Consider the following 115,343-nt stretch of genomic DNA (forward strand, 5'->3'; position numbering starts at 1 on the left):
CCACTGCCGCAAGGAGAAGTCAAGCACTTTTTACAAATAATTACATATTTTTTGTGCAAGTCTTTTGTGTAGACGCTCATCCCTTCATAATATACCGAATCGCATCCTGAATCTGTCTTACATATACCAGCTGGATTCCCCGGGACTTCTCTTTTTCTACGGAGCCGCGGCACACTTCCGGCAGGATTACGGTTTCGAAGCCCAGCTTCTTTGCTTCCTGGACTCTCTGGCCGGCCATGCTTACGGCGCGGACTTCGCCGCTGAGGCCGATTTCCCCGAAGGCCATCAGCTTATCAGGAATCACAATGTCTTTGGTGCTGGATGCGATTGCAAGGCAGATTCCAAGGTCAATCGCCGGCTCTGTCATCTTCATGCCGCCGGCAATGTTTACATAGGCATCGGAAGATGCCAGATGAAGGCCCACCTTTTTCTCCAGAACAGCCATCAGAAGGTTCACGCGGTTAAAATCTGTGCCCACTGCAGTCCGCCTTGGAATGCCAAAATTGCTCTCACATACCAGCGCCTGGATTTCCACAAGGATTGGACGGGTTCCCTCCATAGAACACGCCACAACACACCCGGAAGCATTCTCCGGGCGTCCCTCCAGAAGGTACTCGGAAGGATTGGATACTTCCTCAAGGCCGGACTCCCGCATTTCAAAAACACCAATCTCATTGGTGGAGCCAAATCGGTTCTTGACGGCACGCAGGATCCGGTAGGAAGCATGCCTGTCTCCCTCAAAATAAAGCACGGTGTCCACCATATGCTCCAGCACCCTTGGTCCGGCTACATTTCCCTCTTTGGTCACATGGCCCACTATAAAAATAGTAATTCCAAGTCCCTTGGCAATCTGCATCAGCACGTTCGTAGACTCTCTTACCTGGGACACACTTCCAGGTGCTGAACCGATTTCTTCATCAAACATAGTCTGAATAGAGTCTATGATCGCCACATCCGGCTTCTTGCGCTCCATGACTTCCCGTACCTTATCCAGGTTGGTCTCACACAAAAGCTGTAGATTCTCATTGAAAGTTCCAATACGGTTTGCCCGCAGCTTGATCTGCCGCAGGGATTCCTCGCCGGATATATAAAGCACAGAGCTTCCGTTCTCTGTCAGGTTCCGGCACACCTGCAAAAGAAGGGTGGACTTTCCAATACCCGGATCTCCACCCACAAGAACCAAAGACCCGGGGACGATGCCGCCCCCGAGTACTCTGTCAAGTTCACCTATTTTCGTTGTCTGACGCTCGTCTTCCTTCAGGCTGATATCCTTCAGAATCACCGGTTCAGACTGCTGTCGTATGGACGCTTTGCCCCCTGCGGCAGATTTTTTCACTGTGGAAACTGGTTCCTCCACAAACGAATTCCATGCCTTGCATCCAGGACACTGGCCCATCCACTTGGCGGATTCATAGCCGCACTCCTGACAAAAATAGACTATTTTTTTATTTTTCAGCATTTTACAATTTTTACTTCAACAGCTGAGCCATTTCCAAGCTCTACGCTGAAAGAAAGCTTACCGCCCAGATTGGTTTCCATTTTGCCTGTGCTTGCGCCGTCAAGATATACCTCGTAAACAGCCTCAGCCTCAAGCTCTACTGTAATCTGCGCATCCTCCGGTCCTTCTACGCGAAAGCTCATCTGGCTTCCGTCCTGTGCAAGACCAAATACAGCGGTGCCCGGTACAGACTCATATACGAACATGCCGTTGCGCTCCAGCTTGGTGATCTCCTTGAATGTTTTTACTTTATACATATCTCCCTGATGCGGATAATCAGAGACCTTTGACTTCTGATTCTTCTCATAATCTCCAAAGCTGATAGTACCATTTTCCTCTGTACGGATCAGTTCCTTTACTACTGCCATGATGCTTGTCCTCCCTAAGACTCTTTCGTTATGTTCTCCGGCAAAAATACAGCTGCCGGATCTTCTTCATCAGGTTTCCCTGACGTTGTACATATTATATAATAAAACCTTTTTCTTTGCCAGTACCTTACATGAATTTATAAGTTTTTTAGAATTAACCTGACAAATTTTACGAAATCTTTAATCTTCCTTTTTATCTTTTACAATAAACCGGATTTCTTTATTGCGGTACTGAACCTGTACCTGATCTCCCCTTTTGATCTTGCCCTCCAGAAGCTCATTGGCCAGACGGTCCTCGATCTTGGACTGGATGGCGCGGCGAAGCGGTCTTGCCCCGTATTTGGCGTCAAATCCGGCTTCAGCCAGATAATCCACAGCAGAATTCGTCACATTCAAACGGATGTCCATCTGTTCCATGCAGCGCTCCTCTAAGGATTTCAAAAGCAGGGTGACGATCTTGCGGATTTCCTCTTTGTTCAAAGTATGGAATACCATGATCTCATCGATTCGGTTCAGGAATTCCGGCTTGAAAAGCCTGCGGACTTCTTCCATAACGCCGGATTTCATTTTTTCGTAATCTTTCTTCTCATCCTTTGTGGAAATAAAGCCAAGCTGTTTGGGTTCCACAATGGCCTGCGCCCCTGCATTGGAGGTCATAATGATAATGGTCTGCTTGAAGTCCACCTTTCTTCCGTGGGCATCTGTAATATGGCCGTCGTCCAGCACCTGCAGCAAAATATTGAACACATCCGTGTGAGCCTTCTCAATCTCATCAAAAAGGATCACGCTGTACGGGTTCCTGCGCACCTTCTCACTGAGCTGTCCGCCCTCATCATAGCCAACATACCCTGGCGGGGAACCGATCAGCTTGGAGACGCTGTGCTTCTCCATATATTCAGACATGTCCACACGGATCATTGCCTGCTCGCTTCCAAACACAGCCTGGGCAAGCGCCTTGGAAAGCTCGGTTTTACCAACGCCGGTGGGGCCAAGGAATAAGAAGGAGCCAATAGGGCGATTGGGATCCTTAAGGCCTACACGTCCGCGCTTTACAGCCTGGGAAACTGCATGTACCGCTTCCTCCTGGCCAATTACACGCTTGTGAAGCTCTTTCTCCAGCTGGGCAAGACGTCTGGTCTCCCCTTCGGTCAGCCTCTGTACCGGAATCTTGGTCCAGTCAGATACAATGGATGCCACTGCTTTCTCATCTACTTTTCCGGATCTTCTGCGGCTCTTCTTTTCTTCCTTTGCATGAAGCTGCTCAAGCTTTGCTTCTGCTTCTTTCTGCTTCTGCTGGTATTCTTTTGCAAGAGTCAGATTGCCGCTCTTGATCGCGCCCTCTTTCTCCTGAAGGATCTCCTGGATTTCCCTGCTCAGTTCTTCTGAATCTGTGGATGCCTGATAACCAGACAGCTGTACCTTGGAAGCTGCCTCATCGATCAGGTCGATGGCCTTGTCCGGAAGAAAACGGTCGTTAATGTAGCGCACAGACATTTTCACTGCGGCTTCCAGTGCCTCATCCAGAATCTCCACCTTATGATGGCGCTCGTAATAAGGACGAAGCCCTTTCAAAATCTCATAAGTCTCTTCCTCAGAAGGCTCTTCCACCGTAATCGGCTGGAAACGGCGCTCAAGTGCTGCATCCTTCTCAATATATTTGCGGTATTCCTCCAGGGTGGTAGCTCCAATGATCTGCAGCTCCCCTCTGGAAAGAGATGGCTTCAGAATGTTGGAAGCATCCAGTGCTCCCTCTGCCCCTCCTGCTCCGATAATGGTATGAAGCTCGTCAATAAACAGAAGGATTCCCTGATTCTCCCTTACTTCATCTACCACCTTGCGGATTCGCTCCTCGAACTCGCCTCTGTATTTGCTTCCAGCCACCATTCCGGAAAGATCCAGCACAACCAGTCTTTTGTCCCGGATGGTATCCGGCACGGTGCCTGCGATAATCCTCTGTGCCAGTCCCTCAGCAATGGCTGTTTTGCCCACGCCTGGCTCTCCCACCAGACAGGGATTGTTCTTGGTTCTGCGGCTTAAGATCTGGATCAGCCTGGTGATTTCCCGGTCTCTTCCCACTACAGGATCCAGTCTGCCCTCTGCCGCCATCTGGGTAAGGTCGCGGCTGTACTGGTCAAGTGCCGGGGTAACGCTGCCTTTTTGGCCCTGCTGCATTGCCCGGGCTGCCTGAAATTCTTCCTGGATGGACTCATTGTCATAGCCCATAGCACCAAGAACAGAGGCATAAAGCTTCTGGATGTTCACACCCATAGTGTACAAAAGCCTGGTTCCTACACAGTCCGTCTCTCTTAGCATAGCAAGAAGCAGATGCTCTGTTCCTGCCTTCTCGCAGCCTGTACTCTGTGCCTCTGCTTCTGCACTGTCCAGAACCTTCTGGGTCCTTGGGCTGTAGACCGGCTGCGTGTCTATCACTTCCACATTCCCGGCATCAACAGGGGTAACCAGCTTGTCGATCAGCTCCACAAGCTTCTTGCCATCCACCTGAAATTCCTCCAGCACTCTTCCTGCTGTACCTTCTGTCTCACTTAAAAGCCCCAGGAGAAGATGCTCTGTGCCGATATAGCCAAGCTCAAAGTCAACAGCTGCGGCTTTCGCCAGGGCCAGTGCATTCTGAGCCTGCTTCGTGAATTTATTGCGCATAAATCAGTTGTTCCTCCTTACTGCCCGTACTCATCCAGAATCTCATCGATCAGGCTGTGAACTTCCTCTCTTGTCACATTGTTGCAGCAGCCCCTTGCAAGGGCAATCTTAAGATTCTGCTTCAGTTCTTCCGTGGCTCTTATTTTGTCCACATCTAGGCATATCACTGCGCCTTTTCTTCTGTCAATGGATACAAAGCCCTCCTGGCGCAGCAATGAGTAGGCCTTGTTTACGGTATGCATATTGATTCCGATGGTATCTGCAAGCTGCCTGACAGATGGAAGAGGATCTCCTTCCTGCAGCCGTGATGTGGCAATTCCCAGGATGATCTGATTCATCAGCTGAGTGTACAGTGCCTCACCGCTCTGGAAATCTATTTCGATTACCATATTTCCCTCCCTGTGGCATCTGCCACTGTAAAAACAAAGGGACCGGAGTCTTGGGCCCCGGCCTCTTTGCATCTTTTGTTATCATAAAATTCTTGCTTATTCTTCGCTCTTAGCAGCATCCTCAGCTGGCTGTGCTGCTTCTTCAGCTGCCGGAGCGTTCTGTGTCTCTTCTGCCTTAGCTTCCTCAGGCTTCTCTGGCTGTGCTGCCGGCATCGGAACGGCTGCCGGAATCTTCACTCCAAGGATTCTTCCAAGCTGCTCTCTGTCAAGGATCAGGTTAAATCCCATAGGGTTGATCACAAATGCTTTCGCCTGGCTGATGATCAGTCCCGGCAGCTTCGCAAATGGAACCTTGGCTGCACGAAGCTTCTTGCCTCTTGCAAACTTGTCAAATTCCATAACATCGGTGAAAGCCGGCTGAAGAATATCGCCTTGCTTGTTCTTCAGGTATGGAATGTTCACCTTCTTCGGGTCTTCCGGATCAGTAGCCATTGCTACTAAGAATTCGGATTTCTTAAGGTTTACGATCAGTTCCTCTTCCATCTCACGCATGTTGACTGTGCGCTCTTCTTTCTTAAGCGGACGGCGCAGCTCCTGCATGAAATAAATACCGGAAAGCTGAAGTGTGGAGTTGAAAAGAGGCTGCTTCTTCGGCTCTAACTGGCTGAAGTCTGCCTGTCTGGCGATCTTGGTCAGTTCCACCTCGATCTGGTTCTCTCCATCTACCCATACTACACTGTTTACGCCGATCGCATACAGAGTTCCGTAGAATCTTGGGTAGTCCTTCTTCTCATATTTCATTCCCATGAGAAGAACCTTCTCCTCCAGCTTCTTCTTGCCGAATGCCTTGATTTCTTCTTCTGTGGCAAATACCCACACCTGGTCATTAAAGCTTTCTTCGTCACAAATTACATATGGAAGCTTCGTAGCCTGTGAATACGCTACAAAGACTGCGTCTCTTGTCTGTAATTCCTTAATTGCGTCCTGTTCGCTGATTCCCATGTCTTTATCCTCTCAGTCCTGGTTTTCTTAATGGATGAAAGCTGGCTGCTGTGTGCCTGCGGCTGCAGTCCGTTATTTTCATCGTGAAAACCTGATATGTAAACTATTTTATAACAAAATCATAAAAAAGTAAAGCATAAGACTTGGTATTTTTATGCAATTTACTATGAAAATCCCGGACTTTCACAGGGCATCACTCTCAGGCGATTGTTTCTTTTGTCATAAAGTCTACGATCTGGTCAAGCTGCTCCAGCTGGTTTTCCTTCAGGGCAGACTTCACAGTTACCGTATTCTCACAGATCTCCATATTCTTCATAGAGGACAGGATTTCCTTCATCTGCTTGCCTGCTGTAGACGCCCAGGTACCGTTTTCCAGGACTGCCACCTTACGTTTCTGAAGGTTGTGTGCAGCCAGCTCATGAAGCAGTGTCTCCATTTTCGGGAAAAGGCCTGCATTGTAGGTGGGGCATGCAAATACGATTCTGTCGCAGCGGAATGCCTCAGCCACCAGATAGGAAGGATCTGTTACAGATACATCATAAACGGCAATATTTTTCTCTCCTGCATCTGCAAGCTTGCCTGCCAGAACGTCTGCTGCGTTCTCTGTATTTCCGTAAATGGAAGCGTAAAGGATCAGCACATTATGGTCTTCCGGTGTATAGGTGCTCCATTTCTGGTATTTCTCAATAAACCATCCAAGGTCCTCTCTCCAGATTGGTCCGTGAAGAGGGCAGATCATGGCAATGTCAAGAGTCAGGGCTTTCTTTAAGGCAGCCTGAACCTGTACGCCGTATTTGCCTACAATATTTACCAGATATCTTCTTGCGTCATCCAGCCACTCTTCCTTGAAATTTACCTCATCCGCAAACACATTTCCGTTTAATGCGCCAAAGGTTCCAAAAGCGTCTGCGCTGAACAGCACCTTGTCATATGCATCGTAGGTTACCATTGCCTCCGGCCAGTGAACCATAGGAATCATGGCAAATGCAAGGGTATGTTTTCCCGTGCTGATGGTGTCTCCCTCTTTAATTACAACTGCGTGTGCATCCACATCAAAGGTAAAGAACTGCTTCATCATAGTGAAGGTTTTGGCATTTCCCACAACCTTTACTTCCGGATATCTTCTTACCACTTCTTCTACGATGGCGCAGTGGTCCGGCTCCATGTGGTTCACGATGATGTAGTCCAGTTTCCTTTCCCCAAGGACATGCTCCAGATTCTCAAAAAACTGTCCGCTTACAGCCTTGTCAACGGTGTCCAGAAGCACGGTCTGCTCGTCCAGGATCACATAGGAGTTGTAGGATACCCCTCTTGGAATGGGGTAAATATTTTCAAACAGGGCAAGTCTTCTGTCACTTGCGCCGATCCAGTATAAATCTTCGTTTACTTTCTTTACATTGTACATAGCAAGCTCTCCTTTTTCTATGAACTTATTTCACTGCACTTTTGCGGTTGAGCCATGATCTTTTGAAAATGGCCTTTGCTTTTTCTGGATGAAAAAGGCAGAAAACCAGATCTATAGTCTCCTGCCTATTTTATACCACTTATTTATGCTTCGTCAATCGCTTTTCCAATATCGTGGCGCATATATTTATTTGCAAAAGTAATCCACTCAGTTGCCGCATAAGCATTCTTTCTGGCTTCCTTCAGGTTGCTTCCGGTTGCAGTGATTCCCACTACGCGGCCGCCGTTTGTGACGATCTGTCCGTCTTTAAATTTAGTTCCGGCGTGGAAGCAGTAGTATCCCTCTTTGTCCTTGAAATTCTCAAAGCCGTACATAGGGATCTCCTTCTCATATTTCACCGGATAGCCCTCGCTTGCAAGAACTACGCAGACAGCTGCATTATCCTCAAACTGCAGGTCGATCTGGTCAAGTGTGCCGTCGATGCAGGCTTCCATCACTTCCACAATGTCATTTTTCATACGCGGAAGAACTACCTGTGCTTCCGGATCTCCGAAGCGGGCATTGTATTCCAGAACCTTGGGGCCGTCCTTGGTCAGCATAAGGCCAAAGAAAATAATTCCCTTAAATTCTCTTCCCTCTGCTGCCATAGCATCCACGGTTGGCTGATACACATACTTCTGGCAGAATTCGTCCACTTCCTTAGTGTAGAAGGGGCTTGGGGAAAAGGTTCCCATACCGCCTGTATTCAGACCCTGGTCTCCGTCCATGGCACGCTTGTGATCCTGTGCGGAGGTCATGGTCTTGATGGTCTTGCCATCTACAAAGGACAAAACAGAAACCTCGCGTCCGGTCATAAACTCCTCAATGACCATCGTGTTTCCTGCATTTCCAAACTTCTTATCCTCCATGATCTCCTTGACGCCGTCCTCAGCTTCCTGAAGATCCTTGCAGATCAGAACGCCTTTTCCAAGTGCAAGTCCGTCTGCTTTGAGAACGATCGGGAATTTGGCTTCTGTGCGAAGATATGCAAGCGCTTTTTCGGGATCGTCAAAGTTCTCATATGCAGCAGTAGGAATGTTGTATTTCTTCATCAGATCCTTGGAAAAAGCCTTGGAGCCTTCCAGGATGGCTGCATTTTTGCGGGGTCCGAATACGCGCAGTCCCCGTGACTCAAATACATCTACAACGCCGCCAACCAGAGGATCATCCATACCGATAATGGTAAGATCTACCTGATTCTCCCGTGCAAAATCAGCCAGCTTCTCAAATTCCATGGCACCGATGTTCACGCACTGGGCATATTCTGCAATTCCTGCATTGCCTGGTGCACAGTAAATTTTATCTACCTTAGGGCTTCTTGAAACGCTCCATGCAATGGCATGCTCTCTTCCGCCGCTTCCTACGATCAGTACTTTCATAATATCCTCCTTAGTCGCTGATGGTCACAATGTGATCATCCACAGAAACCTTTCCATTGGCAATCAGATTGATGGCCTTTGGCAAAATTTTCCATTCAGCCTTTTCCATTACGCTTCTCTGAAGAGACTCCGGTGTATCATCCGGCTCAATCTTCACTGCTTTTTGCAGAATGATCGGACCTGTATCTGTGCCGGTATCCACAAAATGGACAGTGGCGCCGGTTACCTTCACGCCCCGCTTTAAGGCTGCCTCATGCACATGAAGTCCATAATATCCAACTCCGCAAAAAGACGGAATCAAAGACGGATGGATGTTAATGATCTTATTTGGAAATGCCTCCACGATCATCGGAGGAATTGCCACAAGATATCCGGCGAGAACGATCAGCTCTGCGCCGCTTTCCTGTAATTTTTTCAGAAGTGCCTCATGGAATTTCTCACGGCTCTCAAATTCCTTAGGGGAAATACAGACCGCCTCGATTCCATGATTCTTCGCTCTTGTAAGGGCATAGGCATTGGGATTGTTGCTGACTACCAGGGATACCTGGGCATTGGTGATCTTACCGGAGTCAACTGCATCCAGAATTGCCTGGAGGTTGGTACCGCCTCCTGATACCAGGACAGCAACCTTTAGCATAATGTCACTCCCTTTTCCCCTGCTTCAATGTGTCCTACCACATATGGAGTCTCGCCAGCTGCCTTGATTGCTTCCATAGTCTTATCCACATCCGCAGGATCAACAGCCAGAACCATTCCAAGCCCCATATTGTAAGTGTTGTACATCATCTTCTCTTCAATGTCTCCTGTTTTTGCAAGAAGCTTGAAGATTGGAAGTACCGGATAGCTGTCTTTCTCGATCACAGCTCTTGTGCCCTCTTTGAGCATACGGGGTACGTTCTCATAGAAGCCGCCGCCTGTAATATGGCTGCATGCATGGATCTTCACCCCTGCATCCTTAATGCTCTTAAGAGCCTTCACGTAAATCTTGGTAGGTGCGATCAGCGCCTCGCCAAGGGTCGTTCCAAGTTCATCATAATAAGTGTCAAGAGATTCCTTTGTCATCTCAAAAACCTTGCGGACAAGGGAGAAACCGTTGCTGTGTACGCCGGAGGATGCCATTCCAATGAGAACATCTCCTGCATTCAGGTTCTCTCCTGTGATCAGGTCCTTCTTATCCACTACGCCAACTGCGAAGCCAGCCAAGTCATACTCGTCTACCGGATAAAATCCAGGCATTTCTGCTGTCTCGCCGCCGATCAGTGCTGCGCTGGACTGGCTGCAGCCTTCTGCAACGCCTTTTACGATCTCAGCGATCTTCTCCGGATAGTTCTTTCCACAGGCAATATAGTCAAGGAAGAAAAGAGGCTCTCCGCCTGCACATGCAATATCATTTACACACATTGCAACACAGTCGATTCCCACAGTGTCATGCTTGTCCATAATAAATGCCAGCTTCAGCTTGGTTCCTACACCGTCTGTACCGGAAACCAGTGTTGGCTCCTCCATGTCCTTAAAGCTGTTCATGGAAAAAGCACCTGAGAATCCGCCGATTCCTCCAAGTACTTCCGGTCTCATTGTCTTTGCAATGTGCTGTTTCATTAACTCTACTGATTTGTATCCTGCCTCAATATCAACGCCCGCGTTCTTGTAATCCATGCCTTTATCCTCCCAGAATTTTTCTGTTTTTCACAGCTGCCTCTTATTTTGCAGCTGCCTCATTTCGGTAAAATCATCGGACAATCCCTATCCGTTTAAACCAGATTACTTATAATTTTTGTGTCCAACTTCCTGCAGTCTTGCATCCTTGGCTTCTACCTGTTCCTTTAACTCCTGGCTGTACGCCTTCAGACGTGCAAGAAGCTCCGGATCGGATGTTGCAAGGATCTTAGCTGCAAGAAGGCCTGCATTTGCACCGCCATTGATGGCAACCGTTGCTACCGGAATACCGGACGGCATCTGTACAATGGAGTACAGGGAATCTCTTCCTCCTAAGGAAGTGGTGTGCATCGGAATTCCGATCACAGGCATCGGGAAAATCGCTGCGCACATTCCCGGCAGATGTGCTGCCATTCCTGCACCTGCAATGATCACCTTAAAGCCTTTTTCCTCAGCTGTCTTCGCATACTCAAAGAACACATCCGGCTCTCTGTGTGCGGAGATAATACGCATTTCGTAATCAATTCCAAGCTTCTCCAGAATGTCTGCCGCCTTGCTCATAACCGGCATATCTGAATCGCTTCCCATTACAATTCCTACTTTTGGCATAATATTCTCCTCTTTTATAAAATGATGTAAGGGGGTAAAAATCCCCTTATATGGAACGACCATTCGGGTAAATTCTACTAAGAATCCTATTTTCTGTCAATACGAATGGCGCAAAGAAAAATTTTTGATGTGCTAATTATTTTTGTTTCCGAAAGGCTTATTCAGTTCCTCTGTTCCTGGAAGGACGAATCTTCCATCTTCAATAATAGAAGTCTCCTCCCCGTTCTTTCCAAGAACACGGATGCTTCCCAGCTCATCATAAGGAATGGTGATATCTGTATGGCAGCCAAAATATGCCTTGCTCATATCTTCCTTACGCAAAATGGAAACCTCGTTGTCCCTTGCGATGATCTCTTTTCCATCCGGGTTAAACACAAGGGTATCCTCGGACCAGCTGTAGCAGGTGTCACCTACTGCAAAATGGGGGCCCATTTTCTCTGCGATCAGAATCGGCAGCTTGTCTGCAATGCCGTATTTCTCCGCAGCCACATAAGCTGTGGTGTTGGTTCCAATGGCAAATTCACCCATAGGAAGAGTTGGATGGTGGAACAGAATGTTATCCTCAATGTATTTCTTATTTTCTTCCTCTGTCTCAAAGTTTCCGCAGGAGTAGGACGCAATCTTGCCGTCCTTAAATTCCAGCTTCAGGTCAACAAACTGCAGTCCCTCCAGATATACCTTGGATACATGAAGCAGTCCGTTTGTGCCAGCAAGAACCGGAGAGGTGAACACTTCTCCTACCGGAATGTTTACATCTGCCACGCAGTTTTCGAAATTGCTTTCCTTTTTCGGGTCACTTAACATATGAAGATGAATCTTCAGATTGGTCTCATTGTTTCCTTTTCCCTTTACCGCTACCCACTCACAGGTATCCAGGGTATCAATGATGGTCTGCTGGATCTTCTGGTACAGCTGGTAATCCAGAGTGTTGATCTTCACGATCTCGCGGAAAATCTCCTCATAATTGCCGCCAATCTCCGGTACCGGGTACGCGATAATGGTAAAGCTTCTCTCGTCGCCTCTGATGTAGCGGTTGGTGATCTGCCCCGCTTCATTTGACATCTCAATCTCCAGCTTCTGCTGTGCCTCAGAATATTCCCAGGCTTCCTTCACGCTCACCGGACTAAACGGCGCTTCTCCAAATACATCAATGCATGCAGGTCCGGCATGAACGGCTGCCAGCTCCTTATATTTCTCATAAGAGGTCTGAAGCGCACGAAGACGTCTCTGCACAAAATCTGCGTCCATGTAAAGGGCGCTGTCCTGGCGGTGGTCATAGTCAAACTGAGGATTGGCCACAGCTCCTGTGTAGCCGATTCTCAGCATTCCACGTCTGTTCACCGCATGAACTCCATAGCGGAAAATCACAGGCTTTAATCCCATTTCCTCAAACTGGAGAATGGCAGCCTTTACCATGCGCTCAAAGCCAAGGTTGTAGCGGATGTTCACCGTTTTCTTCTTGCTAAGATCCTTGCGTCCGTTGACAAATCCCATGCGGTAGCCCTCTGTGTAGGTTCTTGCGCAGGCATCAATCTCTTCCTGGGAAAGTCCGTTCAGGAAACGGGCTGCTCCAAGCTCATTTTCCGTGATATACTCTCCGAACTGATACAGGTATCGAAGATCCGTAAGGTCAGAATCCATAATAATCCTTGCGGCAAAATCCACCTGTGGATCCACGCTTGCCCGGGTGCGCTCCTCGATCATATCCTGGCAGTAGTCATTGATATAGGAGCAGAGAATTCCCTTAAGCTCTGCTTCTGTTGGAAGCTCTTCCTGGGAAAACGCCCCGTATACTTCCAGAAACAGTTCCAGAAGCACGGTCATATCCCACATTCTTTTTTCATGGGCAAAAACAACTGCACCTCTTAACTCTGCATAGAGGAAGGTAAGATCCTTTCCATATTCCCCAAGCTTCTCGCAGGCGTAAACCGGATTTCCGTAGCTGGTTTTGTAATTTTCCGGAAGAATGTCCTCATACAGCTGGTGATTCAGGTTTTTCCATTCCTCCATGGATAAATCTTTCCCGCTTCCGTTCATCACCTGTACGGTTTGGGAAAGAAAGGCTGCGGTTTTCCGGAAGAAATCCTGGTACGGCTCCGGCACCAGCTTCTCGTCCATCACTTCACGAACCCGCTCGCTGGCAAGGGTGTATCGCTCCACTAATAATTCGTCCAAATTTTCCCCTCACTTTCTCTTTATATATCTCCGATCACATGTCCTTTTTCCACATGCTTGTCGATTAGTTCCTGCATATATTCCCAGATCTTCGGTGCACCCTCCCCTGTGCGGCTGTTGCGCTTGTAGATCTGGCTTTTCTTTACCCCATGCTCTACCCAGCTGATTCCGTCTGTAGCATCATTGAGGAAAAGCGGCTGGCTGTTGTCCAGCATGTGAGCATACTTAGCCTCCGGTGTCTCGTAGGCCTCGAATTCCTCCCAGAGATCATAGAGCCATTTGCCCTGATCCTCAGGAAGCAGTCCAAAAATACGGTCTGCCCCTTTTTTCTCACGGGCACGCTTTGTCTTTGCACCGTCATCATCATAGGCATAGGTATCCCCGGCATCAATTTCCACAAGGTCGTGGATCAGAACCATGGGAATTACCTTGGACAGATCCACTTCTTTCGGCGCATACTCCTTCAGAAGCACTGCCATCAGCGCCAGATGCCAGGAATGCTCCGCATCGTTCTCCTTGCGTTTCCCGTCTGCCAGATAGGTCTGCCGCATAATATTTTTCACCTTATCCACTTCCAAAATAAAGTCCATCTGTTTTTTCAAACGTTCGTCCATAGTACTCCTTTCAAACGCGCTCTCAGTCAAAGCCCTGTCAGGTAAATACCAAGCCATACCACCATGATCAGGCCGTTTGCGATGGAGCCGATCATACTGGTTTTGTGGCTTTTGCCCTCTTCTGAAAAGCTGAGAAGGCCCATAATAAATCCGTACACAGAAAGAAGAGTGGCAAAAAGGCCCACTCCTCCTACTAAAAAGCCCAGGCTGGTGTCCAGAAAATAGGCCAGTGCCACTGCCGTTATAAACAGCAAAAAGGACGCCGCTGCCAGGCCGGCAGACAGCTTCCCTTTTTTGGCTTCTTTTTTCTTTGTAAATGAATATCTATATCTTCTTGCCATAATGGAATTTTCTCCTAATATGATTGCAGATGAGAAACAGAACATATCCAAGGGCTGCCCCAAGGGTGTTCAGAATCATATCATCTACATCAAAACATCCGACCTTCGTGACAAGCTGGATCACTTCTACTGTCAGACTTAATATAAATCCTGATATGCAGATAAGAAAACCACTGTTCATTCTTCTGAAAATAACCGGAAGGATAAACCCGAAAGGTAGGAAGCCGATCACATTTCCGAAAATATTGGTAAATACCGCAAATGCGCCCAGCTGTTCCCGATATACCCAGAACCTTCTGATTTCCACAAAAGGCACCAGATTATACCGATACACCCGTTCCGCCTGTGCAACCCTGCCGTACTCCTCTGAAAAGAAGAGAAAGTAGATCAGCAGGATCACATAGACTGCAAACAACACGATTCCCATACGGCGAATCATCGTTTTCGTTTCCTTTTTCAAAACAATCCCCTTAAATCATCATATCGGATTTGCCCTTCAGAAGTCTGGCACCGTTCACGATCATGAGAACTCCGGTTGTGACGCCGGTTACCAGGGTAATGATTCCAAGGGCAATGCTTCCGGCTCCCACGCCTGATACGATCTTATAAAGCTTCTCGCTCATCAGCAATTTCCTCCTTTTACCATTATTCTGCGCCGTACTGGCTGTAATATGCATCAATGGCAGCTTTCAAAGTGTCGTCGATGATGACCTTTCCTTTATATTCTTTGTTATAAAGATGCTCTACCACCTCTGCCATGGTAACGATGGCTGTTGTCTTCAGACCATATTTCTCCTCGATTTCCTTAAGGGCACTCTTGGTTCCCTGGCCGCGCTCCATACGGTCTACAGATACTACAAGACCGATAGGGGAAACGTCTCCCTGTGCCTTGATGATAGGCAGAGTCTCCTGAATGGAGGTTCCAGCGGTGGTAACATCCTCAATGATCACTACCTTGTCGCCATCCTCGATCGGGCTTCCAAGAAGGATTCCCTTATCGCCATGGTCCTTTACCTCTTTACGGTTGGAGCAGTAGCGGATGTCCTTGCCATACTCTTCGCTGATTGCTATAGTTGCAGCAACCGTCAGCGGGATTCCCTTGTATGCAGGTCCGAAAAGCACATCAAAATCCAGTCCGAATTTACTCTCGATTGCTTTTGCATAATACTGGCCCAGTCTGCGAAGCTGTGCTCCTGTGCGATAGAATCCTGTATTTACGAAAAACGGGGTCTTTCTTCCTGATTTTGTAACGAAATCTCCGAATTTCAGCACATTGCAGTCGATCATAAACTCAATAAATTCCTGTTTATACTGTTCCATTTTTATGTCCTCCTTAGGTCTTATCCTGTTTTATCTGAATTATTTCACACAGCCGATGAGCTGGTTAATGTCTTCTACTTTCTGTTTCTCAAGGAATGCCTCCATGCCGTCCACAACCTCCTGGGTAGTGTATGGATTGATGAAGTTGGCAGTTCCCACAGAGACTGCGGTGGCACCTGCCATAATAAACTCCAGGGCATCCTCTGCGCTTGCGATTCCGCCCATTCCAATGATCGGGATCTTCACCGCATTTGCAACCTGGTATACCATGCGCACTGCAACAGGCTTCACAGCCGGACCGGACATTCCTCCGGTTTTGTTGGCAAGGGCAAAGGTTCTGCGGTTAATATCAATCTTCATTCCTGTGATGGTATTGATCAGGGAAACCACATCTGCTCCGCCGCTCTCTGCAGCACGGGCCATCTCTGTGATGTCGGTTACATTAGGGCTCAGCTTCATGATCACGGGCTGCTTGGCATATTTTTTCACTTCTTTTGTGATTGCCTCAAGTGCCTTTGGATTCTGGCCAAAAGCAATTCCTCCCTCTTTTACATTGGGGCAGGATACATTGATCTCCAGCATATCCACAGGCTCATTAGCCAGACGTTCTACTACCTCACAGTAATCCTCTGTGGTCTTTCCGCACACATTTACGATAATCTTTGTGTCGTATTTCAGAAGGAATGGGATGTCTCTTTCACAGAAAACATCGATTCCCGGATTCTGAAGTCCGATGGCATTGAGCATGCCTCCTGTGGTCTCGGCAACGCGAGGGGTAGGATTGCCCGGCCACGGCACATTTGCCACGCCCTTTGTCACTACTGCGCCAAGATGGTTCAGATCTACAAACTCACTGTATTCCGCACCGGAGCCAAAGGTTCCGGAAGCTGTCATTACCGGGTTCTTCAGGGTAACTCCGGCAAGATTTACGCTCATTTTACTCATAACTCCACCTCCGTACTAAGGAATACCGGACCATCCTTACATACTCGCTTATTGTGTACATGGGAGTGGGAATCCACCTCTGTGGACTGGCATACGCAGCCTAAACATGCACCGATTCCGCATGCCATGCGCTCTTCCATGGAGATCCAGCAGGGAATGCCTTTTTCAAGGGCATACGCCTTGATTGCACGAAGCATAGGCTTTGGTCCGCAGGCAAAGATCACGTCTGCTTCCAGAGCATTCTCACGGATGGCATCCATTACATTTCCCTTTGTTCCGGCAGAGCCGTCCTCTGTGGCAATGTATACGTCACCGTTTTTGGCAAATTCCTTATCAAGAAACAGCTCGTCGCGGTAGCCAAGAACTGCCATTTTCTGTGCATGCAGCTGCTTCATGGTCTCAAGCATAGGCGGTACACCGATGCCGCCGCCCATAAGGAATACTTTTTTGCCTTCTGCTTCCTCTAACGGAAAGCCGTTTCCAAGAGGTCCGAGAAGATCCAGCTGTGCGCCTGCGCCAAGTCTGGAAAATCCTTCTGTACCTGTATGTTTGCCTGTAACGCGGTAAACAAGACGCAGTGCGCCCTTCTCCTTATCGATTTCACACAGGCTGATAGGACGGGGAAGCAGCTTGCCCCCATCCTGTGTATATACGGAGACAAACTGTCCCGGTTTTGCGTTTCCTGCTATGGTCTTCGTCTGCAGCCACATGCTGTAGATATCTTTGCCAATGCATTCCTGGCTGATCACAGTGCAGGTTTCTTTTACCTTTGTGCCCATTTTCTTCCTCCTAGCGGTTTTCCAGTGCTTCGCTGATATCCTGTACCATGTCTTTTACAGCCCGGCGGGAAGCATCCGCATAGTTTGCCTCACCAAATTCCGCATATTTCTCCTGTTTGTAGGCTGCAATAATTCCTCTGGAAGAGTTTACAATCGCGCCAAGTCCGTCCTTGTTGAAGAAATGTACAAGGTCAGCGCCCTTACCGCCCTGTGCACCGTATCCAGGTACCAGGATGAAGGTTTTCGGCATCAGTTCTCTTAATACCTTGCCCATTTCCGGATAGGTTGCGCCTACTACCGCACCTACATAGCTGTAGCCGTCTCCCATAAAGTCAGCGCCCCACTCTGCTACCTTCTCACCAACCCACTCATAAACCGGGCGGCCTTCTGCGATTCTGTCTTGGAACTCGCCGCTGGACGGATTGGAAGTCTTAACCAGCACGAAAATTCCCTTTTTCTCTTCTTTGCACACATCTACGAAAGGTTTCACGCCGTCAGTTCCAAGGTATGGGTTTACAGTCGCAAAATCCTCATCAAAGGGTGCGTAGGTCTTGCTTCCGATCTGAATCTTTCCAAGATGTGCAGTTGCATAGGCAGCGGATGTGGATCCGATGTCGCCTCGCTTAATATCTCCGATCACCACCAGGTTCTTCTCCTTGCAGTAGTCAATGGTACGCTTGTAAGCTGCAAGTCCCGGAAGTCCGAACTGCTCGTACATAGCAATCTGGGGCTTCACTGCCGGGATCAGATCGTATGTAGCATCTACGATTCCTTTGTTAAACTGCCAGATTGCCTCTGCAGCGCCCTCTAAAGTCTCGCCGAATTCCTTGTATGCATTCTCCTGGATCTGCTTTGGAATGTAGTTCAGCATTGGGTCTAAGCCTACTACAATAGGCGCACCTGTTTTCTTGATATTTGCAATAAGTTTGTTGATCATGGATGTTGTCCTCCTGGATATATTTTATAGGAAGCCAGGCACCACAGGGCATGGTCTGCCAGGATGCCGGTCCTGTTGTTCACTTAAAATAGGATTATTTCACTGCGGATGGATCTGTGTAGACCACTTTGCCGTCGCAGATGGTGTACAGGATCTTTCCTTTTACTTCTTTCCCCTCAAACGGGGTATTCTTTCCTTTGGAAACAAAGTCTGCTTTATGGATGGTGTATGGATGCTTGATATCTGCGATCACTACATCTGCCGGATGACCCTCCTGCAGGGTTCCGCAGGGCAGATTCAGAATCTTGGCCGGATTGTAGCTCATCTTCTCCACCAGCTGGGAAAGAGTCAGGACTCCTGTCTCAACCAGTGCGGTGTAGCTAAGGGCAAAGCTGGTCTCAATTCCTACAATTCCAAATGCTGCGGTGCGCATGGAACCGGTCTTGTCCTTCTGGGTATGAGGAGCATGGTCTGTGCTGATAACCTGAATATAGCCTTCCTTCAGGCCTTCGATCAGGGCATCCACATCCTTTCTGGTACGAAGAGGCGGATTCATCTTGTAGTTAGGATCGTCTCTCTCAATATCATCGGATGTAAGAATGAAGTGATGGGGGCAAACCTCTGCGGTTACATTCTGAATGCCCTCTTCCTTCAGCATTTTCATCATAATTGCCACGCCTCTTGTGGAGCAGTGGCACAGATGCAGCTTCGCCCCTGTCTCAATGGCAAGAAGAGAATCTCTTGCTGCAATGGTATCCTCTGTGGAATTGCAGATTCCCGGAAGCCCCAGACGCTTTGCATTCTCGTCATCGTTCATGCAGCCGTCCCCGCGAAGAGTCATATCCTCACAGTGGTCAAAAATAGGAAGTCCAGCTTTTACTGCTTCTTCCATGGCCTGCTTGCAAAGGCTTGCTTTCATAACGGACTTGCCGTCTTCTGAAAGAACAGGCACGCCTGCAGCTGCCATTCCTGCAATGTCAGAAAGCTCGCATCCAAGTTCCCCCTTGGTCATGGCTCCTGCCTGAAGCACATGGATGGGGGAAACCTGAGCCGCTTTGTTTTTCACATAGTTGGCACGGTCCGGACAGTCAATCACCGGAGTGGTATTCGGCATTGCCACAACTGTAGTCACACCGCCTCTTGCCGCTGCCTTCGAGCCGCTTTCAATGTCTTCCTTCTCAGTCTGTCCCGGATCACGGAAATGCACATGCAGATCCACCAGTCCTGGCATTACCACCATTCCTCTGGCATCTATGATCCTGTCATCCTTATCCTTTACCTTCAGCTTCTCTCCGATTTCCTGGATCACGCAGCCGTCCAGGTAAACATCTGCAATCTTGTCCATCTGGGACGCCGCATCCACAACACGACCGCCCTGAATCAGAATACCCATTTGATTCTCTCCCTTCTGGTATCTATCAAAAAATACACTTGGCATATGTTAGATTATATCACAACTATCATACACGAAAACGTTCATTTAATAAAGACTTTTTTTCCACAAGTATCTGTTTGGCCGCCAGAATTGTTTTTTTTTCACACAAATTTAATTCTCCTTGACTTTTTCTGGTGCAGGTTATATAATCAATCCATGTCGAAGATTATTTAATGTAAAATCACTAGTTTTTAGAGATTATATATTTACATGATATAGTCTGTAAAATCTGGTGATTTTTTTTCGCCAGAACAGTATTATAATTTTTTTATTTTTTATGGAGGTAACTCAAATGAACAAGGGCACTGTAAAATGGTTCAACGCTGAAAAAGGTTATGGTTTCATCACAGGAGAAGACGGAGCTGATGTATTCGTACACTTTTCTGCAATCAATGGTGAAGGCTTCAAATCTCTTGAAGAAGGCCAGGCTGTAACATATGACTTAACAGAGGGCGCTCGCGGAATGCAGGCAGCTAACGTTACTAAGTTATAATTGAGGCAAAAAATTCCCCTCGGATGATTCCGGGGGGATTTTTTTAACCTTTTATTGAAATTTATGAAAAATGAATGCCTGACAGATTCGGTCTGGCGGCAGGCTGCCGAATTATTTTATTCGGCGTCTCCGCTCAGTCCGTTCAGATAGGAATCCAGTGCGGAGGTATCCATAACAGTCTCTGTCTGTACGGTCTCCTGTCCCTCTGTTACCTTGCCATAGACAGAGTAGCCAATCCAGCATACAGCAACAATACATACAACAAGTGCTGCAAGCTTCTCAAGATTCAGGATCAGTTTCTCTCTTTTCATGATTTTCTCACGGTTTGCTTTCTCTGCTTTGTAAGCATCTACTTTCTTCTGACTCATAGTAGCACGTCTCCTTTGCGATGAAATATCGTCTTAAGTGAGTATAGCACACTTTTTTCAAAAAAGGAAGCGTATTCATTATACCGCTACAATAATTCCACCGTCATTTGCATACATGCTGCTGACTCCGGCCGTGTTAAGTACCACGATGTCGGTCAGCTTCATCTTCTCCTGGATGGCTTCCTTGAGCATCTGAGCCTTCTTGGGGCTGTTGCAGTGTGAAATGGCAAGCACCTTACTCTCACTGTTCTCCGTAGCTTCCATAATCTTCTCCACCATCTTTACAAGAGCCTTGTTCATGCCTCTGGCCTGGTCTAACTGGCAGATGCTGCCTTCCGGTGTGGAGCCCATGATCGGCTTGATCTTAAGTGCAGTTGCCACAAGTGCCTTCACACGGCTGAGACGGCCATTCTTGCGAAGGGTCTCCAGATTCTCCAGAACGAAAAATGTATGCTGCTCTTCAATATATTTATTCACCACGCTGATGACATCCTCAAAAGGAAGTCCAGCGTCCTCGCACTGTGCGATCTTCATGGCGATCAGGGTCTGTCCTACGGAAGCAGAGCGGGAATTAAACACGTGAACCTGCTTATCCTTCCTCTCCTCATGAAGAAGGCTTGCTCCAAGAACAGCGCTGTTGTAGGAACCGCTTAATTCAGAGGAAAGAGTCACGCAGTACACATGATCTGCCTCGCAGTCAAATGCCTTTCTGTAGCTCTCTGGAGACGGGCACGCTGACTTGGGGCATTCCGGGCAGGCTGCAACCTTCTGAAGGAAATCTGCCTGGTCAAAGGTCTCGTCATCAATTATATTCTCACTTCCCACAGTAAGCGTCAGCGGTACAGATTCAAATCTCTCATCCTGCTTCCACTGCTCCAGAAGTTCTCCGCAACTATCTATAACAATTTTATAGCTCAATTATATCGTCCTCTTTTCCATGCTATGTAGTTTTAAATACCACATCTATATTAACACATTACTACATGTTTGAAAAGAGTTTTTTCTTTCCTTTTTTGGCAATTTGCTTTATAATGGTAAATACTTATGAATTTGTTTTTCCCGTGAAAGGAGGCACCTATGCTTGCCCTGAAAATCACTGATCAGAAAGATTTCACAAACAAACTTTTTCTCGGCGACACCTTCGACCTTTTTTGGCTGAACCAGGCCGAGATCACCACAAGCAATCTCTTTACCATTGACGGCAGACTGCAGACTGAATTTTTCGACAATGACCAGCAGGAATTTTTAAGTTCCAGCCATCGCACCTACTCACTGTGGAAAGAGGTGAAGCCCATCTGCTATTCCATCATCCGCGGGAAGCGTTCGCCGCTTTCCTTTAAGATCGTGCTTCAGTTTTCTCCCAATAAAGCTGCTGCCCTGCTTCAGAACTCGTCCCTTCCTTTTCCCCCGGAACAGGTGGCGGGACTATATCTGAACCTTCAGTACAAAAACAAAACCCTTCTTTGCACTACCGGCACTTCCCTGAAGACCTTTTTCCCGGGCAAAGAACTGGACCATCTCTGGGAGCAGTATGTAACGGAGTTTTTCAGTCATAATGAGATTTCCGCTGAGAGCTTATAGTCTCAGCTCTCCTCATCCGTTCCCAGATAAAATGCGATCATGTCTACGAATTCACTGTTCGTTGGTCTGTATTCCAGAGGATATCCGGCGATCTGTTCCAGCCTTTCCCGATGATTTTCCCAACATACATTTACAATAGTACGGATATCATGCTCTATATTGGATGGTTTGGATTTAAATTTCTTTGCCAGCCTTGGATAAATGTCCTTTGTGATCTTCATCGGTCTTTCCTGAAATTCCATAGTCATCCGTATAGCTTCTGCCACAAAATAATATCCTTTGTATTTTGATGTTGCACCTAGTTTACGTATCGTTCCGTATACCTCTTTCATGTTAAGTCCCTCCCACAATTAGTTACTCCTGCATCTGCAGTTAGCGAATTTTTGCCTCTATATATAATACGAATTAATTTCCAGTTTTTTAGCTTTTTGAGATAATTTTTTTATAAAAATGTAAAAAATTTTAGGATTTTCGTCCTGGCGGTTTTTACGCATGCAAAAAACAGTCCCGCCAGGAGGGATTTCCCCTGTCCTGGCGGGACTGTCTTTTATTTAGAATCCTGACATCTTAATTTATTTGGTAAGCATAAGCAGGATCTCGTTGCTTCTCTGTACAAATTTGGTCATCTCTTCCGGAGAGAGCTGCTTGTGGCTTAACATTGCAAGATCGTAGAGTTCCTCACAGATTACCGGAGTCTTCTCAGAATCCTTGTTGCCAGCAACAAACTGAACCAACGGATGCTTGGCATTGAGCACCAGAGTCTCCTGGCCGCCAAACATAGACGGATCCATGCCGTACATATTGTACATCTTCATCATATCCTGCATACGGCGGCTTTCCTCGGAAAGTGTCATCATAGCAGCAACCTTCTCATTCTTCAGGTTCTCCACCTTCACTTCCAGCTTGTCGTTTTTCAGGGCGCTGCGGAATACTTCTGTAAGTGTCTTGGATGTCTCTTCATCAGCAGCACCGTCCTCGCGAAGTTCCTCGGAAAGGTCTGCATCAATTCTCTTGAACTGGATGGTCTGATCTTTCTGCTCTAAGTGGGAAATAAATGCGCTGTCAATGTTGTGCTTCAGAACAACCGCATCCTTGCCTGCCTCACGGAACATATTGATGTACTGGCTCTGCTGAACCTCATCTGTTACATAGAAGATGGTAGTCTTCTCAGGCTCTTTCTCCTTGGAGTCTTCTTTGTTCTCTTCTTTGGCTTCTGTGGTTTCCTCAGCCTTTGTCTCGGTATTCTCTTCCGGCTTCTTGTTCTCCTCGATGCAGTCTTTCAGAGTGAGATATTTGCCGTCAATGTTCTTGAAAAGAATATAGTCATTCATCTTGTCTGCAAACTTGCTGTCCTTGATGCAGCCATATTTGATAAATGGGCTGATGTCATCCCAGTATTTCTCATAGGACTCACGGTCTGTCTTGCACATTCCGGTAAGCTTGTCTGCAACCTTCTTGGTGATGTACTCGGAAATCTTCTTTACAAATCCATCATTCTGCAGGGCAGATCTGGATACGTTCAGCGGCAGATCCGGGCAGTCGATCACACCTTTGAGAAGAAGCAGGAACTCCGGAATAACCTCTTTAATATTATCTGCAATAAATACCTGGTTGTTGTACAGCTTAATGGTTCCCTCAATGGAATCGTACTCTGTATTGATCTTCGGGAAATACAGGATACCTTTCAGGTTGAACGGGTAATCCATGTTCAGATGGATCCAGAACAGAGGCTCCTTGTAGTCCATGAATACCTTGCGGTAGAATTCCTTGTATTCCTCATCTGTGCAGCTGTTCGGATGCTTCATCCACAGCGGCTGCGGGTCACTTAAGGATACCGGACGCTTGTTGATCTTTACTTTATCCTTGGCAGGAGAAACTTCTACTACTTCTTTCTCCCCTTTGTCGTTCTCTTTCTCCTCAGTCTTGGCATCCTCGTGGATATGTTCTACAACCACATCATCCTCGCGAAGCTCGGACTCATCGATGGTCTCATATTCCTGAGGAGCATTCTCCTTGGAAAGATAAATATTCACAGGCATGAAAGAACAGTATTTCTCAATCACTTCTCTCATACGATACTCATTGGAGAACTCTGTGCTCTCATCATTAAGGAACAGGGTGATTTCAGTACCAACTGTGGTCTTATTGCCATCCTGCATATCATACTCTGTACCGCCGTCGCAGGTCCAGTGTACCGGAGTTGCTCCCTCTTTATAGGAAAGAGTATCGATCTGAACCTCATCGGCTACCATAAATGCGGAATAGAATCCAAGTCCGAAGTGTCCGATGATCTGGTCATCTGTTGTCTTGTCTTTATATTTGGAAAGGAACTCAGTTGCGCCGGAAAAAGCGATCTGAGTAATGTACTCCTCTACTTCGTCTGCTGTCATACCAAGACCTGTATCGATAAATTTCAGGGTCTTCTCTTCCGGATTAACGATTACATGAACCTCTGCCTTGTAATCATCTGGAAGTGTATACTCTCCCATAACATCCAGCTTCTTCAGCTTGGTGATGGCGTCACAGCCATTGGAAATCAGCTCTCTTGCAAAAATGTCGTGATCAGAATATAACCATTTCTTTATAATTGGAAAAATATTTTCACTGTTAATTGATAAACTACCATGCTTTTCAGCCATGCAGCTCACTCTCCTTTGTCTTCTAAATTATACAAACTATAGTAATACCAAATTTCCCAAAAGTCAAGAAAAATTTAGCACTCATTCAAAATGAGTGCTAGTAATATTTGTTAATGGATGGAATGATCTATAAAAAAGGTCTGATGTACACGGACATTCCTGCGGTTTCTGCCGCCAAAAAGGGGAAGCTGTTATCAGCCTCCCCTTTCATCATTCATGCTTTTTTATTTTTGAAAAAGCTGAATGCTTATTATTTCTTCTTATTGCGGTAAACAAGAATTCCTGCAATCAGTACCACTGCAATTACCAGAATGATTACGAATGGAAGGATTGGTGTGTTATCACCAGTCTTTACTGCGTTCTTCTGGTTTGCATCGGACTTGTCAGCAGCAGGTGTCAGTGTCTGATTCGGTGCTGCTGCAACGGTGAAGTTCACCTGTTTGGTATCCTGTGTGCCTGTGTTTACCCAGTTGCTTCCATCGAATTTCTGCTGGTTGTAGGTTACCGTTAAGGTGTAGTTACCACTCTTGCCCATACGGAAGGTTGCGGAATATGGAGCTTTGTCCCAGCTTCTTGATTCCAGAACTTCCCAGTTCAGAGGCAGATATCTTACATCACCCTTAATCGGGTTCTCAATGTCGGTTCCTGCTCCAACTGCTGTGAAGGTGATCTTGGTCTCTGTGGTGTAAGAACCATCAGAGCTGATTCCTGTAATTGTGTTCTTGGAAGCATCGGAAACGATCGGTCCGCGGCTTACAGAAACATTTACAGATACGATCAGGTTCAGGTTATCCGGATTGGTCACGCCATCTGGAAGGGTAACGGTACCATTTACAGAGAACTTCTGTGCTTCTGCACTGTTCTGGTTGTAAGCACATCCATTTACATCCCATGCTACGGAAGCGTTCATGTCGCCTGCTGTAGTGGTAATCTTAACTGTGGATGGGAGCTGTAATCCCTCTGCGGATTTCTCCACGCCGTTTGCCAGAGTGATGTCTGCTGGCTTGCTGACTGCGGTAAGCTTAACAGCTGCTTCAGTTACAGTGAAGCTTACAGGGATTACGATTTCTGTGATCTGGTCTGCTTTGATGGAGATGTTCTGGCTGTAAGAACCAGCTGCTAATCCAACTGCAGGTGCTACGGTAAAGGATGCCGTCTGACTGGAATCCAGTTCTGCTACCGGCAGATTGCCTAAAGTGAACTCACTTCCGCTGATGCTTACAGTAAGGTTTGTCAGTTTCACATTGCCTGTGTTCTCAAGAGTTACAGTTGCTGCTACAGGTGCTTCTGTGTAGCCAACCTCTTTGCTGTCAAATTCTACCTTTGAAGGATCTGCAGTCAGCTCCGGAGCTGGTGTCTCCTTAACAGAGTAGGAAACTTTAAGAGCAAGCAGGGTATCTCCAGTCTCTGCATTGACAACTGTTACGGTATCCTCAAAGTCACCAGTCTCGCTGGTATCATTTGGTGTAATGCTTAATGCTGCTGTAGTACTTCCATCTGCTGGAAGCTCAATTTCTTCAGAAGCAAAGGCTGCTGTTACAAAATCTTTATCAGTCTGTACTGCAAGCTTCACAGTTCCGGTACCGGAATTCTTCAGTTTTACAGGTGTAGGTGCAGTATCCGCATCTACGGTAAACTCGCCAAGGTTTACAGTGTTGTCCGTGATTGTTTCATCTGCTGCTTCAATCTTCGGATCATTCTGAACCTCTGGTTCTGATGGAACTTCCGGAGTAGGCTCTGCCGGTTCCTCAGTTGGTATCTGATTGTCGGCGGATGGTTCCTCGGTTGGAGTTGGGTCAGTTGTCGGCTCCTCAGCTGGTGTCTGATCATCTGCTGCCGCTACTACCATATCCGCATTGAAGGAAACCTCTGTACCCTCTTCTGTGGTATAGGTAATGGTATCCTTGTATTCTCCGGCCTCAACGCCTGCTCTTGGCATGATCCATACAGATGTCTGCTCTCCAGCTGCGAGAGGCTCATTGATATCCTGTACCATAAAGTGTTCCGGGCTGATCTCGTTAAAATTCAGAGTACCTGTACCGGTGTTCTTAATGGTGACGGTCTTTGCTATGGAATTAGATTCCTCCTGTGTGAATCCGGCATCTACAGTTCCGAAATCTACAACTGCAGTTCCGTCCTCTGATGCAGTATCCGCTGCTGCCTCAGCTGCATAAGAAACTTCCTCCGGTGCCTGTGCATCCTGCGCATTGTCTGCCTCAGATGCATCGTTGCTCTGACCTTCTTCTGGAATTTCCAGATAGTCTTCTGTTCCAATATCGATTACGCTGTCATCTGTTGCGGTATCAGCCGGCTGTGCAGCATCTGCAGAATCAGCTGCTGAATCAGATGTATCTGTGGTATCTGCTGCTGTCTGGTTCTCTGCCGGCTGCATTTCATCAGCAGAAGCTTCCGGTTCCCCGCCAATATCAATTACTTCGTCCTGAGTATCCTCTGCTGGCTGAGCATCTTCTGCCTGCTGGATATCCTCTGCGGCAGAATCCTCAGCTGCTGTATCCTGTGCAGCTGCAGCATCCGGATCCTCTGTAGTCTCCTGCGGAGCTTCCTCCGGTGTTGCCACGATTTCAACTGTGTTTGCTTTCAGCTCACCAGTTACTCCAAGCTCGGACTTTCCGGTGATCTTCAGCTGGATCTTATTTCCAAGATCATCAGCTGTAAGCTTATAAGTTTTCTCCGTACCAACCTCTGTAAGCTGGTCTCCTGTTTTCCTTGACCAGCTGAAGCTTACGTAGTCATCACTAAGCCCCTCTGGTGTAACTTTGGTATAATCTGCGCTGAGTTCAGATCCTACAGCTGCAGTTCCTTTGATTTTCAGCTTGCCTCCTAATTCTCCGGACGGTACCGCAGAAGCGAATACCAGTGACGGAAGCAAGGAAAGCATCATAAGAAAAGTCATAACCATTGCTATAATTTTCCTAGATCTCATATGCCATCCTCCTTTACATTCCCCTTTTGGCTGAGTCTTAACATTATCGTAACATATTTTAAACATTTCTACAAGTGCTTTTTACAATGCTGTAAACTATGGGTCGCTTTGTAAAATGCTGCACCTGTATCTTTGTTTATGGTTATTATAGCAACCTGATTTTACGTCTATGTAATATGAATTTATCCAACAGGATTACTGGCAGTCCTTATCCCTCTACGATCAGATATTTTCCATCTGGCAGGACAAATACCTCGCTGGCTTCCTCCAGTTCGTCATCGCTCATACCATCCACATCCGCGCCCATACCGGACAGGTATTTACGCACCTCGCTGATGGAATCTGCCACCACTGCCATGCAGTCCTCAAGAAAAGCCTCTGCCTCCTCATAATTCTCTGCTACAGGCTCATCAAAAAGCTGCTCCTGATTTTCCAAAAATGTCTGGATGCACTCTTCTGTATACATCTTATATACCTCCTTTTTTATTTGCTGCATTTTTCCTCATAAAGATCCAGGATGTCTTCCGGAGATTCCACCAGGGCATCTGCGCCGTTCTTTAAAAGCTCTTCTTTTTCCCGGTAGCCCCACAGAACACCTACAGTATACATGCCTGCTGCCTTGCCTGTCTGCATATCCGTTCCGGAATCTCCCAGATACATGCACTCCTCTGGCAGCACGCCAAATGCCTCGGCAATCTTCAGAGGACCATCCGGTGCCGGTTTCTTTCGAATGGAATCGCTCTGGCCCATCACCATGTCAAAGACCTGATCTCCAAACATTCTTTTTACTACCTTCACAGCTGCCTCATGGGGCTTGTTGGAGCATACGCCAAGCTTTACCCCGTTTTGCTTCAAAGTTTTCAAAGTCTCCGGCATTCCCGGGTAATGCTGTATTTTATAGAAAGGATCCTTATCAAATTCCGTTCTGTAAAGCTTACGTGCTTCTTCATAATGTACAAGCTCTTTGTCTCCTGCATCGATCAGAAGTCTTTTTACCAGCATATCTGCACCGTTTCCACAGTAATACCGGTAATTCTCCACTGGCATTGGGTTCAGTCCAAACTTCCGCACTACCTGATTTCCTACAGCTGCCATGGAATCCAGAGTGTAAGCCAGTGTTCCGTCCAAATCAAAAATACATGCTTTTATCATTTTTTTATACCTCTTATGTCTATTCCAAGTTTCTTAAGTTCATATACCAGTCTGCCAACAGGAAGACCTACTACATTATTATAATCCCCGCAAATTCCCTTCACATAGATTCCAAATCCGCCCTGGATCCCATAGCTGCCAGCTTTATCCATAGGCTCTCCCGTTTCAATATAGGCGAGCAGTTCTTCCCTGGAAACAGGATAAAACTGTACATCTGTCTTCTCGCTGAAGGTATGAGCCTGCCAGGTATGTTTTTTCTTAAGCAGGAGCGTCACTCCTGTATAAACCTGATGTGTCTGTCCCTGCAGCTTCCACAGCATACGAAAAGCATCTTCCCTATCCGAAGGCTTTCCAAGAATTTCACCGTCACAGGCAACCACTGTATCCGCGCCGATGATCAGCTGCGGCTCCTTTTCGGCCTGAAGCAGGTCTGCAACTGCAGATGCCTTATCCAAAGACAACTTTTCTACTGTTTCGGCAGGATCTGATGTCTCTGCCTTTTCTTCCCCGCCGCTTACAACCACGGAAAATTTCAGTCCGGTTTTTGCAAGCAATTCCTTTCTTCGAGGGGATCCCGAAGCTAAAACAATTATTTCCATAATCTCTCCTTTTCTGTGTTATCAGTATAACCCTGTGCGTATATCGACGCAATGATTTTTTTCTTTTCTTTTTGTCCCAAAAGTATTACAATAAGGTCAGCCCCATCTGTTTGTTTCCAGGACAGGTGGAGAACCGCGAAAGGAGTATACAATATGGCAAAAATTAACAAATATTGGGGTATGGTTGCCCTTGGTGCAGTGACTGCCGCAGCAGCAGGTGCTGTAGCCGCCGCTTTTGCAAAGCGCAGAGCTTTGGAGCAGGCAGCTGATGCTGAGGATGATTTTGAGGACGAGCAGGAGACTTCCAGCCAGCCGGAAAAAAAGGAAGTTCATGAGGATTTCATTTCCTGGGAAGCAACTTCCGAGGAAGAGACCGCCGAAGTACCGGAAGATGAGGATTCAGCTGAAAATCCTGCCGAAAAGGATTCAGACGAAGATTCAGCGGACGCTGAGGAAACAGATGAGGAAGCCGTAGACAATGCTCTTGAAGAAGCAGAAAAAATTGCGAATGAATTCGAGGAAGATCTTGCAGAAGCAAAAGAAGAGCAGGACAAGGAAGAAGCTTCCATTCATATCGACTGATTTTTAGTCACTGATTTTGACAGATAAAAAATTGAAAGGCCGCTGCCCGGTAATTTCTCCGGACAATGGCCTTTTTAATTTTACAAATACTTATGTGAGGATGCTGGGTAAAGCGCCCTCTCTCATTATGCCTCTTTAATCTCGAGAACATCCATCGGACATGCTTTTACGCAGATGCCGCAGGCGATACATTTGCTTACTGTCTCTGCTTCTTCTGCTTTTACCATTACGCCGAATGGACAGACTTCTTTACATTTTCCGCAGCCTACACATTTCTTCTTGTTGATCATGTATACGCCCTTTGGATTCTGAGTGATGGCACCCTCCGGACAGACTTTTGCGCATTTTCCGCACTGTACGCATACAACTGGTTTCGGGCTTACGCCGTCTTTCTGTACAGAAATTTTGATGCAGGAAAGATCCTCGTCAAATTTCTTGTAAAATGCCTCTGAACAGGCAATTTCACATGCCTTGCATGCCATACATGCATCTTTTTTTGCTACGTTAAGCTTTTTCATTTTGATTTCCTCCGCTTTTGTAATATTTATGATAGTTGTTTTATCCTGCCGAATAGATGAAACTAACTAAAAAACTTCTGCGCAGAACTGCCGGCAATTCCCATAGGAATACCGGCAGTTCACACTGTTATAATAATTATTTAGTTTCACGATTCAGCAGTTAAATACCGCTTTTCAAAAGGCATTCTGCAAAGTAAAGCATGCAGACTGCAAACTTTTTAATCTTCTCCGGCAATTAAGCCTTCGGTAATTTGAAGGAACTCTTAAGGGATACAATACGGTTAAATACCGGTGCTCCCTCCTTGGAGTCGTGGATATCGGCACAGTAGAATCCGTTTCTTACGAACTGATAGCTGTCATAGCCTTTTGCCTTAAGAAGCTCTGGCTCTACATAAGCAGAAACCTCAACAAGGGAATTGGGGTTCAGGTTCAGCTCGCCAGTTTCCTTATCGTATACACCCTTCTCCTCGTCAACAATGTTCTCATAAAGGCGTACCGGAACCTTGCCGGCATTTGTTGCCTCTACCCAGTGGATGGTTCCCTTTACCTTACGTCCGTCAGGTGCGTTGCCGCCTTTTGTCTCCGGGTCATAAGTACAGTGTACCACATGAACGGTTCCGTCATCGTCTGCCTCAAAACCTGTACAGGTTACAAAATATGCGTTCATCAGACGCACTTCTGTTCCCAGGAAGAGACGTTTGTATTTCTTCGGTGGGTCGATCATGAAGTCTTCTCTTTCAATATAAAGCTCTCCGCTAAACGGAACCTTTCTGGTTCCAAGTGCCTCATTCTCCATATTGTTCGGAGCATCCAGGTACTCTACCTGTCCTTCCGGATAATTATCGATCACCAGTTTGATCGGATCAAGAACTGCCATGTAGCGCGGAGCCTTTAATTTCAGATCCTCACGGATGCAGTACTCAAGCATTGCATAATCCACAGAACTGTCAGCCTTGGAAACACCGCAAAGCTCTACAAACTTCTGAATGGATTCCGGAGTATATCCGCGGCGGCGCAGACCGGAAATGGATACCAGTCTCGGGTCATCCCAGCCATCTACGATTCCGGTCTCAACAAGCTTCTTAATATAACGCTTACCGGTTACTACGTTGGTCAGATACAGCTTTGCAAACTCGATCTGCTTCGGCGGATGCGGATACTCAAGCTCTCTTACTACCCAGTCATATAGCGGTCTGTGGTCCTCAAATTCCAAAGTACAGATGGAATGGGTAATTCCCTCGATTGCATCCTCAATTGGATGTGCAAAGTCATACATCGGATAAATACACCAGGTATCACCGGTTCTGTGGTGGCTTACATGTGCCACACGGTAGATAACCGGATCACGCATGTTCATGTTCGGAGAAGCCATATCGATTTTGGCACGGAGAACCTTCTCTCCATCTGCGTACTTGCCGTCCTTCATCTCCTCAAACAGCTGAAGGTTCTCTTCTACGCTTCTATTGCGGTATGGGCTCTCTTTCCCTGGCTCCTTTAAGGTTCCGCGGTATTCCCTGATCTGGTCAGCACTTAAATCGCAGACATAGGCTTTGCCTTTCTTGATCAGCTTTACAGCAGCCTCGTACATCTGTCCGAAATAATCGGAAGCAAAAAACAGTCTGTCCTCCCAGTCTGCTCCCAGCCATTTGATATCTTCCTTGATGGATTCTACAAACTCAGATTTCTCTTTGGTCGGGTTTGTATCATCAAAACGCATGTTGAATTTACCGTTATATTCTTTTGCCAGTCCTGCATTTAAAAGAATGGATTTGGCATGTCCTATATGAAGATAGCCGTTTGGCTCTGGCGGGAAACGGGTATGAACGGTATCATAAACTCCTTCTGCCAGGTCTTTATCAATGATATTTTCAATAAAATTTTTGGAAACCGTTTCGTTCTCCATGTTTCTCCCTCCTGAAATCCTCTGTTATTTATAGCATATGAATACTATCAGTTAGTCTTAAAGCCTTCTTTTACAGGCTCCAGTTGATTTATCTTATCATAATCCCTCTCATTTTAAAAGTTTTTCTTAATAAAAAGTGGATTTTTTTATATCGTATAAACAAAAAAGTCCTTGAAATAGAATCAAGGACTTTAAGCTGATGACGGGAATCGAACCCGTGACCTCCGCCTTACCAAGGCGACGCTCTACCGACTGAGCCACATCAGCACTCTTGTGCTTCAGCATTTCTGCCGCTCACAGTTGATTATATTACCAGAAGGTTATGCGATTGTCAACAGTTATTTTCAAATTTTTTCAAAAAATATAAAATAATTAAAATTCTTCCCCCAAGCCCAGCCTGTGCCAGGCTGGGCTTTATGATATGGAATCTTTCTTTATGGGAATTTTTTATGAAAAGTTGTTTCTACGGTATGATCACATTTCTCACAAATCCGGTGTCCGTCAGTTCCCGGTCCGTTGTTTTTTTGTTGGTAAATACGGCGGTTCCATTTTGATTCATAGACAGGTCAAACTGCACTTCTTTTCCATTTATCTTTCCGCCGGATACGCCGTCAATCTTTTCCAGTTCATACCGCATGATCCTGCATTCGGAAACGGTATATACTCCTGCAGGAACTTCAAAAGATAGGCTTAGTCTTGCGTCTTTGGAGGTATCTGTATTTTCCCTGGTGAATTCTACTGTATCATAATAAGTGTACTTTTCTCCGTCCAGATCCGTTCCCTGCAAGCGAAATGTAAAAACAGGATTTCCATGGGCCCATACAATTTCCTTTCCATGGATTACTTTGTCCACCTGGATGGTCACCAGCTTCACATCTGTCATCTCAAAGGATTGGACGGCTTCCTCATTTTGGATCACGCATTTTACAGGCGCACCCTTTTTATAGCCTTTTGGAGCTTCCAATTCTGTCAGAAGGTACTCTCCTGCTGCCAGCCGGTTGATTCTGTGGGGTGTTGTCCCAGATATCCAGGTGTCCACGATTTTTCCCTTTGCGTCTGTAAGCCGCAGGGTGGCACCAGCTACCGTTTTTTGGGTGGCCTTGTCTGTTTTTCGAAATTCTGCTTTGGTGTATCCGTTCTCTACTGTAATGGTATGTCCCTGTTCCTGTTCCACAAGACCGTTTTCGTCTACTGTGAATTCATAGGAGCGTCCGTCCGGTACATAGCCATCCGGCGCTGTTTTTTCCTGAAATACGTAGGTTCCAGGGACAAGCCCCTTGATCTGGATCATGCCGTTTGCGTCTGTTGTATAAAGCTTCCCTTTGTCTGCTCCTTGTGTTTTCTCCCACAGAAGAAAGCTTACGCCAGCAAGACACCGATCCGGATCGCTGACATTTTCCTTTTTGGATACCTTTTTAATGCAGACCAGAGTTTCCTCATTTTGGAAGACGGCTGTTTTTTGTGCATCTCCTTCTTTTAATTCCACATCACAGACTTTTGACGTAACCACGTAACCTTTGGGAGGAGTCCGTTCCTCTACTGTATATTTTCCCATATAAAGAGGCTTCGAAATGGCTGTTCCGCTTTCATCCGTAGTAACTTTGTCCACTGTTTCTCCTGAAGAAAGCAGAAGCGTTCCCACAACAGAATAGATATCTGCCGCAGCTTTCACTTCAAATACAGCTCCCTGCAGGTTTCTGCCGGAAGGATCTTTCTTTCGAACAGTTATCGTTCCCTTTGGAGTGTCTTCTTTTATGATCACTTCTGTTTTATCTGTATTTCCGAAAACAGAGGCTGGGGTTCCCTGATGCCATTCAAAAATAACCGAAGCCATATTATACACATGTGCCTCCAGAATGTCCGGATTCTGGTTCACTGCGTAATAAAGCTGCAGACTGCAGCCTTTTTTTAATCTTACCGACAGCTGCAGTCTGAGGATTTTCCCGTAGCTGCTTTCTGGCAGGGAACCAATAGATGACAGCTTAAGCAGCTGATTTTTCACACTTAATTTCCAGTTTCCATCTGTTCCTCCAGAAGTTCCAAATGAAGCCAGCACATTCTGCTCAACCAGAAGCTTTGCGGATTTTAACTCAAAACAGTCTGCAAGCTCATCCTGGATATGAAGACCTGCGATTTTCCACTGTTCTGTGTTTTGGGGAATCTGCTGGGAAATCTCATATACCGTTTCAAAATCTCTGCCCTTATATTCTTTTGCTTTTACCTTTGCTGTTCCGTCTATGATCCATTTCTGCGGTTTTTCCGGTTCCGGCCGCTGAACCTTTGCCCGGGAAACAACCTCATTGGACCAGTTTGTCCCCTCCTGCCCGTTTTTGTGTCTGCAGGTAATGGAACCTTTGTTTTTTACCGCATAGCTGCACACATTCCCACTGTAGGAGGGCGTCATTTCTGATGCGTCCATCCTTGCCTTTATCTGGAATTCATATGTTTTTCCATAGAATGCCGAGGAAGCCAGTGCTGCCTGGGTTGCCTGAAAACTTACCACATCATCCTTCGCTGTGAGCTGAAACCAGGAAGTCACATTTTCCCCGGATGGAAGCATCTTGACAGCCGCATCCTCTGCGAAATCCACTCCTGCAGGGAGTGCATCTGTGATGGTACAGGATCCATAGTAATATGCCGGATGCTCCTCCGGGATTTCGGTCTGAAGGGTATAATAAAACTCATCCGAAATATTCACCAGATCGTTAAAAGCTCCCTGTTCTGCCAGTGTGTTTCCTGTCTTTTTGGTCAGCTTGGGATATTCCACAGGACCGTATCCTTTTGCATCCCACTGAAGCCCTGCCACACTTACACATGTTCCAGTCAACGCCTCTTCATACTGGTTTTGGATTGCTTTCGCCGGGTTCTTTGATACATTCCCGTAACCAGGGCTGAGAATTGCAAGATAAAAGCCAGCGGATTGATCCACTTCATAGACAACGGTATGCTCTGGAACTTCTCCTTCTACCTTGGCGGCAGGAGCTGTCAGCACCTCATAGTTTTTGGAAAAAAGCTCCGTCTGGAACACATTGACTACAGAATCCTTTGTGGCATATCTGTGCCCAATGGAACCATTCTGCAGCCGGATTCCAAAACGCTGGTACAGATCAATATCCAGCCATCTGAAGCGGTAATTTCCCGGTACAGGCGTACTTGTTCCGCTTTTTACAATATCTATTTTGATTTCCTGGGCTGGAAGACCATCTGCAAACAGAAGCCACAGGTCATCCGTATCGCTGATCCCAAAAATAGGCATCAGATCCGTCATTTTTGCACCTTTGTTGTCGTAGGTATAATCCAGATAATCCGTGCAGGTCATCAAAAGGTCCAGACTGGTATTTGCTTCTTTGTTAAAGCCTACGTTTGTAACCCGAAACCCGTATTTTCCTTTTGCACGGTTATCAAGGGGCAGATAATACGGACCCTGTACCGCTCCCTGTATCTTTTGCCCGGCAAGCACACTGCTTCCAGCCTGACTCCAGGGATACACTGCGGAATTGGAATTCCAGCCAAGCCTTGTATATTTGCTGCTGAAAACCGCCTCCCCATTGGTAACCGGAACAAAGCCGCCGTTTCCATTTCGTACAGGCAAACCCTCCTGCACAAAACCAGCATGTGCCGCATACAGGTCGATCAGATTCTCCATATTTTCTTCTGGAACAGCCTCTTCTCCTTCTGAAAAAAGCAGGTCATCCTCTTCCATCTCAGAAAATAGATCATTTTCTGTAAAAAATCCTTCGTCCCCTTCTGCATCCATCTGGTTTTCCAAATCTGTGGCATCCTCTGAACCAGTATCCTCTTCCTCACCGGTATCTTCCGAAATATTTTCCATTTCCTCTTCAGAGTTCCACGCTTCCTGCTCCTCTGCTCCTGCGGCTTCTTTCTCCCTTTCTATGGCTTTGCCCTCTTCCTGGGCCAATGCCCTGCTATCCGGATGGGAAAATACCGCAGGCACAGCGATCACAGCTGCCAGTACAGCCTTTCTAAAAAATCTTTTCCTCATCCTGCGTCCTCCTGGCGGTCTGCCTCATACTGTTTTAAATAATTCTCATACTTTTTCTCCATGGTCATTCCTTCATCCTGCATCTGGATCACCTTTGCAGTTACAGGCACATCATAGCTTCTTTTCACATCAAGCTCCCCTTCCAGATAGAGAACCGTCACAATCTCGGAAAACAGAGGCGCAGTGCTTTCTCCTGGCATTAGTACCTTTTTATAGCCGTAAACATATTTCTGGCCATTCCGGTCCTGTTCCTTAGAAAGCAGCGTCCATTTCCCTGTGTCTGCCTCAAACTGAAACAGTTCTCTTCTTTCCTTTTCTGTTTTTTTCCCGGTTTTTTCATCCACCACGAAAATGTTTTCCACCGGGATCCTGACTTCCAGAAAAACATTTGCCTCATTCTTTCCTGTATTCTGCACAACAGGATCCTTCTCCAGGGTCTGACCGGGATACACCTTCAACGCCTTCTCTGCATCCCAATGTGCCTCTGTCAGCCTGGCTTTTACAGAGCCTGCTGTGATCACATTTCTCACCTCGCCCACTGATCTGGTGAGATATGCAATTGTAACAGCCCCGGAAAATGCAATTCCCAGCAGCAGGCCTGCGCCTCCCAGTATGTACCGTTTTTTCCTCATTTTATTTCACGCTCCTTTTTGCTTTCACGCCTTCCCAGATATTCATGCACAGAGAAAACGCCAGGAAACAGGACAAAACCGCCGCTTTTCCATTCCAAGTGCCAAGAAACAGCCGTACATACCCCACATAGGGAACTGTAAAAACAACAGTTCCATATACATTCTCCCACTTCACAGGTTGGGTATCCTGCTTCTCGTTTGCATCTCCTTTTGTCATAAACAGCTGGGCGTTTTCATCTATTTCCATCACCCGGTGAGTGATAACCGTTTCCCCTTCAAAAAAAGTGATGATCTCCCCTTTTTTTATTTCCCGGGGCTGCTTCTCTTTCACATAAACGGCAGCCCCCACCGGAAGTGCCGGTGACATGCTCCCTGATACTACGGTATAACATCTCATTTTCAGAATCTGCGGATAGCAAAAACAGATCAGCATACCAGAAAGAATAATCAAGCACATAGCTTTTGGATATCTTTTATTCATCCTGGCTTTCCTTTCTGTACAGCCGCCAGCTGCTGACCGCCATTGCTGCCAGGGCACCAAACAATGCCAGCCATTTCACCGCAGCTTTTGTCTCATCCCCTGTTTTCGGGCTTGCTGCCACAGATGAAAAAACTTTTTCCCTTTCATTCTGGCTGTTCCCTTCTCTGGAATTCTGCTGACCGTATTCTTTTTCGGAACCATCCGGATCTTCTTCTCTTTTACCTGCTCCCTGCGCCGAAAATACCCAGTTTACTCTGCCAAGAAGGCTCTGATACTGGTTGTCCATCTCTTCGCTTAAGGACAGCTTCACCACCAGGCTTTTCCCTTCGCCTGCTGCAAAATCTCCAAGAGAAATATTCTCCTTCATGCTCCAGCCTGCCCCGGTCACGTTTCCGTCCACAGCACCCTGATAAAGAACTTTGCTGTCCTGCCGAATCTCCACCACAGCATATCTGGACAGAAGCTTTTCCACCAGTTCCAGATTTTCCTGACTCATTTTTTCCTGCTCTGCAAGCTCTGCACGCAGATACATCTGAACCGGAATCTGAGAGGAATTGGTGATGCGGATGGTCTGGCTTCTTGTGCATCCCGGCGTCAGGTTTTTGAAATTGGCAAACAGATCTGTGGTCTCCCCGCCGATTTTCAGCTTCTGGTTTTCCCCGAAGATTACACTTGTTACAGTCTCACAGGTACAGGGCTGATAGAAAATCCCCAGATCCCGCTCCATTTTTCCCCAGATGGTCTCCATCTCACCGCCTTCAGCCTGAATGCTCTCCATATTGATGAGGATCCTGGCCTCTTTGTTTTTGTAGCGGTTGTCCGCTTTTTCGGACAGATAATATCGGTCCATCAGAGGCTTTCTGGTACTTTCTCCTGCCAGCAGAACATCCTTGTAGTACCAGTACCCATCATCCTCCAACGTCCAGAGATCCGTATTGTAGTGAATTTCGATCAGCCCTGGATCCAGATCCTTCTCTTCCTGAAAGCTCCCCTCTTCATCCACGCTCCCGAACATGCTGGTAACCTTCACCCGCACAAAAGAGTCCGTATTTCCCTCATTTTTAATAAATACTTCCTTCACGACTTTCTGTCCGGGATCTACATGATCCGGTCTTATATAATTCTCCTGTATGGAATTTTTGTAGGAGGACATAGACAGCAGGTTTTCGGCATATTCTGATACATTCCACGCAGCCAGCACAGCACCGCATACAAACAGCATTCCTGCAAACACAAGAAGGGCCATACATGTAAACGTATGCTTTTTCATAGCATCTCTTCCTTTCTGATCAGTTCACGCCAGCGCTCCTGATCTCCTGCAGAGTGCCTCCTTTGATCTCCTCATCCAGCATGCGGTACGCCTCTGCCTGTGTGGCAAAGCCCTTGCTCTGAATTGCCTGCGCAGTTACCTTCAGCTGATAGTTGCCCACCTTTTTCATTTCCGTCTGGTTCCAGTCGATGGGAATCACCACATTGGTGAACAGAGTGGATTCCTCCTGGATATTCAGAATCCCATCTCCGTTTTTGCCCATATAGTTGTATACCAGCTTAGACGCCGTAGATCTTGCCGTATCCTTTTCCCAAAGAGGATTCACCATCGGGTATGCCGCCAGCTCTGAAAGGCTGTAGCCTGGAATCCGGTCCTGGATCAACCCGGTTGAGGTTCCTTCCTTTTTGTCGTATCCGCCATCAAAGCTTTCATCATAATAGATGGTTTTGTAGATCAGATTCAGCGCCTGGCTGTCTGTCACATCTGCGCCGTCTCCATCCAGAATGTCCACGATCATCCGCACATAGCAGGGTTCTTCCCCATTTTTGTCTGAGGTAATATTTTTCACAGTAGGATTTTTGTATACGGTATAACCGGGATACATGTTTTTTCCATCGTTGTCTTTTGGATCCCATTCCGGTTCCTTCAGACCAATATCCAGATCACCGGTTGTAAAAACATTTGTTTCCTGGGCACTCTCGGTAAAATAAGCCATGGTAGTGCCGATTCCGGAAAGCAGTGCGCACAAGATCACGCCTGCTGCCAGTAAGTTTCTTTTCTTTGTATTCGTCATTTTTTCTCTTCCTTTCTTGCTGATTTTTACTGAAACTGGAACAAACCGGCTTCATAAGCTGCCTTCGGGTTGTCCAGTCCATAGCTTGCTTCTCCAGGCATCTGCTGCAGGACGTGCCCGGAAATCCGGATTTCGACACCGCCCATTTCCAGCACTTTGTTCTGCCTTGCATAATTGACGCTTTTATCGACAGATACCTGGGTAAATAAGGGAACGGTTGTCTCCCCTTCTCCTGGAAAATTCCGTTTCAGGACTCTGGAATAGTAAAAGCACTGGACCGGATCCGTGTCTTTCTGGTTCTGAAAGCGAATCCAGTCACTCTTCTTTGGATCATCGCTGTTGTAATCGATCTGGTATACATCCACTGCTTTTTTCATATCTGCAGCGCTCAAAAGCTTTCCTTTTTTCGAAGGATCCGGGCAGCTGTCTGTGTAGACAAACTCACATTTCAGCGCCACCAGCTCATTCATATCCAGTTCTGAGGTATTGGTCACCTGAGGATCCTTGGGGATCACCGCTCCCGGCACTGTAAGAAGTCCCTTCCGCGGATTCCAGGATGGCTCTGTCAGCCTGGCATTCAGCCCGTTTTCCCCGGCAAACGCCAGCTGATTTGACACATATGCACTGTCACTGATATAAGCCAGGGCCGTTCCCCCGCCTGCTGCCAGACAGGTCAGTGCAGCTAAACATACTATGATTTTTTTCTTCATCTGTCCCTCCTTACAGTCTGGCAAAGGCTTCTTCCGGGGAAGAAAATCCCTCTGCCTGGACGGATTCTTCGTAAACCAGAATATCAAAACTTACCAACTCATCTTTTTTCACTGTATTTTTTATAACAATCTTATCAAAAATTACATCTGTACGCTGTCCAGACAACACTTTTTTCTGATAATAATAGTATCCGTCTTCTCCTTTTTTCCAGCTGTCTGCAATCTCTAGCGGCTGGCACTGTGCTTCTCCCCTGTCATTGCTGAAAATCACCCTGGCCCGGATAAATACCGGGAAGCCAGAATCATTTGCAATACAGGGCTTTTTCTTAATCACCTGCCCGGGCTTTACCTCATCCGGCGGTTCAAATTCTTCCTCAATATGAGTGGTATTCTCCAAAATCCGAATCTGATTGACCGTTTCTTTTTGGTCGATCAGATAGGCATATACCACAGAACCTGTAATTCCCGCAGTCAGACAGCACGCAAGTACAAAAATCATCCATCTTTTCTTCATGGATCCGCTTTGGCAGAAAAAATTTCTGCCAACTCCTTTCTTTGGGGATTTTCTGTTGTCACATCAAATATCCGGGACAAATTTTTGCCCCAAAGCTGCTTGGCACAATGGAATCACCTCCAGACTTCGAATGATAAATTAGAGAATAAAATCATGTGAATAAAAATAGAAAAGCTGACATGATAGAATATAAAAAATAGATAAATTGATTTCTTCTGGATTTAAATAAAAAAGCAAATTGGATTTTATAACAAAATTGATAAATTAGAATTTTAGATATTACTGACGCGTCCTTCCCGGACGCATTGATTACTTGATATGATAACAGATTTTTTTCAAAAGTCAAGACAGGAAATCTAAAAGAAAAATAAACTCTTTTTCATTTCTCTTTTTTATTTCCTGTTCTGACTTATCACTTCACGGATTTTCGCCCGTATTCTCTGCAGGGCATTGTCAATGGATTTCGGGGATTTTCCCAGGATTCTGCCGATCTCCACATAGCCTTCCCCCTTCAGGTACAGATCCAGCACCTTATTCTCCATGGGGCTTAAATAGTCAGAAATTTTCTGCTGAAGATCCCGGGTGGTTTCCTGGTCAATGATGATCTCCTCCGGATTTTCCACGCTAAGCTCCCAGATGGGACTGCTCTCGTCCTCCTGGTTCAACGAAACATAGGAATTCAAAGGCAGATGCTTCTGGCGGTTGGAATTCTGGATGGCGCTGTAGATCTGGCGGTCAATGCACATTCTTGCGAAGGTGGCAAAGGTGGCCTCCCTGCCTGGCTGAAAGTCACGGACTGCCTTAAACAGCCCGATCATTCCCTCCTGAATCAGGTCATCGGTATCTCCGCCTATGAGAAACATGGCCCTGGCTTTCTGACGCACAAGGCCTTTATATTTCTCCATGAGATAATCCTCAATAATGGTTTCTCCATCCCGCAGACGGGCGATCAGTTCTTCATCACTTATATTATCGAACTTTCCCATAGTTCCTCCGGATTTTATTTCATTCTCTGGCGGACTACCTCATAGGCAAGGATTCCTGCTGCCACAGACGCATTCAGGGAGTCGATATCTCCCTTCATGGGAATGGCTGCCGCAAAGTCACATTTTTCTTTTACAAGACGGCTGACGCCCTCTCCTTCATTGCCAATCACGACGCCCATAGGACCTGTGAGATTCAGGTTGTACATCAGTTCTCCGCCCATATCTGCGCATACGAACCACATGCCCTCTTTTTTCAGCTCCTCAATGGTCTGTCCAAGGTTGGAAACCTTGGCAACCGGAGTGTAGTTCAGGGCACCTGCAGATGTCTTGGCAACCGTGGATGTCAGTCCTACTGCGTGTCTTTTGGGGATGATCACCCCGTGAGCTCCTGCAAGGTTGGCTGTACGGATGATGGCGCCCAGGTTGTGGGGATCCTCAATGTCATCCAGCAGGAAAACAAAAGGAGCCTCCCCCTTTTCCCTTGCTTTTTCCAGAATGTCCTCCACTGTGGAATATTCGTAGGCTGCCACCTGTGCGATCACGCCCTGATGAGCACCGGTCTCGCTTAACTGGTCCAGCCGCTCCTTCTGTACAAAATTTATAATCGTATCTTTTTTTCTTGCTTCTCTTATAATGGTGCGCACCGGTCCGTCCTGGCATCTGTCCAGCACGAAAAGCTTGTCCACGCATTTGCCTGAACGGAATGCTTCCAGTACCGCATTTCTTCCTTCAATCTGCTCGCTCATTTGCAGCCTCCTGTTTTTCCTATAAACTCTCTTCCGGGATTCCCTTTCTTACCAGCTCCACAATTCTGGAATAATCCTCCTTCAGGTACAGATAGCCCATCAGCGCTTCAAAGCCTGTGGCTCTTCTGTAGTCTGCCATTGTGGCGTGCTTCGCCATTGTGGGGGAATGTGCATTTCTTCCCCTTTTGTAGACGGCCAGCTCTTCTTCTGTAAGAATGGGCTCCAGAGTCTCCATCATTTTGGACTGTGCCCCTGCCTTCACCAGGCTGCTTGCATGCTTATGAAGCTGATTGACCGGACAGTTGCCTTTTTTTACAAGGATGGTCCGGATCACCAGCTCATAGACGCCGTCACCGATATAGGCCAGTGTCAGCGGGGAGTAAGTCCGCAGATCCCGGTCTTTTAAGCCAAACAGCTCTTTTAATTCATTTAAGCCCGTTTCCATTTTACTCCTTCGCGTGTATCCTTCAGAATAATTCCTTTTGCCAGAAGCTCATCGCGGATCTCGTCTGCTCTTGCAAAATTCTTTGCCTTTCTTGCTTCCTGGCGCTCCTGGATCAGATCTTCGATCTCTTTGTCCAGAATCTCTTCTTTCTTCACTGCAATAATACCAAGCACATCGCAAAGCTTTACAAGGAGTTCAAGAAGTCCTGCTGCAAATGCTTTGCTGCTCTCTTCTGTTACATTGGTATTGGCAAATTTCACCAGCTCAAATACAGCTGCAAGTGCATCGGCAGTATTGAAATCGTCATCCATTGCCTCTTCAAATTTCTTCACAAAGCCGGATGCCTCTGCAAGAAGTGCCTGTTCCTGCTCTGTCAGGTCTGCTGCCTGTGCATTGTCCTTGTGGTCCTTCAGGCTTGCTGCTGCATCTGTGATTCTCTCCAGTGCGTTCTTGGAGGATTCCATAAGGTCAGCGCTGAAGTTCAGCGGGCTTCTGTAATGTGCATTAAGCATGAAGAAGCGGAGTACCTGAAGATCGTACTGCTCGCTGATCTCACGGACAGTGCGGAAGTTTCCAAGGGACTTGGACATCTTGCGGTTGTCAATGTTCAGGAATGCGTTGTGCATCCAGTATCTTGCAAAAATCTTATCGTTGCAGCACTCGCTCTGTGCGATCTCATTCTCATGGTGCGGGAAGATCAGGTCCTCTCCGCCAGCGTGAATATCGATCTCCTCTCCAAGATATTTCTTAGACATTACAGAGCACTCAATGTGCCAGCCCGGACGGCCGTCACACCATGGAGAAGTCCAGTATGGCTCGCCTTCCTTCTTCGGCTTCCAGAGAACGAAATCAAGGGGATCTTCCTTCTGGTCCTCGCCGGACACCTGAAGTGCACGGAATCCGGACTGAAGATCGTCCAGGTTCTTATGGGAAAGCTTGCCGTATTCTTTAAATTTCTTCACACGGAAATACACGGTTCCGTCAGATGCCGCATAAGCGTAGCCCTTGTCCATAAGGGTCTGGATCATGCTGATCATGCCGTCGATTTCCTGGGTTGCCTGAGGATGTGTGGTAGCCGGCTTTACATTCATGCCAGCCATATCCTTCTTGCACTCTGCAATGTATCTGGTGGAAACCTCCTCTGCGGAAACGCCCTCCTCGATTGCTTTCTTGATGATCTTGTCATCTACGTCTGTAAAGTTGGATACGTAGTTTACTTCATATCCCTTATATTCCAGATAACGGCGAACAGTATCAAAAATGATCATCGGACGTGCATTTCCGATGTGGATCAGATTGTATACAGTCGGTCCGCAAACATACATTTTTACCTTTCCCTCTTCAAGGGGTACGAATTCCTCTTTCTGACGGGTCAGTGTGTTAAAAATCTTCATTGTAGTTCTCCCTCCGGTCCTTTATTTCTTCTTGTACAAAAGGCAGACAGCCTGGGATGCAATTCCCTCTTCTCTTCCGGTAAAGCCAAGCTTCTCCTCTGTGGTTGCCTTAATGTTCAGACATTCCTCATCCATGTGAAGAGCTCTGGCAATGTTTGCTCTCATCTGCGGAATATGAGGTGCCATCTTAGGCTTCTGGGCGATGATCACTGCATCAATATTGCCCACACCGTATCCCTTCTCATCAAGAAGAGCTGCCACATGCTCCAGAAGCTTCACACTGGAAATTCCCTCGTATGCCGGGTCTGTATCTGGAAAATGCTGTCCGATATCTCCAAGAGCTGCTGCGCCAAGAAGCGCATCCATAATGGCGTGGATCAGAACATCGGCATCCGAATGTCCAAGAAGGCCTTTTTCCCAGGGAATCTTCACGCCTCCAAGAATCAGGTCCCGGTCCTCTGTCAGTCTGTGTACATCATATCCCATTCCAACTCTCATAAGATTTTCCACTATTTTGCCCTGCCTTTCTTTTATAAAAAAGGATTCTTCTCATTGGTGATCCAGGCTGCTGCCTGAACCGTTCAAAAAATCCCCATGCTATCGTTGGCTATTATACATGATTTTCGTTTAAAAAGCAACGGAAAAAGACCTCCCGGTGAATCCGGAAGGTCTCGTTCTAAACCGTACAGTGAAAACCAAGTTCCATCATACGGCATGGTTCTGACAAACGTCATATGTAATCATCAGTCAACGGCTGCGATTACCTCTACCTCGCAGAGTACGTTCTTCGGAAGTGTCTTCACTGCTACGCAGGAACGTGCCGGCTTGTTTACAAAGTATTTCGCATATACTTCGTTAAACTTGGCAAAATCTCCCATGTCAGCAAGGAAACAGGTAGTCTTGACAGCGTTCTCAAAGCTGCTTCCAGCTTCTTTCAGAACTTCGCCCAGGTTCTTCATAACCTGCTCAGCCTGAACCTCGATGGTGTCTCCGCTGATCTCGCCTGTTGCAGGATCAACCGGGATCTGTCCGGATGTAAATAATACTCCGTTTAAAATCATAGCCTGTGAATATGGTCCGATTGCTGCTGGTGCCTTATCTGTGTAAACTACTTTCATGATAAAAATCTCCTTTCTAAATCGCCTCTTGTTATGTTCATGCTATCGCAAAATTTTGTTAGTGTCAAGCAATTTTTTTGGATAGCAGCTGTCATTTCTTTCACTACCAGTTCAGTGCATAGTACGTCAGCGCCGAGATCATCCGGATATTGGAAACAGCGGTCTCTTCCGTGCCTCCGTTCTCCGACATCACGCACAGAACATAGTCCGTCCGGTCTCCGTATACAATGGCAATGTCATGCTGATTGCTGTCGTTTTCCCCGGTTTTGTTGGCTATGGTGATGGAATCCGTAAGACCGCCTGGGATCTTGGTTCTTGTGTCCTGCATAAGAAGGAAGGACAGCATCTGGCTGGAGGCTTCCTCACTGACGCACTCGCCCCGGTAAATGCTCTCCAGCAGTTTTCCGCAGTCCTCCACAGATGTGGTGTTGCTGCCGCCCAGTCCCACCGGCTCTGTACTGGAAGGCGCAAGAGTGTGCAGCACAGCGGTTTCCTGATAGCCCTGGCCCCGAAGGAAACGGTTGATCACCCTTGCCCCTGCATTAAACTGCATGGACGGAGTCTGAAGCCTTACCATCTCATTGAAGGATTCATTGTCGCTGAAGGTTACCATGTTCTCTGTCAGTGCATACAGCTTGTTCAGAACGGTATCGCTGAGGGGTTCTGCTTTCAGGATTGTTCCCTCCTGCACACGGAGACGATCCATATTTTCATAGCTGGCTGCCATGACAAATGCCTTGATCACGCTCGCTGAGGTCATAGACTGATTGTTGATGGAAAACTGTTCGCCGCTGCCTAAATCCTTCACATAAACGCTCCACTGCCCTTCAAAACCGTTTAGCAGCTCTTCCAGCTTTTTTTCCAGACTGTCTGTGCCTGGCTTTACCAGCTCTTTTATTTTTCCATCTGTCTCCACGGTCAGTCCCTGAACCGTCACGCCGCCAGAAGATAAGCTTCCGGTCTGCTCATCAAAATAATAATAGCCGTCAAACAGCTGCCCCTGGCACCGCATTCTGGAAACATAGTGAATGCCGCCTTCCAGCGCCAGCCGTCCACTCTCATCGTGATAGTAATAGCCGTCCAAAACCTTTCCGTCTACTGCAAAATGATCAAAATAATGAACTGCGCATCGGACATCCGGGGAACCATCCTGGTCCACACAGTAAAGCCCGTCGTCCTCTTTTTTTATATATTTGCCGCTATTCTCAAAAACAGACAGATCCTCGCCGTTCGCATAGACCGTGGCTGTCAGCTTTTCCCCAGTCAGAGTTCCCGGCTGCGGCGCGAACATTCCGGATATTCCCAGAATCGCCGCAGCCATAATTTTCAAATACTGCACTTTTTTCATTCTGTTCTCCTTTTTGGTTAAGGGCAGTATAACTGTTTTTCCACCACAGTGCAACTGTTTCTTTATTTTGCCATTTCCCAGAACCGTTTCAGCTGCTCCTCCACATTGGACAATGTGCAGGTTTTCCGGTCATTCCACTCTACGGGGAAAAGGCTGCTGTACTCTCTTTGCCGGAAACGCTCGTCCAGAAGCAGGATCACGCCCTTATCCTCTCTTGTGCGGATCACCCGGCCGGCTGCCTGCAGTACCTTGTTCATCCCCGGATAGCGATACGCATAATCGAATCCGTTCTCTCCCTTTTCGCTGTAAAAAGAACGCAGGATTTCCCTTTCATTTCCCAGCTGGGGCAGCCCGGTTCCCACCATAATGGCTCCGATCAGCTTCTCTCCCATCAGGTCGATCCCCTCTGAAAAAATCCCTCCCATAATGCAAAAGGCCACAAGGGAATCCTGATTGTGCTCGAACTCTTCCAGAAATTCTTCCCTTTCGCTTTCCTTCATGGAGCTGTTCTGGCAGATGCAGCGCACCCAGTTTACTGAAAATTCTTCGTCAAAAATCCGGTAAACCTCTTCCAGCATCTTGTAGGATGGGAAAAATACCATATAGTTTCCCTTTTTCTGCCACACTGTTTTTGCAATATATTCCGCGATTCTGCGGTATTCCTCGTAGCTGCGGCGGGTGTATAAGGTGCTCACATCACAGGCATTCAGGATACAGCGTTTTTCCTGGGAAAAAGGAGATTCCACGTAAATCCCGTAGTCATCCGCCCTGCAGCTTAAAAGCTTCCGATAATAGCTCATCGGCAGAAGAGTTGCGGAAAAGAACACAGCGCTGCGGCCTTTTTTCAGGTACTCTCCCAGATTGGCTGCCGGATTCACACAGAACAGCTTCAGCCGGAAACGCCCGTCCGCTCCATTTTCCGCATAAACCACGTAGTTCTCATCCACCAGCTCTGCAATGTTCAGAAAATTCCGCACATCAAAATAAAACTGCCGTACCTCGTCTTCCAGTTCTGCATCTTTATGTTCTTCCAGAAACATATCGAATTCTCCCTGGATTTTCAAAGCCATCATAGTAATGGTGCCTGTTCCCGGAAGGATTCTGTAAGTTTCGCATTCTTCCTGCAGTTCCTTCAGCTGATGGTTCAGCTTTCCAAGAAACCGATACAGCTTCGGTGCCTTGTCCTTCATTTTTTGGCGAGCCAGCACTGCATCCTCCTTGCAGATGGCAGCGCTGTACATTTCACGGCCGCGCTCTACCAGATTGTGGGCCTCATCAATGAGAAAAATATAGTCTCCGCCCACGCCTTCCCCGAAAAACCGTTTCAGATGCACCGTAGGATCAAACACATAATTATAGTCGCAGATCACTGCATCCACCCACAGCGCAAGATCCAGACACATCTCAAAGGGACACACCTGCCGCTTCTCGGCCTGGCCAAGGATGGTCTGCCTGTCATAGACATGAGAGGAGGTCCACAGCTCATAAACCGCATCATTGACCCGGTCGAAATGGCCTTTGGCATAGGGACAATGGGCAGGATTACATTTCGTCTCCTCCATAAAGCAGAGCTTATCCTTGGCCGTGATGGTCACCACCTTGTATTTCATGCCTTTTTCCTGAAGAACCGCAAAAGCCTCCTCCGCCACAGTTCTGGTAATGGTCTTGGCAGTAAGGTAAAAAATGGTCTCCCCTTTTCCCTCGCCCACAGCGCGGACAGCCGGGAAAATAGTGGACATAGTTTTTCCAACGCCTGTAGGAGCCTGGATGAAGATCTGCCTGCCAGCGCTGATGGAATGGTAGACGCTTCCCACCATTTTCCGCTGGCCTTCCCTGTACGGGAACGGAAATTCCAGATTCTGCAGGGATTCGTTTCGTTCCTTCTTCCATTTCAGGCTGTAGCTCAGCCACTTGTGATATTCATCCAGAAGTTTTTGGTACCAGTCACTCAAATCTTCTATGGAAAAAACCTCGCGGAACCGTTTTATCTCTTCGGTGTCCAGATTGGCGTAGGTCATCTGAATTCCAATGGAAGACAGATTCTCCTCCATGGCCACAATATAACCGTAACACATGGCCTGTGCCTTGTGAACAGCGACTGGCTGCTCCAGCTTTTCCACATTTCCGTAGATTCCCTTGATCTCATCGATCCAGGTGGTTTCCTCCTCTGTGAAAATGCCATCGGCCCGGCCTTCCACCTGGATGGAAAGGTCCTCATAGCTGCTCTCGCGTTTCAGTGCCACCTCAGCCCGGTAATCCCCGTCCATCTGCTTCTGAAGCTTGCGGTGGAGTCTGCTGCCTTTTAGCATGGCCTCTTTGTCCATGGTTCCCCTGCGGCTGTCAAGATCCCCGCTTCGCAATATAAATTCCACAAGATTTCTCACTGATATTCGTGTTACTGGTTTCTCCATCCCATGCTCCTGTCTTTGATCCCGGCGCCTGTTGCTGCCGAAAAAAGGAGCCATAAGCCAATATTTCCACACATCTGATGGGAAAGGAGGCTTACAACTCCTGTTTTATTTTCTTAAACTTTGTACCTGCCTTACATCTGTGTCAGCACAAAAATATCATAAATTGCCTTCACTGCATTCTCAAAATCACGGTTCTCCACACCGATGATAATGTTCAGCTCACTGGATCCCTGGTCGATCATCTTCACGTTTACATTGGCATGTGCCAGTGCAGAGAAGATTCTTCCTGCAGTACCTCTTGTGGATTTCATTCCACGGCCAACCACTGCAATCAGTGCCAGGTCAGATTCCATCTCCACGAAATCCGGCTGAACCAGACGATGGATTCCTGCGATTACCTGCTGCTCTTTTTCCTCGAATTCATCCTGGTGAACGTATACTGTCATAGTATCAATTCCGGATGGAACGTGCTCGAAGCTGATTCCCTGATCTTCGAATACCTGAAGTACCTTTCTGCCAAAACCGATTTCGCTGTTCATCATGGATTTCTCAATGTTGATGGAGCAGAAGCCCTTCTTGCCTGCAATACCGGTAATGGTGTATTTCGGCTTACGGCAGGTGCTCTCTACAATGAAGGTACCTTTGTCGTCCGGACGGTTGGTATTGCGGATGTTGATCGGGATTCCCTCTTTTCTTACCGGGAAAATTGCATCCTCGTGAAGGACAGTGGCTCCCATGTAGGAAAGCTCACGAAGCTCACGGTAGGTGATGGTCTCGATCACTGCAGGATCCTTCACGATTCTTGGGTCTGTTACAAGGAAACCGGATACATCTGTCCAGTTCTCATACATATCAGCTTTTATTGCCTTGGCAACCAAGGAACCAGTTACGTCAGAACCGCCTCTTGAGAAGGTAGTAACAGTTCCGTCTTCTTTCGCACCATAAAAGCCAGGTACTACTGCATTCTCACATTTGGAAAGTCTCTTGCCCAAAAGCTTGTCTGTTTTCTCGGAATCCAGATTGCCATTTTTGTCAAAGCGGATCACATCTGCTGCATCTACAAATTCATAGCCAAGATATGCTGCCATTACTTTACCATTCAGATATTCTCCTCTGGATGCTGCATAATCTCTGCCGATCTGTGCCTTGAAGTTCTCTTTGATCACCTGGAAATCCTCATCCAGGGAAAAGGTAAGGGAAAGACCTTTAATAATCTCATTGTAACGGGATTTGATCTCCTCTAAAATTTTCTCGAAATCCCCATCCTTTGCAGCTGCATCATAACAGCTGTACAGAAGGTCTGTTACCTTGGTATCACCGTCGAATCTCTTGCCAGGTGCGGATGGAACAACGAAACGTCTGCTCTCCTCACTTCTGATAATGTCTCCCACTTTCTCAAACTGCTCCGCATTAGCAAGGGAGCTTCCGCCAAACTTTACTACTTTTTTCATAATCCTTGTGCTCCTCGAAAAACTTTTTCTCCATTTTATGAGAAAATCCGACTTTTTGCAAGTTTTTTTTCATTATCAATACGAATTACCCGCAAAAGCTCTCCATCCACCTTAAAATGAATGTCCTGATTTCCAAAGGACATTCCGTACTCCCGGTCAGGATCCTTCTGATAGCCTGGTCTTGGATCATTTGCAAGAACGGCCAGAAGTGCCGCCCTTTTCTCTTTTGGAACCTGCTCCAGAAGCCCCGCAGGAAAATCCACCTTCAGCTTATGATCCTGTATCTGGTCTGTAAAGCCCCCGGAAGCCTCCGGGTGGCTGTCCACATAGGCAAGATAAGGCTTAATGTCATAAATCGGCGTCCCATCCATCAGATCCGCACCGGACACATGAAGGACTGGCCCCTGGCTGGTGAATTCCACGCCTTCCAGCTTCACACTGGAAAGGCCGATGGGATTGGGCCGAAAAGGGGATCTTGTGGCAAAAACGCCTTTTCGGGTATTTCCCCCAAGTCTTGGCGGCCTCACGGTAGGCGACCAGTCCTTTCGCACTGCCTGGGAAAATTCCCAGATCAGCCACAGGTGGGTGTACTCCTCAATTCCCCGGAAGGCCTCCGCCACCTGATATTCCGGCTCGAATACAATCTCCGCCTTCAGTTCCTTTATCCTGCCGCTCTGGTGAGGAATCCCAAACTTGGTGGGAAAGTCACTTTTTATGTGGGCGATTACTTTCATTTCCATAATTCTCTGGTTCCTGTTCTTTTTAACGCTCGAATCAAGTATCTGCTATATGGACTTTATAGCAGTGCCTTTTCATCCGTTAATTTTCCTTTTATAAAATCACAGATATCTTCTGCTGCCATTTTGTTGATATTTTTCTGCTGCCTTCGAATCATTTCATCCGCTGCTTCTTTGTCAGAAAGCAATTTCAGGCCAGCCTGCACCTGTCCTTTTATCGTTTTCGCAGAAACGCTCATTCCAAGCCTTCCGAAAAATTTGCGGTTGGCAGTCTCACATCCCGGAATGGGTTCTGTGTGAACCATGGGGATCCCCGCAACTGCCCCTTCTGTGGAAGTCAGCCCTCCCGGCTTGGTAAAAAGGACATCACAGGCTTTCATATACAGATTCATCTGTGTGGTATAGCCAAGTATTTTTGCCCTGTCACAGGAGGAAAAGGCTTTTTTCAACTGAGATTCTACTTTGGCGTTGTTTCCGCAGACAATGATCAGCTTTTCCTCCTTCGTTGATTTCAGAATGCACGCCACCAGCTTCTTCAAATCTCCGGCGCCCATGCTGCCTCCGGCTGCCAGAATGTATTTCTCATCTTTTTTAAGACCCAGCATCTCTCTTGCTGCTTCCTTGGAAATTTCACGCCTGCAGATTCTGGACACAGGGATTCCAAGAGGGATCAGCTTTTCTTCTTTCAGCCCTCTTTTCACACAGGGCTTTATCAGGTTTTCGTGAGGAGTGATATAGTAATCCGCATCTGTCTCTTCCCAGAAGGGAATGCAGGTATAATCGGTCATCACTACCACAGTGAGAGGAAGCTTCATGCCTTTTCGCTTCATATACGTAATGGTTTCCGCAGGGTAAAGATGGGGCATTACAATCACATCCACTGGATTTTCCTGGATGTACTGGTTCAGATATTTGGCCATGCGGCCGTTCATATAATAAACTGGGGATTTCCGGGTAATGCGGCTTACGCCCATTCCAAGCTTATATGCAATTCCAAAAAGTCTGGGCGTTTTCTTGACGATCTGGACGTATCCGTCCCCTACAATTCTGGATACACCCTCTCCTGCAAGAGTAAGATAATCCAGCACATAGGCTTCATCTCCCCGCCAGGTCATAGCCTCTGCAATAGCACGGCCTGCCGAGTTGTGTCCGCCTCCGGTGTTGCAGGATAAAATCAACGCTTTCATTGGATTCTCCATTTCTTTTTGTCTGCAAACTCTAATTCTCTGGCAGCCTCCACATGCTTATACACCACCACCATACACAAAAGCAGAATTCCCATTCTTACAGAAAATTCCCACTGTGGAAACAGGGAAGCCACGCCGAAACAGCCAAAGGTAATAATGCTTCTTTTCAGATGGGATTTCACCGGAACTGCAAGGGAAAAGAAAATATAAAAGCCAGCCAGGGTCAGCACAGGCGTCCACCATGGAAGAAGTCCAAGCAGCACGCCGAAGCTGACTGCAATTCCCTTACCGCCTTTTCCCTTATGGAAAATGGAAAAGGCATGGCCAAACACAGGCGCAGCCAGCACTCCCGCAAATAGCAGGGAATCCTGCCCCGCTCTTTTGCTGCACAAATATACGGGAAAAAAACCTTTCAGCAGTTCTGCAAGAAGCACCAGGATTCCCCATCCCACTCCCGCTGCCGCAAACGCATTGAAGGTTCCAGGGTTTCCGTCCTCAGAAATCTGGCGGATATCAACATGCTTTACCATTCTGGGAATCTCGTAGGCAAACAAAATACTGCCCAGACAAAATCCCATGACCATGTAGAACAAATAAATTTTTTCCATTGTTTTTCACCTGATTAGAATCACTTGTGTCCGCTGCTTTTTTCCTCTTCCTTGATTTCCCAGTGAAGAAGGAAGGTCAGCGCCGCACGCAGGGCTATGATTCCCGCCACAATGCCGATTTCCTTCCATTCCCGTACCACAACCGTACGCAGGATCTCGCTTCCCATCTTAAATTCCAATCCCATGGCAAGCCCTCTTGCAAGGTACACGCCGGTATTGCTGTCGTGCTTCAGCCACTTGAGAAATCCGGTAATACCGCTCCAGATAATAATTGCCACGCCGATAAATTCAAAGATCACAATGGCAAGGCCTGCAATATTCTCCAGGATCCATTCCATTGTTCCAGTTATCTCTGCCATCTTAAAGTACCTCTTTTCTGCAAACTATGCCGAACATCCTGTCCTGCAAAAAGCCTTTTTCCCGCTCTAACGGGCAGCTTTCTCAAGCCAGGTCACCACTTCTGTATGGTCTGTAAAACAGAACATTTCCACAGGCTGGATCTCTTTTACTACGTAATTTTTCTTTGTAAGGAAAAGAAGATCTCTTGCCAGTGTTTCCGGATTGCAGGAAATATAGACGATTTTTTTGGGTGCCAGGCGGGTTACGGAATTCAGGAATTTTTCACTGCTTCCCGAACGGGGCGGATCCATAAATACCACATCCGCCTTCTCATCTGCCGCTGCCATCGCTTCCATAAATTCTCCGGCATCCCCCTGGCGGAAGGAAATATTTACTACCTTATTCTCTCTGGCATTAATTCTTGCATCCCGTACAGCGTCCTTATTCAGCTCTACCCCGATCACCTCTTTGGCTTTATCTGATGCGATCATACCGATGGTTCCGATTCCGCAATAAGCATCGATCACCTTCTCTTTCCCTGTAAGTCCTGCAAACTCTACCGCCTTTTTGTAAAGGATCTCTGTCTGCACCGGATTCACCTGGTAAAAGGATTTGGCAGAAATACGGAAGGATTTGCCGCAGATGGTATCCCGTATAAAGCCTTTTCCATAGAGAATGATCTCTCGTTCTCCGAGAACCATGCTTGTGTTCTTGTCATTGATGTTCAGCACAACTGTACTGATTTCCGGGTGTACCTTGCGAAGCGCTTTCACAAAGTTGTTCTTAGAAGGAAAGATCGGGGACGCCACAACCAGCACTACCATCACTTCATTGCTGGTAAAGCCTCTTCGAACCAGCACATGACGCAGCAGTCCGTATCCGGTATCCTCATCATAGGTCTTAATCTTGAAAGACTTCAGCATTCCACGGATGGTGCGGATAATCTCCTGGCTTTTTTCATCCTCGATCAGACACTGGTCAATGGGAACCACTCTATGTGAATTCTGCTCATAAATTCCGGAAATAATATTTCCCTTCCTGTCCCGGTCAAATACAGCATGAACCTTATTCCGGTAAAAATAGGGATCCTTCATCCCAATTACCGGTTTCACAGTTCCAAACCTTTTCAGAAGGCTCTGCACCTGGTTGTGTTTTTTCTTCAGCTGTGCGGGGTAAGGAATTCCCTGATACTGGCATCCGCCGCACTTTTTGGCATACGGACAGACTTTCTGTGCGTTTTTCTTTTCCTCCATACATGCTCCTTATATTTTATCTATTTTGTTTCTCAGTTTCATCATTTTCTGATCCAGATTCGCAACCTCTTCAGAATAATTCTTCAGTTCTTTTCCGATTTTCTCCGCCCCGGACAGATTCTTCTTGTACATCAGCTGGTATTCCAGCACAGACCAAAAGTCCATGGCAAGAGTACGGATCTGGATTTCCACTCGTTTACTCTGAAAATTATCCCCGAAATAGATGGGAATGTCAACAATAAGATGCAGACTCATATAGCCATTTTTCTTCGGCTTCGCAATATAGTCTTTCTCTTTTACCAGGGTTACATCCCTTTGTTTCTTCAGAATCTCCGCAATCTCGTACACATCATCCAGAAACAGACAGACAATCCTCACGCCTACAAGATCATTCAGCTTCTTCCCTGCAGTTTCCAGATCTGCAGGCAGTTCTTTCCGCATGAGCTTGGCATAAATGCTCTCCGGAGATTTTACCCGGCCGCTTACGTTTCTCATAATTTCTCTGCCATATTTCATGGAAAGCTGCTCATCTATGATCTTCGCCTTCGCCTCCACAATGCTGATAGCATACTGGCAAAGAAGATAATACTGGTCCTTTTCCATGGATTTTCTAATATTTTCAATCAGCTGCGCTTCCTCCACTGCAGCTGGTTTTTCTTCTGCCTTTTTAGGTTCCCTCATATTTTATCTGCTTCTCCTTCATAGCGTCATGGCTGCCTGCTTCACAGGCAGCAGCGAAATGATACCATGTCAGATATCGGACAATCGTCTGACGCAGGTAAAATCTCTGTTAAACTGCCGCCTTTTTCTTTTCCGTAAATACAGATATTTTAAGTGCCAGAATGGCTGACAGCCATCCAACTATGGCGCCGCCCAGAACATCGGTGGGATAATGTACGCCCACATAAAGTCTTGACAACGCAATGAGCACGGCCAGTACCATAGCTCCCTTTCCTTTTATATCCGGATACATTTTATAATATACAACTGCGCAGGAAAAAGAAGCACAGGTGTGGCCGGAGGGAAAGGAGTAATCTCTCAGTTTCTTCACCAAGGGAACCAGCCCCTCCACTGCATCATAGGGGCGAATCCTTGCCACCGCAGTTTTCAGCACCAGATTGGTGATTACCGATCCGATGATCAGTGCAAGAAGGGCGGTAAAACCGGACTTTCTTGTTTTCTTCGGGATCAGAAGGACCACACCAAGCACAATCCAGAACCAGCCTCCATCCCCCAGAAATGTAATGCCCTTCCAGAACCAGTTCATCATATCCTGCCGGATATATTGCTGGATAAACAGCAGGATCTGCGCATCTATATTTTGAATCCATTCCAGAATTCCCATCTGCATCTGCCTCCTTTATGATCTCGCACCCAAAAGAATTCATCCCTTTTGTGCCCTTATGATAAAAGGCGGTTCCAACGAACCGCCCAAAAGATTTCATAGTTATGCTTCAGCGTGATACAAAACCTGCTGAAGGTATTTCCGATTTTGTTCAAGATCCGGTACCAGAACCTGCATGCCGCTTATAGTCTGCGGGGTGTATGCACCATCTTCCGGAATCCGGTAGGTGGCGATATCACCAGTTCCAATACTCATCACATCCATAACATATCCGATGATCTCTGTGAAAGACAGATCTGTAGTAACAAGAGGAAGTACATCCTTCACAAGACCTGCAATGGAAAAAGCACTTAAGTCCTTCACTTTCTCAAAGGCTGCCATCAGCACTTCCTGCTGTCTCTCAGTCCTTCGGTAATCGGAATTGCCAATGGAACGGTTGCGCGCATGGATCAGTGCCTGCTCTCCGTCCAGATGGTTCATGCCTTCCTGAAGGTCCCAGTCTGTACGAAGAGGCTGCGGATAAAGGACACTCTGGTCACGTCCGCAGATGTAATCTGCTTCTGCCTGGGTAAGCTCCAGATCAATTCCGCCAACCTTATCTACCAGAACCTGGAATACTTCGAAGTCCACTTCCACATTTCCGTCAATCTCTACTCCAAAATTCTGAGTCAGTGTCTCATCCAGAAGATCCATGCCGCCGTATGCATAAGCTGCATTGATCCTTGTGCTGGAATATCCAGGAATTGCCACATAAAGATCTCTCATAAAAGAAGTAAGGCTTATGGTCTTCTGATCTTTATCCAGTGTTGCAAGAATCATGGAATCAGAACGCTGGCGGGACTGTCCTTCCCGTTTGTCCTGTCCGATCAGCAAAATACTCTTTATATTGCTGGTGTCTGTCTTGTCATCTGTTTCTTCGGCCTTCGCTGTATATGCAGTTCCTGGAAGTGCTCCAACCGGGCATTCCAGAAGCATTACTGCACTCAGACAAATAAGACCTTTCTTCCAAATAGAGGATCTCATTTTGCTCCGCTCCCTGTAAAAACAACCGTTACGGTCTTAAACAGAATCTTGATATCCAGTCCGATTGACCACTGCTCAATGTACTTGGTATCCAGTTCTACAACCTCTTCAAAATCTGTAATCTCGCTTCGTCCGCTTACCTGCCACATACCGGTAAGTCCCGGCTTGATTGCCAGTCTTCTTCTGTGATGAAGCTCATATTTATCCCACTCATCCATTGTCGGCGGTCTTGTTCCTACAAGACTCATATCGCCTTTTAAGATGTTCCAGAACTGCGGGAACTCGTCCAGAGAAGTCTTGCGGATAAAATGACCGATTCCCTTGATAATTCGCGGGTCATCGTCCATCTTAAACATAAGACCGTCTTTGATGTTGTTCTTCTCCATCAGTTCTTTCTTCCGCTCCTCTGCATCCATATACATGGAACGGAATTTGTAGATTTTAAATGGCTTGCCATTCTTTCCCATACGAACCTGTGAGAAGAATACAGGTCCCGGGGATTTCACCTTCATGATCGGTGCTATGAATATGTAAATGATTCCGGTAAAAATACATCCTACCAGACCGCCTGCAATATCCATAAGCCTCTTCACCAGCAGCTGCCAGGAAGATACAATGTTAATACTGCTGGACAGTACCATATATCCTGCAATCTCTTCTACAACCTGATTCTTGCCCAGTTCATTCAAAGCGGCAAGCTGTACATGGGTGACAACGCCCATGCGGTTGCAGTCCTTCATGATCTTCTTCGGAATATCCACATGCTCCGGCAGTGCGAAAAAGACTTCGTCTACCCAGTTTTTGTGAATATAAGCAGTCACATCATCAGCACCTGCAACCACAGGAACTCTCTGGATCATACTGCCAGTCTTGTTCTTGTCAAGAAGCGCAACTCCTGCCAGATGATAAGTTCCGTAGGAATCGCCGCGCAATGCCTTCACTACATTCGCCGCTTCCGCATCTGTCGTAATAATTAAAATGGAACGTTTCTCACCTTCTGCAAATTTCCTGGAACGAATCACTTTCTTCCATCCGATACGGGCTGCATACGCTATAAAAAAGTACAGCGTACACATAATCGTAAATGCCCCTCTGGAATACATCACTCCCTGCTGGCTCATAAACAGATAAAGCACAGCCAGAAGCATGACGCAGATTTCGTGTTCGATCATACATTTCATTTCTATTAGAAAGCCTCTTCGCAGCACGCCGCTGAAGCTCTCCCCAAAAAATGAAACCAGAAGCTGAAAAATCACAAGAACAAATGCCATGTTCTCATACAATGGATTCAGATAAGGAATTCCCTTTGCAACACGAATTTCATACGCCAGAATAAATGCAAGCTGCAGGCATAGGATATCCAGTATAACAAAATCAATATGCTTTAACCAGCTGTTATTTTCTTTTTTATACATTTCTCTTTGCCCCTCCCCGCATAAAAAATGTGGGTGTGTGTATTTTATTTCACTACAATTGTAAGCACTGCCCCATTGGATGCATTTCCATTGGAGTCGACAACGTAGTAAGTCAGCTCATAAGTGCCTGGTGTATATACATCAACCGTACCAGTGATCTGGATCTTGCGGTAAAGCTCATTGGTCTGATCCACATCATCCTCAATGTCCTTTACGTAGCTCAGTCTGTCGATCTGGGTTCCTCTGTTGATCTCTACATAATAGGTGGTCAGATAAAAGCGAGGATCCTGAGGACTCAGCTTGTCGATCTTAGCCTCTTCACGCTCCTGGGCTTTCTCTTCTTCTGTCATCTCAGCTTCAGGGGTAACGGCTGCATCTGCAGTGTCGCTTGTTTCTTCTGCATCATCCGTCTCATCTGAAGTACTGCCTGTAGCTGAACCTGTACCAAAGGTTCCTGCCGTATTTGAGGCAGCTGAAGTACGATCTGCATTTCCTTCCGTGAAGCCTTCTTCTGTTCCTGCTGTAAATCCTGACAGCGGTGCATCAGGAGTCATATGGTAAGTTACCTTTGTTACATTGTTGCTCTTGTCCTTGGCAACATAAATAACAGTAACTTCATCTCCCTGCTCATTGGGATACACATTCTCTACAGTCAGAGTGTCAGACACATCACCATCTTTATCATCGGTTGCTTTTACTCCATCCAGAAGCTCTTCTGCGGTCATTCCTTCGGTATAACTGCCTTTTTTGCTCTCATCAATGGTGATTTCCGGGCCTTTGCGGTCCTGTGACACATACATCCATCCAAGAAGTCCGGTTGCACCCACAGCTGCTGCCGTCATCAAAACTACTAACCATTTACGCATATCTGCTGCTCCTTATACAAATTTTATCAGCGACGCTTTCTTGATTTCTTTTTCTTGGATCTGCTTTCCTTCTCAGAAAACGGAATGCTTCCAAGAACACTAAGTCCAAGATAACGCTCTACGTCTTCCTCCACCTTGATGGTATCATTGGTAAGGTAAATGATGATGACTGCTGCCATCGCAATGATCACGCCAAGAAGTCCGCCGATCACACCATTCTTTGCAAGGCTTGGGCTTGCTTTCTCATTTGGGATATTCGCAGTATCTACTACATTAACAGCCTCAATATCCATAACTGACTGAATATGCTCTGCTGCCATGTCACGGACAGCATTTGCAATCTCGCTGGCTGTATATGGATCTTCATCTGTCACACTGATAGACACAATACGGCTGTCGCTGGATGTCTCAACAGAAACCTTGTTAAGCATTTCCTTATAGGTCATATCAAGATTCAGCTGTGCAATTACCCCTTCAAGAACGGTACGGCTCTGGATCAGCTCCGCGTAGTCCTTGGTCAACTGGGTACTTGTCTGCATATCAGCACTGGTAAGCGTATTATTGTCCTGTTTATTCAACACCATGATCTTCGTGGTAGATTCATACTTGGGAGTGATAAAAAGCATGGTTCCAATAATGGAAAGGACTCCCAGAAGAATACCGGAAAGAATAATCACGCCCAGCTTGCTGATTACCAGGTGAAAGACTTCACCTAAATCGATTTCAATTTCGTCGTTGTTATTTGTAACCTGATTTTCCATTCTTTTTCTCCGTTACCCTGTTATTTTCTTTGGCTTGTCTTTTACATAAAAATATGTATTAAAATCTTTCGTTGTTCAAAATGCATTCCGGATTGCTGATAAAGATTATATCAGCATAATCCTCACCCATCATTTTCGCAACTTTCTCGTAGGCTTTGCCCAGATGCGGTGTACGCTTTCCCATATCATGACCGTCAGATCCCACAAAATCAAGCATTTCTTCTTTCATTACTTTCTTGCAGAAACGTTTGACCATGAAACCGTCATCACCGATGATGCTGTCCGCGTTCATCTGGATATAGGCGCCCATATCTCTAAGTTCATCAATGAAGTCAATTCCGCTTTTCACTACGGAACGGTAGCGTTCCACATGGGCAACAATGGGATAATAGCCATTGCGGATCAGTGCCTGTATCCTTTCACGGATATAAGACTTCTCATCTGATGTGCGAAATTCTGCAAGCACATACCGTGAGCCAGCCATGGTAAGCCGCTCACCGCGCTTCAGGCAGTCTGCCATATCCATGCTGGAATGAAGCTCGCAGCCTAAGTACATCTCAATTCCCTCATCGCCAATTTCCCTGGCCGCCTTCCGAAGTCTCAGGAACTGCTTCTTCACCAGTTCCATAGAAGGCTCAAACATATCATACCGAAAATGAGGGGTAGCAATAATCCCCCGTACTCCATCATCATATTCCTTCTGAAGCATACGGACGGACATCTTCAGATTCTCCGCACCGTCATCCACTCCTGGAACAATGTGACAGTGAATATCATAAATACCTTTCATTTATTCTGGTCCATTTCTATACTGTTCTGTTTATATGACATTCAGCCGGACAGAGAAGGTTAATACTTGCCATATTCTCCGTACTTGCCATATTTGCCATACTTGCCGTATTTACCGTATTCCTTGGTGTCTACCTTGTTCAGGATCGCACCGATGATCGGGCAGTTGGTCTTCTCAAGCTGACCCTTGATATCCTGTACAAAATGGTAGCTGATGCTGCCGGACTCGATTACGATAACCGTTCCATCACAGGAGTCTGCTACAACTGCACAGTCAATTACACGGCCAAGAGGCGGGGTATCTACAATGATATAATCATATACGTCTCTCACAAGACGGATCATATCCTTAAAAAGACGGCTTCCAAGAAGTTCTGCCGGGTTCGGCGGAACAACTCCGGAAAAAATAATATGAAACTTCGGAAGATTTGTTGCGCAGATTACATCGGAAAGCTTGGCCTGCTTGGAAAGATAGTGGGTCAGACCCATGACTTCCTCTTCTACATGTACACGTCCCATCAGTACGGATTTACGAAGATCCGCATCGATCAGAAGCACGGACTTACCGCTCTCTGCAAGGGAAGCTGCAAGGTGGAAAGTAACATTACTTTTTCCCTCATTAGGTGTACAGCTTGTAAATGCAATGACCTTCTTATCGGCACCGCAGAACTGAATATTCGTACGAAGTGCCTTGTAGGCCTCATCCATGGATGTATCAGCTTTCCAGTCGCTAATTTTTACTTTTACCATAATTTGTTTTCACCTTATCTCTATGTTCTCCTGTAGTACCTGTCATGTGATTTTTCCCGAATTATGACTAGCATTTTAACGCATGACAAGGTCTGCTTAAACATTATACACTATATCCCTGTACTTGGCTAGTACATTTTCGTTCTTAAAATACACAAAAATTCACAAAAGATTCACAGCTTTTTACTCTTTTTGCTTACTCCTGGGGAGTTTCCTCTTCAACAGACTCTGTGCTCTCTTCTGCCTCATCTGGCTGGACTTCTGTCTCATCAGGCTGTCCCTCTTCCAGCAGATAGACTTCTGTTTCATATACGCCTTTGGTCTCAGCTTCCGCATGGCTTCCTACATAAATATCAATATGATTGTTCTTGATGGCGCCGCCGCAGTCCTCTGCAACATAAACCTGGCCGTTGATCACAACCTTGGAGCCATATGGGATCACAGTAGGATCCACTGCAATGGTACGGTTGGTCACTGCCGTTGCACCTGTGGAAGTGATTCCGTCTCTCCAGGGTCCGCAGCAGATACTGCACGGGCAGTAATGGGTAATGATGAAATTGCCAAGAGAACGAAGGGAACTGTCTGCAGAAGCCATCACTGCTTCCCCTTCCATAACGCCCTCATCACCGCCAGTCTGGGTAACCCCTTCTACTGCATCGGCAAAAATGCCTTTTCCGGAACTTTTATGTATCACGCCAGCCTCTGCACTCTCCTCTGTACCTGAATTCTCTCCATAGCCTTCCAGATAAGAGGTAGGAATGTAGCCTGTCTGTATTTTGCCTGTTTCATCTTCAAAAAGGATACGGCTCCAGGCATCCGAGATAGTGCCTGTACGGCTGATCTCATCCCCTTCCAGGACTTCGCCGATAATGTTTCCCTCTTTTTTCCCCGGGTAGTCCAGAATATCGGCATCTATGGCCACAGTAACCGTATCATTCACTGCAGTTACTTCGGATTCCTCGATCTTAGGGTTCTCATCCCCGGAAGCAGTTTCTTCCTTATTCACTGTACTGACATTCTGCACGGCAGCTTCTTCACCAAACACGGTAACAGGCATTAGCGTCGAAACACATAATGCCATCATCAATATCTGTTTCTTCATGAATCTGTATCTCCTTACTTGTCTGTTTTATGAAAAGTTCATCGTTTCTTACTCTTTCCGATAAACATCAGCTTCCCCCTGCTCTTTGTTTATCATATCACAGCCCCCTCTGGTTTTCAAACCCTAACCCCTATTTAAATTTTTTATTTTTTAAAAAAAACATTTGACAAATTACTCTTTATCGTGTAATATACATATTGTCGCTGATACAGATAGCGAAACATAAGAGATGCGATAGTGGCGTAGTTGGTAACGCGCGACCTTGCCAAGGTCGAGACCGCGGGTTCGAGCCCCGTCTATCGCTCTAAGGCTCCGATTGCATCGGAGTTTTTTTATTGCTCGTTCTATAAAAATTCTTTCTATAATAAAAGCCCTGCACTTTCAGGAAAGAACATCCGCATTCAAAAATGCATTCCGTCCGTTTTCCTGGTGCAGGGCTTATTTTTATTTGCTTTTAGTGGTGGAACAGTCTGATTCCGGTAAATGCCATGGCCATATTGTATTTGTTGCAGGTCTCAATGACATCTGCATCTCTTACAGATCCGCCTGGCTGTGCAATGTATTTCACACCGCTCTTGTGAGCTCTCTCAATATTATCGCTGAATGGGAAGAATGCATCAGATCCAAGCGTAACCTCTGTCATCTGATCCAGCCATGCCCGTTTCTCCTCTTTTGTAAATACAGATGGCTTTTCGGTAAAGGTCTTTTCCCAATTTCCATCTGCCAGAACATCCATATATTCATCCCCGATGTAAACGTCGATTGCATTGTCACGTTCTGCTCTTGAGATGGTATCTTTAAATGGAAGATTCAGAACCTTAGGGCTCTGACGAAGGAACCAGTTGTCTGCCTTCTGTCCTGCAAGACGTGTGCAGTGTACTCTGGACTGCTGTCCTGCTCCAACTCCGATTGCCTGTCCGTCTTTTACATAGCATACAGAATTGGACTGGGTATATTTCAGAACGATCAGAGAAACCTTCATATCACGCTTGGCTTCCTCAGATAATACTTTGTTTTCTGTTACAAGATTGGAAATCAATGCATCATCAATGGCAAGCTCCTGTCTTCCCTGCTCAAAGGTTACACCGAAAACCTGTTTATGTTCCAGCGGAGCAGGTACATATTCCGGGTCAATCTCGATCACGTTGTAGTTACCCTTTTTCTTCTGCTTCAGAATTTCAAGAGCTTCCTCTGTATATCCGGGAGCGATCACGCCATCGGATACTTCTCTCTTGATCAGAAGTGCTGTATCTTTGTCGCACACATCAGAGAGGGAAATGAAATCACCGAAGGAGGACATTCTGTCAGCACCTCTGGCACGGGCATAGGCGCAGGCAAGAGGGGAAAACTCTTTCCAGTTCATGTCGTTTACCCAGTAGATCTTCGCCAGGGTCTCTGTCAGCGGAAGTCCGATTGCTGCTCCTGCTGGAGAAACATGCTTGAAGGAAGTTGCTGCCGGAAGTCCGGTTGCTTTTTTCAGATCGCGCACCAGCTGCCAGCCGTTAAATGCATCCAGGAAGTTGATGTATCCAGGTCTTCCGGAAAGAACTTTGATGGGAAGCTCGCTTCCATCCTCCATGTAAATTCTGGAAGGTTTCTGGTTGGGATTGCAGCCATATTTTAATTCTAATTCTTTCATGCCAATTTCCTCCGTTTTATCCTCAAATTCATCCATTTCAAATGGAAAACTGTCTTTTTACTTTTATAAATCTTCTTCTCAGTGATTTTTGTTGATGATCTTTGTCTCATATTTTCCAGTTGCAATATCAATATATCTCACAAAAAGGGAAACCTTATTGTCTTCATTCAGGCTCTCCCACAGCATACCTGCAAATGCATCCATATCATCCGGGATGGCAACCAGCTTTGGCTCTCCCTCAAAACTTGGAAGAGGATTTCCATCGCATTTGTAGGTGTGGATGAAATGTCCCTCGCCAGCCTTGGCATTCTGGTATGCGAAGGTGTAGCGGTTGCAGGAGGAAGGATCTCCATTGTTGCTTTTCAGAATGGACATTGCGTAGCTGTAGCTTCCGTTCTCCACATGCATGATTCCGGAAATACGAGGCGTATAGTTCGGGCCGTCCGGCTCAAACTCTCTAGAACGCAGGGACTGCTCAAAAGTAAGCTGATGATCCATTCCCTCGTAAATGGTATCTGTCTGATCTCCGTTGGTCACGATTGTTTTATTTCCAAGTACGCGTACAGGTGCATAAATGATCAGGCTTGGATCTACCAGCTTGGAAGGATCAAAGGCCTGTGTACGGATTCCCTCTCCGTCCTCTACAAACACACGGTTGCGGCTGTTCTCGCTTCTTCCCATGATAAAATACGCGGTAACTGCCTTGGTTCCGTCAGCGGAGCGACCGATTACGATTCCTCTTCCCGGATAAGAATTCTCTTTCAGTTCTTTGTCAAGTGCTATCATTTCCATGCAGATGTTCTCCTTTCAAGATTAGAACGTATTATCCTGTGGTATAAAAAAACGCCTGGGAAGCCCTTCTTCCAGGCTGCCCAGGCGGTCGGCACAAATTCAGCACTGCACTCCCTGTGGGTATTCCCACGATCCGCCAGTCATGCAGTTCTTTTTTATACTACAATATTTCCAAAGGTATTTCAAGATGGAAAAAATTTTATTTATGCGGCAATTTTTTTGTAACGCTATGCATAAGAGAATTTCAGGAAATTCCCATAAGCCCCTGATCCACTGTGATCTGCGCTGCAATGTCCGCTTTCATCTGCTCCCAGGCATCCGGATGATCCACATAATATTTTGGGCACTCTTTGCCGGTTACATCATAATGGCGGATCACCTGCTCAGAGGTCAGTCCGAATCTGGCGCACAGCCAGGCAGTCAGCTTCACTGTAGAATCATAGGTTGTCTGCTCGAACACCCCAGTCTCGTCATTGTGGCAGCACTCAATGGAAATGGAGTCCACATTTCTGGAATTGGTGGCATAGGACATCTCCGAAGTAGGGATGCACTGGATCACTTCCCCCTCTAACCCAACCACAAAATGACTGCTCACCTTGGCCTCATGAGTAGTGGCAAGATTTTCAAAATAATCCCTGTTATTCTGGGCTGTGGCACCTGGATTGGCCGTATAATGAATGGCAATGTAATCCACCTCATTCAGAGGCAGCTGAGGTCTGGAATACTCATTTGGCGTCAGAAGCTGCACATCTATGTACGGTGCCCCCTGTTCCATCCACTGCTGCAGTCCGCTGCTGTCCGTATTTTCTGCTTCTGAAACCGTCCTCGCTGCCTGTTTATTTCTCTGGTCATGATACACCACCAAAATAATAATTCCAGTCAGCGCCAGCAGAAAAAGGAGGGCCAGAAGCGCCACTCTTTGGTTTCTCTGACGGGTTCTTCCCGCTTTGTCTAATTTTCTCTTTTTGTTAAAAGAGGGCCGCCTTGAAAAAGACGGCCCAGCAGATTTTCTTTTCATTTATTTGTCATCTACACTGTAGTTTGGTGCTTCTTTTGTAATGTGGATGTCATGCGGATGAGACTCTTTTAAGGAAGCAGCGGAAATCTTCACGAATTTACCGTTCTGCTTCAGAGCTTCAATGTTCTCAGCACCACAATAACCCATACCGGAACGAAGTCCTCCGATCAGCTGGAATACAGTATCCTCAAGGTGTCCCTTGTAAGCTACACGTCCTTCTACGCCTTCCGGTACAAGCTTCTTGGCATTCTCCTGGAAATAGCGGTCCTTGCTGCCGTTCTCCATGGCTGCAATGGATCCCATGCCACGATATACCTTGTATTTTCTTCCCTGGTACAGTTCGAATGTTCCCGGGCTCTCATCGCATCCGGCGAACATGCTTCCCATCATGCACACATTGGCTCCGGCTGCAATTGCCTTGGTAACATCTCCGGAGTACTTGATACCGCCGTCTGCAATAATCGGAATGCCGTAGCGCTTGGCAACCTCATAGCAGTCCATAACGGCTGTAATCTGCGGAACACCGATTCCGGCAACAACACGGGTCGTACAGATGGATCCAGGTCCGATACCAACCTTCACTGCATCTACACCAGCATCGATCAGCGCCTTGGTAGCAGCTCCGGTAGCAACGTTGCCTGCAATAACCTGCAGTTCCGGATATGCTGCTTTGATTTCACGTACAGCACGAAGAATATTCTCTGAATGTCCGTGAGCGGAATCTACAACAATAACATCAACATTAGCCTTCACAAGAGCATCTACACGAGCCAGCACATTAGCTGTAATGCCAACAGCAGCACCGCAGAGCAGACGTCCCTGCTCATCTTTGGCAGCGAGAGGATATTTGATCTGTTTCTCGATGTCCTTGATGGTGATAAGACCCTTCAGGTTAAAATCATCATCTACAATGGGTAATTTCTCTTTGCGGGATTTCGCAAGGATCTGTTTCGCCTCTTCCAAGGTGATGCCTTCCTTGGCTGTGATCAGCCCCTCAGATGTCATGGACTCTTTGATCTTCTTGCTGAAATCTGTCTCAAACTTCAGATCACGGTTGGTAATAATACCTACTAACTTCTTGCCTTCTGTGATCGGGACTCCGGAAATACGGAATTTTGCCATTAAGTCATTGGCATCCTTCAGTGTATGCTCTGGAGATAAGAAAAACGGATCTGTGATAACTCCATTCTCAGAACGCTTAACCTTGTCCACCTCTTCTGCCTGAGCTTCGATAGACATGTTCTTGTGAATGATACCGATACCGCCCTGTCTTGCCATGGCGATTGCCATATTGTACTCAGTAACGGTGTCCATTCCTGCGCTCATCATGGGAATGTTCAGTTTAATCTTCTTTGTAAGGTAAGTTGAAACGTCAACCTGATTCGGGATTACTTTGGAATATGCCGGAACTAAAAGGACGTCATCAAAAGTAATACCTTCACCAATGATAGTACCCATTGCTTTTCCTCCCTTGTCTTATAGTAACTTTTGGTTTGTAGATTAGTGTAGCAAAAAACTAAAAAGGTGTCAATCCAGTAAATTAATCCAAAAATACCTTGCTGGGAGCGGTATTTCTCATGGTTTTTGCCAATGTTTCATCTGGCTCAATGATTACCTTACAGGTATCTGCACCATCACGGGCAATAATCGCGAAGCGCTTATGTTCAGGATTTCCAGAAGAAAAATCCTGTATTTTCAGCTTCTGATTGCTGTTGTAATAGTCCATTCTGTGGGAGTTAAGAGGTGCCATCAGATCACATTCTGAAATGTTTAAGTTCTTTACTCTTTTTCGTTTGGACTTGGCCATGATCTTGTCAATGTCAAGCTCTCCGTTGACAAACAGGTACTCAAATTCCAGGTCTGTGCCGGGAATGACTACAAAGTAGGCCACAATGCCAAGTGCGATGGCCACAAAAAGAAGCAGGGGCATAAATAAAATTCCTGCCAGGCCGAAGATCACAACCAGTGCGATCATTCCGCCCTTCATCAGCTTGTCCTTCATGGTCCGCTCTTTTTTGACAAGCAGTTCTGAATACAAATCACTCATATTACTGTTCTCCTTTGTTTCTAAAATTAAGCATTAGTATAACACACAAAAGGGCCAGCGTCTATGACACCGACCCTCTCTAATTCTAAACTTTTAGTGAATTGTTGTAAAATCTCCAGGACTTTTTATTACATCATGCCCATACCCTGGCCGCCTGCTGGCATTGCCGGAGCATCCTCTTTGATATTTGCAACAACAGATTCTGTTGTAAGCAGAGTAGATGCAACGCTTGTTGCGTTCTGAAGAGCGCTTCTTGTAACCTTTGCAGGATCCAGGATACCCTCGTCTACCATGTTTACATATTTCTCATTCAGAGCATCAAAACCAACGCCTGGCTCAGACTCTCTTACTTTGTTGATAATGACTGCGCCTTCAAGGCCAGCGTTTGCTGCAATGCGGAACAGCGGAGCTTCCAGTGCTTTCAGAATGATGTTTGCACCAGTCTTCTCATCTCCCTCAAGTTCAGCTGCAAGCTTTGCAACCTCTTTGGAAGCGTGGATGTATGCGGAACCGCCGCCTGCGATGATTCCCTCTTCCACTGCTGCTCTGGTAGCTGCAAGAGCATCTTCCATACGAAGCTTAGCCTCTTTCATCTCTGTCTCAGTAGCTGCACCAACACGTACAACTGCTACGCCGCCTGCCAGTTTTGCAAGTCTTTCCTGAAGTTTCTCTCTGTCGAAATCAGATTTTGTCTCCTCGATCTGAGCACGGATCTGAGCAACACGGTTTGCGATCTGATCCTTGTCGCCCATACCATCAACGATAACAGTTGTCTCCTTTGCAACCTTAACGGATTTTGCACGTCCTAACTGAGCCATTGTAGCATCTTTCAGTTCCAGGCCAACCTCATCAGAGATTACAGTACCGCCTGTAAGGATTGCGATATCCTGAAGCATTTCTTTTCTTCTGTCGCCATAGCCAGGAGCTTTGACAGCTACTACCTGGAAGGTTCCTCTTAATTTGTTTACGATAAGTGTTGTAAGAGCCTCGCCCTCAACGTCCTCAGCGATGATGAGAAGTTTTGCGCCAGCCTGTACGATCTGCTCCAGTAACGGAAGAACTTCCTGGATGTTGGAAATCTTCTTGTCTGTGATCAGGATGTATGGATCTTCAAGAGTTGCTTCCATTTTCTCCATATCAGTGGACATATATGCGGAAATGTATCCGCGGTCAAACTGCATACCTTCTACCAGGTCAAGCTCTGTATGCATGGTCTTGGACTCTTCTACAGTGATAACGCCGTCATTGGAAACCTTCTCCATTGCATTTGCAACAAGCTCTCCAACCTCTTTGTCACCAGCGGAAATAGATGCAACGTTTGCGATCTGTTTCTTTCCGCTTACTTTCTGGCTCATATTCTTGATTGCTTCTACAGCAGCGTCAGTTGCCTTCTTCATACCGCGTCTCATAACGATCGGGTTCGCACCTGCTGCAAGATTCTTCATTCCTTCGTGAACCATTGACTGAGCAAGTACAGTAGCAGTTGTAGTACCATCACCAGCTACGTCATTTGTCTTGGATGCAACCTCTTTGATCAGCTGAGCACCCATGTTCTCAAAAGCATCCTCAAGCTCGATTTCTTTTGCAATTGTAACACCATCGTTTGTAATAAGCGGAGCACCGAACTGTTTGTCAAGTACTACGTTTCTTCCTTTCGGTCCAAGTGTTACTCTAACGGTATCAGCCAGTTTATTTACACCAGCCTCTAATGCTGTTCTGGCTTCTGCGCCATATTTAATCTCTTTTGCCATGATAAATCAATCCTCCTGTTTTCCTACTTTTGCGGCTATTATTTTACAATTGCAAGGATATCACTCTGTTTTACGATAATATACTCTTCGTTGTCAAGCTTTACCTCTGTTCCTGAATATTTGGAATAGATAACCTTGTCTCCTACAGCAACTTCCATTTTTACTTCTTTACCATCCACAACTCCGCCAGGTCCTACAGCGATTACTTCTGCCTGCTGTGGCTTCTCCTGAGCCTGTCCCGGAAGAACAATACCGGATTTGGTTGTTTCTTCTGCTTCTAACTGTTTTAATACAACTCTGTCACCTAATGGAACTAATTTCATGATCTATTTCCTCCTTTAGATTTCTTTCTTTCTATGATTTACTAGCACTCATTATTATCGAGTGCTAACTACTGTCCATTATATTATTGAATTATTGCTTTTTGTGCAACTCTTTTCATTGTTGTATTTTTAAGTATATTCTTTCTCATACTCATTTATTCTTTTATTTTCTCTTATTTTCTCACTTTTATAATTTTCTGAAATTTTCACACAGGATTCTTTACGCAGAAAAAAAGCTGACCCTTTCCGCAAAAACAGGCACGCATATATTCTATGCAGCTTTTCCGCAAAAAAATCAGCTTTTGTATTTTCGTACTATGTGTGGTGCAGGAAAGCACCTTTCTTCTCAGGCTTTCTTATTTCTCTGTGCCTTGATCTCCTCAAGCTCATCGAAAATAACCTCATTGAGAACCTTGATATAAGTTCCCTTCATGCCGGAAGAACGGGATTCAATAACCCCTGCACTCTCAAACTTGCGCAGTGCATTGACGATAACGGATCTGGTAATGCCTACCCGGTCTGCAATCTTGCTTGCTACAAGAATTCCCTCGTCTCCGTCCAGCTCATCAAAAATATGGATGATGGCTTCCAGTTCAGAGAAGGAAAGGGTATTAAACGCAGACTTCACAACCTGTTTCTTACGGTCCTCCTCCGCATTCTCCTCGTGTACGGCACGCATCATCTCAAGTCCAACGACTGTGGTGCCGTATTCGCTGACAATAATATCCTCAATGTCGTAAGGATTGTCCTTGCGGTACATAAACACGGTTCCAAGACGCTCTCCTGCAATATCGATGGGATTGATGATTCCCTGATAACTGCTGGAAACATGCTCAAAGCCCAGTGTCTGAAGATTCACATTCTCCTTGGTGGACAGAACTCCCAGAAATCTCTCGTTGAGAAGAGGGTCAACATGACCGCCAACCTCATCTGCGATCAGTTCCTGTATCTCCTCAACACCAGGGCAGAAGCTTACGCCAAGCACCTTCCCTTTCTTGCTGAGAACAAGGATATTAGAACTTAAAGTGTCCATCAGGACCTGACAGATATCGTTAAATACCACCTTACTGGAACTGCTGTTGTGCAGAAGCTTATTGATTTTTCTAGTTTTATCAAGTAACTGAACGCTCATTTTGTCCTCCCTTCGCTTTTGTTCCGTAAAATTCACTTGTTACCCTAATACTACACGTTTTTCGAACTATTTACAAGCTATTTTTTACTATTTTTCAATTTTGTTTAGCTTTTCTGAAAATATAACGTTTTTGGAACTATTCACCAAACAACATCAGTAATCGGTTTCCGGTTTTTGCTTCCAAAAACGTACAAAAAATCTCCCCGCCAGACGGCAGGGAGACATTTTATCCATTTATCATTCAGACTTCAGCACTTCTTAGTCTTCTTTTTCTTCCTTTGGCTTAGGCTCCACGTAGCTGCAGGTTTCCTGGCTGCACACCAGCTTATTGCCTTTCTCTACCATGTAGCTTCCGCAAACCGGACATTTCTTGTCAGACGGCTTCTGCCAGGACATGAAATCGCACTCCGGATTATCCTCACAGCCGTAGTACTTACGGCCTTTTTTCGTCTTTTTCAGGACTACTTCCTTGCCGCATTTCGGGCAGGCTACGCCAATCTTCTCGTAGTATGGCTTGGTATTTCTGCATTCCGGGAAACCCGGGCAGGCAAGAAATCTTCCGTGAGGACCATATTTGATCACCATATGGCGTCCGCAGCTGTCACAGACCACATCGGTCTCCTCGTCATGGATGTCCACCTTCTCAAGCTCTTCCTGTGCTGCATCCACATCATGCTTCAGATCCGGGTAGAAATTGCGCACAACGGTCTTCCACTGGACAGTGCCATTCTCCACGCAGTCAAGAAGCCCTTCCATAGTCGCGGTGAAATTCACATCCACAATACTTGGAAATGCCTGCTTCATAATGCTGTTTACCACTTCACCAAGCTCTGTCACATACAGGTTGCGCTGCTCCTTGGAAACATAGCGGCGGCTGATAATGGTGGTAATGGTTGGCGCATAGGTACTTGGACGTCCGATTCCAAGCTCCTCCATGGTCTTAACCAGGGAAGCCTCTGTATAATGTGCCGGCGGCTGGGTAAAATGCTGCTCCGGCTTTAATTCCTTTAAATTCAGTTTCATGCCCTTGGTAAGGCTCTGGCTGAGCACATTGCTCTTCTTCATATCCTCTTCCTGCATGTACACGGAAAGGAAACCGTCAAATGCCACCTTTGAGGCAGATACGGTAAAGGTATATTCCCCGCCGGAAACCTTTACGGAAGTGGTTTCATATCTGGCTGGAGCCATGCGGCTTGCAGTAAAGCGCTTCCAGATCAGCTGATAAAGGCGGAACTGGTCCCTGGTCAGGGATTCTTTGATCTGTACAGGCGTACGGCTGATGTCAGTAGGACGAATGGCCTCATGGGCATCCTGGATCTTCTGTCCCTTCTTCACGGTCTTGGCAGCTTCAGACACATAGTTCTCCCCGTACTGGCTGCCGATATAGCTTCTTGCCGCAGCATCCGCCTCATCGGAAATACGGACGGAATCGGTACGAAGATAGGTGATCACACCCACAGTGCCGCTTCCCTTAATGTCAACGCCCTCATAAAGCTGCTGCGCCAGACGCATGGTCTTCTGGGTGGAAAAATTCAGGGTCTTGGAAGCCTCCTGCTGCAGGGTACTGGTGGTAAACGGCAGGGGAGCATTCTTAATTCTTTCCCCCTTCTTTACCTCGGAGATCTCGAACTCCTCATCTTTCAGATTCTCAAGGATGGCATCCATCTCTGCCTTGTTATGGATATCCATCTTCTTGTCTGTTCCGTAGAATTTGGCTTCCAGAGGCTTCTTCTCCCCGTCTACCAGAAATTCTCCGGATAAGCTCCAGTACTCTTCCGGAATGAAAGAGTTGATCTCTTCTTCCCTGTCACAGATGATTCGAAGAGCCACAGACTGTACACGGCCTGCACTTAAGCCTCTTTTTACCTTTGCCCACAGAAGGGGGCTGATGGTATATCCAACCATACGGTCCAGCATTCTTCTTGCCTGCTGCGCATCCACAAGGTTCATGTTCAGGCCTCTTGCGTGCTTCAGGGAATCCTTTACTGCAGTTTTGGTGATCTCGTTGAAGGTGATTCGGTGCATTTTGTCCGGATCCTCCTTCAGAGCCTGCATCAGATGCCAGGAAATGGCCTCTCCCTCACGGTCAGGGTCAGTTGCAAGATAAATCTTATCTGCCTTCTTGGCTGCCTTGCGAAGCTTGGCAAGCAGCTCGCCCTTTCCACGGATGGTAATGTATTTCGGCTCGAAATCATTCTCCACATCTATTCCAAACTGACTCTTGGGAAAATCACGCACATGGCCGTTGGAAGCCTCCACATCATAATTTGCCCCAAGAAATTTCTTTATTGTCTTTACTTTTGCAGGTGACTCAACTATCACCAGATATTTAGCCATACTACCTCTCCTACTTTGTATTCATATTGCGCAGCTGCTTGCTTACCAGCTACTGTCCGCCCCGGGCACAATAACCTTAACCAATCCTTTCACAGCTGCCATATTTTCGCCGGATGCAGATCAGTTCTCTGGCACCCGGCAATATTTTCTTCCTGTCTCCTGCACCAGCCCCATAAGCTGTAATTCCGTGAGAATGGTGCAGACCTTTGCTGCTGAAAAGCCTGTTTTTCTTATGATATGATCCATATTTTCAGGTCGTAAATCGAGACCACTATACACCAAATCCAAATCCGGCGCAAGCCCCAACTTCTTTTTTTGTATATTTGCAGGAGGATTTTCCACCTGGATTCCCCACTCCATCAACATGATCTCCGGAGTGTAGGCAATGCCTGCGCCGTCAAAAATCAGCTTGTTGCAGCCCCGGCTCAGCTCATCTGTCACAGCCCCCGGCACTGCGTAAACACTGTGTCCATGCTCCAAGGCAAAGTTTGCTGTGATCAGGGAACCGCTCTGTTCCTTTGCCTCCACCACAAGTACTGCATCTGAAAGGGCGCTGATGATCCGGTTTCTTGCAGGAAATGTCCAGTTCTGGGGCTTTGTTCCAGGGGGAAGCTCACTGATGATTCCGCCGCCCTTTTCCAGAATCCGCTCATAAAGCCGGCGGTTGGATTCCGGATAGCACACATCCACGCCGCTTCCCAGGACAGCAAAGGTAGGCGTATCCGTATCCAGTGCTCCCTTATGCCCCTCCGAATCAATTCCTCTGGCCATGCCGCTTATGATCTGCACGCCATGCTCTGCCATAGTCCTTGCATACTTAAATGCCTGGCATCTTCCGTAAGGGCTGCTCATTCTTGCCCCCACAACTGCTGCCGAAGGCTTTGCCGGATCCGGCAGGTTTCCAATATAGTACAGCTTTTTCGGCATGCCGGTAAGCTTTTTCAGCCGCTCCGGAAAGTTCGCATCCTCCCTGTTTACCCAGTGTATTTCGTGTTTCTTCCTTTCTTCCATTCTAAAATACCTCCAAAAGCTCTTTTTTATGAATACTTCTTCCGGCATCATTTGTATTTTTTATCAAATGCCCTGTAAGTAAGAGCTTCCGCAACATGTCTGGAATGGATTTCCTCCTCCCCCTCCATGTCCGCAATGGTTCTGGAAACCTTTAGGATCCTGTGGTAGGAACGGGCACTTAAATCCATCAGTTCAAACGCATTCTGGGCCATCTTAAAGGCATGCTCAGTGAGCACGCAGTATTTTTGGATCTGTTTGCCGGACAGCTCCCCATTGAAACAGATCGGCTCCTTTTCATACCGTTTGCTTTGGATCTGCCGGACCCGTTCCACTCTTTCCCGGATCACGGCAGAGCTCTCACCCGGCTTTACACAGGAAATCTGGGAAAAATCCACAGGCGGCACATCTGCGCAAAGGTCGATTCGTTCCAGAAGGGGCTGGCTTAGCTTATGAAGATAATGGCTCACCTCTCCCGGACTGCACCTGCATTTGTTCATATCCGGGTAGTACCCGCAGGGACAGGGATTCATAGCTGCCACCAGAATAAATCCTGCCGGAAACACATAGGTTCCGCTTGCCCGGGAAAGCTGGATCTGCTTATCCTCCAAAGGCTGGCGCAGCACCTCCAGTCCTCTTCTGGAAAATTCCGGCATCTCATCCAGAAACAGCACGCCTCTGTGGGCCAGCGTCACCTCGCCTGGTCCTGGAATTTTTCCGCCGCCAGCAAGGGAGGCCGCAGAGCTGGTGTGGTGAGGGCTGCGGAAGGGCCTTGCCCGGATCAAGGGCCTTTTGGGGGTTAAAAGTCCTGCCACGCTGTAGATTTTGGTCAGCTCCAGGCTTTCCTCAAAGGTAAGGGAGGGCATGATCGTTGGAATTCTTCTTGCCAGCATGGTTTTGCCTGTTCCAGGAGGCCCGATAAACAGGATATTGTGAAATCCGCTGACTGCAATCTCGGCTGCCCGCCTGGCGCTTTCCTGTCCGCAGATCTCCATGAAATCTGCCTGGGTCTGTTCTTCCAGTGCCCTCCCTTCTTCGCCTGTCTGTTCCTGTTTGAAGCTGTCCGGATCTGCAAGAAAGTTCACCATTTCCGTTATATTTCTCACCCCGATCACCTTCATGTCCCGCACAAGCCTGGCTTCCTCCAGATTTCCAAAAGGGACCATACAGTATCTGCACCCCAGCTCCCTGGCCCGGATCACCCTTGGCAGCACCCCGGAAACACTTCTTACCTCACCGCTTAAGCTGATTTCCCCCATAAGCATCGCCCCGTTCAACTGCTTTGGCTCCAGAAAACCAGATGCACCAAGCACTGCTGCCGCCACGGGAAGGTCAAAGCCTGCCCCTTCTTTTCTTAAGTCAGCAGGTGCCAAATTCACCGTCACTCTTTTGGGCGGCAGGCTGATGCCATTGTTGCGAAGGGCTGTGCGCACCCGGTCCTGAGCCTCCTTCACCTGTGTGCTTGGAAACCCAACCATAGTAAAACAGGGAAGCCCGTCACTGACATCCGCTTCCACATTCACCGGACAAACTTCCATCCCGGAAATTGCCGCTGACATTACACTTGCAAACAAATTTTTTCCTTTCTGCAGACACCGTTCCTCCCCGATTCCAAAACGATTCTGCCATTTCAATGTCTCCCTGGAATATAAACGAGTAAAAGATCAAAAGATATGATAAAAAGATATATAAAATTTATTATAGCCCATTTTGCTCTGTATTGCAATAGTGCATTTCGTTCTGATTTATACTTTTTGAAATTACAGAAGAAAAAGAGGTGAACCCATGAAATTTCAGCGAATTCAGGATCTGAGAACAGACGCTGACCTGTCTCAGAAGCAGATCAGTGAGATTCTCCACATCAGCCAGCGTTCCTATTCTCATTACGAAACAGGCTCACGGAATATTCCCATCGAAATGCTGATCCGTCTGGCCAACTACTATGAAACCAGTATTGATTATCTGGTAGGCCGCACTGACAAGAAGAAAATGCCAAAATAAGGGGGAAAACTGATTTCCCCCCTCACATCTGCCCTCTTTTCAAAGGGCAACACCTCTTTTATTCTCTACTCGCCTTCACTTCGGCGTTGTTCCTCTGTATCTGCGATTTTGGAAATGTTGGCCACCTCATATTCATTGAAAATATACCCCTGATTGTTGTCAAAAGTCTCCGGATCCTCCGTTCCCTTGTACCAGGATTTGCTGTTAAAGTAGTCTGCGATCCTTGGCGTCACAAACTTCCTGCCGTGCCGGGCATAAATCTCATTTTTCGCAAGCTCCAGCTCAGAAGAAGAATATCCCTCCAGATCCGCATCTGTGAGATAGCGGCTGTCGCTGTCCGGGAAAATATAATCCCGGTCTGCAATGTCCCCGCTTACGGACGCAGTAGGAGTCGGCGCAGCTGCAGCTGTATTCTGTTCCCTTGTAAGCACCTCATCTACAGAAGGAGACATGCCTGCTCCGTCAGCGATCTGGGTCGTGCTAAGCTTCAGATAAAGCTTGCCCTGGTCAAAGGTCATATTTCCGCTGACATTATTGCCCCAGGAATCCGTAAAGGAAATCTTCGCTGCATTTCCTGCAACCTTGGCTGTGCCAGAGGCTTCGCTCACCTTAGTGCCTGCGCTGTCAGAGGCCTGGGAAAAAGAATAGGAAACAGACTTCAGGGTCAGCTCCTCAATATTCAGACACGCCAGGCCGTCCTTACTGTACCACATTCCATAGTAATCATTTGCATCAAAAGCAGGCGCACGCGTAATAACCGGTGTCGGCGTTACCGTAGCAGTCGGCTCCGGAGTAGGCGTAGCAGTTACCGCCGGAGTGGGCGTCACCGTAGGAACCTTTTCCAGTGCCTCAATGGCCGCATTCTTCTGCTGCTCCTTCTGCAGCTTCTTTTTGTGCTCGGCAAACAGAAGGCCGGCAGCCCCGATCATAATAAATATGGCAATCAGCGCAAACAAAGTTGCCCGAAGCACGTCTTTGTTATGCTTTTTCATACGCAGTTACCTCCTTGAAAAACAGGTTTACTCCTGTCCGTTCCAGCAATAAGTGCAAAGCTTGCATGGTTCAATGTCAATGGATTTCTTCAGGTCATCCAGGCGATGATATTTCAGGGATGTGAAATTCAGCTCGCTGCGGATTTCCTCCAGCATTTCCTTATAGTTGGTGGAATCCGGATTTGCATAGTCCTGCAGGATCTTATCGGACACATTGTCTCCCTCACGCTTTGCGATCACACGTCTTGTGATCAGATCCATCTCGGATTTGGAGCGGGAGAAATTCAGGTACTTGCATCCATATAAAAGCGGCGGACATGCCGGACGGATATGCACCTCCTTGGCACCGTTGTTGTAAAGGAATTCTGTTGTCTCACGAAGCTGGGTTCCCCTTACAATAGAGTCATCGATCATCAGAAGGCTCTTATCCTTAATCAGTTTATGTACCGGAATCAGTTTCATTCTTGCGATCAGATTTCTCTGGCTCTGCTGGGTCGGCATAAAAGATCTGGGCCAGGTTGGAGTATATTTGATAAACGGCCGTGCAAAAGGCACCCCGGAACGGTTGGCATAGCCGATGGCATGGGCAATACCGGAATCCGGCACGCCTGCAACCAGGTCCGGATTTACCTCCCCCGCATCTCTTCCTGCCAGAATGTCACCGCATTTATAACGCATTTCCTCTACATTCACACCCTCATAGGTGGAAGTCGGATAGCCGTAATATACCCACAGGAAGGAACAGATCCGCATCTTATCCCCTGGCTTTTGCAGCACCTTTACGCCTTCCGGGGTGATAAAGTCGATTTCCCCAGGTCCTAACTCCTTCAGATCCTCATACCCCAGATTGATATAGGCATGGCTTTCAAAGGAAGCACAGCAGGCATCCTCTTTCTTTCCGATTACAAGAGGAGTTCGTCCGTAGCGGTCACGGGCTGCGTAAATGCCATCTCCTGTCATCAAAAGCAATGTCATGGAACCCTCGATCATCTCCTGGGCATAGCAGATTCCCTCCACTATGCTGTCCTTCTGGTTGATCAGGGCCGCTGTCACCTCTGTAGGATTCACGCTGCCGCCGCTCATTTCCAGAAAATGGGTATGTCCATCGCGGAAGCATTTCTCCACCAATGCTTCTATATTATTGATCTTGCCAACTGTGGTGATGGCAAAATTTCCCAGATGGGAGCGCACCAGAAGAGGTTGGGGCTCGTTGTCAGAAATACAGCCGATTCCCAGATTGCCTTCCATCTCTGCCACATCCTTGTCAAACTTGGTACGAAACGGAGAATTCTCAATATTATGGATCACGCGGTTAAATCCGCTCGCTTTTCCATATACTGCCATTCCACCTCTTCTTGTTCCCAGATGGGAGTGATAATCAATTCCAAAAAACAGATCCATTACACAATCAGACTTTGACGCAACACCAAAAATTCCACCCATTTTTCCTAAGTCTCCTTATTTTTTCTCCTTTATAACGCCTTTTCTGTAGGCCTCCAAAAGCTGTTTCAGCTCCTGAATTCGTTCTTTGAGTGCCTTGCCGTTATCGGTGTCCCCCACAAGAGCCCTTCTTGGATTGTAGCGCACAGCCACACGGTTTGACACAATGTCCCTCTCTGTCGCCACTGCATCCTCTGCTGAGGTAAAAGGCTCATGTGCAGTCAGGCTTAAGCCGTAGGAACTGTAGATCAGAGTATATCCGGCAATACCGGTTACATTCCGGTACGCCTCACAGAAACCGCCGTCAATGACGATCACCTTGCCGCCGCACTTCACCGGATTTTCTCCCTCCAACTGGTGCACAGGCACATGACCATTGATAATATGCCCGTTCTCCGGGTCAAGCCCGAATTCCTCAAGCATACGGTTCACCACCTCTTCATTCTCCCAGAGATGGTAGTAGGCATTCTTTTTCTCCCTGTGTGTCTCCTTGTCTGCGATAAAATACCGCTCAAAGGTTGTCATCTTATCTTTTCCATAAAGAGGAGAGTTTGGTCCCGCCCAGATGTACCACAAAATATCCTGGCTGTCCTTCTGCTCCTTCTCGTCTACGGTAAAAAATGCTTTTCTTACATAGGCTTCCAGTTTATCATAAAGTGCCTTGCCTTTACAAGTCTCTCCGTAAATCTGAACCTCCTTGAAGGTTCCGTCCTCATTCAGGGGAATGCTTCCATGGAATAGAAGATTGCCGTTATAGGTCTTGTAAAGCCCGCCCTTGTCCAGAAGAAGCTGCATATGGTTCTGAAGCTTCTCACAGTTGCGGAAGGCTGAAGTCAGACGCTCCATCACATCTTTTTCCCCATCTGTCAGCTCATAAGGATGTTCCCAGTCGATGGTCGGGAAATTGTGGTCCAGAAGCTCATGCACGCTTCCGTCCGGCAGCCTTACCGTTCCCTCCACAGGATCAATTCCTTCCAGCACGCAGCGGTTCTCCATGTGAAAATCCGGATGCTCCTTGGCCAGGGCACCCTCCAGCTTAAACTGGATCATGGCGATGGCCTTGTGCATCTTCCGGCTCAGTTCCTTCTCCAGTGCATTGTAATTGGAAGGATTTCCATGCACCTCAAAAACCTGGCAGGGATCATCCCCGTACACCTCCATGGCAAACGCAGCCAGAGGCATCATATTGATTCCGTATCCATCCTCCAGAATGTCCAGATTGCCGTAGCGGATGCTGTTTCGGATCACCGTTGCCATGCAGGCAGCCTGTCCCACAGCGGCTCCCATCCACACCACGTCATGGTTTCCCCACTGGATGTCAAGGGAATGGTAATCCATCAAGCGATCCATGATAAAGTGCGGGCCAGGTCCTCTGTCATAAATATCCCCAAGCACATGAAGATGATCCACAACCAGTCTCTGGATCAGCTCTGCAAGGGCAATGATGAAATTCTCCGCTCTTCCAATGTCAATAATGGTATCCACAATGGAGTCGTAATAAGCTTCCTTGTCCAGAACCTCTGCCTTCTCCGTGATCAGTTCCTCGATCACATAGGCGTAATCAGCAGGCAGGGCCTTGCGTACCTTGGATCTGGTATATTTGGAGGCAGTCGTCTTGCACAGCTCGATCAGACGGTACAGGGTGATCTTGTACCAGTTCTCCATGTCCGTCTCTTTTTTCTTCACATAGGCAATCTTTTCCTTGGGATAGTACACAAGAGTTGCCAGGGAACGTTTGTCACTGTTGCTTAAGGTATGACCGAATACATCGTCTATTTTCTTTCGCACTGCACCAGAGCCATTGCGGAGCACATGGGAAAAAGCCTCATACTCTCCATGGATATCGGAAAGGAAATGCTCGGTTCCCTTTGGCAGATTGAGAATAGACTGAAGGTTGATGATCTCTGTGGATGCCTTGCCAATGGTGGGGTAAAGCTCCGCCAGACGTTGTAAATAGCGCAGTTCTTCTGTCTTCATGAAACCTCCTGTTATCTGTAAAAGCAGTTATCCAACATTACTTGTAAAATCAAACAGTGAAATCTGGTTGGACTGTGGGATATCTCCGAACAGTCCTAATTTATCCATTAAATCAATCACAGTCTTGCTGACCTTGGTGCGGTCGCGGAAATCATCCTTGGAAAGGAATCTTCCCTGTACAGCGGCATCCACCACAGCATCTGCTGCCTTGTCTCCAAGACCCTCTATGGAATCAATGGACGGCATTAGCTTGCCCTCTATGATCTGGAAACGGTGGGCCTTTGCCCGGTAAATATCAATGGGCATGAAATCATAGCCTCTGGCGTACATCTCCTGGACAATACGCATATCCTTCAGGGTATCCTGCTCCTTCTTGGAGGCAGAGTCTCCCTTCTTTCGGATCTCAGCCATATAAAATTCCAGTTTTTCTTTTCCCATGCACATCAGCTCATAGGAAAAGGCTGTGGCACGGATACTGAAATATGCCCCATAATAAGCCAGCGGCTGAAATACCTTGAACCAGGCAATTCGGTACGCCATCATAACGTAGGCGGCCGCGTGGGCTTTCGGGAACATGTACTTGATCTTTTTACAGGACCAGATGTACCAGTCTGGAACGCCGTGTTCCTTCATGGTGGTGATCCACTCGTCACGAAGGCCCTTTCCCTTACGGACACTTTCCATAATGGTAAACGCAAGACCACTCTCCACACCCTGGCCGATGAGATAGATCATAATGTCATCTCGGGTACAGATTGCAGTGGAAATGGTTGCCTTTCCTTCCTCGATCAGGGTCTGGGCATTTCCCAGCCACACGTCTGTACCGTGGGAAAGTCCGGCAATACGTACCAAGTCGGAAAAATATTTCGGCTTGGTATCCACAAGCATCTGCATGGCGAAATCAGTACCAAACTCCGGAATTCCCAGGCAGCCAAGCTTGCAGCCGCCAATATCCTCCGGCTTAATTCCAAGAGCTTCGGTGCTGGCAAACAAAGACATGACCGCCTTGTCATCAAGGGGAACCTCTCTGGCATTTAAATCTGTCATATCCTCAAGGGTACGGATCATGGTGGGATCATCGTGTCCCAGTATATCCAGCTTCAGAAGGTTTCCGTCAATGGAGTGGTAATCAAAATGGGTGGTGATAAATCCACTGCTGGAATCGTTGGCCGGATACTGAACCGGGGTAAATTTCTCGATTTCTTCTCCCATGGGAAGTACGATAATACCTCCCGGGTGCTGTCCTGTGCTTCGCCGGATTCCGGTGCAGCCCTGGACAATACGGTTGATCTCGCAGGAACGCTTGTGCTGTCCCCGCTCTTCAAAATAATTCTTCACGTATCCGAATGCGGTCTTATCCGCAAGAGTACCGATAGTACCGGCCTTGAAGGTCTGGCCTTTTCCGAATATAACCTCTGTATAATGATGGGCATTAGACTGATATTCTCCTGAGAAGTTCAGGTCGATATCAGGCTCCTTGTCTCCCTTGAAACCAAGGAAGGTCTCAAATGGGATATCAAAGCCCTGCTTGGTCATCTTGGTGCCGCACTTCGGGCAGATCCGGTCTGGCATGTCGCATCCTGCCATACCTGCAAATGCCTTGATCTCCGGCGAGTCAAAATCACTGTACTTGCACTCCGGATTGGGGCACAGATAATGAGGCGGCAGCGGATTTACTTCCGTAATACCGGACATGGTGGCTGCCAGGGAAGATCCTACGGAACCTCGGGATCCAACCAGATAGCCGTCCGCATTGGATTTCCACACCAGCTTCTGGGCAATGATGTACATCACCGCATATCCATTGGAAATAATGGAGTTCAGTTCCTTGTCAAGACGGTCCTCCACGATCTTCGGAAGCACTTCCCCGTACATCTCGTGAGCCTTCTGGAAACACATGTCCTTCAGATCCTGGTCAGAGTTCTCGATGACCGGCGGATACTTGTCCGGATGGATCGGTGACATTTTCTCTATCATATCCGCTATCTTCACCGTATTTGTAATTACCACTTCCTCTGCCTTCTCACTTCCCAGATAGGAAAATTCCTCCAGCATTTCTTCTGTGGTACGAAGATACAGCGGTGCCTGATTGTCCGCATCCTTGAAGCCGCTTCCTGCCATAATGATCCGTCGGTAAATCTCATCCTGGGGATCCATAAAATGCACGTCGCAGGTGGCCACTACAGGTTTATGGAACTGGTCGCCAAGCTTCACGATCTTCTTGTTGATCTCGATCAGGTCTTCCTTGGAATGGATGGTGTCGTTCTTCTCATCCTCGATCATGAACATATTGTTTCCAAGAGGCTGGATTTCCAGATAATCGTAGAAGCTCACCAGCCTTGCGATCTCCTGCTCCGGCGCATTTCGAAGCAGAGCCTGGTAAAGCTCTCCCGCCTCGCAGGCGCTTCCGATGAGAAGTCCGTCCCGGTGCGCCTCAAAAACACTCTTCGGCACACGGGGCCTGTGGTTAAAATATTTGATGTGGGACTGGCTTACCAGCTTGTACAGATTGATTCGCCCGGTCTCGTTGCGCATGAAAATAACCGCATGGTAGGTAGGCAGCTTCTTGATGGTATCCGGGGAAATTTTTCCCTGCTCATTGAGCTGGTTGACATCGGTAATGTCCTTATCCGCGCACATTCCCACAAATTTCTCAAATATGCGTGCCGTACATTCCGCATCGTCTACCGCACGGTGGTGATGATCCAATGACACGCCAACCGCCTTGGCTACGGTGTCCAGCTTAAAACGGTTCAATGCAGGCAGAAGAAATCTTGCCATGCCCACCGTGTCTACATAGGTAAAATCATTAGGGATGCCCATGCGATTACAGTTCTCTATAATAAAGCTCATATCGAAATCCGCGTTGTGGGCTACCATAGTCGCCCCTTCGCAGAATTCCAGGAACTTAGGCAGAATCTCCTCAATAGTGGGTGCGTCCATGACCATGCCGTCATTGATGCTGGTCAGCTGTTCAATTCGAAATGGAATGGGCACCTGGGGGTTGACAAAGGTGGAAAAACGGTCTGTGATCTTGCCATTTTCCACCAGAACCGCGCCGATCTCAATGATCTTGCAGGTCAGCGGGGAAAATCCGGTGGTCTCAATATCAAAGACAACAAATCTGCCGTCCAGCGCCTGGCCCTTGGGATTGGTTACCATACCTTTCAGATCATCTACAAGGTACGCCTCCATACCATAAAGCACCTTGAATTTGGAGTCCTTCGGCACACAGCCGCCCCAGGCATCAAAGCAGTGGTTTGCCTCAGGGAATGCCTGTACCACACCGTGGTCTGTGATGGCAATGGCAGGATGTCCCCACTCATAGGCACGCTTTACCAGAGCTTTCGCCTCTGTGACGCCGTCCATGTCGCTCATCTTGGTGTGGCAGTGAAGCTCCACTCGCTTCTGAGGACTGGTGTCCACTCTGGCGCTTCTGAAATCTGCAATCTTCTTGATTCCGGAAATGGAACCAATGGTAAGCTCGCTGTCGAAACGGTCGATGGAGGTGACGCCCTTGATTTTCAGGAAGGCGCCTTTTTTCACATGCTCTGTTACTTCCGGCACCTGCTCGTTGCGCAGGAACATTTTTACTGTGATGGAATCGGTAAAGTCTGTAACCGGGAAAATCAGAATAGTTTTCTCGTTTCGTATTTCCCTCGCTTCCACTTCCATAACCTGGCAGCGGACAATGACCTCGCCCATCTCCTGGACAATACTCTCAAGAGGAATGGGCTCGCCTTCGAAATCCCTTCCATATATAACATCCGGGTTGGGGTCCTTGCGGTAACCGCCGCGGAAATCTCCCCATTTGCCCTTCTTTTCGAATGGCTTTTTCTCGAAGGATTTCTTCTCCTGTGCAGCCTCCTGCTTTTTCTCCGGCTTTGCTGCTGGGGTTTTTTCTGCCTTTTTGCCCTCTTTTTCCTCTTTTGCAGTTTCTGCTTCTGCCGCTTTATTAGCCTCGGAAAGCTTGGCATACTTCAGCACATTTGCCACTTCCTGCTGGATCTGGATTGCCGCATTTCTGCGGTATTTGCTCTCCTCAGTTTCCACATAATCCAGGGAAACCTTCAGGTCCATACCGCAGCGCTCGCAGAAAATCTTGTGCAGATACTCGATGAGGATCTCGCTTTTCTGTCTGGCGATGACGGAATCCGGCAGTACCATGTGCAGACAATCCTCCTCCGGGAAGGTAATCTGTGCCTGCTTGAACAGGTTGTATTCCAGCATGTTGTAATTGCGAAGCTCCAGTTCCATGCTGGAACGATAGGTGTCCAGAAAGTTCTTCGGCGTGTACTGTCTGGACAGATGAAACTTCTCAATGACCTTCACAGATACCTCAAGCCCCGGGAAGCACTGTCTTTTGATCTGCTCTTCCAGGCTGAAAATATGCTTTTTGTGGATCCAGCGGTCGCTTCTCAAATAGACGCGCACACAAGTTTTGGCTGCGTTGCACGCTACCTTGGTGACGATTACCTCTTCCAGAAGCTCACTTAGTTCCTGTTTCAGTTTTAAGTTTGGAAATACATCAAAAAATTCTTTTTCCATTTATAAAGTCTTCACCTTTAATCACTGTTGTTCTTTGCTTTCCCAGTTCATTAGCTCTTCCCGCAGGGTATCCAGAAGCTGATCCTCCGGCACTTTTTTTACGATCTCGCCGTCTTTGATCAGCAGTCCCACGCCGACGCCTCCTGCGATTCCAATGTCCGCTTCCTTGGCTTCTCCCGGTCCGTTTACCACGCAGCCCATAACGGCTACCTTGATATCAAGAGGGATATCCTGAACCATAGTTTCCACTTTGTTGGCAAGGCCGATCAAGTCAATCTGGGTTCGGCCGCAGGTGGGACATGATACTACCTCTACGCCGCCTTTGCGAAGCCCTAATGTTTTCAGGATCCGCTTGGCTGCTTTCACTTCCTCAAGAGGTGCGCCTGTCAGGGATACGCGGATAGTGTCTCCAATTCCCTGGTATAAAATGATTCCAAGTCCGATGGCAGACTTGATGTTTCCGGAGTAAAGGGTTCCCGCCTCTGTGATTCCCACATGAAGGGGATAGCTGGTCTGCTTTGCGATCAGCTCGTGAGCTTTGGCACACATCATAACGTCAGAAGATTTGATGCTGATCACCAGATTGTCATAGCCAAGCTTTTCAATAATGTGTACCTTGTCCAGTGCGCTCTCCACCAGACCCTCTGCAGTAACGCCGTGGTATTTCTCCACCAGTTCCTTCTCAAGGGAACCGCTGTTTACACCAACACGGATGGGGATATTCCGTTCCTTTGCCACGTCAACTACAGCCTTGATCCGCTCTGTACTTCCAATGTTTCCCGGATTGATGCGGATCTTATCTGCGCCGTTCTCCATGGCCGCAATGGCAAGTCGGTAGTCGAAATGAACGTCTGCAACCAGGGGAATATGAATCTGCTTCTTAATCTCCTTCAGCGCCCTGGCAGCTTCCATGGTCGGCACTGCACAGCGGATGATGTCGCAGCCTGCTGCCTCCAGGGCAAGGATCTGGGCTACTGTTGCTTCTACATCTTCTGTTTTGGTATTGGTCATGGACTGGATCAGAATGGGATTGCCTCCGCCGATCTTTTTGTTTCCAATCTGTATTACTTTTGTATGGTCTCTGTACATATTTTTCCTCCTATATCTAAAGGGCACGAAAGGGATGCCGTAATCTGACAGACACCCCTATTGTTTTCAGTGCTGGATCTCCAACAGTTTATTCTTAAGCTCGTCTTCCATTCTGCGCATTTCCACCTCTGCCTGCTGTCTCTTGATGCGGCCTTCCTTCTGGATCTTCATCACATCATCCAGTGTACTGATCAGCTCCTGGTTGGTCTGCTTCAAGGTCTCAATGTCCACAATTCCCCTCTCGGATTCCTTGGCTGTCTCTGTGGATGCAAGGTGAAGGGCCTGGGCATTCTTTTTCAGAAGCTCGTTGGTAAGGTCGGTTACCTGTCTCTGGGCCTGGGCTGCCTCTGTGGAATGGGCGATTCCAAGCGCAAGAACCATCTGGCTCTTCCACAGCGGAATGGTATTTACAATAGTAGTCTGGATCTTCTCTACCATAAGCGTGTCGTTGTTCTGTACCAGACGGATCTGGGGCGCAGTCTGCAGGGAAATGGTTCTGGTCAGCTCCAGATCATGAAGCTTCTTCTCGAAACGGTTGCACTTGCTGTCCAGATCCTTGGCTTCCTGTGCATCCTCCGGAAGTCCGCTGGCTGCTGCCTTGGCCTCTAAGTCTCTTAATTTGCCCTCGCGTACCTCCTGCAGCTTCTGCTTGCCTGCCAGAATGTACATGGTCAGTTCTTTATAGTAGTTCAGGTTCTGGGCGTACATTTTCTCAAGAACTGCTGAATCCTTCATCAGACGCATCTGGTGGTCCTGAAGGGAAGTGGTGATCTTCTGCACATTCACCTCTGCCTTGGCATAGCGGTTCTTCATATTCTCGATCTTGTTTCCCTGCTTTTTGAAAAAGCCAAGGAAGCCTTTTTCCTCTTCTGTGGCGTCAAAGTCACGGAGCTCGCCTACCACCTGTGTGATCAGCTCCCCTACTTCGCCCAGATCCTGTGTGCGCACATTCTCAAGGGCTGCATCGGAAAAATCAGCCATCTTCTTCTGGGTTCCAGCTCCGTACTGAAGGATCTGGTTGGTGTTCTCAATGTCGATTTTCTGTGCAAAGCTGTCTACCATCTGCTGTTCCTCTGGGGTAAGAATGGTCTGCTCCATCTCTTTTTTCACAGCTTCTGCTTCCGGCACTGCAGGGGCTGCTGGCTTCGCCTCCCCAAGATCCGGTTCCAGTGTCAGTGTAGGTGCAGTTTCTTCAAAGCCTTTCAATTCATCTCCCATGATATCCTCCTTATGTGCAGATTTCCTGATGATCTGCAGCTGTATCCTGATATGGTTCTATTTTCTTTTATGCCTTCTCTTTCGCTTCCCGTCTCATGCGGGTAAGCTCGTCTTCTGTCAGGCCCTCCTGGGCAAGTACGGTGTTCAGCACGGAAATGTCGCTGGAAACGTCAATTGCCGTATCCTCAAACACAGAATCCAGAAGCTTCTCAAACGCAACGTTCAATGTGTCAATGGTGTCCTCAATCTCCTTCTTGGAAGAAGCAATATTCTCTCCCTGTATGGGCTGGCTATCCATGTCCTCATAGGCATTCAGAAGCTTCACCGTCATCGGCAGGTAATAATCCATCAGTCGGTTCAGATCTGGAATGATCTCCGGGTGTGCCTTGGCACGCTCAAAAATCTTCTGGACGATCAGCTCCATTCTGGAGATCTTCCTGGAGATTTCTTCTCCTGGAATGGCATCGTTGCTGCGGCGAATCTTCTCCAGAAAGTCATTGCCTTTATCCAGAACCAGCTGTACCTCCGGGGAAATCTCTGCCCGTTCTCTTTCTTTTGCCTCAGCTTCCTTCCGGGCTTTTGCATCTGCCTGCTTTTGAAGTTCTGCCTCATGGCTCGCCCGCTCTTCGTCCTGGCGTTTTCTTTCTTCCAACTGCTTCTGAGTGCTTACGTACTGGTCGTATGTCTCATTGCTGGTGATCAGGCAGGTCTCCTGGGTATCCACATGTCCCTGCAGAAACCAGCCTTTGTCTATCATTTTCTTAATGTCTCTTTTTACAAATTTCACAGGCTTGCCAACAGCAAGGGACAGATTTCGGAAATCACAGTAGGTGTGGTCTCCAAGTGCCCGAATGTATTTGCTGCGGCGCTTCAGGCCTGCAAGATTGCTGCAGCCATTGCCAAGAAGCACGCCGCCCGCTGCGGTAAAAGCACCGAAGATTCCGGTGATCACCATGCCTCCCGTTCCCACGCCGAAGATCCCCATTCCGATCAGGCTGACCATAAGCCCTATTCCCATGGTTCCAGTGAGAATGCCGCCGAACACGGTTTTCAGGATTCCTTTCACCTTAATGCCGTTAGTTGGCATGTATAGGGCAGGAAGTTCCGGCTTCTGGCTGCTGCCTGAATTTCTCTGTGTGTAATTCCATGCTTCTGAACGTTCTTTCTGGCCTGTGCCCGTCTGGTTCTTCTGAAAATCCCAGGTACGGTTCTGTCTGTAATCGTAAGAGCTTCCGGTGCGGTAATTGGTGTATTTGCCACTGTTCCCGCCAAATGTATTGTTCAGGGCATCCCGCAGCGCCTCGCTTCCATTGTCGATTGCCTTATTTACAGTCTGATTAATGGTCTGGTTCAGTTTCTGGTAGTTCTTCTCATTGATTGCACTGTCAATGATGTCCTGGATTTTTTCTCCAAGCTCATCTAATTCGTGATATCCCATTTTTTCCTCCGGATATTTTATTCCATAACGCCTGTCCTTTCATTATACAAAAATCCCTCTAAAAAAACAAGACAGCATAAAATATAAACACGCTCCAGATCCTTTTCCCCAACTTTTTCACAGGAAAAAACTGAAAAATCTACTTTTCCCATTGAATTTCACACGTAAAAGTTTTACAATGGTAAAAACGTTGTGGATTCACATTCAGAATCTACCCCAAGAAACCACGCTAGGAGGAAATTGTTATGGAGAAAAAAGACATTGACTGGGGCAACCTGGGCTTTGGTTATGTAAAAACAGACTATCGTTATGTATCCAACTACAAGAACGGTGCCTGGGATGAGGGTGGCCTGACCACAGATGATACTGTTACTATCAGCGAGTGCGCAGGTGTACTTCAGTACGCACAGACTGTTTTTGAAGGTATGAAAGCATACACCACAGAAGACGGACGTATCGTTACTTTCCGTCCTGACCTGAACGGAGAGCGTATGGAGCACTCCGCAGCAAGACTGGAGATGCCGGTATTCCCGAAAGACCGTTTTGTTGACGCAGTTGTTCAGACAATTAAAGCAAATGCTGCATATGTACCGCCATACGGATCAGGCGCTACTTTATATGTACGTCCGTACATGTTCGGAAGCGACGCTGTTATCGGTGTTAAGCCAGCGAACGAGTATCAGTTCCGTGTATTCACCACACCGGTTGGACCATACTTCAAAGGCGGCGCTAAGCCGATCACAATCCGTGTCAGCGATTTCGACCGTGCTGCACCGAACGGAACCGGACATATCAAAGCAGGCCTTAACTATGCAATGAGCCTTCACGCAATCGTAGATGCTCATAAGAACGGATTCGATGAGAACATGTATCTTGACTCCAAGACACGTACTAAAGTTGAGGAGACAGGCGGAGCCAACTTCCTGTTCGTAACAAAGGACGGCAAGGTTGTAACACCGAAGTCTGACAGTATCCTTCCATCCATCACACGCCGTTCCCTGATCTATGTTGCCAAGGAATACCTTGGACTTGAGGCAGAGGAAAGAGAAGTATACTTCGATGAAGTAAAAGACTTCGCAGAGTGCGGTCTTTGCGGTACTGCTGCTGTTATCTCTCCTGTTGGAAAGATTGTTGACCACGGCAAAGAGATCTGCTTCCCAAGCGGCATGAACGAAATGGGACCGATCACCAAGAAGCTGTACGAGACACTTACCGGAATCCAGATGGGCCGCATCCAGGCTCCAGAGGGATGGCTGAAAGTCATTGAATAATTTTGAATTTTAGGATAAGCACATTTTTTTACACAGCACAAAGGGGCTGTCGGTAAATAACGTTTTTTAAATCTGACAGCACCAAACAAAAATATCCTGATAGTTACAAGGCTTTCTGGCTCTGCAACTTGTTCAGGATATTTTTATTTTGATAAATACTTTCTATTTTTGGCCGCAAAAAATCCTTGTTTGGATTTTTTCGGCCGCATTTTTTTCTAGGCAGTTTTTCCCTCAAATTTTCTCAGTTTTTCGTATAAAAAACGATGGTATTTATTTATATTTCTGCCAATGGCATACAGCATAAATTCTTTATATACCTTATCCGTCGAACGGTAGTTAAAACGCCGGAAGTTCTCGTTTTCCTTGATATCTCCAAAATGTCCTTCTGTCTGAATGGAACGTGTCTGACGTTTCAAAATTCCCCGTTCGCTTTGGATATTGGCATGGGATCTTTCTTTTAGTTCCTCCCACTGTTCATTGATCTTCAAAGATCCCTGTCCTCATGTTGTAATATTTACTGATATCTTCTGAATAGGCGCGTGTTTTTCGCTTTTCATGATCCTGCAGCTTTATATAACTGGATATATCATTCTGTTTTAAGTAAAGCAGATTTTTTTCACTGCAGTACCCGCTGTCCGCATTGTTCCAGTTCCTCATGTAGCTGTTGAAGTACAGGTTTTCTTTTTCCTTTTCAGTAAACGAATTCAATTCCCTCGCCTGCTGCGATCATCGTGAGATTGTTCTGGAGTTTCCGTATTTCAAGCGGCGAACAGTTATCAATCTCTATAATACGGTTATTGGAGAGTTTTTTATGTTTTACAAGCTTTCGTTTTCTGTTTTTTTCGATCACTTCCCGGACTTTGTCCATCCCTTCGATCACAAACATCTGTGCATTTCCCAGCTCATACTTTGTCCCATAATCATCCTCCTGCAAAAAAGAATTATATTTTTCAAAAAGCTGGTCGATAGAGTCCAGAAGTCCTGCCAGATGGTAATTGATGCTTCCGCGCCATACAAAAGTATAACGGTTTGCATTTGCCTCTATCTTTGTGCCGTCAATAAAAAGTTCTTTTAATGTGACCAGTCCTTCTTTCTGCAGCCGCCGCATAAACTGGTAATTCAGGTCATCCAGGATATCAGATGTCAGCTTTTTATTTTTAAAGTCATAAAAAGCATCCTCATTATCAAAAGTATACCATAATCCCAGCTGCTTTCCTATGGAAAACTACGTTTCCGGATATAGGAAATATGCAGGAAGATGTGGTATTTTTCATGATTTTTACGGGATTGACAGCTCAGCTGTCTTATGTTTACAGAATGATCTTTGGATGGTGTTCCTCAAATGCACCCCTGGGATTTAAGGAAAGTCCGTCACACAGCCAGTGGATCTCTTTCAGAGTCACCTGACGGAGTTCGTCCGGAGTATCCAGCCAGTGAAAGGCATTACGGTCGAGCCGTTTCATCAGGATCCAGAATCCGGATCCGTCCCATTGGAGGATCTTTATAGAAGTACGCCGACGGTTACAGAACACAAACATGCAGCGTGAGTATGGGTCGAGGTGAAATTTTAATTTGATGATGGCGGCCAGACCATTGTAACTTTTTCTCAGATCAGTGGCTCCGCAGGAAAGATATACCGTTGTTCCTTCTGCCAGGTCAAGCATGGCGCTGCAGGAATCCCAGTATAGATTCCATCAGTTCCGGTCTGCAGGAATCAGATATTTCAATACGGATACTGTCTGAGATAAAAATACGCACCGGTGAAGATTCCTCAGAGAGAAGCTTTCTGGCAGCTTCCTGTTCAGATGGAAGTCTGACAAAGACCATATCCTGTTCAGATTCGAATGCCGGCTCTTCTTTTGCAAGTCTGCGGACCCAGTATCCCATCGTAGATAAAGGGATACCGTTTTCTGCACACCATTGTTTACATGTTTTTCCACTGGCCTGGCATTGTTGGATACGGTCAGACCAGAGTTTTGCTTTTTCTTCTTTATTCATAGTGTATAGAATACCTCCTGAGTTTTAAGGAGATTGTAGCAGAATAAAAAATGAAAAAACAGATACGGATGATTACCTACTTACCATGTAACGGAGAAAAAGATGGTTGTCGTTAGCCATCTTTTTTTCTTTTTTCAGATAAAATTTTAGGGAGGGTATGACTCACAACGAGTCATACCCTCCCTGTTTGGGAACTATCTATTTCCCGACAGCCCCTTTTGTCTATAAATTATCTTTTAAGATTCTTATCTCAATTTGGATTGACTTCATCTAAATCTATTCCAAATGTCCTTAATTTTACTCTGTCCAGAATTCAGATTTATCTGCATCCATAGTTGTCCATTCTGCATCTGTATCAAAAGACATATAAGAAATGCCATCTGTCTGTGCTATATCTTTCCATTCAGGAAGTGCATTTCCATTGGAATCTGTTCCATTTGGATCGGAAGTAGATGCAAAATTAACTAAATAGCTGGACATAACCTCTCCAAGATCATAGTCCTCCTGCTGCCACGGTCTTTCATACGTAGTTGTAAAATGGTTCAGCCAGTAACCCACATCACCCGTATGGAATGCACCATTTTCTGCCATGCGCTCCTCTGTATCAGCAACCGGATGTGAAAAATAATATACATAAGTTTTATGATCCGGGTCAACTGTGTCTTTCTGTACAGATGCATTATAATATCTTGCAAGCAAACCGTCTTCATTTATAACACCTGTAGCATCAATCACATTATCTTTTGTTTCATCGACCGGATAAAGTTCCATGCAGCGCTCTGCCTTTTCCCCAAATGAATCCTGAACTGCTGTTTTATATTGATCCGGTGTAAGACTAAGTACCGGAGTAAATGGATTTCCGTCATCATCCGGAATCTGCAGTGTTCCAAACAGTGAAGTATCTCCTGTCACACCACCCCACATCAGATCAACTTTATTATAATCACCATTTGCAAAAGCTTCTGCACGGCCCTGAGTCACAATTGTGTCATCAATGCAGGTGCTGGTAGGATTATAGGTTGCAGTAAGTTCCTGAACTTCTTTTGAACTCATACTTCTTAAATCTTCAAGAGTTACATCTCCCAGTTTCTCTGCTGCAGCTGCTTCTGCTTCTTCAAGAGAAGCCGGTACTCCATCATTAGGGGTAAAGCTCATGCAGACAGCTTTCTGAAACAGTCCTTCTGCTGCAGGAGATGTGATCAGAGTCTGGCAGTTAGAAGAACCAGCAGACTGTCCAGCAATCGTAATATTGTCCGGATCTCCACCAAATTCAGCTATATTTTCTTTCACCCATTTCAAAGCTGCAATCTGATCCTGAATTCCCAGATTTCCGGTTACTTCTTCTCCTGTACTGTCTTTATAGGCAAGGAAACCAAATAAACCAACTCGATAATTGATGCTTACATATACTACACCTTTCTGTGCGATATCTTCTCCAGTATAAATTTCACATTCACCACTTCCAGAACTATTTCCGCCACCATGAATGTATACAATTACCGGCTTCTTCTCCCCTGCTTCAGCTGTTGTCCATACATTCAAATTCAAGCAATCTTCTGACATCTCTCCGTTTTCATATGTTTTACCAGCGTCTACATACTCCTCAGTCCACGGACCAAATGCATTTGGCGCAGCCTGCATTGCGATTGGTCCATATTCTGTACACTCACGCACACCTTCCCAGTTTTCCACTGGCTGTGGTGCTTTAAAACGATTCTCCCCTTCTGTTGTGGCTGCAAATGGAATTCCCTTAAATGTTTTTACTCCGTTTTCATCCACATAGCCCTGAATCGTTCCTCCTGTTACATCCACTACTGGAGCTGCATTGTCTGCCTCTGCTGCATATACAGTCGTTCCAAAAGCCATGGACAAAATCAGCATAGATAAACACACTTTTCTTTTCATAGTATTCTTTCCTTTCTTTTTTGATCAGCATACAAACTACGATTCAACTAGAATTCCAACATCCACAGATCAGAACTCTCTTCGGATTCTTTGTATCTGATATTTCGTATTTGGAATACTATGATTATAAAATTTTCTTACGGTCAAAAATATAATTATTGCGTAAAAAAATATAACGATTCTTAGAATTGTCGGCTGTTTTTCCACAACTGATATTGCCTGTTTTTTTCCTGGATTACAATATCGATTCCTGCATCATTCATTTCCTGATTCATCTGTCTGAGTAATTTTTCATATTCAAATATACCGTTTTCCAAGAGCACTCGATAACGATTATAAATCTTACATACTTTCAGGTATTCTTCCATTACGGAAGAAGGATCAAATACAAAACCGATATCATTGCTTTTTCTTGCATTTCGCTCAAAGCGCTTCACTTCTTCCCAGAGATTCTCCGAACATTCCGCATCCGAGTCTGTCAGAAACAGATTGGGCAATACCCATTCCGGAATCATTTTCTTTAAAATGTTATTGATATCTCTGTTTTGATATAAGATTTCTAATATCTTTATACTTTTTTCTGCTGATATAGTATTTTTTGAAATTCCGTAAGTGAAAATCATATAACTTGCCTGCGTGATAACATCTTCTCCCAATTGCAATTCATAATACTCTTTCGATGTGAGTCGTTTCATCTCTTCTTCTCCTCCCGGTTTTCCACATCGAATAAATGCAAATGTTTCCCCTTTTTTATTTACAACTTTTTCACTTTTCAATTCATTTTGAATATAGCCCTTTTCATGCCACCGTTGAACAATTTCTAATCTTTTCCGATATTCTTCTGATTCGAATAAATTCATATACAAATCCCCTCTTCCTTCATCTTCAAGAACTCCAATCGGATAGGAAGAATTTGCGCTTAAATAATAATCATTTCCACATAAAGTTTGCAGATTAGAACTTACAACAATGGTATCCGGCTCATTTTCATGTATTTTTTCAAAAACAGTTTCCAATTCCTCCAAAGAGCGAATTTCTTTAGGATTGATCTGATTTCTCTCCAAGATTTCCCGATTGAGATAGTAAGTATCTGTTCTCACTGCGTGATCACGAATATTTGGGATTCCATAAATTCCCCCATTCATTGTGCAAGTGGCCATCAGATTTTTTCCGATTGTACTAAGAATTCCCTTTCCCTCTTTTTCCAGCAAATCTGTAAGTTCCAAAAGATCCCCACGCACAGCTCCCTCTACATACATATTGCACAGATTTACCAGAATATCCACTTGTTCTCCATTTGCGATCATTTTTTTGACATTCTGTTCATAATGATCAAAATCGATCAGCTTAATATCAATTTTCACCCCAAGTTCTTTTTCCATAATTTTATTTATCTTGTTTTTTGCAGTTTCATCTTCCAAATAGGAAAACACCGGCAACGCGATCACAAACGTATCTTCCTGATCTGTTTTCTCTTCTTTCTCTGATGCTCTCGCGCACCCAGAAAAAATAAGGAACAGGAAGAACAGCATGATACATGAAATAAAAATGAATTTCTGTGCTTTCATATATTCTCTAATTCCTTTCCCTATATTGTTTTGGAGTGATTCCCTCTGCCCTTTTAAAAATTTTGGAGAAATAAGAAGTATTAGAAAATCCAGAATTTAATGCTACTTCACTAATACTTTCCCTGGTGCATCTCAGTCTTTCTTTCGCACATTCAATCCGTTCTGTCATGATATAATCCGTAAGTGTGCTTCCGGTTTCCTTATGAAAAATGCTGGAGATATAATCTGGATGAAGGAATACCGCTTTTGCTATATCATTTCGGCTGATATCTTCTGACAGATGTTCTTGGATATATTGTTTCACCATCTGAATCGTATCCGCTTCTTCCGTCTTAGCATCCCTTTTGGAACTTCTGCCCAGTTTTTCTCTGTATTCCAGACAGGAAGTTACATTATCTCTTAATTCCGTGTTTGATATCGGCTTAAGCAGATAACTTCTGGCGTGAAGCTGTACTGCCTGCACAGCATAAATAAACTTGGCATGACCTGTAACAAAAATAACATCTGTGTCTATTTTATTTTCCACCATCCATTTTGCAAAATCAATTCCGGATTCCTTCGGCAATTCTATATCGCATAAAGCAATATCAACAGAATTATTTTTAACGATATTCTTTGCCTCTTCCACATTTGCTGCGCAATGAATCTGATCAACCTCAATGCATTCCTGTTCCACCAGCATTTTAAGACCTTTTAACTCAATCACATCATCGTCGAGAATCAATATCTGTATCACCTTTATCACCTCTATTCGACCGGGATCAATATTTCAATTGAAGCTCCCTGATTTTCCTGATTACGAAAATAAATTTTTGCTCTGTCTTCATAATAAATTTTCAGTCGGTTCATTACATTATAAATTCCCACACAAGTTCTATCTTCTTTTTTTATCTGTTTCCCTGCATTTAGCAGTTCCAGTACTTCCTGCGAAAAACCACTACCATTATCCACAACTATTATCTTCATAAACTCACAATCCGGATCTGCAAAATCAATTTTTATTTTGATCTGTAGCTTTTTCCCCGCATCCAGTTGATATTTAATCGCATTTTCTACAAAGCATTGCAAAATCTGGGTTGGTACATTCATTTGCAGCAAATCCCTGCAAACAGAAATTTCAATATCAAACCTATTTTCATATCTGACTTTCTGAATTTCTACATAATTATTGATATTCTGTAGTTCTTCTTCCAAAGTACATATTCCTCTGCTGCTAAGCGTAGCACGCATATAACTTCCCACTTTTGTGATCAGATTTTGAAATTTATCATGTTCTCCTGCAAGTTCCAATGCCCGAAGATTATTTAAACAATTCAGCAAAAAATGTGGTTTTAACTGATTTTGCAAAAATGCCAGCTGTGCTTTTTGCCTTTGAATCTGTTCTTCGTAAATATCGATCTTCAGTTTCCATATTTCCCTGCCCATATCTTGAAAAGCAGCTGTAAGCTCCCTGAATTCCCCATTTTTGCATTCACTTAACTGATATTGGAAGTTTCCTTTTTTCAGTTCATTTACTCCCTGCAATAAATTTGACAATGGTGTGATCAATGATCTCCATAAGATCCAGATTCCTGAAATCATCAAAACTGCCAGGATCGGGGTAAAAATGTAGACGATTTGGTTGTTTTTTTCTAATTGTTCTGCTAAATATTTCTGATCTGCATATCGCATCAGCATGAGAGCTCCACCACAGATCTGAATCGTGTTCTTGAGATACTTTTTGCTGTCCAGATTAACAGATTCATAATCCGACAATTTTGTATCTTGAAAAAAGGAATTGTCATTTTCGTCAGCAATGGAAAGCAGTTGTCCTGCAGAATCAAAAAATAAAAGTCCCTCCTCATTTTTTTGCTCTTGCATAAACTGACTTCTGAGACCATCTAATTCTATAACACAGCCAATATAAACATCATATACCGATATCATGTAATAAACAGAAGCTTTTTCTTGTATTTCTGCTATTTTCCATTTTTCTGTATCAAGATTTCCATTTTTAATCTTTTCCCGAATGGCAGACTCAAATATGTTCTCTTTTTCATCCGTAAAAGAATATCCGTAATCTACATAGGTTTCGCTTTTTGGAGCATATGCAAAAATATAATCAAAACTTTTTTCGCCAAAAGCACTGTTCTGAAAAAAATCATAAATATCATAGGCTGCAAAATAGTTTTCTTTGCTTTGTTCTTCACGTTCAATTCCAAGATACAAACTTGGTTGTAAACGTTGTGAAACCAAAAAAGCTTCTGCCGAACTGAATTTTTCTTCTATTATCTTTCCATAAGAATCAAGCAAAGTCTGATTAACTTCTGTCACTTTTTCATAAACAATCTGTTTTGATCTGTGCATAAGATAAAAAAATACGGATGTCAAAACGCTCAGAACAATTACGAACAGTAAAATAACTTTCGTCCGAACCATATTAAAAAAATATTTTCTCATTCTTAATTCCTTGTATATGAGAAAGAACCCTGCTTCGCAGGATTCTTTCAAGTAGTCATCACTAACTGTCTTCTTAATTTTTAAACAGGTATATCTGTTGCCGCAAACACCACCATGAATGAAAGTCGATTGTTCCGCACCTTTCATTGTAATATACTTTGATCATTTATTTCTCTCGTAGCGTACAAATTTGTACTCCAGATCAAAATAGGTCTGTTCTTCGCTCTCTGCCGCTTTCTGCCACTGGGGATCTTCATCCAGATTCGGGAAATAACTGTCCGCAATGTATGCAAAATCAATCTTTGTCACCTGCGCCACATCACAGTAAGGAAGAAGCTGCCTGTAAATAGTATCGCCACCAATACAGTATACATCTTCTGCATTGTATTTCTTCAGTTCTTCCATCAGTTCCTCGATGGAGTGAACAATAACAGCGTCCTTTACCTTATAATTCTGATTATGGGTAAGCACGATATTCGTGCGGTTCTTAAGAGGAAGCCCTCCCGGAAAGCTTTCCAGTGTTTTCCTTCCCATAACGCATACCTTTCCGGTTGTTTCCTGACGGAACATTTTCATATCTGCCGGAATGCTTACCAAAAGCTTATTATCTTTTCCGATTCCCCAGTTTTTGTCTGCTGCTACAATAATTTTCATTTCTGTTTGTTCTCCTTCATCATTTATCAAATTGCAATGGGAATATTCTTGATCTGCGGCCAGGTCTGATAGTTCTCTACTATCAGATCATCTGTAGTAAAATCATAGAAATTCTTCACATCCGGATTCAGCTTCACAGTTGGTGCCGGATAAGGGGTTCTGGAAATCAGCTCCTTAATTACCGGGATATGTCTGTCATAAATATGGCAGTCTGCGATCACATGCACCAGTTCTCCGGCCTCCATGTCACAGCTCTGGGCAATCATCATTAGAAGAATAGAATACTGGCACACATTCCAGTTGTTTGCAGCCAGAATGTCCTGGGAACGCTGGTTCAGGACGGCATTCAAGGTAAGCTTGTCCTTTCCCGGCTCCTTTGTCACATTAAAGGTCATGGAATATGCACAGGGGTACAGATTCATCTCATGGAGATCCTCATGCACATAAATATTGGTCATGATTCTGCGGCTGTAGGGATTGTTCTTCAGATCGTAGAGGACGCGGTCCACCTGGTCCATCATGCCTTCCTTGTACTGGTGCTTCACGCCCAGCTGATAGCCGTAGGCTTTTCCAATGGAACCGTCCTCGTCTGCCCAGCTGTCCCAGATGTGGCTGTGAAGATCATGGATATTGTTGGATTTCTTCTGCCAGATCCACAGGATCTCGTCCATGGCACTTTTCAGCGCAGTTTTTCGAAGGGTCAGCGCCGGGAATTCCTTTCTCAGATCATAACGGTTCACCACACCGAAACGCTTGATGGTATAAGCGGAAGTACCGTCCTCCCATACCGGGCGCACCTTTTCCCCTTCCGTACTGGTTCCGTTCTCAATTACATCCTTGCACATATCGATAAATATATTATCTGCTAAACTCATGCCTGTCCTTTTCCTCCTGTTTCATCACGTTCTTCACTCAATGCTTCACCAATTTTAGCATAGATTTTCATAAATAACAAGGTTTTAGAGACTTCGGGTAAATTACCTTTTTTCTTTACATTCCCTCAATCCCATGTTATAGTAGACCCCATGAAGAAAATTTTAATCCATTTACTGAAACCTCTTTCTTTTCTTCCTGCAATTCTGATGATGTATCTGATTTATTCATTTTCAGCCCAGACAGGGGAGGTGTCTGGTGCCCTAAGCTATGAAGTCAGCTACCAGATTGTAGAGACAAAGAATGAAGTTCTAAACGAAAACAAAACGGAGACAGAGCTTGCCTATTCCGCAAGTTCCATCGAATTTTACGTAAGAAAAGCAGCGCACATGACAGAGTACTGTATTCTTGCCATTGCCATCTCTTTTCCCTTTTATGTGTACGGGGTGAGGGGCATCTGGCTGATTCTGTTGGCTGGTGCGGTCTGTGTAGGCTTTGCAGGTCTTGATGAATATCACCAGTCTTTTGTGAATGGACGCGGTCCTTCTGTGAGAGATGTGTGCATTGACAGCAGCGGTGCCGCCATCGGAATCCTGCTTGTGCAGGCCTTCTGCTGGTCCACCACCCACAACCCCAGCAGCAAAAAACGCCGGTAAACATACCACAATATCAAAAAAGAGGAAGGATTCCACGTAATTATGGAATCTTTCCTCTTTTTTGAATTTTTACAATTTGGACTGTGACCCTCTGATTACATAGAAACCCGTAAGGGAATCAGTCGGAAAGGAGGGCTAGAGCGTGCCCCCAAAAGGCTTTCTGCGAGATGTACGTCACAATTTGTGGGAGATTTTGTTCGGATGAGGGCGCCGTAGCGGGCTACGGCAACTGAATTCGGACAAAATATACCGCAAAGTGGGGCGTGCAGATTGCGGGAATGATTTTGGGGGCACGCTCTAGGCCAATGAGACTTCTTATTTCTCTTCCTCATCCTCCTGCGCATCCCCCAGCTTGCTTACCAGGTTGGCGCGGTCTGCGATGGACATCTTTTTGCCAGGTTCTGTACTGTTTTTTGTCTGTGGCAAAACTGCAGCAGATGCGCTTTCGTTGGCAGCGCCCTGTGCCTGCTGTGCATTCTCAGCATTTGCCTGCTCTTTTTGCGCTTTGCTGACTTTTAAGCTGCCGCGGATTCCATTGATCACGAAAATCACGCCCAGCACAATAAACACAACGCCAGCCACCATAAATCCCGGGCTGCTGCCCTCTGCGCCTTTCATCACGCCCTGGCAAAGGGACACGCCAAGATAAGCCACATAAGCCCCTGCCAGTATCATGATCAAGTAAGTGCGCAGGGGAACCCCGCTCTTGGGATTCTCCCCACCTGCCTTCTCATCGGAAGCAGCTGCCGCTGTATTTTCTTTTATTTTCCCCTCACGATTTCTGTTTTCGAAATCTCCCATCCTACATCCTCCGTTCTTTTTTGCAGATACCATCTGTTCGAAATTTGATGATCTGCCAGACAAATCACCGCACTCTCATATTAGGACACTGCAAACTGGCTCTCATACAGGTTCGCATAGAAGCCCTTCTTCGCTAACAGTTCCTCATGCTTGCCCTGCTCAATAATATTTCCATCCTTCATAACCAGGATCAGGTCAGCCTCCTGAATGGTAGAGAGACGATGGGCAACAATAAAGCTGGTTCTTCCCTCCATCAGCTCTGCAAAAGCCTTCTGGACTTTCACCTCTGTACGGGTATCAATAGAAGAAGTCGCCTCATCCAGGATCAGCATTGCAGGATGCATCAGCATAACCCTTGCAATACATAAAAGCTGCTTTTGTCCCTGGGAAATATTTCCGCCGCCCTCAGAGATCACTGTATCGTAGCCATTTGGCATACGCTTGATAAAGCTGTGGGCATGGGCATGCCTGGCAGCCTCCATTACCTCCTCAAGAGTAGCATCCGGCTTGCCGTAAGCAATGTTCTCACGGATGGTTCCAGCCTTCAGCCAGGTCTCCTGAAGCACCATACCAAAGTTTCTTCTCAAGCTGTCACGGGTCAGCTCCTTTACCGGATGTCCGCTGACCAGGATCTGTCCCTGATCCACATCGTAGAAACGCATCAACAGGTTGATCATAGTCGTCTTACCGCATCCGGTAGGTCCTACAATGGCAATTCTCTGTCCCGGCTTTACATCAATAGAAATATCAGTAAGAAGCGGAACCTCTTTTCTGTAGGAGAAAGAAATATTCTCCACATTCACTCTTCCGTCTGCTTTTTTCAGCTCCACAGCACCCGGCGCATCCGGCTCCTGTACCGGAGTATCAATAAAGTCAAACAGTCTCTTGGCACAGGCAAGGGCATTCTCCAGCTCCGTAACAACGCCTGAAATCTCATTAAACGGCTTGGTATACTGGTTGGCATAGTTCAGGAAGCTGGTAAGCTGTCCCACTGTCATGCCGCCCCTGATAACGGTAAACGCACCGAAAATTCCAACTGCCGTATAAACCAGACCATTCACAAAACGTGTGGACGGGTTGGTGATCGAGGAGAAAAAGATTGCCTTAATACCGCAGACCCGAAGCTCCTCATTCACCTTGCCGAAACGCTCATTCGCTCTCTCCTCATAGGAAAAAGCCTGCACGATCTTCTGATTTCCCACAAGCTCCTCCACAATGGAAGTCATCTCGGCTCTTTTCTCAGACTGCTCCTGGAACATGCGGAAGGTTCTGCCCGCAATAAAGCTTGCCACAAACAGGGAAATCGGGGTAAGCAAAATAACGATCACCGCGATCTTCACACTGATGGAAAGCATAAATCCAATGGTTCCAAAAATCGTCAGCACACCGGTAAACAACTGGGTAAATCCCATAAGAAGTCCGTCGGAAAACTGGCTGACATCAGACACGATACGGCTCAAAATATCTCCCGGCTGGTTGGCATCGATATAAGATACCGGAACCTCCTGAAGATGGGCAAATGCCTGGCTTCTTACATCCTGTACCACGCTGTAGGTGACCTGGTTGGTCAGAAGGTTCATCACCCACTGGGAAACTGCATTTCCTATAACAATCACCGCAAGCGTGCCAAGAACCTTCAGAAGTCCTGCCACATTTACATTTCCCGGACCAACAATATTATCCACTCCATTACCAATCAGAATCGGTGTATACAAAGTAAAACCAACTGTGACAAGCGCTGTCAGAAGCATAATAATGATCTTTGCTTTGTAAGGGCTGATAAACTTCAACACCCTTTTCATGGTATCTTTATTCTTTCCCATCAGCGGTTCACCTCCTGCTCGGAAAGCTGTGACAGACAAATTTCTCTGTAAACCTCACAGGATTCCATAAGTTCTTTGTGCGTTCCCACGCCTACCAGCTCCCCATCATCCAGAACCAGGATCTTGTCTGCCTGTTTGATGGAGGTTGCTCTCTGGGAAACAATAAATACGGTCATTCCCTTGGTCTGCTGGTGAATAGCATGACGAAGGGCTGCATCTGTAGCAAAATCAAGGGCAGAAGCACTGTCATCCATGATCAGGATCTCAGGATCTCCCACCAGTGCTCTTGCAATGGTAAGACGCTGGCGCTGGCCGCCGGATAAATTGGCGCCGCCCTGGCTTACCATAGTGTTCAGCCCCTCCGGCTTGCTGTTTACAAAATCACTTGCCTGTGCAATGGAAAGGGCACGCTGGATTTCTTCCTCTGTGGCATCCTCTTTGCCCCATTTCATATTGTCGCGGATGGTTCCCTTAAACAGAACTGCCTGCTGCGGCACCATTCCCACTTTTTTACGAAGCTGGGAAAATGGATATTCTTTTGCATTATTTCCGTCAATTACCACACTTCCTTCAGACGCATCATAAAAACGGGGGATCAGGTTCACAAGTGTGGACTTTCCGCATCCGGTACCTCCGATGATACCGATGGTCTCACCCGGCTTTGCAGTAAAGGAAATATGGGAAAGTGCAGGCTCCTTGCTGCCTGCATAGGTAAAGCTTACATCCTCAAATGCAACTCTGTCTGCTTTCGCCTTCTCCTGCTGCGTGCTGCTGCCCTCATCTGTAAGAGACGGCTGTGTATCCAGAACCTCGTTAAGACGCACGCCAGAAGCCATAGCCTTGGTAACTGCCACGATCAGGTTGGCAAGTGCGATCAGAGCGATCAGGATCTGGTTCATATAGTTTACAAGGGCAACCACCTCACCCTGTGTCAGGGTACCGATGGAAACCTCCTTGCTTCCATACCACAGGATTCCGATAATGGCAAAGTTCATGATTACAGTAGTTGCAGGATTTAAAAGCGCGGAAATTTTACCTGCTGTCACCTGAACCTTGGTGTAATCATCATTTACCTGGGAAAATTCCTTATACTCTTCCTGCTGTCTTCCAAAAGCACGCACCACTCTGGCACCTACATGGTTCTCTCTGGTGATCAGGGAAATGCGGTCCAGGGAGGACTGTGCCTTTTTGTAAATGGGAACGGTGGTTCGCATAATCGCATAAATCACAACCGAGATCAGCGGCACTGCGATCAAAAAGATCAGTCCGATCTTCCAGTCAATGGTAAAGGACATGATCACCGCACCCACAACAATAAAGGGGGAGCGAAGGAACAGACGAAGCACCATGTTGACACCTGTCTGTGCCTGGTTTACGTCATTGGTGATCCTGGTCACAAGGGTCGGGGTTCCAAGCTGGTCTAATTCCCTGTAGGAAAGCTTGCTGATATGGGCAAACATTTCCTTACGAAGGGCCGTACTAAATCCCATGGCAGCCTTCGCGGAAAAATACTGGGCCGTAAGCGCACACACAAGTCCGATCACGCCAAGCAGTACCATGATCACGCACTGATGCCAGATATAGGCATTATCCTGGTTCTTAATACCGATATCCATAATATTTGCAACAACCAGAGGCACGATCAGCTCAAAGGTAGCCTCCAGCATTTTAAACAAAGGTGCCAGAAAGCTCTCCTTCTCATAGCCCTTCAAAAATCGAATCAGCCTTTTCATTTCTTCTTATACTCCTGAGTTCTTCCGTATAATTTGGTCATGGCTTTGATCTGCCCGATTACCTCATCGGTCAGCTGTCCTCTTCTGAGACGCCATTTCCAGTTATCGCCTAAAGTAGAAGGCGTGTTCATTCTTGCCTCATTTCCAAGGCAGAGATAATCCTGCAGCGGGATCACGCAAAGCTCAGCCACACTTGACTGGGCAGCACGGATCAGTCCCCAGACGCACGCATCTGCATCCTTATTCTCGCATGCAATGTACCGTTTCACATAATCCAGATTGGACTTGGAAAGTCCTTCCAGCCAGCCTTTGGTGGTCTCATTGTCATGGGTTCCTGTATAGACAATGCAGTTGCTCTCATAACGGAAAGGCAGATAAACGCTTTCCCCGCTCTCGTCAAAGGCAAACTGCAGCACCTTCATGCCCGGGTAGCCGGAATCTGCAAGAAGCTCTCTTACCGTATCGGTAAGGAAGCCAAGATCCTCTGCGATCACATCCAGATTGGAAATATTCTGCTCCAGAACCTTAAACAGTTCAATTCCCGGTCCTTTCTCCCACTTTCCATTCTCAGCAGTCTCATCCTTATAAGGAACTGCCCAGTACTCATCAAAGCCGCGGAAATGGTCGATACGCACCTTATCGTACAGCTTCATACAATGGGACATGCGAAGAATCCACCACTTATAGCCTGTTTTCTTATGGTAATCCCAGTTATAAAGGGGATTGCCCCACAGCTGTCCGGTTGCGGAAAAAGCATCCGGCGGGCATCCTGCCACAGCTACCGGCGCAGCGTCCTCATCAAACTGGAACAGATCCGGGTTTGCCCATGCATCTGCGCCGTCAAAGGCAACGTAAATGGGCAGGTCTCCAATGATCCGGATATCCCTGTCATTGGCATATTTTTTCAGCTGGCTCCACTGGCGGTAGAACCAGAACTGCTGGAATGCATAAAAGCTGATATCCTCCCTCAGCACCTGTCTTGCCTTTGCCAGTGCCTCCGGCTTCCTGGTCTTAAGCTCTTCCGGCCATTCATTCCAGGAAATGCCCTCCAGGCTGTCCTTCACTGCCATATACAGGCAGTAATCCTCCAGCCAGAAGCCCTGCTCCTTCTCAAAAGCTTCCATCTCCTCACGGAGCAGCTCAAGCTCTTTCTTCTTTGTATCCATCTGGTAAAAACGGTGATAGGCCTTGCGAAGAAGGGCAAATCTGGAATGGTAGATTTTCTCATAATCCACATAGCTAAGACTTCCGCCCCAGTCGCACTGCGCGCACTCCTGTGCTGTCAGAAGATCTCTCTGGATAAACTCCTCCAGGTCAATAAAGTAAGGGTTTCCTGCAAATGTGGAAAAGGACTGATACGGGGAATCTCCATATCCGGTAGGTCCAAGTGGCAGAATCTGCCAGAATTTCTGTCCTGCTTCTGCAAGCTGATCTACAAAAGCGTACGCTTCTTTAGAAAAGCATCCAATTCCGTAGTTGGAAGGGATGCTGGATATCGGCAACAAAATACCGCTGGCTCTCATCATGTGTTCCTCCTGTCTGTTACTGTTTTTACAATAACCATTATCTGTTTATTATACAGCTTCCATGCATCCCCGGTCAATATAAATAAACCCGGATTGATAACACACTTTCCCAAAAACGGATGCCTCATCTGCAAAAAATCGCAGGCATCCGGAAAATTCCCGAATGCCTGCTGTATTTTACGTATGCGTAAAACCTTATATTTTCCCTGGATTATTTCTTGGTTGTATAACCGAAGAAGAAGTATCCAAGTGGTGTGTAGTACATACCGTCAATATCCGGATTGAGCATGTATGGCTGTGTATAGAAGTAGATCGGAGCAAGTACGCTGTCCTGTCCAATAAGGATATCCTCTGCTTCGTGGAATGCTTTCATACGCTCTGCCGGATCGGAGGTAGCTTTTGCTGCATCGATAGCTGCATCATAGTCCGGGTTGGAGTACTGAGCGTCGTTGTTTCCACCGTCTGTGTACCACATATCCAGGAAGGAGCAAGGATCATTGTAGTCTGCAATCCAACCGTTACGTGCAATCTGGAAGTTTCCATCTTTTCTGTTCTGAAGGAATACATTCCAGTCCTGGTTGTTCAGATTAACAGTTACGCCAAGCTCTGTCTGCCACATGTTCTGAAGAGCCTCACCGATCTTCTTGTGGTTATCAGCTGTGTTGTACAGATACTCTACAGTTGGGAAGCCTTCGCCGTTTGGATATCCGGCATCTGCAAGAAGCTGACGGGCTTCTTCACAGTTTTTCTCATAATCCTCCTCGGAAATGCTGTAGTAAGAGCCGCCTACTGTACGGAAATCATCACTTCCAGGACCAGCTGCATCGTTTACACCGTTCGGAACATATCCGTCAGCCGGAACCTCACCAGCCTGGGAAACGTTCTCTACAATGTAGTTACGGTCAATTACAAGTGAGAATGCTTTGCGGATATTCGGGTCAGAAAATACCTCATCCTCTGTATTGAAGCATACATAATATGTTCCAAGATAGTCTCCAATCTCAAGCTCTCCGGAAGCAAGATATGTCGGGATTTCATCTACAGGAAGGTTTTCGATGAAGTCAAGCTCTCCGTTGTTGTAGCCTTTAAGCATAGCATTGTTATCATCAAGAAGAGTAAACTTGATGGTATCCGGTCCAAGATTGTCATAATCGTAGTAGTTCTCATTTTTCTCCATGGAAATGTAAGCGTTATGAGACCACTCTGTCATTTTGTAAGGTCCATTGCCAATATAGGTGCTTGGATCAAATGTCCAGTTGTCACTTCCCTCAACCATGTCCTGACGAACCGGGAAGGTTGCCGGGAATGCCATGATTTCTTCAAAGTATGGGCAGTCATAGGTAAGATTAATCTCAAGAGTCTTATCATCAACTGCTTTAATTCCAAGGGTATCCGGTGTTGCACTTCCGTCAGCAACTGCGTCATATCCCTGAACCATATCGATCATATAGCAGTAATCTGCTGCTGTTTCAGGATTTGCAAGACGCTGCCATGCATAAACAAAATCACCAGCTGTTACATCCTGTCCATCAGACCACTTAATTCCATCACGAAGCTTAACTGTGTAAGTTACAGTACCGTCCTCGTTCTCTGTCTTTTCCCAGGACTCAGCCTGTCCAGGAGCTGTAATGGCATTTCCTTCACCATCATTTACCCATTTAACAAGGCCCTCAAACATATGGTTGCACATAATTGCTCCATCAACAGCAGAGTTCAGTGCCGGGTCAATAGTCTGTGGTTCAGATGCAATGCAAAGATTCAGGTTAAATCCTTCGTCAGCTGCTGTATCCTCAGCGAATACCGGTGTTGCAGCCATGCTTATTACCATAGCTGCTGTAAGTGCCATAGACATAAATTTTCTTCTCATTACATTTCCTCCTTTTTTGCTTTTTCGCGCCGCATGAGAAATGAGAACCGACGCATGTATTAAGCAGTTCTCCTTTATGGAAAACCTAATACCAAAATTATGATTTACTTATCCAGCAGATGACATGCAGCCCAGTGACCCGGCTCATGTTCCTTGAATACAGGAGTCTCCCGGCTACACTTTTCGGTAGCATAAGGACACCTGGTATGGAAGCTGCATCCGCTTGGCGGATTCATAGGACTTGGTACATCCCCTTCCAGAATAATACGTTTTCGGGTTCTGCTAAGCTTTGGATCCGGTACCGGAACCGCAGAAAGCAGTGTTTGCGTATAAGGATGAATCGGATGTCTGTTTAGCTCATAGCTTTCTCCAAGCTCCACAAGGGAACCAAGATACATAACACCAATTCTGTTTGAAATATGACGGACAACGGAAAGATCATGTGCAATAAACAGATAGGTCAAGCCCATTTGCTCCTGCATATCCTCAAGCATGTTTACCACCTGTGACTGAATCGAAACATCCAGCGCAGAAATCGGTTCATCGCATACAATGAATTCCGGTTTTACTGCAAGTGCACGGGCAATACCAACCCTCTGCTGCTGGCCACCGGAAAACTCATGGGGATAACGATTTGCGTGCTCTGTGTTTAGTCCAACCTGTGCCAGAAGCTCCTTGATCATATCTGCACGATCTTTTTTGCTGGAGGCAAGCTTGTGAATATCAATTGCTTCTCCGATAATCTCGCCGACAGTCATACGTGGGTCAAGAGAAGCAGACGGATCCTGAAAAATAATCTGCATTTTTCTTCTGTATGGAAGCATTTTTACTGCTTTTGCTTTTCCAAGAGGTTTGCCGTCTTTATCAAGTGGATTATCGTATATGGTCTCTCCATCATAAATAATTTTTCCTCCGGTAGGCTCATACAACCGAAGAATCGTTCTTCCAAGTGTCGTTTTTCCACATCCGGATTCTCCTACAAGACCAAGTGTTTCTCCTTTATTGATAAAAAGTGAAACATCCTGTACGGCCTGTACCACCGGTCCCTTTGCACCATTTATCGGAAAATATTTTCGTAAATTCTGAATTTCAAGAAGTTTCTTTTCTTCTGCCATTATTTCCCCTCCTTGTTCATAAGCTCCTGAACACGAAGCCAGCAGGCAGAACGATGTTTCTCGCCCACTTCCACGTAAGGAGGCATTTTTTTCAGACAGATCTTCATGCAGTGCTCACAGCGGGGAGCGAACGGACATCCCTCCGGTGGATTCAGCATATCAACTGGTGTTCCCTCAATAGGAATCAGACGTTCATAGCTCTCGGCATCAACACGAGGCATAGAACGAAGAAGACCTTTTGTATATGGATGAGCAGGCTTATAGAAAATATCATCCACAGGCCCCTGCTCTACAATCTTACCTGCATACATTACCGATACCTTATCACAGATGTCTGCAACAACGCCAAGATTGTGCGTAATAAAAATTATTCCCATTCCTGTTTTCTTCTGAAGATTCTTCATCAGATCCAGGATCTGAGCCTGAATGGTAACATCAAGTGCTGTGGTAGGCTCATCTGCGATCAGCAGCTGCGGATGACAGATCAGTCCCATAGCAATCATTACACGCTGACGCATACCGCCGGAAAACTCATGAGGATACTGCTTCATACGCTTCTCTACATTGTTGATTCCTACCAGCTCCATCATTTCCATGGCACGCTTCTGTGCTTCTTCTGCACTGATTTTTTTATCATGGGCACGAAGAGCCTCAACCAGCTGGTTTCCAATCGTGTAAACCGGATTCAGGCAGGTCATTGGATTCTGAAAAATCATCGCTACTTTATTTCCGCGAAATGCAGTCATTTCATCTTTTGAAAAAGAAAGGACATCCTTTCCCTCGAAGGTGATAGATCCTCCGATTACCTTACCTGGTGACTGAAGAAGCCCCATAATAGAATATGCTTCCTGGCTCTTTCCAGAACCAGATTCTCCAACCACGCCCATAACTTCGCCATAATCAAGATCATAAGAAATACCACCAACAGCCTTTACTTCTCCTGCCGGAGTAAAGAAGGAGACTTTCAGGTCTTTTACTTCCAATAATTTATTTTTCTGTTCAGACATTTTTCTCCTCCTCTCTTATTTCTTCAGCTTCGGATCAAGAGCATCGCGAAGACCGTCGCCAAATAAATTAAAGGCAAGAATCATAATGCTCAGGATCACAGAAGGCACAATCAATCTGTAAGTATAGGTGTACATACCACTTAATGCATCTGTTGCCATGGAGCCAAGGCTTGGAAGCGGTGCAGAGACACCAACACCAAGATAGGATAAGAAGGACTCCAGGAAAATAGCAGAAGGAATCTGCAGGCAGGTAGTAACAACGATCTGTCCGATACAGTTTGGAAGCAGATGGCGACGAATGATTCTGCCGCCCGATGCGCCAAGTGCTCTGGCTGCGGTTACATATTCCTGCTGCTTCAGCTGAAGCACCTGACCGCGGATAATGCGGCTCATGGTTACCCAGTACAGAAGACCAAAGGCAATGAACATGGAAATCAGATTAGGTCCAAGAACATTAACAAAGGATTTCAAAGGACTGGTTCCTGCAGAGTTTACATAGTCAGTAAGAATCGGCTTCAGTGCAGTGGCAATCAAAAGAACAACAAGCATCTCAGGAACCGCATAAATAAGCTCTACAATACGCTGCATTACTGCGTCAACCTTACCACCGCAATAACCAGAAATTGCTCCGTAAAGAGCACCGATCACAAGTACAAGAATAGCGGCAAACACACCAACGGACATGGAAACTCTGGCGCCATACATAACACGGACCAGAATGTCACGGCCATACATATCAGTACCAAATACATGAGGAAATACGTTTTCCCCATTTGCTTTACGCTCAAGCTCAGCCTGAGAATAGCCGAAAATATGCTTTTTAATTCCAAGCTCCTTACGGACGGAATCCTCATCTACGCTCTGATCTTCAGAAGAAGAATCTGCCGGCTTTGCAGCAACTTTTGCCTTCGCACGGATAACGGCTTCGTCCTTCTTTGTAAATTTCTCACCTTTTTTCTCTGCTTCAGCCTTCGCCTGTGCGATCATCTCATCTACATCGACCACATCAGACTGAGTTCTTGCGGCAATCTCATCATTCACACGCTGCTGATCTTCTAAAGTATAGTGATATGGGTAAAGATTCTCAGCACCCTTGTTAAACTCATCATATCCATAGGGAATCAGAAGAGGTCCCACAAAAGCAAATAAAAACAGGAACACGATCACACCAAGTGCAACCATAGCTACTGCATTCTTTTTCAGTCTTCTCCAGGCATCCTTCCAGTAGGATACGCTCTGGCGGTCCTGAATGAAATCATCCTTCTCCTGTCTGGAAGCAGATGCAAAATCATCCGGCGTCAGATCCTGAAGGAGATTCTCAATATCCGGCTGAAGACTAACCGGACATTTCTTGATTTTCTTATCTTCTGTCACGATCATTCTCCTCCTTTCGTAAGGCTGATTCTCGGGTCAGCTACCTTATAGAGGAGGTCTACAACCAGGTTCATCAGAATAATAAATGCTGCCAGGAAAATAGTGGTTCCCATAATAACCGGATAGTCACGGTTCTGAATGGACTGTACAAAGTAACGTCCAAGTCCCGGGATAGAGAAAACGCTCTCTACAACGAAACCGCCGCAAAGAGTGAAGGCTACCTGCGGTCCTAAGTATGTAATAACCGGAATCAGGGCATTTCTCAGGGCATGCTTGAAAATGATCTTTTTATTTTTCAGACCCTTGGCACGGGCTGTCTTAATGTACTCCTGGCTTAAAGAATCCAGCATGGCAGAACGTGTCTGGCGGGCTGTGTAGCACATCGGATAAAATCCAAGCGCAAAGCAGGGCAGCACATAGGCGCGCCATCCCTGTGACGGGTCAAAAATAGACGGAAACAGATTCAGTGCATTGTTTCCAGTAAGTGTAACCAGAAGAACAGATGCCACAACAAAGCTTGGCATGGAAATTCCAAGTGTACAGATCACGCGAAGGATACTGTCTGTAAGCTTGCCGCGCTTAAATGCTGCAAGACATCCAAGAGGTACGCCTACCAGGATCGCCCAGAGGAGCGCAAGCGCACCTACCTTGGCAGATACCGGAAACATATCCACAATAATGTCAAGAACTGCACGGTTCTTCTGCATCTTAAGAGATACGCCGAAATCACCGTGAAGAATATTTTTCAGATACATAAACAGCTGTACATAAACTGGCTTGTCCAGTCCGTATTTGGCATTCAGTGCTGCAAGTGTGGTTTCAGAAGGTGTCTTTTCACTGAGCCATGGGCTTCCCGGTACAGCATTCATCAGCAGGAATGTCAGACAGGCTACCAGAAAGATCGTCAGGATTGCCATTCCCAGTCTTTTTACAAAGTACTTTCCCATTTTTCCTCCTTAATTCACCTGGTTGAAATCTTTCCTTCTTTAATTTCTGACCAGGATTCATTTTTAATAAGATATGAAAAAAATTATAGCATCTTCGTTCGCTTTAGGCAAGTAACTTTTTAAACTTTAACAGGGTGATATTGTAATTTTTTAAGTTTGTAGTACGCTTACGCGGCACTGCCATAAGTTTTTTAGGCACATATTGCAATCTGGCAGAAGCATTTTCGAAAATTTTTCTGTTTTTGTCAGTAAAAAAGGAAGAGCACCATAGGGTACCCTTCCTGTTCCGTTCTCACCAGTTCACCTTTTGCCTCATCCGGCTCTGTATCCTTGCCGCAGCTGATCAGAAAAGCCACGCACAGCAGGACAAGCAGCAAAATCCAGCCTCTTTTTCTCATAGAAATCTCCATTTTCCAATAAACCTCTTTCGTCGTTGCCTCTTATATCCTCATTATGCTCCAAATGGATTTTTCTATGCAAAACATTGATTTTCTGTTTTCTCCCATTCCTTAACGCTTCTGAACAGGTGCTCTTCTTATCAGAAGCCTTTTTTCCTTATGTAGAATGCAATATCGTGATAAACCCGTTTCTTATCAGTCTCATTGAGGATCTCGTGGCGCATGCCCGGATAGAGCTTGCCTTTTACGTCCAGATAACCTGCGTGGCGCATATCTTGCACTGCTTTTGCGAAATGGCGCACATTGATCATACAGGGATCGTCTGCGCCGCTTACAAAAAGCACAGGCATTTTCGGCTTTGTGCAGTGCCAGTGCTTCACATCGTAGGCTCGCTTCATCAGCTCGAAAAGTGCCAGGTAGCCATCGTCTGTGAAAGTAAAGCCGCACAGCTCAGAATCGGAATACTCCTGTGCTGCTGCCTTATTGGCACAGATCCAGGAGGTACAGTTCTGGTCCTTACGAAAACGCATTACATTTCCGCCAAAGGACAAGGCCTCGATCACATGGCTTCTGTGAGTCGGGCCGAAAACAGTGCTCTCCGCATGGGCCAGTGCCACCCCTAATGGCCTTGCTGTATTTTTGCTTGGGGAACCGCAGATGATCAGCATATCCATGCAGTCATCATGATCCCTTGCAAAAGCCCTGACTGCCAGGGAACCCATGCTGTGACCGAACAGGATCAAGGGAAGATCCGGAAGCTGCTGGTGCATTTCCCGGTTCACCACCTCAATATCCTTCAGAATGGCATCTGCACCGCCGCCATACATATAACCAAGGTCATCCATGGCGCGGACGCTTTTCCCATGGCCTCTGTGGTCGTGGATCACGCATACATAGCCTCTCTTTGCCATGTATTCCATAAATGGAAGATAACGCTCCTTGTATTCGCTCATGCCGTGAACAAGCTGCAGGATTCCCCGGTAAGGCGTCTCGTCCGGAACCACTGCCAGAACGGAAATATCAAGGCCGTCCGCCTCGGATTCTATATAAGCTTCGTATTTTGCACTCATAGTTTTTCCGCCTTTCTTTTTTTCTTAGTATAACATGGACGCCCCTGTTTTTCCACTATTTTGACATGCCCTCCTTTGGACAAATGCTTTGACACAAATCTTTTCGTATACTATAATGGAAGCAATTCCAGCAACGAAAAGGAGGAAACATGAGAGAGCCACAATTAAATACCCCGGATGAGCAGTCCGTTCCCCGTAAAAAGAAAAAAAAGGGCAAGATTGGGCGCGTCCTGATTCTGCTTGCCCTTATCCTTGTGATCGGAGCAGGCGTGGGATACTATTTCTACGAGCGAAGTCAGCCAGCCAAAGAACTGGAGACATACCTTACCGCGATCCAGTCCCTTGATCTTAACGCCATGCAGTCCCACCTTCAAAGCGCCGATCTGTCTGCTCTTGACAATGCAGATGTGACAAATGCTGCATACGAAAGCTTTTTCAAGTCCATCAATGCCAAAATGACCTGGTCCATCACTAAGACCAGCTTTAGCTTCCAGAATGGAACAGCCGATGTGACAGCACGCATCCGTTATATCGACGGCTCTGATATTTACAGGGAAACGGTCACAGAATTTCTTCGTCAGATCGTGTCCAGCGCCTTTTCCGGCGAAAGCCTCACAGAGCAGGAGACACAGGAAAAGCTTGCCGCGATCTTAATGGAAAAATCAGACAGTCTGGAGGATAAATTCAGCGAGGCTGATATCACTTATCCTATGATCAAGGTAGACGGCCAGTGGAAGGTCACTTCCCTGGATGATGAGACTGT

General features: G+C 46.4%; 106 protein-coding genes, 2 tRNA genes, 1 pseudogene and 1 riboswitch (1 of these 110 running past the window's edge). Of the genes and pseudogenes, 8 read left to right on the forward strand and 101 right to left on the reverse strand.

The window, feature by feature from the left end:
* Nucleotides 1-76 precede the first annotated feature (76 nt).
* From radA to DWZ38_RS15520, 20 genes are all read right to left on the reverse strand, one after another.
* A complete protein-coding gene (radA, locus tag DWZ38_RS15430; RefSeq protein WP_117854005.1) occupies nt 77-1,459 on the reverse strand; it encodes a DNA repair protein RadA in 1,383 nt (460 codons plus the stop codon).
* Entirely contained in the window at nt 1,453-1,866 is a 414-nt protein-coding gene (locus tag DWZ38_RS15435) for an endosialidase (RefSeq protein WP_117854007.1), read from the reverse strand. The genes radA and DWZ38_RS15435 overlap by 7 nt, the downstream gene beginning before the upstream one ends.
* A 180-nt stretch (nt 1,867-2,046) precedes the next feature.
* Nucleotides 2,047-4,524 (reverse strand): ATP-dependent Clp protease ATP-binding subunit, encoded by a 2,478-nt coding sequence (locus tag DWZ38_RS15440; protein WP_117854010.1) that lies wholly within the window; start codon nt 4,522-4,524, stop codon nt 2,047-2,049.
* Between the two features lie 17 nt (nt 4,525-4,541).
* Entirely contained in the window at nt 4,542-4,913 is a 372-nt protein-coding gene (locus tag DWZ38_RS15445) for a GntR family transcriptional regulator (protein ID WP_021925379.1), read from the reverse strand.
* 96 nt (nt 4,914-5,009) lie between these two features.
* Nucleotides 5,010-5,915 (reverse strand): SseB family protein, encoded by a 906-nt coding sequence (locus DWZ38_RS15450; RefSeq protein WP_117854012.1) that lies wholly within the window; start codon nt 5,913-5,915, stop codon nt 5,010-5,012.
* A 199-nt stretch (nt 5,916-6,114) separates the two neighbouring features.
* Nucleotides 6,115-7,320, reverse strand: coding sequence for an FprA family A-type flavoprotein (locus DWZ38_RS15455; RefSeq protein ID WP_021925381.1), 1,206 nt, complete (start codon nt 7,318-7,320; stop codon nt 6,115-6,117).
* A gap of 143 nt (nt 7,321-7,463) precedes the next feature.
* Nucleotides 7,464-8,738 carry a phosphoribosylamine--glycine ligase gene (purD, locus tag DWZ38_RS15460; protein WP_117854015.1) on the reverse strand — a complete coding sequence of 425 codons (1,275 nt, stop codon included), beginning with the start codon at nt 8,736-8,738 and terminating at the stop codon, nt 7,464-7,466.
* A gap of 10 nt (nt 8,739-8,748) precedes the next feature.
* A complete protein-coding gene (gene purN, locus DWZ38_RS15465; RefSeq protein ID WP_021925383.1) occupies nt 8,749-9,375 on the reverse strand; it encodes a phosphoribosylglycinamide formyltransferase in 627 nt (208 codons plus the stop codon).
* The gene (purM, locus tag DWZ38_RS15470) at nt 9,369-10,394 is read right to left on the reverse strand and encodes a phosphoribosylformylglycinamidine cyclo-ligase (RefSeq protein ID WP_117854017.1); all 1,026 of its coding nucleotides are present in this window, start codon (nt 10,392-10,394) and stop codon (nt 9,369-9,371) included. The genes purN and purM overlap by 7 nt, the downstream gene beginning before the upstream one ends.
* A 105-nt stretch (nt 10,395-10,499) precedes the next feature.
* Entirely contained in the window at nt 10,500-11,003 is a 504-nt protein-coding gene (purE, locus tag DWZ38_RS15475) for a 5-(carboxyamino)imidazole ribonucleotide mutase (RefSeq protein ID WP_021925385.1), read from the reverse strand.
* Nucleotides 11,004-11,135: 132 nt separating this feature from the next.
* Entirely contained in the window at nt 11,136-13,121 is a 1,986-nt protein-coding gene (locus DWZ38_RS15480) for an aminopeptidase (protein ID WP_117854141.1), read from the reverse strand.
* A 77-nt stretch (nt 13,122-13,198) separates the two neighbouring features.
* The gene (locus DWZ38_RS15485) at nt 13,199-13,792 is read right to left on the reverse strand and encodes an HD domain-containing protein (RefSeq protein WP_243000298.1); all 594 of its coding nucleotides are present in this window, start codon (nt 13,790-13,792) and stop codon (nt 13,199-13,201) included.
* A 26-nt stretch (nt 13,793-13,818) separates the two neighbouring features.
* Complete coding sequence (locus DWZ38_RS15490; RefSeq protein ID WP_021925388.1) at nt 13,819-14,133, reverse strand: DUF6142 family protein; 315 nt, start codon at nt 14,131-14,133, stop codon at nt 13,819-13,821.
* Nucleotides 14,117-14,572, reverse strand: coding sequence for a VanZ family protein (locus DWZ38_RS15495; protein WP_117854020.1), 456 nt, complete (start codon nt 14,570-14,572; stop codon nt 14,117-14,119). Before DWZ38_RS15495 ends, DWZ38_RS15490 begins: the two co-directional genes overlap by 17 nt.
* Before the next feature lie 31 nt (nt 14,573-14,603).
* Nucleotides 14,604-14,756: a hypothetical protein gene (locus DWZ38_RS22295; RefSeq protein WP_021925390.1), complete on the reverse strand. Its 153-nt coding sequence runs from the start codon at nt 14,754-14,756 to the stop codon at nt 14,604-14,606.
* A gap of 22 nt (nt 14,757-14,778) precedes the next feature.
* Nucleotides 14,779-15,453 carry an orotate phosphoribosyltransferase gene (gene pyrE, locus DWZ38_RS15500; RefSeq protein WP_117854022.1) on the reverse strand — a complete coding sequence of 225 codons (675 nt, stop codon included), beginning with the start codon at nt 15,451-15,453 and terminating at the stop codon, nt 14,779-14,781.
* 39 nt (nt 15,454-15,492) lie between these two features.
* Complete coding sequence (locus DWZ38_RS15505) at nt 15,493-16,398, reverse strand: dihydroorotate dehydrogenase (RefSeq protein WP_117854024.1); 906 nt, start codon at nt 16,396-16,398, stop codon at nt 15,493-15,495.
* Nucleotides 16,395-17,177, reverse strand: coding sequence for a dihydroorotate dehydrogenase electron transfer subunit (locus tag DWZ38_RS15510; protein ID WP_021925393.1), 783 nt, complete (start codon nt 17,175-17,177; stop codon nt 16,395-16,397). The genes DWZ38_RS15505 and DWZ38_RS15510 overlap by 4 nt, the downstream gene beginning before the upstream one ends.
* Before the next feature lie 10 nt (nt 17,178-17,187).
* Nucleotides 17,188-18,114 (reverse strand): orotidine-5'-phosphate decarboxylase, encoded by a 927-nt coding sequence (gene pyrF, locus DWZ38_RS15515; RefSeq protein ID WP_117854027.1) that lies wholly within the window; start codon nt 18,112-18,114, stop codon nt 17,188-17,190.
* Nucleotides 18,115-18,208: 94 nt separating this feature from the next.
* Nucleotides 18,209-19,507, reverse strand: a complete 1,299-nt coding sequence (locus DWZ38_RS15520; protein ID WP_021925395.1) for a dihydroorotase — start codon at nt 19,505-19,507, stop codon at nt 18,209-18,211.
* Nucleotides 19,508-19,841: 334 nt separating this feature from the next.
* On the opposite strand from DWZ38_RS15520, the gene DWZ38_RS15525 reads away from it, so the two are divergent.
* Nucleotides 19,842-20,042 (forward strand): cold shock domain-containing protein, encoded by a 201-nt coding sequence (locus DWZ38_RS15525; protein ID WP_008705499.1) that lies wholly within the window; start codon nt 19,842-19,844, stop codon nt 20,040-20,042.
* Between the two features lie 116 nt (nt 20,043-20,158).
* Here DWZ38_RS15525 and DWZ38_RS15530 read toward each other — a convergent pair whose 3' ends face one another.
* Together DWZ38_RS15530 and DWZ38_RS15535 are read right to left on the reverse strand one after the other, a co-directional pair.
* Nucleotides 20,159-20,410, reverse strand: coding sequence for a hypothetical protein (locus tag DWZ38_RS15530; protein ID WP_117854029.1), 252 nt, complete (start codon nt 20,408-20,410; stop codon nt 20,159-20,161).
* Nucleotides 20,411-20,488: 78 nt separating this feature from the next.
* Nucleotides 20,489-21,328, reverse strand: coding sequence for a DegV family protein (locus DWZ38_RS15535; RefSeq protein WP_021925397.1), 840 nt, complete (start codon nt 21,326-21,328; stop codon nt 20,489-20,491).
* 159 nt (nt 21,329-21,487) lie between these two features.
* Here DWZ38_RS15535 and DWZ38_RS15540 point away from each other — a divergent pair, with 159 nt between their 5' ends.
* Nucleotides 21,488-21,991 (forward strand): DUF5721 family protein, encoded by a 504-nt coding sequence (locus DWZ38_RS15540; RefSeq protein WP_117854031.1) that lies wholly within the window; start codon nt 21,488-21,490, stop codon nt 21,989-21,991.
* Between the two features lie 2 nt (nt 21,992-21,993).
* Here the strand turns inward: DWZ38_RS15540 and DWZ38_RS15545 are convergent, their stop codons facing one another.
* From DWZ38_RS15545 to DWZ38_RS15570, 6 genes are all read right to left on the reverse strand, one after another.
* Entirely contained in the window at nt 21,994-22,323 is a 330-nt protein-coding gene (locus DWZ38_RS15545) for a sporulation initiation factor Spo0A C-terminal domain-containing protein (RefSeq protein ID WP_117854034.1), read from the reverse strand.
* Nucleotides 22,324-22,563: 240 nt separating this feature from the next.
* A complete protein-coding gene (htpG, locus tag DWZ38_RS15550) occupies nt 22,564-24,630 on the reverse strand; it encodes a molecular chaperone HtpG (protein ID WP_117854036.1) in 2,067 nt (688 codons plus the stop codon).
* A 250-nt stretch (nt 24,631-24,880) separates the two neighbouring features.
* The gene (locus tag DWZ38_RS22905) at nt 24,881-27,574 is read right to left on the reverse strand and encodes a hypothetical protein (RefSeq protein ID WP_243000300.1); all 2,694 of its coding nucleotides are present in this window, start codon (nt 27,572-27,574) and stop codon (nt 24,881-24,883) included.
* A 208-nt stretch (nt 27,575-27,782) separates the two neighbouring features.
* Nucleotides 27,783-28,040: a glyoxalase gene (locus tag DWZ38_RS15560; protein ID WP_117854038.1), complete on the reverse strand. Its 258-nt coding sequence runs from the start codon at nt 28,038-28,040 to the stop codon at nt 27,783-27,785.
* Nucleotides 28,041-28,057: 17 nt separating this feature from the next.
* Nucleotides 28,058-28,726: an HAD family hydrolase gene (locus DWZ38_RS15565; protein WP_117854040.1), complete on the reverse strand. Its 669-nt coding sequence runs from the start codon at nt 28,724-28,726 to the stop codon at nt 28,058-28,060.
* The gene (locus DWZ38_RS15570) at nt 28,723-29,325 is read right to left on the reverse strand and encodes a Maf family protein (RefSeq protein ID WP_117854043.1); all 603 of its coding nucleotides are present in this window, start codon (nt 29,323-29,325) and stop codon (nt 28,723-28,725) included. The genes DWZ38_RS15565 and DWZ38_RS15570 overlap by 4 nt, the downstream gene beginning before the upstream one ends.
* 153 nt (nt 29,326-29,478) lie before the next feature.
* Here DWZ38_RS15570 and DWZ38_RS15575 point away from each other — a divergent pair, with 153 nt between their 5' ends.
* On the forward strand, nt 29,479-29,907 hold the full coding sequence (locus tag DWZ38_RS15575) for a hypothetical protein (RefSeq protein ID WP_117854045.1): 429 nt from the start codon (nt 29,479-29,481) through the stop codon (nt 29,905-29,907).
* Between the two features lie 125 nt (nt 29,908-30,032).
* Here the strand turns inward: DWZ38_RS15575 and DWZ38_RS15580 are convergent, their stop codons facing one another.
* From DWZ38_RS15580 to DWZ38_RS15740, 33 genes are all read right to left on the reverse strand, one after another.
* Complete coding sequence (locus DWZ38_RS15580) at nt 30,033-30,425, reverse strand: 4Fe-4S binding protein (RefSeq protein ID WP_117854047.1); 393 nt, start codon at nt 30,423-30,425, stop codon at nt 30,033-30,035.
* 235 nt (nt 30,426-30,660) lie between these two features.
* Nucleotides 30,661-32,328: a glutamine--tRNA ligase/YqeY domain fusion protein gene (locus tag DWZ38_RS15585; RefSeq protein ID WP_021925406.1), complete on the reverse strand. Its 1,668-nt coding sequence runs from the start codon at nt 32,326-32,328 to the stop codon at nt 30,661-30,663.
* Nucleotides 32,329-32,522: 194 nt separating this feature from the next.
* A tRNA-Thr gene (locus DWZ38_RS15590) sits at nt 32,523-32,595 on the reverse strand.
* A gap of 196 nt (nt 32,596-32,791) precedes the next feature.
* Nucleotides 32,792-36,331 carry an isopeptide-forming domain-containing fimbrial protein gene (locus DWZ38_RS15595; protein ID WP_117854049.1) on the reverse strand — a complete coding sequence of 1,180 codons (3,540 nt, stop codon included), beginning with the start codon at nt 36,329-36,331 and terminating at the stop codon, nt 32,792-32,794.
* Nucleotides 36,328-36,963, reverse strand: a complete 636-nt coding sequence (locus DWZ38_RS15600) for a hypothetical protein (protein WP_117854051.1) — start codon at nt 36,961-36,963, stop codon at nt 36,328-36,330. Before DWZ38_RS15600 ends, DWZ38_RS15595 begins: the two co-directional genes overlap by 4 nt.
* A 1-nt stretch (nt 36,964) precedes the next feature.
* Entirely contained in the window at nt 36,965-37,444 is a 480-nt protein-coding gene (locus DWZ38_RS15605) for a signal peptidase I (protein ID WP_117854054.1), read from the reverse strand.
* Complete coding sequence (locus DWZ38_RS15610; RefSeq protein WP_117854056.1) at nt 37,437-38,714, reverse strand: hypothetical protein; 1,278 nt, start codon at nt 38,712-38,714, stop codon at nt 37,437-37,439. Before DWZ38_RS15610 ends, DWZ38_RS15605 begins: the two co-directional genes overlap by 8 nt.
* 19 nt (nt 38,715-38,733) lie before the next feature.
* Nucleotides 38,734-39,507 (reverse strand): TasA family protein, encoded by a 774-nt coding sequence (locus tag DWZ38_RS15615; protein WP_117854058.1) that lies wholly within the window; start codon nt 39,505-39,507, stop codon nt 38,734-38,736.
* A 26-nt stretch (nt 39,508-39,533) separates the two neighbouring features.
* On the reverse strand, nt 39,534-40,217 hold the full coding sequence (locus DWZ38_RS15620) for a hypothetical protein (protein WP_021924919.1): 684 nt from the start codon (nt 40,215-40,217) through the stop codon (nt 39,534-39,536).
* A 10-nt stretch (nt 40,218-40,227) separates the two neighbouring features.
* Nucleotides 40,228-40,731: a hypothetical protein gene (locus DWZ38_RS15625; protein ID WP_021924920.1), complete on the reverse strand. Its 504-nt coding sequence runs from the start codon at nt 40,729-40,731 to the stop codon at nt 40,228-40,230.
* A gap of 392 nt (nt 40,732-41,123) precedes the next feature.
* Nucleotides 41,124-41,717: an RNA polymerase sporulation sigma factor SigH gene (sigH, locus tag DWZ38_RS15630; protein ID WP_117854061.1), complete on the reverse strand. Its 594-nt coding sequence runs from the start codon at nt 41,715-41,717 to the stop codon at nt 41,124-41,126.
* A 14-nt stretch (nt 41,718-41,731) separates the two neighbouring features.
* Nucleotides 41,732-42,463, reverse strand: a complete 732-nt coding sequence (gene rlmB / locus DWZ38_RS15635) for a 23S rRNA (guanosine(2251)-2'-O)-methyltransferase RlmB (RefSeq protein WP_117854063.1) — start codon at nt 42,461-42,463, stop codon at nt 41,732-41,734.
* A 19-nt stretch (nt 42,464-42,482) separates the two neighbouring features.
* Nucleotides 42,483-42,908: a ribonuclease III domain-containing protein gene (locus DWZ38_RS15640; protein ID WP_021924923.1), complete on the reverse strand. Its 426-nt coding sequence runs from the start codon at nt 42,906-42,908 to the stop codon at nt 42,483-42,485.
* Nucleotides 42,893-44,302 carry a cysteine--tRNA ligase gene (gene cysS, locus DWZ38_RS15645; protein ID WP_117854065.1) on the reverse strand — a complete coding sequence of 470 codons (1,410 nt, stop codon included), beginning with the start codon at nt 44,300-44,302 and terminating at the stop codon, nt 42,893-42,895. The genes DWZ38_RS15640 and cysS overlap by 16 nt, the downstream gene beginning before the upstream one ends.
* A 21-nt stretch (nt 44,303-44,323) precedes the next feature.
* The gene (gene ispF, locus DWZ38_RS15650) at nt 44,324-44,800 is read right to left on the reverse strand and encodes a 2-C-methyl-D-erythritol 2,4-cyclodiphosphate synthase (RefSeq protein WP_021924925.1); all 477 of its coding nucleotides are present in this window, start codon (nt 44,798-44,800) and stop codon (nt 44,324-44,326) included.
* A gap of 245 nt (nt 44,801-45,045) precedes the next feature.
* A complete protein-coding gene (locus DWZ38_RS15655) occupies nt 45,046-45,420 on the reverse strand; it encodes a RidA family protein (protein ID WP_173766700.1) in 375 nt (124 codons plus the stop codon).
* A 103-nt stretch (nt 45,421-45,523) separates the two neighbouring features.
* Nucleotides 45,524-46,768, reverse strand: a complete 1,245-nt coding sequence (locus DWZ38_RS15660; protein ID WP_117854069.1) for a serine hydrolase — start codon at nt 46,766-46,768, stop codon at nt 45,524-45,526.
* A 62-nt stretch (nt 46,769-46,830) separates the two neighbouring features.
* Nucleotides 46,831-49,179, reverse strand: a complete 2,349-nt coding sequence (locus DWZ38_RS15665; RefSeq protein ID WP_117854145.1) for an ATP-dependent DNA helicase — start codon at nt 49,177-49,179, stop codon at nt 46,831-46,833.
* A 131-nt stretch (nt 49,180-49,310) separates the two neighbouring features.
* Nucleotides 49,311-50,630: an aspartate kinase gene (locus tag DWZ38_RS15670; RefSeq protein ID WP_021924929.1), complete on the reverse strand. Its 1,320-nt coding sequence runs from the start codon at nt 50,628-50,630 to the stop codon at nt 49,311-49,313.
* Between the two features lie 35 nt (nt 50,631-50,665).
* Complete coding sequence (gene tsaA / locus DWZ38_RS15675; protein WP_117854147.1) at nt 50,666-51,364, reverse strand: tRNA (N6-threonylcarbamoyladenosine(37)-N6)-methyltransferase TrmO; 699 nt, start codon at nt 51,362-51,364, stop codon at nt 50,666-50,668.
* A 62-nt stretch (nt 51,365-51,426) separates the two neighbouring features.
* Entirely contained in the window at nt 51,427-52,554 is a 1,128-nt protein-coding gene (locus DWZ38_RS15680) for a glycosyltransferase (RefSeq protein ID WP_117854072.1), read from the reverse strand.
* Nucleotides 52,551-53,162, reverse strand: coding sequence for a glycerol-3-phosphate acyltransferase (locus tag DWZ38_RS15685; RefSeq protein WP_021924932.1), 612 nt, complete (start codon nt 53,160-53,162; stop codon nt 52,551-52,553). Before DWZ38_RS15685 ends, DWZ38_RS15680 begins: the two co-directional genes overlap by 4 nt.
* 20 nt (nt 53,163-53,182) lie before the next feature.
* Nucleotides 53,183-53,521, reverse strand: coding sequence for a DUF1622 domain-containing protein (locus DWZ38_RS15690; protein WP_021924933.1), 339 nt, complete (start codon nt 53,519-53,521; stop codon nt 53,183-53,185).
* Between the two features lie 66 nt (nt 53,522-53,587).
* Nucleotides 53,588-54,754, reverse strand: coding sequence for a 23S rRNA (uracil(1939)-C(5))-methyltransferase RlmD (rlmD, locus tag DWZ38_RS15695; RefSeq protein ID WP_117854075.1), 1,167 nt, complete (start codon nt 54,752-54,754; stop codon nt 53,588-53,590).
* 9 nt (nt 54,755-54,763) lie between these two features.
* Complete coding sequence (locus DWZ38_RS15700) at nt 54,764-55,435, reverse strand: hypothetical protein (protein ID WP_117854077.1); 672 nt, start codon at nt 55,433-55,435, stop codon at nt 54,764-54,766.
* A 109-nt stretch (nt 55,436-55,544) separates the two neighbouring features.
* Nucleotides 55,545-56,099, reverse strand: coding sequence for a phosphatase PAP2 family protein (locus DWZ38_RS15705; protein ID WP_021924936.1), 555 nt, complete (start codon nt 56,097-56,099; stop codon nt 55,545-55,547).
* A 102-nt stretch (nt 56,100-56,201) separates the two neighbouring features.
* Complete coding sequence (locus tag DWZ38_RS15710) at nt 56,202-57,122, reverse strand: LCP family protein (RefSeq protein ID WP_117854079.1); 921 nt, start codon at nt 57,120-57,122, stop codon at nt 56,202-56,204.
* Entirely contained in the window at nt 57,119-58,537 is a 1,419-nt protein-coding gene (locus DWZ38_RS15715; protein WP_117854082.1) for a sugar transferase, read from the reverse strand. Before DWZ38_RS15715 ends, DWZ38_RS15710 begins: the two co-directional genes overlap by 4 nt.
* A 44-nt stretch (nt 58,538-58,581) precedes the next feature.
* Nucleotides 58,582-59,403, reverse strand: coding sequence for an immunoglobulin-like domain-containing protein (locus DWZ38_RS15720; RefSeq protein ID WP_117854084.1), 822 nt, complete (start codon nt 59,401-59,403; stop codon nt 58,582-58,584).
* Nucleotides 59,404-59,429: 26 nt separating this feature from the next.
* Nucleotides 59,430-60,164, reverse strand: a complete 735-nt coding sequence (locus tag DWZ38_RS15725; RefSeq protein ID WP_117854087.1) for a Wzz/FepE/Etk N-terminal domain-containing protein — start codon at nt 60,162-60,164, stop codon at nt 59,430-59,432.
* A 58-nt stretch (nt 60,165-60,222) separates the two neighbouring features.
* Entirely contained in the window at nt 60,223-60,954 is a 732-nt protein-coding gene (locus DWZ38_RS15730) for a CpsB/CapC family capsule biosynthesis tyrosine phosphatase (RefSeq protein ID WP_117854089.1), read from the reverse strand.
* Between the two features lie 59 nt (nt 60,955-61,013).
* Nucleotides 61,014-61,703, reverse strand: a complete 690-nt coding sequence (locus DWZ38_RS15735) for a polysaccharide biosynthesis tyrosine autokinase (RefSeq protein ID WP_021924942.1) — start codon at nt 61,701-61,703, stop codon at nt 61,014-61,016.
* Between the two features lie 196 nt (nt 61,704-61,899).
* Nucleotides 61,900-62,805: a 3D domain-containing protein gene (locus tag DWZ38_RS15740; RefSeq protein WP_117854092.1), complete on the reverse strand. Its 906-nt coding sequence runs from the start codon at nt 62,803-62,805 to the stop codon at nt 61,900-61,902.
* Nucleotides 62,806-63,036: 231 nt separating this feature from the next.
* Here DWZ38_RS15740 and DWZ38_RS15745 point away from each other — a divergent pair.
* Nucleotides 63,037-63,109: transfer RNA gene (locus DWZ38_RS15745), tRNA-Gly, on the forward strand.
* 150 nt (nt 63,110-63,259) lie between these two features.
* Here the strand turns inward: DWZ38_RS15745 and DWZ38_RS15750 are convergent.
* The 11 genes from DWZ38_RS15750 to DWZ38_RS15800 all read right to left on the reverse strand — a co-directional run bounded on the left by DWZ38_RS15750 (nt 63,260) and on the right by DWZ38_RS15800 (nt 76,411).
* The gene (locus DWZ38_RS15750; protein ID WP_021924944.1) at nt 63,260-64,480 is read right to left on the reverse strand and encodes a phosphoribosylaminoimidazolecarboxamide formyltransferase; all 1,221 of its coding nucleotides are present in this window, start codon (nt 64,478-64,480) and stop codon (nt 63,260-63,262) included.
* Between the two features lie 42 nt (nt 64,481-64,522).
* Nucleotides 64,523-65,236: an IMP cyclohydrolase gene (locus tag DWZ38_RS15755; protein ID WP_117854094.1), complete on the reverse strand. Its 714-nt coding sequence runs from the start codon at nt 65,234-65,236 to the stop codon at nt 64,523-64,525.
* A 71-nt stretch (nt 65,237-65,307) separates the two neighbouring features.
* A riboswitch (ZMP/ZTP riboswitch) is annotated at nt 65,308-65,390 on the reverse strand.
* A gap of 90 nt (nt 65,391-65,480) precedes the next feature.
* Entirely contained in the window at nt 65,481-66,254 is a 774-nt protein-coding gene (locus DWZ38_RS15760) for a peptidoglycan recognition family protein (RefSeq protein ID WP_021924946.1), read from the reverse strand.
* A complete protein-coding gene (gene guaB / locus DWZ38_RS15765; protein ID WP_021924947.1) occupies nt 66,255-67,712 on the reverse strand; it encodes an IMP dehydrogenase in 1,458 nt (485 codons plus the stop codon).
* 82 nt (nt 67,713-67,794) lie between these two features.
* On the reverse strand, nt 67,795-68,301 hold the full coding sequence (locus DWZ38_RS15770) for a DUF6106 family protein (RefSeq protein ID WP_021924948.1): 507 nt from the start codon (nt 68,299-68,301) through the stop codon (nt 67,795-67,797).
* A gap of 128 nt (nt 68,302-68,429) precedes the next feature.
* Nucleotides 68,430-70,052 (reverse strand): chaperonin GroEL, encoded by a 1,623-nt coding sequence (gene groL / locus DWZ38_RS15775; RefSeq protein ID WP_117854097.1) that lies wholly within the window; start codon nt 70,050-70,052, stop codon nt 68,430-68,432.
* Between the two features lie 38 nt (nt 70,053-70,090).
* Nucleotides 70,091-70,375 (reverse strand): co-chaperone GroES, encoded by a 285-nt coding sequence (groES, locus tag DWZ38_RS15780; protein WP_021924276.1) that lies wholly within the window; start codon nt 70,373-70,375, stop codon nt 70,091-70,093.
* Nucleotides 70,376-70,721: 346 nt separating this feature from the next.
* Complete coding sequence (gene codY, locus DWZ38_RS15785; RefSeq protein WP_021924275.1) at nt 70,722-71,507, reverse strand: GTP-sensing pleiotropic transcriptional regulator CodY; 786 nt, start codon at nt 71,505-71,507, stop codon at nt 70,722-70,724.
* A gap of 258 nt (nt 71,508-71,765) precedes the next feature.
* Entirely contained in the window at nt 71,766-73,844 is a 2,079-nt protein-coding gene (topA, locus tag DWZ38_RS15790) for a type I DNA topoisomerase (RefSeq protein ID WP_021924274.1), read from the reverse strand.
* 120 nt (nt 73,845-73,964) lie between these two features.
* Nucleotides 73,965-74,855: a DNA-processing protein DprA gene (dprA, locus tag DWZ38_RS15795; protein ID WP_117854099.1), complete on the reverse strand. Its 891-nt coding sequence runs from the start codon at nt 74,853-74,855 to the stop codon at nt 73,965-73,967.
* A gap of 47 nt (nt 74,856-74,902) precedes the next feature.
* Nucleotides 74,903-76,411 carry a YifB family Mg chelatase-like AAA ATPase gene (locus DWZ38_RS15800; RefSeq protein ID WP_117854154.1) on the reverse strand — a complete coding sequence of 503 codons (1,509 nt, stop codon included), beginning with the start codon at nt 76,409-76,411 and terminating at the stop codon, nt 74,903-74,905.
* A 226-nt stretch (nt 76,412-76,637) separates the two neighbouring features.
* On the opposite strand from DWZ38_RS15800, the gene DWZ38_RS15805 reads away from it, so the two are divergent.
* Complete coding sequence (locus DWZ38_RS15805) at nt 76,638-76,853, forward strand: helix-turn-helix transcriptional regulator (protein WP_021924271.1); 216 nt, start codon at nt 76,638-76,640, stop codon at nt 76,851-76,853.
* A 65-nt stretch (nt 76,854-76,918) separates the two neighbouring features.
* On the opposite strand, the gene DWZ38_RS15810 is transcribed toward DWZ38_RS15805, so the two are convergent.
* The 7 genes from DWZ38_RS15810 to DWZ38_RS15840 form a co-directional block, all read right to left on the reverse strand.
* Nucleotides 76,919-77,845 carry a YARHG domain-containing protein gene (locus DWZ38_RS15810; protein ID WP_117854101.1) on the reverse strand — a complete coding sequence of 309 codons (927 nt, stop codon included), beginning with the start codon at nt 77,843-77,845 and terminating at the stop codon, nt 76,919-76,921.
* A gap of 27 nt (nt 77,846-77,872) precedes the next feature.
* Nucleotides 77,873-79,288: an amidophosphoribosyltransferase gene (locus tag DWZ38_RS15815; RefSeq protein WP_117854103.1), complete on the reverse strand. Its 1,416-nt coding sequence runs from the start codon at nt 79,286-79,288 to the stop codon at nt 77,873-77,875.
* Nucleotides 79,289-79,303: 15 nt separating this feature from the next.
* The gene (locus tag DWZ38_RS15820; protein ID WP_117854105.1) at nt 79,304-81,262 is read right to left on the reverse strand and encodes a fructose-1,6-bisphosphatase; all 1,959 of its coding nucleotides are present in this window, start codon (nt 81,260-81,262) and stop codon (nt 79,304-79,306) included.
* A gap of 27 nt (nt 81,263-81,289) precedes the next feature.
* A complete protein-coding gene (locus DWZ38_RS15825) occupies nt 81,290-85,810 on the reverse strand; it encodes a PolC-type DNA polymerase III (protein ID WP_117854108.1) in 4,521 nt (1,506 codons plus the stop codon).
* Between the two features lie 21 nt (nt 85,811-85,831).
* Complete coding sequence (gene ispG, locus DWZ38_RS15830; RefSeq protein WP_021924278.1) at nt 85,832-86,899, reverse strand: flavodoxin-dependent (E)-4-hydroxy-3-methylbut-2-enyl-diphosphate synthase; 1,068 nt, start codon at nt 86,897-86,899, stop codon at nt 85,832-85,834.
* A 66-nt stretch (nt 86,900-86,965) separates the two neighbouring features.
* The gene (locus DWZ38_RS15835) at nt 86,966-88,117 is read right to left on the reverse strand and encodes a toxic anion resistance protein (protein ID WP_117854110.1); all 1,152 of its coding nucleotides are present in this window, start codon (nt 88,115-88,117) and stop codon (nt 86,966-86,968) included.
* Between the two features lie 67 nt (nt 88,118-88,184).
* Entirely contained in the window at nt 88,185-89,555 is a 1,371-nt protein-coding gene (locus DWZ38_RS15840) for a 5-bromo-4-chloroindolyl phosphate hydrolysis family protein (protein ID WP_117854113.1), read from the reverse strand.
* A gap of 245 nt (nt 89,556-89,800) precedes the next feature.
* On the opposite strand from DWZ38_RS15840, the gene DWZ38_RS15845 reads away from it, so the two are divergent.
* Nucleotides 89,801-90,826 carry a branched-chain amino acid aminotransferase gene (locus DWZ38_RS15845; protein ID WP_021924281.1) on the forward strand — a complete coding sequence of 342 codons (1,026 nt, stop codon included), beginning with the start codon at nt 89,801-89,803 and terminating at the stop codon, nt 90,824-90,826.
* Nucleotides 90,827-91,041: 215 nt separating this feature from the next.
* Here the strand turns inward: DWZ38_RS15845 and DWZ38_RS15850 are convergent, their stop codons facing one another.
* The 10 genes from DWZ38_RS15850 to thyA form a co-directional block, all read right to left on the reverse strand.
* The gene (locus DWZ38_RS15850) at nt 91,042-91,314 is read right to left on the reverse strand and encodes a transposase (protein ID WP_021924282.1); all 273 of its coding nucleotides are present in this window, start codon (nt 91,312-91,314) and stop codon (nt 91,042-91,044) included.
* A 203-nt stretch (nt 91,315-91,517) separates the two neighbouring features.
* The gene (locus DWZ38_RS23640) at nt 91,518-91,934 is read right to left on the reverse strand and encodes a hypothetical protein (RefSeq protein ID WP_347519985.1); all 417 of its coding nucleotides are present in this window, start codon (nt 91,932-91,934) and stop codon (nt 91,518-91,520) included.
* 202 nt (nt 91,935-92,136) lie between these two features.
* Entirely contained in the window at nt 92,137-92,490 is a 354-nt protein-coding gene (tnpB, locus tag DWZ38_RS15860; protein ID WP_117854116.1) for an IS66 family insertion sequence element accessory protein TnpB, read from the reverse strand.
* Complete coding sequence (locus DWZ38_RS15865) at nt 92,483-92,824, reverse strand: hypothetical protein (protein ID WP_117854119.1); 342 nt, start codon at nt 92,822-92,824, stop codon at nt 92,483-92,485. The genes tnpB and DWZ38_RS15865 overlap by 8 nt, the downstream gene beginning before the upstream one ends.
* 297 nt (nt 92,825-93,121) lie before the next feature.
* A complete protein-coding gene (locus DWZ38_RS15870; RefSeq protein WP_021925569.1) occupies nt 93,122-94,729 on the reverse strand; it encodes a carboxylesterase family protein in 1,608 nt (535 codons plus the stop codon).
* Nucleotides 94,730-94,911: 182 nt separating this feature from the next.
* Nucleotides 94,912-96,297: an ABC transporter substrate-binding protein gene (locus DWZ38_RS15875; protein WP_117854121.1), complete on the reverse strand. Its 1,386-nt coding sequence runs from the start codon at nt 96,295-96,297 to the stop codon at nt 94,912-94,914.
* A gap of 7 nt (nt 96,298-96,304) precedes the next feature.
* Nucleotides 96,305-97,033, reverse strand: a complete 729-nt coding sequence (locus tag DWZ38_RS15880; RefSeq protein WP_021925571.1) for a response regulator — start codon at nt 97,031-97,033, stop codon at nt 96,305-96,307.
* 11 nt (nt 97,034-97,044) lie between these two features.
* On the reverse strand, nt 97,045-98,883 hold the full coding sequence (locus DWZ38_RS15885) for a histidine kinase (RefSeq protein WP_117854126.1): 1,839 nt from the start codon (nt 98,881-98,883) through the stop codon (nt 97,045-97,047).
* 15 nt (nt 98,884-98,898) lie between these two features.
* Nucleotides 98,899-99,390: a dihydrofolate reductase gene (locus DWZ38_RS15890; RefSeq protein WP_021925154.1), complete on the reverse strand. Its 492-nt coding sequence runs from the start codon at nt 99,388-99,390 to the stop codon at nt 98,899-98,901.
* 26 nt (nt 99,391-99,416) lie between these two features.
* On the reverse strand, nt 99,417-100,265 hold the full coding sequence (gene thyA, locus DWZ38_RS15895; protein ID WP_021925155.1) for a thymidylate synthase: 849 nt from the start codon (nt 100,263-100,265) through the stop codon (nt 99,417-99,419).
* A 150-nt stretch (nt 100,266-100,415) separates the two neighbouring features.
* Here thyA and DWZ38_RS15900 point away from each other — a divergent pair, with 150 nt between their 5' ends.
* Complete coding sequence (locus tag DWZ38_RS15900) at nt 100,416-100,919, forward strand: VanZ family protein (RefSeq protein WP_117854128.1); 504 nt, start codon at nt 100,416-100,418, stop codon at nt 100,917-100,919.
* Between the two features lie 95 nt (nt 100,920-101,014).
* Here the strand turns inward: DWZ38_RS15900 and DWZ38_RS23645 are convergent.
* From DWZ38_RS23645 to DWZ38_RS15955, 12 genes and pseudogenes are all read right to left on the reverse strand, one after another.
* Nucleotides 101,015-101,143 (reverse strand): annotated as a pseudogene (locus tag DWZ38_RS23645) (DUF6783 domain-containing protein); the annotation flags it as partial.
* Nucleotides 101,144-101,234: 91 nt separating this feature from the next.
* Nucleotides 101,235-101,720 carry a hypothetical protein gene (locus DWZ38_RS15910; protein ID WP_021924962.1) on the reverse strand — a complete coding sequence of 162 codons (486 nt, stop codon included), beginning with the start codon at nt 101,718-101,720 and terminating at the stop codon, nt 101,235-101,237.
* 80 nt (nt 101,721-101,800) lie between these two features.
* Complete coding sequence (locus DWZ38_RS15915) at nt 101,801-103,543, reverse strand: ABC transporter ATP-binding protein (protein WP_021924961.1); 1,743 nt, start codon at nt 103,541-103,543, stop codon at nt 101,801-101,803.
* Complete coding sequence (locus DWZ38_RS15920; RefSeq protein WP_117854132.1) at nt 103,543-105,276, reverse strand: ABC transporter ATP-binding protein; 1,734 nt, start codon at nt 105,274-105,276, stop codon at nt 103,543-103,545. The genes DWZ38_RS15915 and DWZ38_RS15920 overlap by 1 nt, the downstream gene beginning before the upstream one ends.
* Nucleotides 105,273-106,802, reverse strand: a complete 1,530-nt coding sequence (gene malQ / locus DWZ38_RS15925; RefSeq protein ID WP_021924959.1) for a 4-alpha-glucanotransferase — start codon at nt 106,800-106,802, stop codon at nt 105,273-105,275. The genes DWZ38_RS15920 and malQ overlap by 4 nt, the downstream gene beginning before the upstream one ends.
* Before the next feature lie 211 nt (nt 106,803-107,013).
* A complete protein-coding gene (locus tag DWZ38_RS15930; protein WP_021924958.1) occupies nt 107,014-108,669 on the reverse strand; it encodes a peptide ABC transporter substrate-binding protein in 1,656 nt (551 codons plus the stop codon).
* 104 nt (nt 108,670-108,773) lie between these two features.
* The gene (locus DWZ38_RS15935) at nt 108,774-109,784 is read right to left on the reverse strand and encodes an oligopeptide/dipeptide ABC transporter ATP-binding protein (RefSeq protein WP_021924957.1); all 1,011 of its coding nucleotides are present in this window, start codon (nt 109,782-109,784) and stop codon (nt 108,774-108,776) included.
* Complete coding sequence (locus DWZ38_RS15940) at nt 109,784-110,791, reverse strand: ABC transporter ATP-binding protein (RefSeq protein WP_021924956.1); 1,008 nt, start codon at nt 110,789-110,791, stop codon at nt 109,784-109,786. Before DWZ38_RS15940 ends, DWZ38_RS15935 begins: the two co-directional genes overlap by 1 nt.
* A 15-nt stretch (nt 110,792-110,806) precedes the next feature.
* Entirely contained in the window at nt 110,807-112,165 is a 1,359-nt protein-coding gene (locus DWZ38_RS15945) for an ABC transporter permease (RefSeq protein WP_173766720.1), read from the reverse strand.
* 2 nt (nt 112,166-112,167) lie between these two features.
* Entirely contained in the window at nt 112,168-113,112 is a 945-nt protein-coding gene (locus DWZ38_RS15950) for an ABC transporter permease (protein ID WP_021924954.1), read from the reverse strand.
* 245 nt (nt 113,113-113,357) lie between these two features.
* The gene (locus tag DWZ38_RS22300; RefSeq protein ID WP_021924953.1) at nt 113,358-113,510 is read right to left on the reverse strand and encodes a hypothetical protein; all 153 of its coding nucleotides are present in this window, start codon (nt 113,508-113,510) and stop codon (nt 113,358-113,360) included.
* A 140-nt stretch (nt 113,511-113,650) separates the two neighbouring features.
* Nucleotides 113,651-114,580 carry an alpha/beta fold hydrolase gene (locus DWZ38_RS15955; RefSeq protein WP_021924952.1) on the reverse strand — a complete coding sequence of 310 codons (930 nt, stop codon included), beginning with the start codon at nt 114,578-114,580 and terminating at the stop codon, nt 113,651-113,653.
* Between the two features lie 149 nt (nt 114,581-114,729).
* On the opposite strand from DWZ38_RS15955, the gene DWZ38_RS15960 reads away from it, so the two are divergent.
* Nucleotides 114,730-115,343: the 5' portion of a DUF5067 domain-containing protein gene (locus DWZ38_RS15960; RefSeq protein WP_021924951.1), read on the forward strand. It continues 490 nt past the right edge of the window; only the first 614 of its 1,104 coding nucleotides appear in the window; its start codon is at nt 114,730-114,732; the stop codon falls past the right edge of the window.

The sequence above is a fragment of the Ruminococcus sp. AF31-8BH genome (genome assembly GCF_003460605.1).
GTDB lineage: Bacteria > Bacillota > Clostridia > Lachnospirales > Lachnospiraceae > Blautia_A > Blautia_A acetigignens.

Bases quoted from the DNA above. Each gene is read 5' to 3' on its own strand.
- radA (WP_117854005.1), bottom strand. From the start codon at position 1,459: ATGCTGAAAAATAAAAAAATAGTCTATTTTTGTCAGGAGTGCGGCTAT.
- DWZ38_RS15435 (WP_117854007.1), bottom strand. From the start codon at position 1,866: ATGGCAGTAGTAAAGGAACTGATCCGTACAGAGGAAAATGGTACTATC.
- DWZ38_RS15440 (WP_117854010.1), bottom strand. From the start codon at position 4,524: ATGCGCAATAAATTCACGAAGCAGGCTCAGAATGCACTGGCCCTGGCG.
- DWZ38_RS15445 (WP_021925379.1), bottom strand. From the start codon at position 4,913: ATGGTAATCGAAATAGATTTCCAGAGCGGTGAGGCACTGTACACTCAG.
- DWZ38_RS15450 (WP_117854012.1), bottom strand. From the start codon at position 5,915: ATGGGAATCAGCGAACAGGACGCAATTAAGGAATTACAGACAAGAGAC.
- DWZ38_RS15455 (WP_021925381.1), bottom strand. From the start codon at position 7,320: ATGTACAATGTAAAGAAAGTAAACGAAGATTTATACTGGATCGGCGCA.
- purD (WP_117854015.1), bottom strand. From the start codon at position 8,738: ATGAAAGTACTGATCGTAGGAAGCGGCGGAAGAGAGCATGCCATTGCA.
- purN (WP_021925383.1), bottom strand. From the start codon at position 9,375: ATGCTAAAGGTTGCTGTCCTGGTATCAGGAGGCGGTACCAACCTCCAG.
- purM (WP_117854017.1), bottom strand. From the start codon at position 10,394: ATGGATTACAAGAACGCGGGCGTTGATATTGAGGCAGGATACAAATCA.
- purE (WP_021925385.1), bottom strand. From the start codon at position 11,003: ATGCCAAAAGTAGGAATTGTAATGGGAAGCGATTCAGATATGCCGGTT.
- DWZ38_RS15480 (WP_117854141.1), bottom strand. From the start codon at position 13,121: ATGGACGAGAAGCTGGTGCCGGAGCCGTACCAGGATTTCTTCCGGAAA.
- DWZ38_RS15485 (WP_243000298.1), bottom strand. From the start codon at position 13,792: ATGGACGAACGTTTGAAAAAACAGATGGACTTTATTTTGGAAGTGGAT.
- DWZ38_RS15490 (WP_021925388.1), bottom strand. From the start codon at position 14,133: ATGGCAAGAAGATATAGATATTCATTTACAAAGAAAAAAGAAGCCAAA.
- DWZ38_RS15495 (WP_117854020.1), bottom strand. From the start codon at position 14,572: ATGATTCGCCGTATGGGAATCGTGTTGTTTGCAGTCTATGTGATCCTG.
- DWZ38_RS22295 (WP_021925390.1), bottom strand. From the start codon at position 14,756: ATGAGCGAGAAGCTTTATAAGATCGTATCAGGCGTGGGAGCCGGAAGC.
- pyrE (WP_117854022.1), bottom strand. From the start codon at position 15,453: ATGGAACAGTATAAACAGGAATTTATTGAGTTTATGATCGACTGCAAT.
- DWZ38_RS15505 (WP_117854024.1), bottom strand. From the start codon at position 16,398: ATGAGTAAAATGAGCGTAAATCTTGCCGGAGTTACCCTGAAGAACCCG.
- DWZ38_RS15510 (WP_021925393.1), bottom strand. From the start codon at position 17,177: ATGGGCACAAAGGTAAAAGAAACCTGCACTGTGATCAGCCAGGAATGC.
- pyrF (WP_117854027.1), bottom strand. From the start codon at position 18,114: ATGATCAACAAACTTATTGCAAATATCAAGAAAACAGGTGCGCCTATT.
- DWZ38_RS15520 (WP_021925395.1), bottom strand. From the start codon at position 19,507: ATGGGTATTCTGATTCAGGGCGGTCGTGTTGTGGATGCGGCGTCCCAG.
- DWZ38_RS15525 (WP_008705499.1), top strand. From the start codon at position 19,842: ATGAACAAGGGCACTGTAAAATGGTTCAACGCTGAAAAAGGTTATGGT.
- DWZ38_RS15530 (WP_117854029.1), bottom strand. From the start codon at position 20,410: ATGAGTCAGAAGAAAGTAGATGCTTACAAAGCAGAGAAAGCAAACCGT.
- DWZ38_RS15540 (WP_117854031.1), top strand. From the start codon at position 21,488: ATGCTTGCCCTGAAAATCACTGATCAGAAAGATTTCACAAACAAACTT.
- DWZ38_RS15545 (WP_117854034.1), bottom strand. From the start codon at position 22,323: ATGAAAGAGGTATACGGAACGATACGTAAACTAGGTGCAACATCAAAA.
- htpG (WP_117854036.1), bottom strand. From the start codon at position 24,630: ATGGCTGAAAAGCATGGTAGTTTATCAATTAACAGTGAAAATATTTTT.
- DWZ38_RS22905 (WP_243000300.1), bottom strand. From the start codon at position 27,574: ATGAGATCTAGGAAAATTATAGCAATGGTTATGACTTTTCTTATGATG.
- DWZ38_RS15560 (WP_117854038.1), bottom strand. From the start codon at position 28,040: ATGTATACAGAAGAGTGCATCCAGACATTTTTGGAAAATCAGGAGCAG.
- DWZ38_RS15565 (WP_117854040.1), bottom strand. From the start codon at position 28,726: ATGATAAAAGCATGTATTTTTGATTTGGACGGAACACTGGCTTACACT.
- DWZ38_RS15570 (WP_117854043.1), bottom strand. From the start codon at position 29,325: ATGGAAATAATTGTTTTAGCTTCGGGATCCCCTCGAAGAAAGGAATTG.
- DWZ38_RS15575 (WP_117854045.1), top strand. From the start codon at position 29,479: ATGGCAAAAATTAACAAATATTGGGGTATGGTTGCCCTTGGTGCAGTG.
- DWZ38_RS15580 (WP_117854047.1), bottom strand. From the start codon at position 30,425: ATGAAAAAGCTTAACGTAGCAAAAAAAGATGCATGTATGGCATGCAAG.
- DWZ38_RS15585 (WP_021925406.1), bottom strand. From the start codon at position 32,328: ATGGAGAACGAAACGGTTTCCAAAAATTTTATTGAAAATATCATTGAT.
- DWZ38_RS15595 (WP_117854049.1), bottom strand. From the start codon at position 36,331: ATGAGGAAAAGATTTTTTAGAAAGGCTGTACTGGCAGCTGTGATCGCT.
- DWZ38_RS15600 (WP_117854051.1), bottom strand. From the start codon at position 36,963: ATGAGGAAAAAACGGTACATACTGGGAGGCGCAGGCCTGCTGCTGGGA.
- DWZ38_RS15605 (WP_117854054.1), bottom strand. From the start codon at position 37,444: ATGAATAAAAGATATCCAAAAGCTATGTGCTTGATTATTCTTTCTGGT.
- DWZ38_RS15610 (WP_117854056.1), bottom strand. From the start codon at position 38,714: ATGAAAAAGCATACGTTTACATGTATGGCCCTTCTTGTGTTTGCAGGA.
- DWZ38_RS15615 (WP_117854058.1), bottom strand. From the start codon at position 39,507: ATGACGAATACAAAGAAAAGAAACTTACTGGCAGCAGGCGTGATCTTG.
- DWZ38_RS15620 (WP_021924919.1), bottom strand. From the start codon at position 40,217: ATGAAGAAAAAAATCATAGTATGTTTAGCTGCACTGACCTGTCTGGCA.
- DWZ38_RS15625 (WP_021924920.1), bottom strand. From the start codon at position 40,731: ATGAAGAAAAGATGGATGATTTTTGTACTTGCGTGCTGTCTGACTGCG.
- sigH (WP_117854061.1), bottom strand. From the start codon at position 41,717: ATGGGAAAGTTCGATAATATAAGTGATGAAGAACTGATCGCCCGTCTG.
- rlmB (WP_117854063.1), bottom strand. From the start codon at position 42,463: ATGAGCGAGCAGATTGAAGGAAGAAATGCGGTACTGGAAGCATTCCGT.
- DWZ38_RS15640 (WP_021924923.1), bottom strand. From the start codon at position 42,908: ATGGAAACGGGCTTAAATGAATTAAAAGAGCTGTTTGGCTTAAAAGAC.
- cysS (WP_117854065.1), bottom strand. From the start codon at position 44,302: ATGAAGATTTTTAACACACTGACCCGTCAGAAAGAGGAATTCGTACCC.
- ispF (WP_021924925.1), bottom strand. From the start codon at position 44,800: ATGAGAGTTGGAATGGGATATGATGTACACAGACTGACAGAGGACCGG.
- DWZ38_RS15655 (WP_173766700.1), bottom strand. From the start codon at position 45,420: ATGAAAGTAGTTTACACAGATAAGGCACCAGCAGCAATCGGACCATAT.
- DWZ38_RS15660 (WP_117854069.1), bottom strand. From the start codon at position 46,768: ATGAAAAAAGTGCAGTATTTGAAAATTATGGCTGCGGCGATTCTGGGA.
- DWZ38_RS15665 (WP_117854145.1), bottom strand. From the start codon at position 49,179: ATGGAGAAACCAGTAACACGAATATCAGTGAGAAATCTTGTGGAATTT.
- DWZ38_RS15670 (WP_021924929.1), bottom strand. From the start codon at position 50,630: ATGAAAAAAGTAGTAAAGTTTGGCGGAAGCTCCCTTGCTAATGCGGAG.
- tsaA (WP_117854147.1), bottom strand. From the start codon at position 51,364: ATGAAAGTAATCGCCCACATAAAAAGTGACTTTCCCACCAAGTTTGGG.
- DWZ38_RS15680 (WP_117854072.1), bottom strand. From the start codon at position 52,554: ATGAAAGCGTTGATTTTATCCTGCAACACCGGAGGCGGACACAACTCG.
- DWZ38_RS15685 (WP_021924932.1), bottom strand. From the start codon at position 53,162: ATGGAAAAAATTTATTTGTTCTACATGGTCATGGGATTTTGTCTGGGC.
- DWZ38_RS15690 (WP_021924933.1), bottom strand. From the start codon at position 53,521: ATGGCAGAGATAACTGGAACAATGGAATGGATCCTGGAGAATATTGCA.
- rlmD (WP_117854075.1), bottom strand. From the start codon at position 54,754: ATGGAGGAAAAGAAAAACGCACAGAAAGTCTGTCCGTATGCCAAAAAG.
- DWZ38_RS15700 (WP_117854077.1), bottom strand. From the start codon at position 55,435: ATGAGGGAACCTAAAAAGGCAGAAGAAAAACCAGCTGCAGTGGAGGAA.
- DWZ38_RS15705 (WP_021924936.1), bottom strand. From the start codon at position 56,099: ATGGGAATTCTGGAATGGATTCAAAATATAGATGCGCAGATCCTGCTG.
- DWZ38_RS15710 (WP_117854079.1), bottom strand. From the start codon at position 57,122: ATGAGATCCTCTATTTGGAAGAAAGGTCTTATTTGTCTGAGTGCAGTA.
- DWZ38_RS15715 (WP_117854082.1), bottom strand. From the start codon at position 58,537: ATGTATAAAAAAGAAAATAACAGCTGGTTAAAGCATATTGATTTTGTT.
- DWZ38_RS15720 (WP_117854084.1), bottom strand. From the start codon at position 59,403: ATGCGTAAATGGTTAGTAGTTTTGATGACGGCAGCAGCTGTGGGTGCA.
- DWZ38_RS15725 (WP_117854087.1), bottom strand. From the start codon at position 60,164: ATGGAAAATCAGGTTACAAATAACAACGACGAAATTGAAATCGATTTA.
- DWZ38_RS15730 (WP_117854089.1), bottom strand. From the start codon at position 60,954: ATGAAAGGTATTTATGATATTCACTGTCACATTGTTCCAGGAGTGGAT.
- DWZ38_RS15735 (WP_021924942.1), bottom strand. From the start codon at position 61,703: ATGGTAAAAGTAAAAATTAGCGACTGGAAAGCTGATACATCCATGGAT.
- DWZ38_RS15740 (WP_117854092.1), bottom strand. From the start codon at position 62,805: ATGAAGAAACAGATATTGATGATGGCATTATGTGTTTCGACGCTAATG.
- DWZ38_RS15750 (WP_021924944.1), bottom strand. From the start codon at position 64,480: ATGGATGAATTTGAGGATAAAACGGAGGAAATTGGCATGAAAGAATTA.
- DWZ38_RS15755 (WP_117854094.1), bottom strand. From the start codon at position 65,236: ATGGAAATGATAGCACTTGACAAAGAACTGAAAGAGAATTCTTATCCG.
- DWZ38_RS15760 (WP_021924946.1), bottom strand. From the start codon at position 66,254: ATGAAAAGAAAATCTGCTGGGCCGTCTTTTTCAAGGCGGCCCTCTTTT.
- guaB (WP_021924947.1), bottom strand. From the start codon at position 67,712: ATGGGTACTATCATTGGTGAAGGTATTACTTTTGATGACGTCCTTTTA.
- DWZ38_RS15770 (WP_021924948.1), bottom strand. From the start codon at position 68,301: ATGAGTGATTTGTATTCAGAACTGCTTGTCAAAAAAGAGCGGACCATG.
- groL (WP_117854097.1), bottom strand. From the start codon at position 70,052: ATGGCAAAAGAGATTAAATATGGCGCAGAAGCCAGAACAGCATTAGAG.
- groES (WP_021924276.1), bottom strand. From the start codon at position 70,375: ATGAAATTAGTTCCATTAGGTGACAGAGTTGTATTAAAACAGTTAGAA.
- codY (WP_021924275.1), bottom strand. From the start codon at position 71,507: ATGAGCGTTCAGTTACTTGATAAAACTAGAAAAATCAATAAGCTTCTG.
- topA (WP_021924274.1), bottom strand. From the start codon at position 73,844: ATGGCTAAATATCTGGTGATAGTTGAGTCACCTGCAAAAGTAAAGACA.
- dprA (WP_117854099.1), bottom strand. From the start codon at position 74,855: ATGGAAGAAAGGAAGAAACACGAAATACACTGGGTAAACAGGGAGGAT.
- DWZ38_RS15800 (WP_117854154.1), bottom strand. From the start codon at position 76,411: ATGTCAGCGGCAATTTCCGGGATGGAAGTTTGTCCGGTGAATGTGGAA.
- DWZ38_RS15805 (WP_021924271.1), top strand. From the start codon at position 76,638: ATGAAATTTCAGCGAATTCAGGATCTGAGAACAGACGCTGACCTGTCT.
- DWZ38_RS15810 (WP_117854101.1), bottom strand. From the start codon at position 77,845: ATGAAAAAGCATAACAAAGACGTGCTTCGGGCAACTTTGTTTGCGCTG.
- DWZ38_RS15815 (WP_117854103.1), bottom strand. From the start codon at position 79,288: ATGGGTGGAATTTTTGGTGTTGCGTCAAAGTCTGATTGTGTAATGGAT.
- DWZ38_RS15820 (WP_117854105.1), bottom strand. From the start codon at position 81,262: ATGAAGACAGAAGAACTGCGCTATTTACAACGTCTGGCGGAGCTTTAC.
- DWZ38_RS15825 (WP_117854108.1), bottom strand. From the start codon at position 85,810: ATGGAAAAAGAATTTTTTGATGTATTTCCAAACTTAAAACTGAAACAG.
- ispG (WP_021924278.1), bottom strand. From the start codon at position 86,899: ATGTACAGAGACCATACAAAAGTAATACAGATTGGAAACAAAAAGATC.
- DWZ38_RS15835 (WP_117854110.1), bottom strand. From the start codon at position 88,117: ATGGGAGATGAATTGAAAGGCTTTGAAGAAACTGCACCTACACTGACA.
- DWZ38_RS15840 (WP_117854113.1), bottom strand. From the start codon at position 89,555: ATGGGATATCACGAATTAGATGAGCTTGGAGAAAAAATCCAGGACATC.
- DWZ38_RS15845 (WP_021924281.1), top strand. From the start codon at position 89,801: ATGGAGAAAAAAGACATTGACTGGGGCAACCTGGGCTTTGGTTATGTA.
- DWZ38_RS23640 (WP_347519985.1), bottom strand. From the start codon at position 91,934: ATGCGGCGGCTGCAGAAAGAAGGACTGGTCACATTAAAAGAACTTTTT.
- tnpB (WP_117854116.1), bottom strand. From the start codon at position 92,490: ATGCTTGACCTGGCAGAAGGAACAACGGTATATCTTTCCTGCGGAGCC.
- DWZ38_RS15865 (WP_117854119.1), bottom strand. From the start codon at position 92,824: ATGAATAAAGAAGAAAAAGCAAAACTCTGGTCTGACCGTATCCAACAA.
- DWZ38_RS15870 (WP_021925569.1), bottom strand. From the start codon at position 94,729: ATGAAAAGAAAAGTGTGTTTATCTATGCTGATTTTGTCCATGGCTTTT.
- DWZ38_RS15875 (WP_117854121.1), bottom strand. From the start codon at position 96,297: ATGAAAGCACAGAAATTCATTTTTATTTCATGTATCATGCTGTTCTTC.
- DWZ38_RS15885 (WP_117854126.1), bottom strand. From the start codon at position 98,883: ATGAAAGGTGCGGAACAATCGACTTTCATTCATGGTGGTGTTTGCGGC.
- DWZ38_RS15890 (WP_021925154.1), bottom strand. From the start codon at position 99,390: ATGAAAATTATTGTAGCAGCAGACAAAAACTGGGGAATCGGAAAAGAT.
- thyA (WP_021925155.1), bottom strand. From the start codon at position 100,265: ATGAGTTTAGCAGATAATATATTTATCGATATGTGCAAGGATGTAATT.
- DWZ38_RS15900 (WP_117854128.1), top strand. From the start codon at position 100,416: ATGAAGAAAATTTTAATCCATTTACTGAAACCTCTTTCTTTTCTTCCT.
- DWZ38_RS15910 (WP_021924962.1), bottom strand. From the start codon at position 101,720: ATGGGAGATTTCGAAAACAGAAATCGTGAGGGGAAAATAAAAGAAAAT.
- DWZ38_RS15915 (WP_021924961.1), bottom strand. From the start codon at position 103,543: ATGGGAAAGAATAAAGATACCATGAAAAGGGTGTTGAAGTTTATCAGC.
- DWZ38_RS15920 (WP_117854132.1), bottom strand. From the start codon at position 105,276: ATGAAAAGGCTGATTCGATTTTTGAAGGGCTATGAGAAGGAGAGCTTT.
- malQ (WP_021924959.1), bottom strand. From the start codon at position 106,802: ATGATGAGAGCCAGCGGTATTTTGTTGCCGATATCCAGCATCCCTTCC.
- DWZ38_RS15930 (WP_021924958.1), bottom strand. From the start codon at position 108,669: ATGAGAAGAAAATTTATGTCTATGGCACTTACAGCAGCTATGGTAATA.
- DWZ38_RS15935 (WP_021924957.1), bottom strand. From the start codon at position 109,784: ATGGCAGAAGAAAAGAAACTTCTTGAAATTCAGAATTTACGAAAATAT.
- DWZ38_RS15940 (WP_021924956.1), bottom strand. From the start codon at position 110,791: ATGTCTGAACAGAAAAATAAATTATTGGAAGTAAAAGACCTGAAAGTC.
- DWZ38_RS15950 (WP_021924954.1), bottom strand. From the start codon at position 113,112: ATGGGAAAGTACTTTGTAAAAAGACTGGGAATGGCAATCCTGACGATC.
- DWZ38_RS22300 (WP_021924953.1), bottom strand. From the start codon at position 113,510: ATGAGAAAAAGAGGCTGGATTTTGCTGCTTGTCCTGCTGTGCGTGGCT.
- DWZ38_RS15955 (WP_021924952.1), bottom strand. From the start codon at position 114,580: ATGAGTGCAAAATACGAAGCTTATATAGAATCCGAGGCGGACGGCCTT.